This window comes from Pseudomonas sp. MWU15-20650 (assembly GCF_023242475.1).
Taxonomy (GTDB): Bacteria; Pseudomonadota; Gammaproteobacteria; order Pseudomonadales; family Pseudomonadaceae; genus Aquipseudomonas.
Genome location: NZ_JALJFG010000006.1, coordinates 1 through 113,244, shown reverse-complemented (window position 1 = coordinate 113,244; position 113,244 = coordinate 1). Strand labels below are relative to the sequence as shown.

Genomic DNA, 113,244 nt, shown 5'->3' with positions numbered 1-113,244 from the left:
GGTGCGGTGTAGACCTCCGAGCGATAGTAGGTGGCGCCTCCATCGTAATAGGGCACGCACGCTGAAAGCGTCAGGCCGAACAAAGCGATAAGCAGCAGTCGTCGATACATGGCGGCCTCCTGGACCGCGGAAGAGCACCTCCAGCGACGCTGGAGGGCGGCATTCAGCTTTCACTGGATGACGAAATATCTGACATCAAAAACCGAATCTGGTGCGTTTCAGACACAACTAGAAATATCTGTTTCATCGACAGCCCTATCACGGGCGATCTCCGGCAGGTTCAGGTTGCGGTGGGTGAGCGAATGTCGGCCAGCGGGTCGTGATGCTGGAACGGGACTGAGCAGCGCTGTATCGTGCAGGGACTTCCGAGGCCCCGCCCGATACCGCCTGAACCCTGCCATGACCACACCCACCCTTTGCCCCGCCTGCGGCGCCCGCAACGACTGTGCCCTGGCCGACCCACGCACCGCCGATCAAGCCTGTTGGTGCTACAACGTCACCCTTGATCCGGCGGTGCTCGAAGCCTTGCCTGACGAGGTGCGTAACAAGGCTTGCCTCTGCCCACGTTGTGCCCAAGTGGACGAACAGTTGCGCAGCCGCGATGCGCGTTGATCGCTTCCTCAGCAACCTGCCGCGCTTCAATCGCCAGCAAGTACGTCTACTGCTGGCAGAGCGCCGGGTGAGCGTCGACGGTGTGGCGGTCAGCGACCCCCATCATGAAGTTCGCGAGTTCAGCCGTGTCTGCGTTGACGGTGAAGTGCTGCAGCCGGGCAAACCGGCGCGCTACTTCATGTTGCACAAACCCCAAGGCTGCGTCAGCGCCACCTCGGACCCGCAACACCCCACGGTCCTGGACCTGCTGGATGAACCGGACAAGGCCGAGCTGCATATCGCCGGTCGTCTGGATTTCAACACCACCGGCCTGATGCTGATCACCAATGACGGCCAGTGGTCGCGGCGCCTGACGCAACCCGAGACCAAGCTGCCCAAGGTTTATCTCGTGGAGACTGAACAACGGATCGGGCCCGAGTACGCAGCGACGTTTGCCACGGGTGTGTATTTTGCCTTTGAGGACCTCACCACCCAGCCCGCCCAATTGGAGTTGCTGGGGCCAACGCGTGCGCGCTTAAGCATTGTCGAAGGGCGTTATCACCAGGTGAAACGCATGTTCGGGCACTTCAACAACAAGGTCGTCTGCCTGCATCGCGAGCGGATGGGGCCACTTGCGTTGGACCGTGCGTTGGCGCCAGGCGAGTATCGAGCGTTGAGCGAAAACGAAATCCGACAGGTCTGACGACCGTTCGGCCGATGATGGCGAAAAACCAGTTTATTGCCTTGCGAGCAGGCGCCTCACCTGCTTGAATCAAGCCGTCAGCCAAATTATGACTGATGAGTCACCCATAATTTCCAAGAAACACTTTGCCCTGCCCGCGCTTGATCTACGGGCCCCTCAGGCAAACAGCCCGCCATAACAACACCTGCCGGCCAGCCGTTATCGGACCGACATGGGCGCTCATTTTCCAGGCGTATGCCTACCTGTCACAAAGCTCGTGCAGAGTGATTTGCGCGCCCTACCCGCTTGCCAGGAGTCTTATGACATGAGGCCAGAAATCGCTGTGTTGGATATACAGGGTCAGTATCGGGTTTACACGGAGTTCTATCGCGCGAGCGCTGCTGTCAAGACCATTATCCTGGTCAACGGCTCCATGGCCACCACGGCATCCTTCGCCCAAACCGTAAAAAGCCTGTACCCGCAATTCAATGTGGTTTTGTACGACCAGCCTTACGCTGGCCGCTCAAAAATCCACAATCGCCATGAGCATATGCTGACGAAGGAAGTTGAAGGCCAGATCCTCCTGGAGCTCATCGACCACTTCGCCGCCGAACACGTGTTGTCCTTCTCCTGGGGCGGTGCTGCCACCCTGGTCGCCCTTGCGCACCGGCCTCGCCGCGTGGAAAAGGCCGTGATCAGCTCGTTTTCGCCGGTGATCAATGCGCCCATGCGTGATTATCTCGAACGTGGCGTCGACTACCTCGGCAACCTCGATCGCGATCGCGTCGGCCACCTGGTCAACAACACCATCGGCAAGCACTTGCCGTCGCTGTTCAAACGCTTCAACTACCGCCACGTCAGCAGCCTGGCCGAACACGAATACGGGCAGATGCACTTTCACATCAGCCATGTGCTCAACAGCGATCGCCTGTGTTACCTCAAGGCGGCCCGGCAGATCGATATCCCGGTGCTGTTCTTGAACGGTGAGTGGGACGAATACACCAGCGCCCAGGATGCCAAGCTGTTTGGCCAGCATGTGGCGAACAGCAGCTTCAGCACCATCCAGGCAACAGGGCATTTCCTGGATATGGAGCATAAAGCGGCCTGCCGGGATAGCCGTGAGGCGGTGGTGGGCTTTTTGAAATCGCAGCGACCGGCCAGCCGGTTGCGCTATCAGCAGGACCAAACGCAGCATGCCTATGCGATTTGAAGTGATTGCTTGCTGTGGCGAAGGCACTGGCTCGCGATGGAGCCAGCGCCTTCGCCACACGCAACCCACACATTTTTCGAAGAAAAACTTCAAATCCGGGCAAACATCTGGTACAAAGTCAGCCGCTCTGAGCGGGTATAGTTTAATGGTAGAACAGTAGCTTCCCAAGCTTCCGACGAGGGTTCGATTCCCTCTACCCGCTCCACTCAAATTTTGCACTTGCGTCAGGTTGTTCCTGACGGGAGAGGCAAAAAAAACCGGCCCTTGGTGGCCGGTTTTTTTTGCTTGAAATTTGGGATTCCGGTGTTGGGCCCATGTGTCGCGAATCACTCCACTCGTTGGGGCGTACAACCCCGCTGCACCACCCACGCCAACGGCAACGTCACCCACAACATCCCCGCCAGCACCATGACCGCCATCGTGACGCCCAGCGCATCCCCAAGCCCGCCAAACACCACCGGCGCGACTGCACCGCCGCCAATCGTGCCGGTGTAGAACACCGCAAATGCCTGCTCACGCTTACCCGTGCCGGCCAGGTCCGGCACGGCCCCGTACAGGACCGAAGAGGTGCCATTGAGCACCAAGCCCAGCAGCGGCAACATCACCATCAACCCCGTCAACGGCAGGAACACCGCAGCAACGATCAGCAGCGCCGTACTGGTTTCTGTCAGCCAGACGGTCTTCATCATGCCGATACGGGTGCCGAGGTAGCCGCAGAACAGTTTGCCGAACGCGCCGCCGATGAACAGCAGCGTCAGGGCCAGGCCAATGCCGGCAGTGCCCGCACCTTTGGCTTGCAGCAGGAACGGCAGGAAGGTGAGAAAGCCCATGCGCACGGCGCTGTCGAGGGTGCCGGTGAGGACCAGTGCACGCAAACCGACGGCGGAGCCGGTGCCGCTGAGCGGCTTGGTTTTTTTTGTGCCGATGGGTTCGGCTGCTTGAGCAGGAAGCCACCACCAGAGCAGCCCCGCCGCTGCCAGGCCGAGCAGGCCCAGGAGCGTGGCGCTGGCGCGCCAACTGATGACCGTCAGCAATAGGCCGACCACGCCTGGGATCAGGGTTTTGCCAATGTCGCCGGAGAAGTTGTAGTGGGACAACGCTTGCTTGACCCCGCCCCCGTCCTCGTACGCATCGGTGATTATCGAGGAGGCCAGTGGATGTTGGGTGCTCGCGCCCAGACCGCCCAGCAGCAACGCCAGCAGCAACATGCCCAACCCGGTGGTTTGCCCGACCACTAAGTAAGCAATACCCGCGAGCGCGGTGCCCCCCACCAACAGGGGGACGCGCCCCCAGCGTTTGGCGGCGCGGCTGGCCATCAACTGGAACACAGCCATCATCCCGGAGTAAGCGCCGCGCAACAGGCCGACCTGGGCGTAGGACAACGCAAACTGTGCCTGCCAGATCGGCAGCAGCACGTAGATAACGTCGGTAAGGCCATCGTGTACCGCATGGGCGCTGCAGCCGGCGATTAGTGAGCGGCGGCGGGTGGAGGTGTCACGGGCTGGCACGGCGACAGTGTCGTTCATGGTGTTGGGATCAGTTCAGGTTCAAGGCGCTTCCAGCCGGTCAGGGCGATCAGCAGGGTCAGTAGTTGAAAACCGATGATCAGCACCACACAGCCCACCCAGCCCCAGCGCTCCCAGATCAGCGCGGGAACCATGGCACCGCAGCTGCCGCCCAGGTAATAACACGTGAGGTAAACGCCCACGGCCCCCGTCTTGTTGCCGTGGGCGGTGGCGCTGATGAAGGCATTGGCCGCGGCCTGAGCGAGAAACACACCGGTGGAACTGAGCGCCAGGCCCACCACGATGCACCACAGCGGCGGTGCCAGTGTCAGCGCTGAACCACTGACGCCAAGCACGGCAGCGCCAGCCAGCAGCTCGGCGTGAGGTCGGGCTTTGCTGAGGCGACCGGCGATGGGGATCACGATCAGGGCCAGCAGGAACACCATGTACAACGTGCCCAACGCCGCAGGCCCCCAGTTGAACGGTGGCTGGCCAAGGTACAACCCCGCGTAGGTAAACGCCGCGACCTGGGAGAACAGCACGCAAAAACCTACGGCGTATGCGGCCAGCAACGGCGTGCGAAAAACGCCTGAAGACGAGTTTTTGAGTCGCTCGATTCGCGGCCGGTTGGCGGGCAATAAAAACTGAATGAACCCACCGACCATCAGGCTCAGCACGGCCAGCCATTCAAAGGCTTCGCGCCAGCCGACGTATTCAGTCATCACGCCAGTGACGAAGCGTCCGGCAAACCCGCCCAACACGGTGCCCGCCACATAGAGGCTGGTGACTTCGGTCACCGTCGCGCCGCTCCAACGGTCGCCGATATACGCCACACTGGTGGCAAACACCACAGGGATCAACATGCCCTCGACAAACCGCCACACCAGCACTTCGGCAAAACTGTCGGCAGAGGCGGTCATCAGGGCGGGCACGGCCAACAACAGCGCGGCCACGGCGATCACTGTGCGTTGCTCGAAACGCCCGGTCAGGCGGCTGACAAACGGCGCGGTGATCGCCACGGCCAGTGTGGTGACGGTGATACTCCAGCCCGCCGCCCTGGCGCTGATATCAAACTGGGTGGCAAAGGTCGCGAGGATGCTCTGGGTGGCATAGAGATTAAGAAACGCCGCGCATCCACACAGGAACAGGGCAAGACGGGCACAATGCAGGCGCGGTTTCATGAAACCTCTCGTTTTATGTTGTGAGGTCTTTATAGAATGGCCGACAGGTCTTAAACCAATACCGAATTTCGACCGATTGATACCCTAAGGATCAGGATGATCGACCTGCGCAAGCTGCGTTACTTTCTGACGGTCGCCGAAGAACTGCACTTCGGCCGCGCAGCACTTCGCCTGCATTTGGCCCAGCCACCATTGACCCGCCAGATCTCAGCACTGGAGACGGAGCTCGGATTCAAGCTGTTTGATCGCACCAGCCGTGCGGTCTCCCTTACCCCGCAAGGCCGTTCGTTCTTGCCCTATGCACGTGGCGTGTTGGAGCAAGTTGAACTGGCGCGAGTCATCGCCGACAAGTTGGCGGCGGGCACCGCAGGCCAATTGGCACTCGGGTACGTCAGCTCAATCGCCCTGTCGGACCTGTTCAGCCAGACGATCCAGGCATTCGCCCAGCGCTTTCCCGAGGTGCAGTTGACCTTGGTGGAATGCGCCTCCGGCAGCTTGGGCGCGCAAGTGGCGGATGGGCGCCTGGATATCGGTTTGAGTCGCCTGTTGCCGCAAAACCAGGCGGTGCAGGCACGCTCCCTTGGCGAGGAACGCCTGGTGGCGGCGGTCTCCAGCGACAGCCCTTTGGCCCGCCGGCCGGCTGTCAGCCTGGCGCAGCTCAGTGCTTATCCGTTGATACTGTTTCCAGCGGATTACGGCTCGGGGCTGAACCAGTCCATCGAGCAGTTGTTCCGGCATCACGGTGTGCCCCTGCGCACCGGACCGACCGGGCGGCAGATCACCTCGATCATTGCCCTGGTCGCCGCCGGGCAAGGCGTGGCACTGGTGCCCGACTGTACGCAGAGCCTGATGAACAAAGGCGTGACGTATAAGCCGATGCTGGAAGCTGATGCGTGTGCGCAACTACTGGTGCTGACGCCGACGGCCAGAAAAAATGCATTGGCGGATGCGTTTCTCGCTGTTCTGGGGCAGTCATTACCCAGCACGTAAGACCTTCGACAGCGCCCTTCCTGTGCGCTCATACACTTCATTCAACGCTCACCGAAACGTCGGTCATCGATCATCGGTAGGAAGAGTGTTGATCATTTCGAAACGCTCGCAGAGGATGGAGCGCCGATTCCCGTCGCCCAACAAGCCACCTTGCACGCGGCCAACCCCCAATATGCCGGCTGCACCTAAGCTCAATATCACGCTGCCGGGTATCTGCTCAATCGCATCGATGAATATGTACTGAATCACCCGGAAGAAAAAGCCGCTCGGGGGTCTCCTGGCTCTATGGGTATCCGTACTATTCAAGTTGGGTTTACTAGAAGCTCTGACGGCAAAAGAATTTGACCGCAAGAAACGTAGTTTCCAAGCCTGCGGGGCGTTCTACCGTAGCGTCGTAGCCTTTAACGCTCACCTCCGAGGAGCCTGCTCATGACTTACGAATACACACTCATGCCTTCGCCTGTCGGTGAACTCACCCTGGTGGCGCGCAACGGCAAACTCAGCGCCATCCTGTGGGAAGTCGAGCGCGACAACCGCGTGCGCCTGGGCGAGTTGCGCGAAGCCCACGACAGCCCGGTGCTGCTGGAAACCGCGCGTCAGTTGAAGGAATACTTCGCCGGTACTCGCAGCCAGTTCGAGCTGGAACTGGACTTCACCGGCACAGCGTTTCAGAAGCAAGTCTGGCAGGCGCTGCTGACCATCCCCTTCGGCGAAACCCGCAGCTACAGCCAGATCGCCCAGCAGATAGGTAACCCCAAAGCCGTGCGAGCGGTGGGCGCCGCCAACGGGCGCAATCCGATCTCGATCATTGCGCCCTGCCATCGGGTAATCGGTGCCTCGGGAACCCTGACCGGGTTTGCCGGCGGGCTCAAGGCCAAGCAATATCTGTTGACGCTGGAGCATCGCGGCCAGCAAAAAATGGCGTTCTGATCACGGGCCTGCGACGGGCCCACGGATAAAAGCCCGATACTCGAATAACGTCTCGAAACCCAACCGGCGATACAGCGAGCAACCGTCCAACGATGCCTCAAGAAAGCATCGTTGGGCGCCCAGGCTGGAGGCATGAAGCAGTGCCGCTTGAATCAATCGGGTGGCGTAGCCTCTTCCACTGAACGCCTTGATTGTTCCCACATCGTTAAGCCGAGCCACCCCATCACATAGCGACAGCGTCAACGAACATACGCACTGCCCCTCGACGGACAAGGTGAAGTGCTCAAGCGCTTGGCCCCCGTCCAATGCACACTGGTGCCGAGCCTGGTAATGCGCAACATCCTCGGGCCGCATCAAGAACGCACTGCCAATGGGGGCTGCCCAGTCCTCCAGGTTTCGAGTCAGGCTGATCTGCACACCGTGCTCGCTCATCGATGGAGCAAAGCGCGACAGTTCGAGGGCCATCGCGATGGTCGTTTCGGCCGCCAGAAAGCCAAGCGCCGTCAACGCCTCGTGTACCTCCTCGACCTTTCCCTCATGAATCACTATGCGTACCGCCTGCTGGGTTCGGCGGATCAAGTCCAAGGGCGCAGCCATTGCCTCACCCAACGGCGCACTGCCTACCCGGATAAACAACAAACTGAACGGATTGGCATATTCATCGGTGAAATAAGCATTGACGCCGGCGCTATAGCGGTGATGCAGCGGACACGTCGCGGCAAAAAAATGGTCTTCAGTCTGGTGATAAAGCGTGCACAGGTCATCGGTAACAGCCGCTTGCATGGGGAGTATCCAGGTAAAAACCCAGTCTTGCGCTCATGGCTGCCGAGCGCCGTAGGCCCACTCCCAACTGTCCGGTAAAAAAACGCACCCATGGGTTCAAATCGTCAGTTGTAAAAAGAAATTTCAGAGCGTGCCTGCGGTCAGTATTTTCATCAGCCACCTTTAAGGAAACGGTCATGAAATTCTCCGCAATCTCACAATCACTCTCCCGCTGGGCAGGCAGTGCCCGGACGTTCTATGCCGCCGTCGCACTGATTTTACTGTGGAGTCTGAGCGGGCCGTATTTCCACTACAACGACACCTGGCAACTGATCATCAACACCTCGACCACCATCATCACTTTCCTGATGGTGTTCCTGATCCAGAACACGCAAAACCGCGACAACGACATCCTGCATATCAAGATCGATGAGCTGTTGCGTGTGTCCAAGGATGCACAGAATGCCGTGCTCGGCCTGGATGCCCTGGACCGTAAGGAGCTGGAAAAACTGCGCCTGGCCTATCGCAGCATCGGCAACACCGACACCGTGAGTTTGAACAGCGATTGCGGCGCCGCGCCCGACCCTGGGGGCCAGTCCAAGACGGACCTGAACCAGGCGTAAAAAAAACGGCGGTTGGATAAGCATCCACCGCCGTTTGTTATTTCAAGTGACACACTCAACCGTCGCCTTGATGACCTTTACCGTAAGTCGACGCCAGGGCTCGGGCTTTTTGCAGCCGTTCTTCCAGCTTGGGCAAGGTCTCATCCACCAGCGCCTTTATTTCCGGCACATCGGATGCCGCGCCTTCCTGTTTGAACAGGGCGATGGCGTCTTCGTTTTCCTTGACCTGCTGGGCGGTGTAGGCCGCGTCGAAAGAGTCACCCTCCTTCAGTTCGGGCATCAGGGTTTGGGCTTTATCAACGATTTTCTCCCGCGCAGCCACCGGCAGGTCGAGCTTCTTGGCAATCGCCGCCAAGTGCTGGTTGGCCAACGTGCGCTCGTTGATGACCTCGATGGTGTAATCCTTGATTTCCTGGGATGACGTTTTGGCGTGGGCCATGCGACTGGTTTCGATATCGGCCATCCCCTTGGCCGAAGCCTGCTCGATGAATTCGGCCGGCGACTGGGCGAAGGCATTGCTGGCGCCGAGGCCCAGCAGCATCGCGAAACTGGCGGTGCGTAACCGGATAGCCATGCGGCTCATGATGGGTTCCTCCAGGGCAAAAATAGGTGCGGGCACGACACCCCGCTCTGAGTTCGAATTTTCAGCGCGATAAAGGTTTAGAAAAAACTTGCCCGTACGACGAACGGTCGTTGCCACGTCAGGCCGGTTTACTGCCGAACAGGCCAGGTAATGCATGCGCCAAGGCGTTGATAGCGAAGCCGATAAACATCACGCCACAGAGTTGGGTGATCAGGACTTCATGACGCTGATACACCGTGCGTACCCGCTGGGCGCCGACCACGCCGATCAGGATCGCGTAGGCCAACAGGCCGCCGACAAAGCTCAGGACGATCAGTGACGGCAGCATCGACCAGGTCAATAACTCGGCACGGCTGGACAGCAACGCGGTAAAGGTCGCCACCGCAACCGGGTAGGCCTTGGGGTTGGTGAGGCCGAACAGAATGCCATGCCAGAACGGGTGTCGCGCCGCACCTTGGGGAGCATCGCTGCTGCGGCGCTGGGTGCGAATCGCACGCCAGCCCAGCCAGAACAGGTACAAGCCGCTGAGTACGCCCAACACGTCAAACGCCGTGCTGCCGACTTCCCGCGCGCCCACAATCGCAATCAGCGCGGTGCTGCACCACACCACGTCGCCCAGCAAATGCCCACACAGAAAACCTGCTCCGGCACGGCGGCCGCGGGCGGCACCAATGCCGAACACGGCCAATACCCCCGGGCCGGGCGTAATCCCGTAGATAAACCCCGACGCGAGGACGGCGAACAGCAAGGATGGAGTCATGGGCAGACACTCTGAAAGGCGTGCAAGGGCGATTGATTCTGCATGTTTCAGTGCGGCGGGTAAAACGTCATGCCGGCATAGGGCTTTTCGCGACACGCCTGCAGGCGCGAAGCCAAGTGACCGACATGGGCTTCCAGCTTGTGGCCATCGGGATCGAGGAAATAAAACGACGCCCCCTCGCTGCGGTTGTCGCGCCACTCGCGTACGCCGGCGGCTTGCAGGCGCTCGACCAACGCGGCGAAGTGACCCGCATCGACGGTAAAGGCGTAATGGGTGTAATCGGCTCTCGGGGCACTTGCGCGCAAGGGGTCCAGCGACAAGCAAAGCCAGAGCCCAGGCAAGGAGAGGTAGGCACCGTTGTCCCAAGTGGCGTCGAGCCAAAGACCCAACAGGTCTTGATAGAACTCGACGCTGCGCGGCACATCGGTCACGGCCAGGGTCAGGTGGTTGAAACCTGAGAGCATGTGGACTTTCCTTATTCTCGGTGACCTTCGGACAATACACCCTGCATCTGCCCGATCAACCACTGCAAGCCCGAATCCCCACCCCGCCGTGCATGCCACGCCAGCTCAAAGGCAAACGATGGAATATGAAATGGCGGTGGTACAGCCAACAGCTGCGCGTGATCAATGTTCAGCAAGCCGCGGGACGATACGGTCAAAATCAGGTCCGTGCCCTGAATCAACTGCGGCGCTACGCCCCAGTGCGGCAGGCTGACCGCCACATGCCGCCGCTCACGAATCGCTGCCAACGCCCGCTCGATTTCCGGGGTGCCGCTGCCGCGCATCTCCAGTAGTACATGGGGGCGTGACAAGTAGGTAGGCAGGTCGAGCATGCCGCTGGCCGGCAGGCTGTGGCGGTCCACCAGGCAGGTGTAATGCTCCGCGAACAAGGGCGTGGTGTGTAACTCGGCGGGCATATCGGGAAAGACCCCGGCGGCGAGGTCGAGATCGCCATTGAGCACGCCGTCGACCATGCCTTCACGGCTGGCCTGGATGATTTGCAGGTCAATGCCAGGCGCTTCATGCCGTAAGACACGGACCAGCTTCGGCAGGAAAATCGCCGCGCTGTAGTCCGACATCGCCAGACGAAACCGGCGCTTGGCCGACGTCGGGTCAAACTGGTTCGGCGCCAGCAACGCCTGCACCTGGGCCAAGGCTTCGGCCAGCGGTGCCGCCAGTTCCAAGGCACGGGCAGTCGGCACCAGCGTGCCGCCCTGGCGCACCAGCAGCGGATCACCGAGCATGTCGCGCAAGCGCGCCAACGCATGGCTAACCGCCGGCTGGCTCAGGTGCAGGCGCTCGGCAGCCCGCGTGACGTGTTGCTCACTGAGCAGGGCGTCCAGGGCCACCAACAGGTTGAGGTCGATGCGGCGCAAATCATTCATCAGCTGCATGGCCAGCATAAGAAACAGGAATTTAAATTTGCGCGACGAATAGCCTAGAGTCCAGCAAAACCTCTGGGAGGCAAATTCTGGCCGCTTTACTGCTCGACCATTACGGCCTGTTCGGCCTGGTGGAGCGCCAGCTGACCATGCCGCGAGTGCTGGGGGCATTGTTGTTGATCGCAGGCGTGGCGTTCATTCAGTTCAGCGCCACCCCGGCTCGCACGCTGGCAACGGCCGGCTGATCAGCTCCAGACACCCGGCGCCTGTGCAATATCAACGACGCTCAACGGCCAGGCGATTGATCTCGGCCTGTTCCACCACCGGCTGCGGCGCACCTTGGCTCGCGGCCTGCAACATCGCACGGCCGACGGTCTCGGTGCTCACCACCCAACCCGGTTTTACCCGCCGCACAAACGAGAGCACAGGCCCGAGCACGCTATAGAACGATTGGTACAACGGCGTCTTCGAACGCACGCCATGCAACGGCTGGATGATCCCCGGCCGAAACACATACACCGCCTTGAACGGCAGGCGCAGCAAGGCATTTTCGGTCTTGCCCTTGACCCGCGCCCACATCGACTTGCCCCCCTCGGAGCTGTCAGTACCCGCGCCGGACACATAGATAAATGTCATGTGCGGGTTGAGTCGCGCCAAGGTGCTGGCAGCCACCAGGGTCAGGTCATAAGTGAGGTGGGTATAGCGGGCTTCGTCCATGCCCGCCGACGACACGCCGAGGCAGAAGAAACACGCATCGAAGCCTTGCAACAGGTTTTCCAGCGGTTGGAAATCCAGCATGTCGCTGTGCAACACCTGATGCAGCTTGCCGTGCTCTTGGGTCAAGGGCGTACGGCCAACGGCGACGACTTCCTGCACGTCAGGGGCAAGCAGGCACTCGCGCAGCACGCCCTGGCCGACCATGCCGGTAGCGCCGAATAATAGAACTCTCATAAGGGACCTCAGCGGCAAGCCGCAAGCTTCATGCTCAAGTTGAACGCAGTGCGAGACTCACACCTTAGCAGCTTGCAGCTTAACGCTTGCGCCTTGCGACTGCCCGTCTCAGAACGCGCTGCGAAAGATCTCTTCAATCTGACGCTGATCGGCCCGCCGTGGGTTGGTCAGCCCACACGCATCCTTCAGCGCATTGGTGGCCAGCAGCGGGATGTCCTGCAGCTTGGCGCCCAGTTCGCGCAGGCCGGCTGGAATCTCCACGTCCTGGGACAAGCGTCGGATCGCCGCGATGGCCGCCTGGGCGCCCTCTTCCGCCGTGATGCCCTTGATGTCTGCGCCGAGCGCACGCGCAACGTCGCTCAAGCGATGGGCACTGACGCTGGCATTGAAGCTTTGCACATGGGGCAGCAGCACCGCGTTGCACACGCCGTGGGGCAAGTCATACAGGCCGCCCAGTTGGTGAGCCATGGCATGCACGAAACCCAAGGACGCGTTGTTGAATGCCATGCCGGCAAGGAACTGGGCGTAAGCCATGTTTTCCCGCGCAACCTTGTCGCTGCCGTCGCGCACGGCCAGGCGCAGGTTGGCACTGATCAGTTCGATGGCCTTGATCGCGCAGGCGTCGGTGATCGGCGTGGCAGCGGTGGACACGTAGGCTTCGATGGCGTGGGTCAGGGCGTCCATGCCGGTCGCGGCGGTGAGGCCCTTGGGCATGCCGATCATCAGCGCCGGGTCGTTGACGGACAGCAACGGCGTGACGTTACGATCGACGATGGCCATTTTCACGTGGCGGGTCTCGTCCGTGATGATGCAGAAACGGGTCATCTCGCTGGCGGTGCCGGCAGTGGTGTTGATGGCCACCAGCGGCAGTTGCGGCTTGCTCGATTGGTCGACGCCTTCGTAGTCACCGATATGCCCGCCGTTGGTCGCGCACAGGGCGATCCCCTTGGCGCAGTCATGGGGCGAGCCGCCGCCCAGGGACACCACGAAATCGCAGGCGCTTCGCTGCAACAACACCAGGCCGTTCTCGACATTTTCCACATTGGGGTTGGGCTTGGCGCCGTCGTAGATCACCGAGTCGATGTCCTGCATCGCCAGCTTCTCGGCGATCATGCCGGCAACGCCCGCCTTGGCCAGGCCGGCATCCGTGACGATCAGGGCCTTGCGAAAACCGTAGTTGCGGATGGCGACCATCGCTTCGTCGAGGCAATCACTGCCCATGATGTTGACGGCGGGAATGAAGAAGGTGCTGCTCATGGCGAATCCTCAGAGGCGTTATGCCGACAGAATCCACCCACAGCGCCGGGTGCATCTTGATCAAGATCAACCCCTGCTCGTGATAAAGTCCCGCTCCAGACGATTTCGAGTAGACCCGCCGCAATGAAGGATTTCCAGGATATTGACGCCCACCTTGAAGACTGGAGCGCACTGCGCAGTGCCATCGATTTCAGTGGGATTCTGATCGGCAACGGCGCCAGCCGGGCGATTTGGGAAGACTTTGCCTACGACTCGCTGTTCGAAAACGCCCGTACCGTCGAAGAAAAACCCCTGAGCCAATCCGAACTCAGCGTGTTTGACGCCCTGCAAACCCGCAGTTTCGAGCAAGCCCTTGGCGCGCTGAAAACCACCAGCCGGGTCAACAAAGCCCTGGCGGTCAGCTCGGCGGCACCGCGCAATCGCTACTATGCGATCAAGGAAGCGCTGATCAATACGATCCACGCCGTGCATATCCCGTGGCGACTGGTGCAGCCATCGACGCTGGCGACGATCAACCGTGAGCTGGCGAACTACGCCAGCGTATTCACCAGCAACTACGACTTGCTCAACTACTGGGCGATCCTGCATACGCCCGGTATCGAAGACCTGTTCCGCAGCGCCGATGCCAGCTTCGACCTGCGCGATACCCGCACTGACGCCACGCGCATTTTGTACCTGCATGGTGGCCTGCACCTGGTGCGCAACCTCGATGGCACGGCGCGCAAACTGCCGTCCACCGACAGCACCTTGCTCAGCAGTTTTGCGATCAACAACACGATCAAGACCCTGGATGATGTGCCGCTGTTTGTCAGCGAGGGCAAGGTGGAGGAGAAGCTCAAGACCATCCGCAGTTCGGATTACCTGTCGTTCTGTTATGAGCAGTTGCTCACCCATGAGGGCGCACTGTGCATCTTCGGCCATGACCTTGGCCCGCAGGATAAACACCTGGTGGATGCGATTCGCCAGGCCAGACTCACCACCCTGGCGATCTCGGTTTCGGGGCGCAGCGATGGGTTTATTCGCCAGCAGAAGCAGCGGTATTCGGCGTTATTTGAGGGCTGCGGTGCAGAGCTGAAATTCTTTACGGCGCGGACACATCCGCTGGGCAACCCCGCCTTGTCGGTACCGGTAGAGCACTGATCAACGGTGGGAGGGGCAAGGCCCCCTCTCACATTGACTGCATTCAAGCATCCATCGCGGTCATTCTTCCGAACTGTGCACCACCACCAACAACTGCGCCTGCACCGCCCCAACCGAGCGAAGCCGGTGGGGTTTCTGCGCGTTGAAATGCAGCGCGTCCCCGCGTTCCAGAATTACCCGTTCGTTCATGAAATCCACTTCTACCTGGCCTTCATGCACAAACAGAAACTCCTCCCCAAGATGCTCCTTGAAGGTCTTGTCGGTGAACTCCGCCGGCGGATAGATGATGAAAGGCAACAGGCTGCGCTCACTGACCTGGTGCGCCAACACCGCGTAACCCGGCGAAGTGTCAGGCCGCTCGTGGCTGCGTACCAGGCTGTAGCTGTCGAGGCTGACGCTGTCTTCGCTGAACAGTTCTTCGACTTTTACGTTCAACGCTTTGGCGAGTTTCAGCGCAGCAGCGATAGAGGGCGTATTGAGCCCGCGCTCGACTTTCGACAGATAACTCTTGGTCATCCCCGACTTTTCAGCCAGGGTTTCCAGGGTCACGCCAAGTTTTTTTCTCAATAATTTCAAACGGATAGACATGCGCTGCGGTTAATCCATGCAGAAAACGATGAGCCATGCTTGCCAATGACACCTTGTGTCATATAGCATCTTTAGTGTCATTTGCTCCACCCGACGACCTTGCGAGCTGCGGGTGACCAGCAAATCCGACGTCCATTGAACCACCCAAGGGACACCGATATGGCCAAGACATTAGCACTCCCAAAAGACCAACTGGTCAAGCAAGCCTTGACCCAGATGCAAAACAGCCTGGCGGATAATACGTGGACTGACCGGCAAAAGCTGGCGCTGACCTGCCGTATCCTGTTCGAACACGGCCACGACTCCGGCCTGGCCGGCCAGATCACTGCGCGTGGGCCGACACCTGGCACCTATTACACCCAGCAACTGGGCCTGGGCTTCGACGAGATTACCGCCAGCAACCTGCTGCTGGTCAACGAGGACCTTGAAGTCCTGGAAGGCCACGGCATCCCCAACCCCGCCAACCGTTTTCACACCTGGGTGTACCGCGGGCGGCCGGATGTAAACTGCATCATTCATACCCACCCAACGCACATTGCGGCCTTGTCGATGTTGGAAGTGCCGCTGCAGGTGTCGCACATGGACCTCTGCCCGCTGTACGAGGACTGCGCCTTCCTGGAAGCCTGGCCGGGCGTGCCGGTGGGTAATGAAGAAGGCGAAATCATCACCACGGCATTGGGCGACAAGCGCGCGATCCTGCTGTCGCACCACGGCCAGTTGTCGACCGGGGCCAGTATCGAGGAAGCCTGCGTCATCGCGCAGTTGATCGAACGTGCCGCCAAGTTGCAGTTGCTGGCGATGTCTGCAGGCACGATCAAGCCAATCCTGCCGGAGCTGGGGCGCGAGGCCCATGACTGGATCTCCAGGCCCAAGCGCCACGGCGCCGCGTTCAACTACTACGCCCGGAAGAACCTGCGCCAACACGCCGATTGCCTGAACTGAGTGCCCCCTTTTTCGACCGGAGACTTCCCATGTCCACCCCCACTATTCACGGCATCATCGGCTACACCATCACCCCGTTCAGCGCCGACGGCCAGCGCCTTGACCTCGACGCCCTCGGACGTTCCATCGACCGCTTGATCGACAGCGGCGTACACGCCATTGCGCCGTTGGGCAGCACCGGCGAAGGCGCCTATCTGAGTGATGCGGAGTGGGACGAAGTCAGTGCCTACAGCCTTGAGAAAGTCGCCAAGCGCGTGCCGACCATTGTCAGCGTGTCCGACTTGACCACCGCCAAAGCCGTACGCCGTGCCCGCTACGCCGAAGCCCATGGCGCCGACGTGGTGATGGTGTTGCCTGCTTCGTACTGGAAACTCAGCGAAGCGGAAATCCTCGCCCACTATGCCGCGATCGGCGACAACGTCGGCGTGCCGATCATGCTCTACAACAACCCGGCCACCAGTGGCACGGACATGTCGGTGGACTTGATTCTGCGCATCCTCAAACAGGTCGAGAACGTGACCATGGTCAAGGAGAGCACCGGGGATATTCAGCGCATGCACCAGCTCAAGCTTCAGAGCGACGTGCCGTTCTACAACGGTTGCAACCCACTGGCCCTGGAGGCCTTCGCGGCGGGTGCCAAAGGCTGGTGCACGGCGGCGCCGAACTTGATCGCGCCGCTCAACCTGGATTTGTACGAAGCGGTGCTCGCCAATGACCTGAACCAGGCGCGGGAGCTGTTCTACCGACAGTTGCCATTGCTGCAATTCATCCTCAAGGGCGGCTTGCCGGCGACGATCAAGGCCGGGTTGCGCTTGAGCGGGTTGGAAGTGGGTGATCCGCGGTTGCCCGTGTTCCCGTTGAACGAAGCAGGGATCGAGCAGTTGAAGACATTGCTGCGATAGCACTGAAATCGAAGAATGTGGGAGGCCCCCTCCCACATTGGCTGCGTTCACGCTTAAACAGAGACAAATAACAATAATTCTCGATATCATTCACGACTTTTCCAAGTCGTGTTTTATCAAGAAGGATATCCATGTCTCGTCCCAAGCCCGACCCGTTGTCGGCCGATGCCTGTCGCGGGTTTTATGCAGATATTCTGTATTTCCTGCGTAAACGCACGGACAACGCCAGCGACGCGGCGGACATGACCCAGGATGTCTTTACCCAATGGCTGGGCTACCGCGACCGGGCCAAGGTCGAGCAGCCACGGGCGTTTCTGTTCCAGATGGCACGCAACCTGTTGCGCGATCACTGGCGCAAACAGAAGGTACGGCAGACCGTCCCCCCTGATCACGCCGAAAGGGAGGCCGAACCGCTCACCGATGAGCAAAACGACCCCATGGCCGCCGCGCTTCACCTGCAACGCCTGGAGCAGTTGAAAGAAGTCCTCGCGGAACTCTCGCCCCGCCGGCGAGAAGCCCTTATGCTGCACCGTTTCGAAGGCCTGAGCCAGGCGCAGATCGCCGAGCGCATGGGGGTTTCCATCAGCATGGTGGAAAAGCACATCGCCGTTGCCCTGCTGCACTGCAAGCAGCGACTTCAACACGCACAAGGCAAGGAGCAGCCGCAATGAACCGCCTGAGCAGTCACCACAGCGATGACATCGAGATGAGCGACTCCATCGATGCCCAGGCCGCCAGCTGGTTCGCACGCAACCACAACGACACCGACCGTGCCGACCGCAAAGCCTTTGCTGCCTGGCAAGCAACGCCGGCCCATGCGCGCGCCTATGCCGAATTCGAACAGCTGTGGGCGGACCTGGCCCAGTTGCAGCAACTGAACAAACCCGTGGTGCTGCCTACGCGCAGACGCACACTCTGGCGCCCCGCGCTGGCCGTGGCCGCCGCACTGCTGTGCGCCGTGCTGGCGACGCCTCTGGGCGCGCCCCGCGAGCTGTATCACACCCACGTAGCCGCCCACGCCAAGGGCATGCGTACCCTGAGCCTGCCCGATGGCAGCACCTTATATGTGAACGCCAACACCCGTATTCGCGTGGACTTCAACGCCCATCAACGCATTCTCCACCTGGACAAGGGCCAGTTGTATATCGAAGTGGCCGCCGACAAAGAGCGGCCACTGTATGTACAAGCCGGCGAGGCAAACGTGCGGGTGGTGGGCACCGGTTTTGATGTGCGCCGTAGCCAGCAACAGTTGGTGGTCAGCGTTGCCCATGGCCAAGTGGCGTTCGAGCCCGATGGGAAAAGCCCTGTCACCCTGCTCGGCGCCCAGCAACAAGCCACTTACCACTACCCCAAGGGCCCATTGCAACAGCAGACCCTCAGCGCTGGGGAAGTGGCCGATTGGCGCAGCGGGCACTTGTCGTTTCGTAATCGCGAGCTGGCCAGCCTGATCGACGAGTTGAGTTTGTATCGCCCCCAGGCACCTTTGCAGGTCAGCAAAGCGGTGGCGCAACTCAAGGTCTCGGGCAATCTTGACGTGAATGACCCCGACGCCCTGCTCAATGCCCTGCCCGCCCTGCTGCCGGTGAAAACCGTGGCCTCGGCCGATGGCATTGTGAGAATCGAAGCGAAAAAATAACCTGCAAAAATCACACATGAGAATATTTTGCATTTGCACATGTGGATTTTTTTGCCTGCCCCGTCTTCCTCCTGTCTGCGTTTGATACGCACACCTTTTTGGCTATTTAGCCGCACCGGGGGATTTCATGTTTCGCGCGCCTTGCCACGCTTCGCACCTGTTTCTTCGTCCGACCTTCCTTGCCACGTGCCTGGCCTTCAGCCTCAGCGCCCAGGCCGAGTCGTTCAAGCTGCAACTGCCCGCCCAGTCACTGGCGACATCCCTGAGCCAGGTGGCGCAACAGGCAAAGATCCAGCTGCTGTTCGATGAAACGCTGCTCAAGAACGTGCAGGCGCCGCCACTCAACGGTGATTACACCCCGCAAGTGGCGATTCGTAGCCTGCTGAAGAACGGCGAGTTCACCCTGCTCAAGGTCGGTACCACCTACGTGGTGCGCCCCGATGAAGGCAAGACCACCCGCAGCGGCACGATCCAGCTGGATACGTCGAGCGTGATCGGCACCGGTAACGACGTCGACGCCAGTACCGTCAACCGCTCCACCCTGACCCAGGCCGATATCGACCGCTATCAGTCCAATAACATCCCGAGCCTGTTGCAAACCTTGCCGGGTGTCAGCCAGGGCGGCTCGCTGAAGCCCGGTGGCCAGACCATCAACATCCGTGGTTTCGGCGATGCCGAAGACGTGCCGTTGACCGTCGATGGCGCCACCAAGAGCGGCTTTGAGCGCTACCAGCAAGGCACCGTGTTTATCGAGCCCGAGCTGATCAAGAGCATCGAGGTCGAGAAAGGCCCCAACTCGCCGTTCACCGGCAACGGCGGTTTCGGCGGCACGGTCAACATGACTACCAAGGATGCCCCGGACCTGCTCAAGGACGGCCGTAACAGCGGCGCGATGCTCAAATATGGCTACTCCAGCAATGACCATGAACAGGTCTACAGTAGCGCAGTATATGGCCGCACCGACGATGGTCGTTTCGACGCGCTGGCCTACCTGACCCAGCGCGATGGCGGCGACATGAAGTTGGCGGCCAAGCTGCCCGACGAGAATAACCAGTACCCGATCAACCCCCAGCGCCTGCCCAACACGGCCCAGGATGTGGACGGCAAGCTGTTCAAGGTCAATGCGCACTTTACCGATGAGCACAGCGTCGGCCTGTCCTACTCACGCTCCCACAGCAACCGCTGGACGCCGTTTTCCGCCGCGAGCTACCCGACGCCGCCCACCCAGTTCAACATCGACCGCTACGGCTACGAAGGCGCATTGACGCGTTTCCTGGCTCACCGCGACACCGTCGACACCACCTGGTCGGGCAAGTATGAATACCAGCCCCTGGACAACCCGTGGGTGGACTTGACCGTCAAATACTCCCAGTCCAACACCGACCAGACCGACGAACGTGACGCCACGGCGTTTTTCCAGTTGGCCACGGGCGGACGCAAGATGGACACCTCCTACACCGACAAAAATCTCGACATCCGTAACGTCAGCCGCTTCGATACCGGGCCCTTGCAACACGCGCTGACCGTCGGCGGGCAGTTGCGCAAGCACATCCGTGAAACCCAAATGTGGATGCCCGGCACCACCTACAACACGCCGCGCTACAACTATGGACACTTCCAGCCGGGCTTCATGCCCCACGGCAAGGTCGACACCAACAGCTTCTTTATCCAGGATGCCGTGACGCTGGGCGACGTGACTATCACCCCGTCGCTGCGCTACGACTATGTGCGCAACCGCGGCGAAGGCAACGATGCGCCGTACTACAACAACCCGGATCCCGCCGTTGGCCATGACTACAGCGACCGTACCTACACCGGTTGGTCGCCTCGCCTGGCGCTGTTCTGGACGGTAACGCCAAACGTCGGCCTCTTCGCCAACTGGAGCCAGACCTGGCGTGCACCGGTGATCGACGAACAATACGAAGTGCAGGGCCTGGGCAGCCGTACCGCCACCAGCGTGAACCTGGACCCGGAGCGCATCACCTCGATTACCGTGGGCAACATCACCCGTTTCGACAACCTGATCGCCCAGGACGACAACCTGCAACTGCGTACCACCCTGTTCCACAACAAAGTCGACGACGAAATCTTCAAGGCCACCGGCGTGGGCTGCCAGAACCAGGCTATCCAGGGTGGTAGCCTCTCCAGCGCCTGCCCGCCCGGGGCGATGTCCAACTACCGCAATATCGGCAGCCTGACCATCAAGGGCTTGGAATTCGAATCGATCTATAACTCCACCTACCTGTTCGGCTCGGCGTCGTTCGCCTATGCCAAGGGCCAACACCAAGGCGCCTACACCAACCCCTGGGGGCCGGATGTGCCGGCGCGCGATATCCCGCCGACCAAATGGGTGCTGGTGTTGGGCACCAACATCCCGGCCTGGGATGCCCAAGTGGGCTGGATGGGGCAGTTCATCGGCGCCACCGACCGCCTGCCCAGCGACAAATACTCCGGCGGCCCGGGCTCCGGTGTCGGCGACCTGTTCTACGACCAGTACGGCAACAAGCGCTACAACACCCAGGGGCTGTTCGCCAAATGGACACCGCAACAGGCTTACCTCAAAGGCACCGAGGTGAACTTCACCGTGGACAACCTGTTCAACAACAACTTCCGCCCGGCCTTGAGCGGCGACCGTGCCTATACCAAAGGGCGCGATGCGAAGATCAGCGTGACGCGGTTCTTCTGAAACTGTACGGATAAATCCGCACCCAGCTGTAGACCCGTAAACGGCGGGACGTGTGGCTAGATGGGCTTCCCTTGAAGCCCTCTTGATCCCGGTCCCACCTCATGAGCTCGCGCGAAAATACCGGCATGGCCCTTGGTCTGCTGGGCGTCATTATCTTCAGCCTGACCCTGCCCTTCACCCGCATTGTCGTGCAGGAAATCCACCCCTTGCTCAACGGCCTGGGCCGCGCTTTATTCGCAGCACTCCCGGCGGCAGCGCTGTTGCTATGGCGCCGCGAACGCTGGCCCACCTGGCGCCAGGTGCGCGGGTTGTGCCTGGTGATCGCCGGGGTGATCCTCGGCTTCCCGGTGCTGTCGGCCTGGGCGATGCAAACCTTGCCGGCGTCCCACGGCGCACTGGTCAACGGCCTGCAACCGCTGTGCGTAGCCCTGTATGCGGCGTGGTTGTCCCATGAGCGGCCGTCAAAAGCCTTCTGGGCCTGTGCGGCGTTGGGCAGTGCATTGGTATTGAGCTATGCGTTGATTACCGGGGCCGGCAGCATTCAGGCGGGTGATCTATTGATGCTCGGCGCGATTGCCGTGGGCGGCCTGGGTTATGCCGAAGGCGGCCGCTTGGCCAAGGAGATGGGCGGCTGGCAGGTGATCTGCTGGGCGCTGGTGCTGTCGACACCGGTGTTGATCGGCCCGGTGGGGTACCTGGCGGCCCAGCATCAAGGGCCCATTTCCATGGGCACCTGGTGGGCGTTCGGCTATGTGTCGCTGTTCTCGCAGTTCCTGGGGTTCTTCGCCTGGTACGCCGGGCTGGCCATGGGTGGCATTGCCCGGGTCAGCCAGATTCAGTTGTTGCAGATCTTCTTCACCATCGCGTTCTCGGCGCTGTTTTTTGGTGAGCATATCGAGCCGATTACCTGGCTGTTTGCCTGTGGGGTGATCGTGACGGTGATGCTGGGGCGCAAGACAGCGGTGCAGCCTGCTCCCGTGGCCAAATCCGCTGCTACACGTGCGACTTAGGCAAGATAGCCATCCGCGCGCAACAGGGTTTCCAGGCAGTGCTCGGTGATGTGGTAGAACGCCTTCAATGCCTGGATTTTCTCCAGCAGTTGCGCGTTGTCCAAAGGCTCGGTGCGCTTGACCGCCAGGATCATCTTGTTCTTGTTGGTGTGTTCCAAGGAGATGAACTCGAACACTTTGGTCTCATAGCCACAGGCTTCAAGGAACAACGCACGCAAGCTGTCGGTGACCATCTCCGCCTGCTGGCCCAGGTGCAGGCCGTATTGCAGCATCGGCTTCAACAGCACCGGGCTCTGGATTTGCAGGCGAATCTGTTTGTGGCAGCACGGTGAGCACATGATGATCGACGCACCGGAGCGAATGCCGGTATGGATCGCGTAATCGGTGGCAACGTCGCAGGCATGCAGGGCGATCATCACGTCCAGCTCGCTGGGTGCCACGCTGCGCACATCACCGCACTTGAACACCAGCCCCGGGTGTTCCAGTCGGGCGGCAGCAGCGTTGCACAGGGTGACCATGTCTTCGCGCAGTTCAACGCCGGTCACTTCGCCCTCGGCCTTGAGGGTATTGCGCAGGTAGTCGTGGATGGCAAAGGTCAGGTAGCCCTTGCCGGAGCCGAAGTCGGCGACACGCACCGGCTGGTCCAACTTCAACGGCGACGAGATCAGCGCATGGCTGAACACTTCGATGAACTTGTTGATCTGTTTCCACTTGCGCGACATCGACGGGATCAGCGCCTGTCTGGCATCGGTGACACCCAGGTCGGCGAGAAACGGTCGGCTCAGGTCAAGGAAGCGATTTTTCTCGCGGTTGTGCTCGGCCGACGGCGCCTCACGCAGTTGCTGCGGCTTGCTTTTGAACAGCGAGCTTTTGTTCTTCTTGCTGTATTCCAGCTGGGCCTCGTCGGTCAACGCCAGCAAGTGCGCGTTCTTGAACGACGCCGGCAACAACTCGGCAATCGCCGCCACGCCTTCGGCCACGGGGAGGTTCTTGGTGATGTCACGGGTCTTGTAACGGTAGACGAAGGACAGGCACGCCTGCCCCTTAACCTCTACCTGCTTGATGATCAGCCGTTGCAGTTCGGCTTCCTCACCCACGTATTTGGCCAGCACCAATTTGATGAAGGCGTTCTGCGCGAGGCTTGCGCCCAGCAGTTCGATGAACTGGGCATGGTGATCCGGCGCAGGGCTGGCAGGTTGAGCGGTGACGGACATGAACAAAAACGCCTCGGGCTGGGAATGCCGGGCATTTTAGGGGGGATGACCTGCCAGGGCACGGAGTTATTTGACCAATGGTCACCGCTGATCAAAATGTGGGAGGGGGCGTGCTCCCGATTGCAGTGGGTCAGCTATAGATAAGCTGACTGATACACCGCCATCGGGAGCAAGCCCCCTCCCACATTTAGCACTGTGTTGACTGGGTTACTCGAGTACGACTAGGCGATTGGGCAACTCATTACGCGTCTGCGTCAACGGCACATGCACCTTGAGCAACTCACCACAGGCTTCAACGCAGGCGATAAACCCGGCCAACGTCTGCCCCTGCTTCACCTGCTGGGTAAACGCCTGGACGATAGCATCCCAACGGCTGTCATCCAGGCGCTTGGAGATCCCGTCGTCCACCAGGATCTCCACATAACGCTCCGCCTCGCTGACAAAAATCAGCACCCCGGTACTGCCCAGCGTGTGATGCAGGTTCTGCTCCAGGAACTGCCGGCGTGCCAGGTTCGACGCGCGCCAATGGCGCACCGAACGGGGGATCAAGCGCGTGGTGACCTTAGGCAAGCGAAACACCAGGCACAACACGATAAACGTCGCCCATTGCGCCAGCAGCAAGGTGTACATGGTCAGGTAGCCCGACAAGTAATGCACCACGCCCGGCACCACCAACGCGATCAGGCTGGCCCACAGCAAGGGGATGTAGGCGTAGTCGTCAGCCCGCGCCGCGAGTACGGTCACCAACTCCGCGTCGGTCGTTTTTTCGACGCGGGCGATGGCTTCGGCCACTTGGCGCTGCTCGTGTTCAGTCAGTAATGCCATGGTTGTAGATGCTCTTTTCTCGTTATTGTCATTACCAGCCACCCGACGCCCCACCACCACCGAAGCCACCGCCGCCGCCCCTGAAGCCGCCGCCACCGCCTCCCCCACCGCCGCCACGGCCGCTGCTGCTGAGAATGGCCAGCAGGATCGCGCCAACGGGCAGGCCCAAGCGATTACACAGCCACAACACGCCGATCAGCAGGATAAACAGGCCAATGGAAAACCCTGGATTATCCTTGGCGAAGTTCGCATCCGCCACATGGGCCGGCACCGCCAGCGGCTCACCGCCGACGACCTGGATCATCGCCGCCACACCGTCGCTGATGCCCTGGCTGAAGTTACCCGCCTTGAACTTGGGCGCAATCACCTGGTTGATGATCACCCAGGATTGCGCATCCGTCAGCACACCTTCCAGGCCATAGCCGACTTCGATACGCAATTTGTGCTCATCACGGGCGACGATCAACAGCGCGCCGTTGTCCTTGCCCTTCTGGCCGATGCCCCACTGGCGACCCAATTGATAACCGTAGTCCTCAATGGGCACGCCTTGCAGGTCGGGTACGGTGACGACCACGATCTGGTCACCCGAGGTTTGCTCCAGCGCCTGCAACTGCTGGGTGATCTGCGCGCGCACCGCCGGGTCGATCATCTGGGCACTGTCCACCACCCGCCCGCTCAACGCCGGGAAGGTGAGCGCCGCCTGGGCCACGCCGACGCATGCCAACAGCCACAGCGCCAGGCCTATCCGTAATAAACGCATCGACACCTCAATGCTGCATTACTTGAACTTCACTTGCGGCGCTTTATCGGCGTCGGCACTGGTGGCTTCAAACGTAGCGCGGATCGGCAAGTCGCTGTACATCACGCTGTGCCACAGGCGGCCCGGAAAAGTACGAATCTCGGTGTTATACGCCTGTACCGCCTGGATAAAGTCACGACGGGACACCGCGATACGGTTCTCGGTGCCTTCAAGCTGGGATTGCAGCGCCAGGAAGTTCTGGTTGGCCTTCAGGTCCGGGTAGCGCTCGGACACCACCATCAAGCGGCTGAGTGCGCCGCTCAAGCCGTCCTGGGCTTGCTGGAACTGCTTGAGTTTCTCGGGGTTGTCGAGGGTGCTGGCATCCACCTGGATCGACGTGGCCTTGGCCCGCGCCTCAATCACCGCGGTGAGGGTGTCTTGCTCATGGGTGGCGTAGCCCTTGACCACTTCCACCAGGTTAGGGATCAGGTCGGCACGGCGTTGGTATTGGTTCTGCACCTGGCCCCAGGCCGCCTTGGCCTGTTCATCCAGGGTCGGAATGTTGTTGATGCCGCAACCGCTCAGCACTGTGCTGATCAGTAGCAAAGCCGCGGCCTTGAAGCCCCAGCGGTAGTGTTGTGCTGCTTGCATGGTGTTTCTCCTGCCCAAACTTGATGGAATGTGACGACTAACCCTATAAACCGCGCGCTTGGGGCATAATCCGCCACCACTGGATTGCATCGAGCCAATCAGCTAAAAAGATGCGCGTGCTTACTGATAGTTCATAAACAACGCAGAAGTGTGCGGTATTTCTACGAATAACACTCGAACAACAACATACGTTCCCCACATTTTGGCAGAACAGCGCATTTTCGCTGTGCAATGAGCCGAAAAAGGATATTCATGAAAAAGCTGTGTTTGCTCGGCCTTGTTGCCACTCTGGCCAGTCACCCCGTATGGGCAGAAACAAAGCCTGCTGCGCTTAAAGACAAGGACGCCTTTGTCAGCGACCTGCTCAAGCAGATGACCCTCGATGAAAAGATCGGCCAACTGCGCCTGATCAGCATCGGCCCGGAAATGCCCCGCGAGCTGATCCGCAAGGAAATCGCCGCCGGCCGCATCGGTGGCACGTTCAACTCCATCACCCGCCCGGAAAACCGTCCGATGCAGGACGCGGCCATGCGCAGCCGGTTGAAGATCCCGATGTTCTTCGCCTATGACGTGATCCACGGGCACCGTACGATCTTCCCGATCAGCCTGGCCCTGGCCTCCAGCTGGGACATGGACGCCATCGGCCGCTCCGGGCGCATCGCCGCCCAGGAGGCCGCCGCCGACAGCCTCGACATCACCTTTGCACCAATGGTCGACATCTCCCGCGACCCGCGCTGGGGCCGGACTTCCGAAGGTTTTGGCGAGGACACCTACCTGGTGTCGCGCATTGCCGAAGTGATGGTCAAGGCGTTCCAGGGCACCAGCCCCGCCAACGCCGACAGCCTCATGGCCAGCGTCAAGCACTTCGCCCTGTACGGCGCGGTGGAAGGCGGTCGCGACTACAACGTGGTCGACATGAGCCCGGTCAAGATGTACCAGGACTACCTGCCGCCCTACCACGCGGCAATCAAGGCCGGTTCCGGTGGCGTGATGGTGGCGCTCAACTCGATCAACGGCGTGCCCGCCACGGCCAACACCTGGCTGATGAATGACCTGCTGCGCAAAGACTGGGGCTTCAAGGGCCTGGCCGTCAGCGACCACGGTGCGATCTTCGAATTGATCAAGCACGGCGTGGCCAGGGACGGGCGCGAAGCCGCCAAGCTGGCGATCAAGGCCGGCATCGACATGAGCATGAACGACTCGCTGTATGGCAAGGAGTTGCCTGGGCTGCTCAAGTCCGGCGAGATCGAGCAGAGCGACATCGATAACGCCGTGCGCGAAGTACTCGGCGCCAAGTACGACATGGGCCTGTTCAAGGACCCGTACCTGCGCATCGGCAAGGCTGAGGATGACCCGGCCGACACCTATGCCGATAGCCGCCTGCACCGCAGTGACGCCCGCGACATCGCACGCCGCAGCCTGGTGCTGCTGAAAAACCAGAACGACACCCTGCCGCTGAAAAAATCCGCGACCATCGCCCTCGTCGGCCCCTTGGCCAAGGCGCCGATCGACATGATGGGCAGCTGGGCAGCCGCCGGCAGGCCGGCACAATCAGTCACCCTGCTCGACGGCATGAACGCCGTGATCGGCGAAAAAGGCAAAGTGATCTACGCCCGTGGCGCCAACATCACCCACGACAAGGCCGTCGTCGACTACCTCAACTTCCTCAACTTCGATGCGCCGGAAGTGGTGGATGACACCCGCTCGCCGCAAGTGTTGATCGACGAAGCAGTGAAAGCCGCCAAGGACGCCGATGTCGTCGTGGCTGCCGTGGGCGAGTCCCGTGGCATGTCGCACGAATCGTCGAGCCGCACCGACCTGAATATCCCGCAAAGCCAGCGCGACCTGATCAAGGCCCTCAAGGCCACCGGCAAGCCGCTGGTACTGGTGCTGATGAACGGCCGCCCACTGTCGATTGTGGATGAGAACAAAGACGCCGACGCCATCCTGGAAACCTGGTTCGCCGGCACCGAAGGCGGCAACGCCATCGCCGACGTGCTGTTCGGTGACTACAACCCGTCGGGCAAGCTGCCGATCACCTTCCCGCGTTCGGTGGGGCAGATTCCGACTTACTACAACCACCTGACCATCGGCCGGCCGTTCACGCCTGGCAAGCCGGGCAACTACACCTCGCAATACTTCGATGACGTCACCGGGCCTCTGTTCCCGTTTGGCTATGGCCTGAGCTACACCACGTTCCGCCTGTCGGACATGGCGCTGTCGTCCACCACCCTGAACAAGACCGGCAAGCTCGACGCCAGTGTCACGGTCAAGAACACCGGCAAGGTCGACGGCGAAACCGTGGTGCAGTTGTATATCCAGGACGTGGCCGGCTCGATGATCCGCCCGATCAAGGAGCTGAAGAACTTCCAGAAGGTCATGCTCAAGGCGGGTGAAGAGCGCACGCTGCACTTCACCATCACCGAGCAAGACCTGAAGTTCTACAACACCCAGCTCAAGTTCGCGGCAGAACCGGGCCAGTTCAATGTGCAGATCGGGCTGGACTCCCAGGATGTGCAGCAGCAAAGCTTTGAACTGCTCTAAACCTCAAATGCAGTAAAAAATGTGGGAGGGGGCTTGCCCCTCCCACATTTGCCCTCATTGTTCCGGCTAGCCGCGTCGATCGAGCAGGTTCACCACCAACCGGTCAACCCACCCCCACACCCGCTGCTTCACCCGCCGCCACAACGGCCGCGCCTTCCATGCCTCCAGGCTCACCGCCTGGCTCTGGGCAAAGTCGCGCTCAAAACTACCCGCCACGGCCAACGTCAGTTCCGGGTCCAACGCTTCCAGGTTGGCTTCCAGGTTGAAGCGCAGATTCCAGTGATCGAAATTGCACGAGCCGATGCTGACCCAGTCATCCACCAGCACCATTTTCAGGTGCAGAAAGCACGGTTGGTATTCAAAAATCTGCACACCCGAGCGCAGCAGGCGGGGGTAATAACGATGCCCGGCGTAACGCACTGATGGGTGATCGGTGCGTGGGCCCGTCAGCAATAACCGCACATCCACGCCGCGCCCAGCCGCACGGCGCAAGGCACGGCGCACGCCCCAGGTCGGCAGGAAATACGGCGTAGCCAGCCAGATGCGCGTCTTGCTGCTGTTCAGTGCGCGAATCAGTGATTGCAGTATGTCGCGGTGCTGACGAGCGTCGGCATAGGCGACACGGCCAAGCCCCGGGCCCGTGGCAGGTACCTTGGGCAAACGGGGCAGGCCGAAATGGGTAGCGAGCTTCCACGCCCGGCGTGCAACGTTGGCGTGCCATTGCCGATCGAACAAGGCTTGCCAATCCAGCACCAACGGCCCGCTGATGTGCACCATCACTTCATGCCATTGGGCCGTGTCTTGCCCCGGCGTCCAGAACTCGTCGGTGACGCCCGTGCCGCCCACCACGGCAATGCGCTGGTCAATCAGCAGCAGTTTGCGGTGGTCGCGGTACAGGTTGCGCATCCAGCGTCGCCAGTTCAGGCGGTTGTAGAAACGCAGCTCCACGCCAGCGTCGGTCAGGCGCTGACGCAGCCCGAGGGTAAACGCCAGGCTGCCGTAATCATCGAACAAGCAACGCACCTGCACCCCACGTTCGGCGGCCAGGACCAGCGCCTGCACCATGGCGTCGGCACACGCCCCGGCTTCGACCAGGTACAGCTCCAGATCCACCTGGCGCTCGGCTCGGGCAATGCCCACCAGCATCTGCGGGAAAAAACTCGGCCCGTCGATGAGTAACTCGAAGCGGTTGGCACTGCGCCACGGGAACACCGCGCCGCTCATGTCAGCGCGCCGTGAAGATCAGTACCGCACCCACCGGCACCGACAAACTGATCGACGTAAGCCCAGCCGCCTTGCGCAGGGCCGCCACACCGGGCATCAGGTCGAAATCCTCGGCATGCAATACCACCGGCTCCAGGGTCACCACCTGGAAACGCCGATCATCCAGGCGGGTAGCCAGCAGTTCGGCACTGTAGGTCTGGGTCTTGCCGTGCAGCGTGACGCTCAGTGGCAGGCGCAGCTCCAGTTGCGCACCCGAGGCCAGGTCATTGATCGGTTGCAAGTTGATCTGCGCGCTGATCAGCGCCTCGGGAAAGGTCTTGATCTCGAACAGTTCATTGCGCATGCGCTCGTCGCGCAGCGGAACACCGCTGTTGATCGACTCCATCTCCACTTCCAGCTGTGCTGCGCCCTGGTTGTCGACTTTACCGTGCAGCACGAGGAAGCGGTGCACCTCGGCAATCTCGGTGTTCTTGGTGGTGACGAACGACAGGCGTGAAGATTCGTTATCCAGGTACCAGTCGGCGTGGGCAGGCACAGCCGTACAGGTCAGCAGAGCGAAGACCAGAGGTTTGACATTGAACATAAAGACTCATGGGGCAAAAAACCTGAATGAACCTTAAGCGCAATCTCACGAACGGCGCAAATCAATGTGGGAGGGGTCCTGCGGCGATTGTCTAAGCCAATGCCCGCTGAACTTCGCAGATCGTTTCTTCCAGGCTGGCCATATGCAGGTTCAACACCCGCTCCACCGGCGCCTGATGCATCGGCCAATGCAGCGCCACGCTCCCCACCAAACGGCCATTGGCCCGTACCGGCAACGCCACCGCGCGAATCAGGAACGGCAGGCGTACCGGGTATTCCCAATAACCTTCAGTGCGCTGGCCGTAGCCTTGGTGCTGGGTTTGCGCGCAGGCATGGTATTGCTCATCCGCCGCCACCTGATCACGGCCCGCCAAGCGTTGCACTTCATCAGAAGGCAATTGCGTCAGGCATGCCTTGCCCATCGCCGAGTGGAACAGGCTGGCGTGCTGGCCGACGATCTGGCAATTGTTGGGGTACAGCTTGCGCAACACGCTGGGAATCGCGCTTTCCATGACTTCCAGGCGCTCGCCATCAAAACAGGATAAATCCACGACCAGCCCAGTGCGCTCGCTGAGCTCCAGCAGCCAGGGCGCCGCGCTTTCCACCACCTGGCGCTTGAACCGTTGCTGGCTGTCACCGAACAAGCGCTGGGCACGCAGGCGATAACGGCGATCGCTCAGCCCGCGATAGACCCAACCCTGCTCCTGCAAGGTCAACAACATGCGCGACACCGTGGCCTTGGGCAGGCGTGTGAGGTAATGCAACTCTTCCAACCCCAGGGCTTGGTGCTCGCCCAACAGTTCGACGATTGCCAGCGCGCGCTCAACCGAGCGCACGGTGCCTGTCTCGACGTTGCTGCCCATATTCGATCTCCTTGTTGCGGTGGATGATCTTTTTTCACAGCAAGATACAGGCCCGTCGTCGGTCAACCGGTCGAACCCAGGCACGCCGGCGGGCAGCGTCGCACCCATTGCGTCAGCTGTTCATGGGCATACGCCAGTTGCAGCACCGCACGGTCGGCCTGTGCCGGGCCGATAATCTGCAGGCCCGTGGGCAAGCCCTGTGAGTTGAAACCCACCGGAATGCTCATGCTCGGCAGCCCCGCAAGCGTCGGACCGATCACCACTTCCATCCAACGGTGATACGTGTCCATGTCGCGCCCGGCCACGGTACGCGGCCACGCTTGTTGTGCATCAAAAGGGAACACTTGGGCAGTGGGCAGCAGCAGGAAATCGTAACGTTCGAACAGCTTGGCCAACGCGCGGTACCACTGGCTGCGGTCGACCGACGCCTGATACACCTGCTGGGCACTCAAGCCCAGGCCACCCTCCACTTCCCATTGCGCTTCGGGCTTGAGCAGCGCGCGCTTTTGCGGGTTGGCATAGGCCGCACCGAGGTTGCCGTGCACCAGCCAATGGCGGTGCACCAACCAGCAGCGCCACAGGCGCGCCATGGAAAAGTCCGGCTGGCAAGGTTCAACGTCACAGCCCAGCGTGACGAAATCATCGAGAGCCGATTCGCACAGGTTCATCACGCCGTGTTCCATCGGCAGATAGCCGTTGTAGTCCCCCAGCCACCCCAGGCGCGCACCGCGGAAATCACGTGGCAAAGGCTCGCCGAAGACCGTCGGATCATCCCGGGATGACAGCGGCACCCGTGGGTCGTAACCGGCCTGGATGCGCAGCAATTGCGCCACATCCGCCACGCTGCGGCCCATCGGGCCTTCCGTGCCCAGCTGCTGCACGAACACTTCCGGCATCGGCCCATGGGGCACGCGCCCTTGGGACGGGCGCAGGCCGAACACGTTGTTGAACGCCGCCGGGTTACGCAACGAGCCCATCATGTCACTGCCATCGGCCACCGGCAGCATGCGCAGCGCCAGGGCCACCGCCGCGCCACCGCTGCTGCCGCCCGCGGCCAGGCGCGGGTCATAGGCATTGCCGGTGGTACCGAACACGGTGTTGTAGGTCTGCGAGCCCAAGCCGAACTCCGGCACGTTGGTCTTGCCGATGATGATCGCGCCACTGGCCCGCACCCGCGCCACGCTGATGGCGTCTTCGGTGGGCACCTGTTCGGCAAACAACGGCGAGCCCAAGGTTGTGCGCAGGCCCTGGGTGGCGGCCAGGTCCTTGATCGCCTGAGGCATGCCGTGCATCCAGCCACGGGATTTGCCCTGGTCCAGTTCGCGATCACAGGCGCGCGCTTCGGCCAGCACCTCATCGGCCTCCCGCAGCGAGACCAGCGCATTCACGCCCGGGTTAAAACGCTGGATCTGCGCCAGGTAATCACGCATCACGTCTTCACACGACACCTGCCGTGCGTGGATCGCCCGCGACAGTTCAGTGGCATCCCAATCAACACAACTCAAGGCTTCACCTCATTCGAAAACGGCAGCGGTTTCTTCGCCCGTGGGGCCTCATGCATGCAGTAAGTGCCCATCAACGTCAGCACGCAAGCGAACAGCACGTAAAACGACGGCGCCACTGGTGTGCCCAACACTCGGGTCAGCCAGGTCACGATCAAGGGCGCAAAGCCACCGAACACCATCACCGCCACGTTATAGGCCACCGACACGCCGGTGGAGCGCACCTCGATGGGGAACTGCTCGGCCAGCGCCGTCGGTGCCGGGCCGAAAAAGCCGCCGATGGCGGTGCACAGCATCACTTGCATCACCAGCAAACGCTCGATGGAAGGCGCAGCCGCCACCCACCCATACAACGGGTAAACCATCACGAAGAACGCCAGGGTGAACGCCATCAATACCGGCCGCCGCCCCAACCGATCCGAGAGCATGCCGGACAACGGGATCACCACGGTCATCAGCGCTACCGCGAACATCTGCACCATCAGCACCTGATCCAGCGGCAAGCCGAGGCTTTTGTGGGCGAAGGTCGGCATATTCACCAGCACCACGTAGAACGACACCGTTGCGCCGCAGGCCAGGCCCATGGACACCAGGATGCTGCGCCGATGGTCACGCAACACGGCCATCAGGCTGGGCGCCGGGCCAGTCGCTTGTTTGCGCGCGGCGATGAATTCTTCCGGGTCTTCCATGTGCCGGCGAATCCACAACCCGACCGGGCCGATCAGCAAGCCCAGCACAAACGGCAAGCGCCACCCCCACAGGTCGAGGGTCTCGGGCGAAAAGCAGTGCGTGACCAACGCGACCATCGACGCGCCACCAAACACCGCCAGACACTGCCCGACCAATTGCCAAGAGCCATACAAGCCCTTGCGATGAGCCGGCGCGCTTTCGACCAGGAACGCCGTGGCACTGGCGTATTCACCTCCGGTGGCAAAGCCCTGGAGCATGCGCGCCACGACGATCAGCAACGGTGCGCCCATGCCGATGGCGGCGTAGTTGGGCGCGAAGGCGATCAATGCGATGGACACCGTCATCAGCCGGATAATCAACTGCATCGCGGCCTTGCGGCCTTTGCGGTCGGAATAGATACCCAACAGGATGCCACCCACCGGGCGCATGAAAAAGCCCACGCCAAACGTGGCCAAGGCCATCAGCAGCGACGCGTATTCATCTTCCGACGGAAAGAACTGCCGAGCGATGATGCTGGCCAGAAAGCCGTAGACGATAAAGTCATACCATTCCAACGCGTTACCGATCACCGCCGCCACCACTTGGCGGGTGCGGGAAACGCCGGGGTTTGAAATCTGCATGAGGAACACTCCATTCAACCGTTAAGGGAAAGGGTCCAGCGGCAGAAAAAGGCGGTCGTCAGGCAGGCTTGAGCCAGCTCTGCGCCAGCGCGCCCCAATAGGCGGCGCCGGTCAGCAGGATGTCATCGTTGAAGTCATAGGCGGGGTTGTGCACCATCGGCCGCGACACGCCGTTGCCGATGAACAGATAGCTGCCAGGGCAGCGTTGCAGCATCCAGGCAAAGTCTTCGCTGCCCATCAACATGCGGGTGTTGCCGTCCACCGCATCGGCGCCGAGCAAGGCCACGCCGACCTGGCGGGCGAACTCGGTTTCTTCGGCGTGGTTGACCAACACCGGGTAGGCCGGGCGGTGTTCGACCTGCACCGTGCAGCCGAAGCTGGCGGCCTGGGCCTGGATGATCGCGTTGACCCGTTCCAGCATCTGTTCGCGCACCTGGGGGTTGAGTGCGCGCAGGCTCAAACGCAGCAACGCGTGTTGAGGAATCACGTTCGCCGCCTGGCCTGCTTGCAAGGCGCCGACCGTGACCACGGCGGCTTCCTGGGTGTCGATGTTGCGCGCCACCACCGTCTGCAACGCCATGACCAGGCTCGCCGCGGCCACCAGCGGGTCCACGGTCAAGTGCGGCATGGAGCCGTGCCCACCGACGCCTTCGAGGGTGACGGTGAGCAAATCCTGAGACGCCATCATCGGCCCGACGCGCAAGCCCAGATGCCCCGCCGGCAAGCCCGGCATGTTGTGCATGCCAAACAAGCCGTCACACGGGAAACGCTCCAGCAAACCGTCAGCCAGCATCGCCTCGGCGCCGCCCTGCCCCTCTTCGGCAGGTTGGAAAATCAGGTTCAGGGTGCCGTCGAACTGCCGCGTCGCCGCCAGGTAGCGCGCAGCGCCGAGGAGCATGGCGGTGTGGCCATCATGCCCGCAGGCGTGCATGCAGCCGGCGTGCTGGCTGGTGTAGGCCGCGCCGGTGTTTTCGAGAATGGGCAAGGCGTCCATGTCGGCGCGAATGCCCAAGGTGCGTGGGCTGCTGCCGTTGCGCAGTACACCGACCACACCGGTTTTGCCGATGCCAGTGTGCACCTCGTAGCCCCACTGCTTCAAAGCCTGTGCAACCAGCGCGCTTGTGCGGTTTTCCTCAAAGCCGAGTTCCGGGTGGGCGTGAATGTCGTGACGCACGGCGCGCAAGTCACTGTCGACGTCGCTGAGCCAATCCAGAATAGGCTGGTGTGGGCGCATGGTGATTCTCCTCGCAGGCGGGTGTTCCCGTTCTTGTTGGCGACACATCGACAGCTAAGCGCGATGTGGGCGCGAGGACAATCAAAGGTGGTTCCACTGGGTGGAACCTCAGGGCACCAGACGGCAACCCTGGCGCTCGCCCATCCACCGTGCCGTACGCGTACGCCCCAACCCACTGGCCGTGACTTCACTGCTTTGCGGCTTGTCGATAAACGCGCTGGTCGGCACGTACTGCTTCACATACCCACGGCAATATCCCGCCGGATTGTTCTCCACATACCGGCACGAGCAGTACTCCTTGGCCGTGTACGCCGCGATGATGTCGGGGAAAGCTTGCAGGTTGACGCGTTCGTGCCACACCCAGCCCAGCAGTGCGAAAAACAACACCAGTAAAACGCTGATGAACGGATGACGACGGATCATGAGCGCACCGCCGCCAGCACGCGTTTGAGCAGTTCGTTATGCCGGTAACTGCCATCACGATCATCGCCGTAACGCACGATCACCAGGTGTTCGTCGGGCAGCACAAACAGCGCCTGGCCCCAGTGGCCGAGGGCGGCGAAGGTGTCAGCGGGGGCGTCCGGCCAAGGTCGGCGGGCGCCCTCTACTTCGCGGTTGAGCCACCATTGGCCGCCGGCGACGGCTTCATCCTGGCCAGCCTTGTAGTTGTCGAACGGCTGGCGGTTGAAGGCGACCCACTCTTTAGGCAGTAACTGTTGCTCACGCCAGCGACCGTCCCGTGCCATCAGCAGACCGACGCGCGCCAAATCGCGCGCGGTGAGGTAGGCATACGACGAGGCGACAAAGGTTTCATCGGCATCGGTTTCCCACGTGGCGTTGTGAATGCCCAGCGGCTTGAACAACGCGTCCCAGGGATAACTCATGTACGCCTTGTGGCCGAGCATACCTTTGAGGGCGGCGGACAAAATATTGCTGTCACCACTGGAATAACGGAACACCTGGCCGGGTGCGTGGGTGGCCTCGGCGTCTGCGGCAAACGCTGCCATATCGCCGCGCCCACGGGTGTAGAGCATTGCCACCACCGAGGATTTCAGCGGGGCGAACTCATAGTCTTCCTGCCAGCCCAGGCCCGAGGCCCAGTGCAACAGGTCAGCCATGGTCACCTTGGGGTGCTGTTTCATCGGTGGGTAAAAGCGCGCGGCGGGGTCGGTGAGTTTGAAGCGGCCTTCACCGTAGGCCACGCCCAACACGGTGGCCATCAGGCTTTTACTCACCGACCAGGTCAGGTGCGGCGTGCTGGCCGTTGTGGGCGCAGCGTAGCGCTCATAGATAATGACACCATCGTGGATCACCAGCAGCGCGTCGGTGCGGATGCCGTTGCGGGTGGTGTCGTCTCGGGGTGGGAAAGCATAGGCGTCCAGCGCATCGACAGCGGAACCTGCGACTGGCGTGCCCATGACCCATTCTTTTTCGGGCCAGGTTTCAGCACGGGCGGTAACGGTGATAAACAACAGGACAACACACAACATGCCTCGGACCATGGACGCAAACTCAAGGGGGCGCATTGAAGCCCGCGAGCCTAGCTGAGGAAAGTGACGTTTTGGCGACACCTCCTGGACCATGGCGCTGCGTCAATTCGATGTTTTCTTGAATGCATACGCGTAAATATTGTCGCCCGTAGGTGAGGGCCCCCCTTGATTCCCCCATCGCTCTTCTCTGCCGCCTACGGATACCGAGGTATGCGCACCGTCTTTACCATTGGCGCCATGAAAAGCCCCTGGGCGACCATTGGCCAAATCCTCAGGCGCGACCATTTCAATCTGTTCAGCCAACCCTAGCCGCGCGAAAGCCAAAGGAAGGGCGTCGCGCCGGTTGCTTAACACGCCCAGGGCCTCCCCGTAACTCACGTGTCCGTTCTTCGCTTTTTGTTGTGTCTGTTGCTCTACCTTGGCCATGACTGCATAGATGAAATTTGCCGAGGTGAGGGTCTGTGGATCCGTGCCCTTGAACCTTGCCGAGGTCGACGCCATCTCAAGCTCATCCTGCGTCAGATAAATCGTTTGGTTATTGCGCAAAGTGACCTGAAAGCCACCCGCTATTTCCCTGACCTCTTTGAACACGTCAGTGGGTTGCTCGCCAAACTGTTCCATCGCCAGCTTGATTGCCGCGACACTCACGCAATTATCCCGGTCCCACTGGCTGAAACCGTCCCAAATACTCTCGGGCTTTTTCCCGGGGTCAAGGTTTTCAGGCTTGTACACAAACAGGTGCATGCCCGACGCCACAACCCTGTTGCTGACGGGCTCGCCGTAAGTCCGACTGTCTTGCCTGCGGATACCGCTATAACGCTTGGTAATTATTTCTACCGATGGCGGCTCAGAACTCGAACTTTTCTCATGATTGTCAATTTGCCACCAAGCGGGCCCGTTATTCGAAATCGAAAAATTCGACATCTGTCTTCACCTATCCAGAGCGCACGACCCCAAGTATCTCTCGTGCAGTGAGAAGCCGTGTGGCACTTCCATCCAATGACTATGTGGTCGCATATGTCGTCCAGTTCCCTCTCGGCTGTAATCCCTGAGCCCACCAGAAGCAGGAAGGCCTTATCAAATAGCGTTGTCTATTCCCGAATAGGCTCGATTCGTATCAAAACGACTGTCACCCAACCGTCACCGGAAGTTCATGGAGCTGACACCGAGGCTACATAGCCTGACTTTGGACAACAAAGTCGACTGGCCGCAACCTGGCCGGCACCCGGAGACTCGCTATGACTCAGATCGCCCGCATCAGCGACAAAGGCAATGAACGCCGTCTGCAAGCCGAACGCCTGGTAGGCGCACAGGCATTGCAGGAAGCCCAGGCCCTGCGGTTCAACGTGTTCAGCGGCGAGTTCAACGCCAAGCTGAAAGGCGCGGAACTGGGTCTGGACATGGATGACTATGATGTTCACTGCAGCCATATCGGCGTGCGGGATTTGAACAGCGGTCGACTCGTCGCCACCACCCGGTTGCTCGACCATCAGGCCGCCAGCACCTTGGGCCGGTTCTACAGTGAAGAAGAATTCAGCCTGCATGGCCTGCTGCACTTGCAGGGTCCGATCCTGGAAATCGGCCGCACCTGCGTCGACCCGGCCTACCGCAACGGCGGCACCATCGCGGTGTTGTGGGGCGAGTTGGCCGAGGTCCTCAACCAGGGCGGCTACAGCTACCTGATGGGCTGCGCCAGCATCCCGATGCACGATGGCGGCATCCAGGCCCACGCGATCATGCAGCGCCTGCGCGAACGCTACCTGTGCAACGAACACCTGCGCGCCGAACCGAAAAAGCCGCTGCCGGCGCTGGACCTGCCGTCCAACGTGATCGCCGAGATGCCGCCACTGCTCAAGGCTTACATGCGCCTGGGCGCGAAGATCTGCGGCGAGCCGTGCTGGGATGAGGATTTCCAGGTGGCCGACGTGTTCATCCTGCTCAAGCGCGATGAGCTGTGCCCGCGTTACGCCCGCCACTTCAAGGCGGCGATGTGATGAGCCGCCTGCGCGTGTACGGGCGGATCGCCCGCGTGCTGCTGGTGGTGGCGCTGGGGTTGAGCATGGCCAGTGTGTTTGGCGTGTTTGAACGCCTGGGGATCGCCAATTCAATGGTGCGGCGCCAGCGCTGGTCGCGGTTTTTCATGGCGCGGCTGACCAATGCCCTGCCCTTTCGCGTGACCGTGCACGGTGAGCTGCCGCAAACGCCCATGCTGTGGGTGAGCAATCACGTGTCCTGGACCGATATCCCGCTGCTGGGGGCTGTGGCGCCGATGTCGTTTCTGTCCAAGGCCGAAGTACGCACCTGGCCAGTGGCTGGCTGGTTGGCGGCGAAGGCCGGCAGCCTGTTTATTCGCCGCGGTTCGGGCGACAGCCAACTGATCCGCAAACAGATGACTCGCCACCTGGAACAACAGCACCCGTTGCTGATGTTTCCCGAAGGCACCACCACCGACGGGCGCAGCCTGCGTACCTTCCACGGACGCTTGCTGGCCAGTGCAATTGATGCGGATGTGTCGCTGCAACCGGTGGCGATTCGTTACTTGCGCAAGGGGCAGGTCGACCCGCTGGCACCGTTTATTGGCGATGACGATTTGCTGTCGCACCTGATGCGCCTGTTCGGCAATGACCAGGGCGATGTGGAAATCCATGTACTCAAGCCGATTGCCTGCGCCGGGCAAGAGCGTGCGGCATTGGCGTTCCAGGCGCAGCAGGCGGTGCAGAAGGCGTTGTTTGGTCCGGTGCCGGAAGCTGAGCAAGTGGCTGCTCGACCTGCGTTCGCGGCATAAAACGGGCACGCTCAAATGTGGGAGGGGGCTTGCTCCCGATAGCAGTGGTTCAGTCAACATAGACCGTGACTGACACACCGCAATCGGGAGCAAGCTCCCTCCCACATTTAGATCTCGGTGATCAGTTGGATTTGCGCGAACCTCTGCAATTCGGGATAGAAGAGTCGGAAATCTTCACTTAACGGCTCATAAAGCTCGCGCAACTCATGCATCGCAAACCCGAGTGCCTCCGGGTCAGTCAGCCGCCGCGAAATCCCGCGCAGCACCTGCTCCATCACCGCAAACTCACGGTAGGAGCCCAGCCAATCATCCGCGGCCATATACGGCGCAATCTGCGCCAGGCGTCCCGGTAATTGCGGCTCGGCCGCCAGCACGCGGTACACCTGCGAGGTGAACTGCTCCAGCGGCTGGTCGGCATACTGCGCCCAATCACGTGCCAGGCAGTGATCGAAAAACACATCGAGGACAATCCCCGCATAGCGCCGACGGGTCAGGCTAAAGCGTGACAACGCCTCGCCTACCAACGGGTGACTGTCGGTAAAGCGGTCGATCGAACGATGCAGCTGGATCGCCGCTTCTATTGGCGGGCTGAACTGGCCTTGCAGACGGCCTTTGACGAAGTCGCCATAGAGGCTACCCAGCAGTTGCGCAGGAAGTTGGCCGCCCAGGTGCAGATGTGCGAGATAATTCATGGCGCGCAGTCTAACACTGCCATCAACGTATCGTTATAACCCGATATACCGAATTAGCCTGGCTTAAGAGCAAAATCATATTTGTATATCGGGATATACCGATTTAAAGTTCGCCTCATCGCGATATAACGCTTTACGACACCGAGCACCTGCCATGTCCATCGACCTCGACGAAATAATAAAAGCCCTGGCGCACCCAGTACGACGAGACATCCTCACCTGGCTGAAAGATCCGAAAGTGCAATTCCCCGAGCAACTGCACAACCACGAATACGGCATCTGTGCCGGCCAGATCGACCAGCGCTGTGGCTTGTCCCAGTCGACCGTGTCGGCCCACCTGGCCACCTTGCAACGGGCGGGCCTGATCAGCAGCCAGAAGGCCGGGCAGTGGCACTTTTTCAAACGCAATGAGGAAACCATCCAAGCGTTCCTCGATGCGCTCATCACCGAGCTCAAACCAGACATCAGCGAACCGCCGCTGTAACAAGGACACGCAAATGCCCCTCTCGCTACTCATACTGGCCCTGAGCGCCTTCGCCATCGGCACCACCGAGTTCGTCATCATGGGCTTGCTGCCCGATGTGGCAGCGGACCTGGGCGTGTCGATTCCCGGCGCCGGCTGGCTGGTCACCGGCTACGCCTTGGGCGTGGCGATCGGTGCGCCGTTCATGGCGCTGGCCACCGCCAAGCTGCCACGCAAGGCCGCCCTGGTAGCGTTGATGGGCATCTTTATTATCGGCAACCTGCTCTGCGCCCTGGCCAGCGACTACAACGTGCTGATGTTTGCCCGTGTGGTCACCGCGCTGTGCCACGGTGCGTTCTTTGGGATTGGTTCGGTGGTAGCGGCCAACCTGGTACCGGCTAACAAACGCGCATCGGCCGTGGCCCTGATGTTCACCGGGTTGACCCTGGCCAACGTACTCGGCGTGCCACTCGGTACTGCTCTAGGCCAGGAAGCCGGCTGGCGTTCGACCTTCTGGGCAGTGACCGTGATTGGCGTGATCGCGTTGATCGGCCTGATCCGCTTCCTGCCGGCCAGGCGTGATGAAGAACAGCTCGACATGCGTGCCGAACTGGCGGCCCTCAAAGGGGCGGGCATCTGGTTATCGCTGACCATGACGGCCTTGTTCGCCGCCTCCATGTTCACCCTCTTTACCTATGTTGCTCCGCTGCTCGGCGACGTCACTGGCGTATCACCCAAAGGCGTGACGTGGACGCTGCTATTGATCGGCCTGGGCCTGACCGTGGGCAACATCATCGGCGGCAAGCTGGCGGACAAACGCCTGGCAGCCACGCTGATCGGCGTGTTCATCAGCATGGCGGTGGTTTCCACTGCCCTGGCCTGGACCAGCGTCGCGCTGATCCCGACGCAAATCACCCTGTTCCTGTGGGCCACCGCCTCGTTCGCCGCCGTACCGGCACTGCAAATCAACGTGGTGACCTTCGGCAAGGCGGCCCCCAACCTGGTGTCCACCCTGAACATCGGCGCCTTCAACATCGGTAATGCCCTCGGCGCCTGGGTCGGCGGCAGCGTGATTGCCCACGGCTTCGGCTTGGCCAGCGTGCCTCTGGCGGCAGCGGCGCTGGCGATCCTTGCCCTGCTGGTGACCCTGGTGACTTTCCGTCAGAGCGGCGATGCCGACCTGGCCCCTGCGACCCACTGATCAACCCACTTAATAGAGAAAGGTGTTTTCCCATGACGACTATTTTCGATCCGATCAAACTGGGCGACCTGGAATTGTCCAACCGCATCATCATGGCGCCGCTGACCCGTTGCCGCGCTGATGCCGGTCGCGTGCCCAACGCGCTGATGGCCGAGTACTACGTGCAACGCGCTTCCGCCGGGCTGATCCTCAGCGAAGCCACCTCCGTGACGCCAATGGGCGTGGGCTACCCGGACACCCCGGGCATCTGGTCCAACGACCAGGTGCGCGGCTGGGCCAACATTACCAAGGCCGTGCACAGCGCGGGCGGCAAGATCTTCCTGCAACTGTGGCACGTCGGCCGGATCTCCCACGAGTCCTATCTGGACGGCGAAACCCCAGTGGCCCCGAGCGCGATCCAACCTAAAGGCCACGTCAGCCTGGTGCGCCCACTGGCCGACTACCCAACCCCGCGCGCCCTGGAAACCGCTGAAATCGCCGACATCGTCGACGCCTACCGTGTGGGGGCGGAAAACGCCAAGGCTGCCGGCTTTGACGGCGTGGAAATCCACGGCGCCAACGGCTATCTGCTTGACCAGTTCCTGCAAAGCAGTACCAACCAGCGTACCGACAACTACGGCGGCTCCCTGGAAAACCGTGCCCGCCTGCTGCTGGAAGTGACCGACGCCGCCATCGAAGTCTGGGGCGCCGGCCGTGTGGGTGTGCACTTGGCACCGCGCGCCGACTCCCATGACATGGGCGACGCCAACCTGGCGGAAACCTTCACCTACGTCGCCAGCGAGCTGGGCAAGCGTGGCATCGCCTTCATCTGCTCCCGTGAAAAAGAAGGTGCGGACAGCCTTGGCCCACAACTGAAAAAAGCCTTCGGCGGCCCGTACATTGCCAACGAACGCTTCACCAAGGACAGCGCCAATGCCTGGCTGGCTGCGGGCAAGGCAGATGCCGTGGCCTTTGGCGTACCGTTCATTGCCAACCCGGACCTGCCGGCTCGCTTGAAGGCCGACGCGCCGCTGAACCAAGCGCACCCGGAAACCTTCTATGGCAAAGGCCCCGTGGGTTACATCGACTACCCGACGCTGGCCATTTGACGTAAGACGCTGAAACGAAAAAGCCCCGGCTCGCAGGAACCGGGGCTTTTTCATAGGCGCTGGGAAACACTCTTTCACAGCCTTGCAACAATATCGCTACAAAATACTTAGGCGGCTACCTATCAACCGCCCGTCAGCCCGTATATAAAGTCACCCCACCCATCAGGCGAGTAGACGATCAACTGTCTCGCGTCTTTACTGTTGACACAACTGGATGCAATTACGCATTTTGTCTTAATTGCGTAGGCTAGGGCTCAGGCGCAGCATGTCCAGCCCGGCATCAACCCAGCGTTCAGCCTCCTGATGCAGTTGGAAACTGTCGGGTACCAGCAACCACTGCCCCATCAGCCCGTTGATGTAGGCATGCACACATACCGCAGCACGGGTGGTGTCGAGGTTTTCCGGCAGTTGCCCGCGATGAACTGCGTTACGCAAGGTCAGGCCGATGCGCAGGTTGCATTCCAGGCTGTGGGCCTGGCGCTGACGACGCATGTCGCACATTTCATCGGTGAACTCGCACTTATGAAACAGAATCTCGTTGATGCGCCGAGTTTTCGGGTCCAGGGCTACTTGATGGAACAGATGGATAAGCAACTTTCGCATGCAGCCCAGCGGGTCGACTTCATCTTCGCTTTCACTCGCCCGCGCCAGTTCATCCAGGGGTTCGTGCAGCGTGTCGAGCAATGCCTGCAACAGATCGGACTTATTGCTGAAATGCCAGTAGATAGCACCGCGCGTCACACCGGCCAACGTGGCGATGTCCGCCAGGGTGGTCCGCGCGACGCCACGCTCATAGAAGGCTTGCTCGGCGGCTTGGAGAATCTGGCTGCGCGTTTCCTGAGCTTCCTCTTTGGTGCGACGAACCATGGCAGTAAAACCTCAATCAAGACACTGTGGATGGTGCTTGACCATCATCTGAATAATTGTGGGACGACACCGTCATGGGCGCCGAACGTACTAAAATCGAGGCTTTGGCAGCTGCTTTGTCAACAATCCGCGAAGCCTGTCAAGAGTTTACAAACAACCATGAACGTAAGTATATTGCGTAGCAAGCTACTTATCTACTCACAGCTTGTTTTTTACCCTTCCACACTTCTTGTGCGCATTCTGCGCGCCTGACCCGAGGATCTTCATGCAACTTAAGCCAGCTGTTACCGCTCTGGTCACTGCCGTCGCCCTGGCATCGCTGCTCAGCGGATGTAAAAAGGAAGAAGCGGCTCCGCCCGCTCAAACCCCTCAGGTCGGCGTGGTCACCCTTCAACCGCAAGCCTTTACCCTGACCACCGAGCTGCCAGGCCGCACCACGGCCTACCGCATCGCGGAAGTCCGGCCTCAGGTGAACGGCATCATTCTCAAGCGCCTGTTCAAGGAAGGCGGCGACGTGAAGGAAGGGCAACAGCTCTACCAGATCGACCCGTCGGTGTATGACGCCACCCTGAAGAGCGCACAAGCCAGCCTGACCCAGACCAAGTCCATCACTGACCGCTACAAGCAGTTGGTCGATGAACAAGCCGTCAGCCGTCAGGAATACGACACCGCCGTCGCCAACCGCATGACCGCAGAAGCAAACGTACAAACCGCCCAGATCAACGTGCGCTACACCAAAGTGTTCGCACCGATCTCCGGGCGTATTGGCCGTTCTTCGGTGACCGAAGGCGCACTGGTCAGCAATGGCCAGGCGGATGCCATGGCCGTGATCCAGCAACTGGACCCGATCTACGTCGACGTCACGCAGTCTTCGGCTGAAATGCTGAAACTGCGCCGTGACCTGGAAAGCGGCCAACTGCAGAAAGCCGGCGATAACGCAGCCAAGGTCAAGTTGACCCTGGAAGACGGCACCCCGTACACCCAGGAAGGCAAGCTGGAGTTCTCCGAAGTGTCGGTCGACCAGACCACCGGTTCCGTGACCCTGCGCGCCGTGTTCCCGAACCCTGACCACACCCTGCTGCCGGGCATGTTCGTGCACGCCCAGCTGCAAGCCGGCGTGAACAGCAAGGCCATCCTGGCTCCGCAACAAGGCGTGACCCGTGACCTCAAGGGCATTCCGACTGCGCTGATCGTGAACAAGGACAACAAGGTCGAGCAACGCGTCCTGGTTGCCAACCGCACTGCCGGCGCCTACTGGCTGGTGGAAAAAGGCCTGGACGCCGGTGACCGCGTGATTACCGAGGGCCTGCAGTTCATCAAGCCGGGCATCGAGGTCAAGGTCAAGGACGCTGACAACGCTAAACCCGCCGGTTCCGCTGCTGCTCCTGCCGCTGCTGCTGGCCAGGGGGAGTAATCCATGTCGAAATTTTTTATCGACCGTCCCATTTTCGCCTGGGTAATTGCCCTGGTGATCATGCTGGTCGGGGCACTGTCGATCCTGAAGTTGCCCATCAACCAGTACCCGGCCATTGCGCCAACCGCCATTGATATCCAGGTGACCTACCCAGGCGCGTCTGCACAAACCGTGCAGGACACCGTGGTACAGGTCATCGAGCAACAGCTCAACGGTATCGACAACCTGCGTTATGTCGCCTCGGACAGTAACTCCGACGGCAGCATGACCATCACCGCGACGTTCAACCAGGGTACCAACCCGGACATCGCCCAGGTTCAAGTGCAGAACAAGCTGAACCTGGCGACCCCACTGCTGCCGCAAGAAGTGCAGCAGCAGGGTATCCGCGTGACCAAGTCGGTGAAGAACTTCCTGATGGTCATCGGTCTGGTGTCGGAAGACGGCAGCATGACCAAGGATGACCTGTCCAACTACATCGTTTCCAACATCCAGGACCCGATCTCCCGGACCGCCGGTGTGGGTGACTTCCAGGTGTTCGGTTCGCAGTACGCCATGCGTATCTGGCTCGACCCGGCCAAGCTGAACAACTACCAGCTCACGCCGGTGGATGTCAGCAGCGCCATCCAGGCCCAGAACGTCCAGGTGGCCACCGGTCAACTGGGTGGCCTGCCTGCCCTGCCCGGCACCCAACTGAACGCCACCATCATCGGCAAGACGCGCCTGCAAAGCGCTGACGAGTTCGCCAAGATCCTGATGAAGGTGAATGCCGACGGTTCGCAAGTTCGCCTGGGCGACATTGCCCGTATCGAACTGGGCGGCCAGAACTACAGCATCAGTGCGCAGTTCAACGGCAAGCCGGCCTCCGGCATGGCCATCAAGCTGGCGGCCGGTGCTAACGCCCTGGACACCGGCAAGGCCATCCGCGCCACCGTGGCGTCCCTGGAACCGTTCTTCCCGCCTGGCATGAAGGCGGTGGTGCCGTATGACACCACCCCAGTGGTGACCGAGTCGATCTCCGGTGTGGTTGACACCCTGGTCGAAGCGATCGTGCTGGTGTTCCTGGTGATGTTCCTGTTCCTGCAGAACTTCCGCGCCACCATCATCACCACCATGACCGTACCGGTGGTACTGCTGGGTACTTTCGGCATCCTCGCCGCGTTCGGCTTCACCATCAACACCCTGACCATGTTCGGCATGATCCTGGCCATCGGCTTGCTGGTGGACGATGCCATCGTCGTGGTGGAGAACGTCGAGCGGGTAATGGCCGAGGAACACTTGTCGCCGAAAGAAGCGACGGTCAAATCCATGGCCCAGATCCAGGGCGCCCTGGTGGGTATTGCCCTGGTACTGTCGGCGGTACTGCTGCCGATGGCGTTCTTCGGCGGCTCTACCGGTGTGATCTACAAACAGTTCTCCATCACCATTGTTTCGGCGATGGCGCTGTCGGTACTGGTTGCCCTGATCTTCACCCCGGCCTTGTGCGCCACCATGCTCAAGCCGATCGATCCGGAAAAACACGGCCAGCCCAAGCGCGGCTTCTTCGGCTGGTTCAACCGCACCTTCGACAGTGCCGTGCTGAAGTACGAACGCGGTGTCGGCAACATGATCAAGCACAAGCTGCCAGCGTTCCTGGTCTATGCGCTGATCCTGGCCGGCATGATCTGGATGTTCACCCGTATTCCGAGCGCATTCCTGCCCGAGGAAGACCAGGGTGTGATCTTTGCCCAGGTGCAGACACCGGTAGGTTCTTCGGCTGAACGTACGCAAACCGTCATCGACGATATGCGCGCCTTCCTGCTGAACGACAAGGAAGGTGAACCGGGCGAAGGCAAGGCCGTGAAGTCGGTCTTTACCGTGAACGGCTTCAACTTCGCCGGCCGTGGCCAGAGTTCGGGCCTCGCGTTCGTGATGCTCAAGCCATGGGGCGAGCGTGATGCGACCCAGTCGGTGTTTGAAGTGGCCAAGCGGGCCCAGGGTTACTTCTTCGGAGCCTTCAAGGACGCCATGGTATATGCCATCGTGCCGCCTTCGGTGCTGGAGCTGGGTAACGCCACCGGTTTCGACGTGTTCCTGCAAGACCAGGGCGGCGTCGGCCACGACAAACTGATGGCTGCACGTAACCAGTTCCTGGGGGCGGCAGCACAAAGCAAGATCCTGGCGGGCGTGCGTCCGAACGGCGTGAACGATGAGCCGCAGTACGAGATGACCGTCGACGACGAGAAGGCCAGTGCCCAGGGTATCAGCCTGTCGGAAATCCAGCAGACCCTGGCCATTGCCTTGGGTGGCAGCTACGTCAACGACTTCATCGACCGTGGTCGGGTGAAGAAAGTGTATGTGCAGGGCGATGCCGCCAGCCGGATGTCTCCGGAAGACCTGGACAAGTGGTACGTGCGCAGCACCTCCGGGAAGATGGTGCCATTGTCGGCCATCTCGTCGGGCAAGTGGATCTACGGCTCGCCGAAGCTCTCGCGGTATAACGGTGTAGCGGCGATGGAAATCCTCGGTACCCCGGCACCGGGCTACAGTACCGGTGACGCGATGGCGGAAGTCGAACGCATTGCCAAGAACCTGCCGGCGGGTATCGGTTATTCCTGGACCGGCCTGTCGTATGAAGAACGTCTGTCCGGCTCCCAGGCACCTGCGTTGTATGCCTTGTCGCTGCTGGTGGTGTTCCTCTGCCTGGCGGCCCTGTACGAAAGCTGGTCGATCCCGATTGCCGTGATTCTGGTCGTGCCCCTGGGCGTGATCGGTGCACTGATCGCCACCAGCCTGCGCGGCCTGTCCAACGACGTGTTCTTCCAGGTGGGCTTGCTGGTAACGGTGGGCCTGGCGGCGAAAAACGCCATCTTGATCGTGGAATTCGCCAAAGAGCTGCATGAACAAGGCAAAGGCATTGTCGAGGCGGCTATCGAAGCGTCCCGGATGCGTCTGCGACCGATCATCATGACGTCCATGGCGTTCATGCTCGGCGTTCTGCCACTGGCTGTGTCCACGGGCGCAGGTTCGGGTAGCCAGCATGCAATCGGTACCGGCGTAATCGGCGGTATGATCACTGCCACCGTCCTGGCGATCTTCTGGGTGCCATTGTTCTACGCGACCGTATCGGCCGCCGGCGAGCGTAAAAAAACGGTCACTACTGAAACTCCTAAAGAGGCTGGCCAATGAGCAAGTCGCTACTTTCCCTAGCCGTCACGGCATTCGTGCTCAGTGGCTGCTCACTGATACCTGACTACCAGCGCCCTGAAGCGCCGGTGGCCGCCCAGTTCCCGCAGGGGCCGGCGTATTCGTCGGCCCAGGCGCCGAGCCAGGCCGCTGCCGAGCAGGGCTGGAAGCAGTTTTTCCATGACCCTGCCCTGCAACAGCTGATCCAGACCGCGCTGGTGAACAACCGTGACCTGCGTGTCGCGGCCCTGAACATCGACGCGTATGCGGCGCAGTACCAGATCCAGCGCGCCGACCTGTTCCCGGCCGTCTCGGCCACGGGCAGCGGCAGCCGTTCACGTACCCCGGCCAAACTGTCGAGCACCGGCGAATCAACCATCTCCAGCCAATATTCGGCCGGTCTCGGGATCAGCGCTTATGAGCTGGACCTGTTCGGTCGCGTACGTAGCCTGAGCGAAGAAGCGCTGCAGAAGTACTTCGCCACCGAAGAAGCGCGTCGCAGCACCCAGATCAGCCTGGTGGCCAGCGTGGCCAACGCCTACCTGACCTGGCAGGCCGACAAGGAACTGCTCAAGCTGACCCAGGACACCTTGGGCGCGTACGAGCAGAGCTACAAGCTCACCTCGCGCAGCAACGAAGTCGGCGTGGCCTCGGCCCTCGACCTCAGCCAGGCACGCACCTCGGTGGAAAACGCCCGGGTGGCTCTGGCGCGCTATACCCGCCAGGTGGCCCAGGACGAAAACAGCCTGACCCTGCTGCTGGGCACCGGCCTGCCGGCGAATATCGCCAGCAAGCCGCTGTCGGATGACCTGCTCAGCGAAGTACCGGCCGGGTTGCCGTCGGATCTGCTGCAACGTCGTCCCGACATTGTGCAGGCCGAGTACAACCTCAAGGCAGCCAACGCCAACATCGGCGCGGCCCGTGCGGCGTTCTTCCCGAGCATCAGCCTGACCGCCAGCGCCGGTACCGCCAGCCCTACCCTGGGCGGCCTGTTCAAAGGCGGTTCGGGCACCTGGTCGTTCGCCCCGCAGATCAACATCCCGATCTTCAACGCCGGCAGCCTGCGCGCCAGCCTGGATTACTCCAAGATCCAGAAAGAGATCAACGTGGCAAACTACGAGAAGGCGATCCAGACCGGCTTCCAGGAAGTCTCCGACGGCCTCGCCGCGCGTGAGACCTACAAGCAGCAACTGGATGCCCAACGTGGCTTCGTCGCCGCCAACCAGGATTACTACCGCCTGGCCGAGCGTCGCTACCGCATTGGTGTCGACAGCAACCTGACCTTCCTCGACGCCCAGCGCCAACTGTTCAGTGCCCAGCAATCGCTGATCACCGACCGCCTGGCGCAGCTGACCAGCGAGGTCAACCTGTACAAGGCCCTCGGTGGTGGCTGGAGCGAGCAGACTGCGAAGAACGAGCCGCTGAAAGAAGAAGCACCGGCACTGAAGTTGTTCTGACAGCACTGTCGTAGATAAAACCGCTTCCCTCACCGGAAGCGGTTTTTTTATGCCCTCTCATTCATCACCGCGGGTCGCCGATGGGGGCTGGCTTGCCTTCCCTTCAACCTTTCAGGGTAAAATTGGTAACAGATTCTTACAGACCACAGAGGGAGCTTGTCGTAATGATCGTAGGAATCGACTTGGGGACGACCAACAGTCTTGCCGCCGTCTGGCGCGGCGATGCGACCGAAATGGTGCCCAATGCCCTGGGCCAGTTGCTGACCCCGAGTGTGGTCGGCCTGGATGATCAAGGCCGCGTCCTGGTCGGCCAAGCCGCCAAGGAGCGCCTGCATACCCACCCGCACCTCACCACTTCGCTGTTCAAGCGCTACATGGGCAGTGCCACCGAAGTGCGCCTCGGCGACCGCTCGTTCCGCCCTGAAGAGCTCTCGGCGCTGGTGCTCAAAAGCCTCAAAGAAGACATCGAGCGCACCTACGGCCACACCGTCACTGAAGCGGTGATCAGCGTGCCCGCCTACTTCAGCGACGGCCAACGCAAGGCCACGCGCATTGCCGGTGAACTGGCGGGGCTCAACGTTGAAAAACTGATCAACGAACCCACCGCTGCGGCCCTGGCCTACGGCCTGCACCAGCGTGACAAGGAAACCTCGTTCCTGGTGTTCGACCTCGGCGGCGGCACCTTCGACGTATCGATCATCGAGCTGTTCGACGGCGTGATGGAAGTGCGAGCCAGCGCCGGCGACAACTTCCTCGGCGGCGAAGACTTCGACACCCTGCTGCTGGAACACTTCGTCGACAGCCAGCGCGATGCCCAGGGTTTCCCGCCCACCAGCAGCGTGTTGCAAGCCCTGCGCCGCGAAGCCGAGCGCGTGCGTAAAGCCTTGGGCCAGGACGACAGCGCCGAGTTCGCGCTGCGGGTCGACGGCCAGCAATGGGTTAAAACCATCACCCAGGCTGAACTTGCCAAGCTGTACATACCACTGCTGGAGCGCCTGCGCGCACCGATCGAACGCGCCCTGCGCGACGCACGGATTCGGGTCGGCGACCTGGATGAAATCCTGCTGGTCGGCGGCACCACGCGCATGCCGCTGGTGCGCAAACTGGCCGCCGGTTTGTTCGGGCGGTTTCCGTCCATCAGCCTCGACCCCGACCAAGTGGTCGCCCATGGCGCGGCGATCCAGGCCGCGCTCAAAGCCCGATCGGCTGCGCTGGAAGAGATCGTGCTGACCGACGTCTGCCCCTACACCCTGGGCATCGAAACCTCGAACCAATACGGTGGGCATATCGAAAGCGGGCATTACCTGCCACTGATCGAACGCAACAGCAGCGTGCCGGTGAGCCGGGTCAAAAGCGTGGTCACGCTTCACGACGACCAGTCCCGCGTATTGCTGAAGATTTATCAGGGCGAGAGCCGCCTGGTGAAAGACAACATCGAGCTGGGCCAACTGGAGATCCCGGTGCCCAAGCGCAAGGCCGGTGAAGTCACGCTGGATGTGCGCTTCACCTACGACAACAACGGTTTGCTCGAAGCCCAAGTGAAGATCCCGCTGACGGGCGAGCAACACTCGCTGGTGATCGAGAACAACCCTGGCGTGCTGAGCCCGGAGCAAATCCAGGAACGCCTGCAAGCCTTGGCGTTGTTGAAGATTCACCCACGCGACCAGCAGGTCAACACGGTGCTGACTGCGCGTCTCGAACGGCTCTATCAGGAGAGCCTGGGCGAGTTGCGCGAGCAACTCGGGCACTGGGCCGCGCAGTTCCAGCAAGTGCTCGACACCCAGGATGAACGCCGCATCCGTGAGGCCCGCAGCGAACTGACCCGACAACTTGAGCAACTCGACAACGGGTTCTGGCGCTAAGGGACAACCACATGGACTGTTGGACTGTATTGCAACTGGCGGACGATGCCGATGAGCGCACCATCAAGCGCACCTACGCGCGGCTGCTGAAAAGCTGCCGCCCGGACGATGACCCCGAGGGTTTCCAGCGCCTTCGCGAAGCCTACGAGGAAGCGTTGAGGTACGCGCGCTGGCGTGCCGACAACGAGGAAGAGGAGCGCGAAACACCCGTCGTCGAACAGCGCTACGCCAACCTCAACGACCTGGCCGAATTGATGGATGTTCGCCCCTTGAGCGCCGCTGCCTTCGAGCCACCGGTGGCCCAGCGTGCCACTGAGCTTGCCGAACTGATGGACCTCAGCCCACTCAGCCCGGCGCCGTCTGAAGCCCCTAGACCGAACCCGGCCCAAGTACTGCTCAGCGACCTCAACCTGCACAACCTCGATGAACGCTGGGCCCAAGCCCAGCAGCAGGACTGTACCGACGCCTTCCAGTCCGGCCTGCTGCGCCATTGCTTCGAAGCCCCCGGCGAACGCAGCGCGATCGCCCACTGGGCGATGCAACACCTGGAATGGCTGACGCCTTGGCAACGGGTGACCATGACGCCGTGGCAGCACGATGCACTGACCAGTGAACTGCTGCAGGACTACCGCCTCAGCCTGCAGGAGCTGCTGGAGCAAAAGGCCGAGCGCGAGTTCATCACCCAACTGACGCAGTACAACAGCCAGCCCTGGCTGCGGGTGTTCGACCAGCAGCAACAATGGCAGCGCATCATCCTGCAACTGCTGCACGACACCCAATGGGGCGTGCCGCTGTTCGACCGCGTGTGCCAGACGTTTGGCTGGGACGACCAGAAAGCGGTGCACCCGGAACCGGCCTGGATGTGGCGCGAGCTGGTGTCACGCTGCGAGCAGGAAAGCTTTTATGCCAGCCTGCAAGACAAGGCCCAGGATCCCCGGCGCACCTCCCCTGACGCCCTGGCTGCACGCTTGCTGCTCACGCCCATGACCACCACCGAGCAAATGCGCATCATCGAAAAGTTCGGCGAAAACGACTGGAGCGCGTGCCGGCATCTGGCGGAAACCCTGACCTGGCGTTATCCGCAACTGGTTGAGCGCCTGCCCCAGACCGACCTGTTTTTCTGGCGCAAATTTGTCCCCCGGCCGATCTACACCCAGGTGCTGATCCGGCTTTGGGCCATCTTCGTCTTGGGCGTCGGCCTGAACCTCGTCCACGATAAATCCGATAAGCTCGACTTCGGAGCCGTGCTCATCTTCCTGATACTGGCGATCATGCCGGCGGGGGTCGGCTTTCGCATCACCCAGATGTGGGCCGGGATGAGTGCCTCCTTCATGGTCCAAGACCTATGGCTGAGCCAGTACTTGATCCCCAAGCGACTCAACCCCAACCAGTACTGGCTGGTGTTACGCCATGGCATACCGCAGTTGGCCATGCTCGTGGCCTGCGGGCTGATGCTCGGCATCCTGGGCGCGGTGACCTATGCCGGGATGCTGCTGATCAACCTGCTGCACACCAAACGCATGGGCCACATGAGCCATAAATTCAGCCACGACTACCCCTGGATCAACGGCTTGCACTGGGCCTTCTGGAGCCCGCTGCAAGGGGTGTTCCTGGTGGTCATGGTGGCGGTGATCATTGCCGCTCAGCACTACCTGCCCGCCGTCCCCTGGACCCACATCGACCTGCCCAAACGCTAACCATAACCACCGGGCCTGCGCGCAACGCACAGGCCCGTCAACTTGCGTTCGATCATCGCCCACAACCCGCTCTCCCCCACTTTCATCGCCCCCACACCGCCGCGCACCATGGCCGCCACCTGCATAACCCCAATAACAACAGGTCCAACACCATGAGCACTTTCCAACCGCGCCAGCTGTTGCTGGCTACCGCTGTCGCCAGTCTTGCCCTTCCCGCCATCGCCGAAGAGCACGGCTTTCTCGAAGACGCCAGCGCCAACCTCAACCTGCGCAACTTCTTCTTCAACCGCAATTACACCAACCCGACCAAAGCCCAGGGCGGCGCGCAGGAGTGGACGCAAAGTTTCATCCTCGACGCCAAATCCGGCTTTACCCAAGGTACGGTCGGTTTCGGTCTGGATGTGCTGGGTTTGTACTCGCAAAAACTCGATGGCGGACGCGGTACCGGCGGCACTCAGCTGCTGCCGCTGGACCACGACGGCCGCCCGGCGGATAACTTCGGGCGCCTGGGCGTTGCCTTCAAGGCACGCATTTCGAAGACCGAAGCCAAAGTCGGTGAATGGATGCCCGTATTGCCGATCCTGCGGGCCGATGATGGCCGCTCGCTGCCGCAAACCCTGCGCGGCGGGCAGATCACCTCCAAGGAGATCGACGGCCTGACGCTGTATGGCGGCCAATTCCGTGCCAACAGCCCACGGGACGACAGCAGCATGAGCGACTTGTCGATGACCGGAAAACCCGCGTTCACCTCCGATCGTTTCAACTTCCAGGGCGCCGAATACGCGTTCAACGACAAACGCACCCAGATCGGCCTGTGGAATGCCCAGCTCAAGGACATCTACCGCCAGCAATACATCAACCTGATCCACAGCCAACCTGTCGGCGACTGGACCCTGGGCGCCAACCTCGGGTTCTTCTACGGCAAGGACGATGGCAGCGCCCGCGCAGGCGAGCTGGACAACAAGACCTGGTCCGGCCTGTTCTCCGCCAAGTACGGCGGCAACACCTTTTACGTCGGCCTGCAAAAACTCACCGGCAACAGTGCCTGGATGCGCGTCAACGGCACCAGCGGCGGCACCCTGGCCAACGACAGTTACAACGCCAGCTACGACAATGCCCAGGAGAAATCCTGGCAAGTGCGCCACGACTACAATTTCGCCGCCCTCGGCATTCCCGGCCTGACCCTGATGAACCGCTATCTCAGCGGCAGCAACGTGCACAGCGGCACGGTGACGGACGGCAAGGAATGGGGCCGCGAGAGCGAAATCGGCTATACCGTGCAAAGCGGCGTGCTCAGGGATCTCAACGTACGCTGGCGCAATTCCAGCATGCGCAGGGATTACAGCAATAATGAATTCGACGAAAACCGGTTGATCGTCAGCTACCCGATAAGTCTGCTGTAAACCCGCGCAGCACTTGCGGTATGGTGCGCGCCTGCCGCTGCTGATCCACCCAGCAGCGGTCTTTATTCGAGCCCGTGCGCACCATGAAATCCTTCGCCATAGCGACCGTACTGATGGCCCTGGCCCTGAGCCTGGGCGGCTGCATCAGCGCGCCCATCCCGCTGACACCACAGACCGAACAGCGCCTGCTCGCCCAAGCACCGGTCCGGTTCCTGCTGACGTTCGACGACGGCCCGAGTGCCTCGGGCTACAACAACCCGAGCCGGTCGGTGGTGGCCGACCTGGCAAAAAACCCGCTGCTGCCAGGCATCAAGGCCGTGTTCTTCGTACAGACCGAGGCGTCCCGCGCAGGCGGCAGCCCGCGCGGCCGCAAGACCATGGAGCGCGAACATGCCGCTGGGCATATCCTGGCCTTCCACACGGCCACGGCGTTTCATACCAATCACCGTTGGCTGAATGACGCCGAGCTGGAAAGCACCCTCACCCAAGGCGCAGCAGATATTGCCAGCATTACCGGCGCGCCCCCGCTGCTGGTACGCCCACCGTTCTGGAATTACGACAAACGCACCTTCGCCGCCTACCAGCGCCACGGCATGCACGTATTGCTGACGGACCTGAGTGCCAACGACGGCAAGATCTGGGGTTTCAATGGCAGCCCGCGCCGCCGGGCCAATTTGTATCGGCAGCTGTCGGTGGTGCGCGAGCGCATTGCGCTGGGGGAACTGCCGACGGTAGAGGGCGTAATCCCGGTGGTGGTGACCTTCCACGATATCAACCGCTACACCGCTCGGCACTTGCAGGAATACTTGCAGATCCTGATGGACAGCGCGCGCATCAACGGCGTGAAAACCGCCGTCGAACCGTTCTACACCGACCATGCCACGCTGGAGCGGGCAGCGCTGGCGCGCACGGTCAAGGAGGTGGACGAGCCCGTGCACCTGCCCGGTGTATGGAACTGGGTGTGGGACGCGGACTCCCACTGAGCCTTACTCTCGCGATTCGACCCCCAGCTCATCCCACACCGACTCTGCCAGGTGAAAGGTCGCATTCGCCGCCGGAATCCCGCAGTAGATCGCGCTCTGCATCAGCACTTCCTTGATCTCGGCACGCGTCACCCCATTGCTGGCGGCGGCCCGCAGATGCAACTTCAACTCTTCACTGCGGTTCATGCCGATCAGCATCGCGATGGTGATCAGGCTGCGGGTATGCCGTGGCAAGCCAGGGCGGGTCCAGATATCCCCCCAGGCGTGGCGGGTGATCATTTCCTGGAACTCGCTGTTGAACTCGGTCAGCGCATTCAGGCTGCGGTCGACATGCGCGTCGCCCAGCACTTCGCGGCGCACTTGCAGGCCGTCGGCGTAACGTTGTTTCTCGTCCACAAAAAGCTCCTGTTTCAATTAGGTGTCAGCTCGATCACCTGGGGGGGGTGACCGGGCCTGTAGTGGCGAGCGGGCTTGCCCCGCGTTGGGTGGCGAAGCCGCCCCAAAACCTGGCAACGAGGTTCACCCTGGAAAAACGCGGTGACTGTATCAGGGCCGCTTCGCGGCCCAACGCGGGGCAAGCCCGCTCGCCACAGGGTTTAATCGGCCAGCAGGAACTTCAGCACTCGGTTGCTGAAATCCGCCCCGACCTGGACGTTGGACAGGTGGGCCGCATAGAACTCGGCGTATTCGGCGCCCCGTACATGGTGCTGGATAAAGTGGCTGCCGGCGGGCGGTGTCACGGCATCTTCAGTGCCGGCAATCACCAGGGTCGGCACGTTGATCGACGACAATTGCTCACGAAAATCTGCGTCGCGCACGGCACCGCAGTTGGCGGCATAGCCTTCGGGGGACGTGGCCGCAAGCATGTCGGTGATCTGCTTGGCCTGGTGCGGGTTGGCCGCAGCAAAATCCTCAGTGAACCAGCGCGCAATCGATGCATCGCGCAGGGCGACCATCGCCGCTGCACCGTCGCGCAGGACCATTTCGATGCGTGGGTTCCACACCTCAGGCGTACCGATCTTGGCGGCGGTGTTACACACCACCAGGCGGTGCAAGCGCTCACCCGCGTTAATCCCCAGCCACTGGCCGATCAAGCCGCCCATGGACAAGCCACAAAAATGTGCACGCGGGATATCCAGCGCATCCAGCAGCGCAATCACGTCACGCCCCAGTTGCTCAATGCTGTACGGCCCTTGGGTGACCAGGGATTTGCCGTGGCCACGGGTGTCGAGGCGCAACACACGAAAATGTCGGGTGAAGGCCGGAATCTGGATGTCCCACATATGCAGGCTGGTCCCCAGGGAGTTGGACAGCACCAGCACCGGTGCATCCACCGGCCCATCCAATTGGTAATGCAGTTCGCCCTCGGCGAGTTGTACAAAGGCCACAGCGGTCTCCTCAGGCGGTCAATGCAAAGTGTTCGGTCACGGCGCGGGTGACCCAGGTTTGGGCCTGGCCCAGGTAGTGCGCGGGGTCGAGCAAGCGGTCCAATTCGGCCGCTGACAGCTCAGCGGTGATCTGCGGTTCGTCTGCGAGTACCGCACGTAGATGCCGCTGTTGAGCGACGGCACGTTGGCAGCACTGCTCCAACAGATGGTGCGCCGTCTCACGACCCAGGCGTTGAGCGAGGACGATGCTGACGGCTTCGGCCAGCACCAGGCCCTGGGTCAGGTCGAGGTTTTGCAGCATGCGCTCAGGGTCGACGTCCAACCCTTCACTCACCAGCAACGCCTGTTTCAAGGCGCCGGACACCAGCCGGCAAATCTGCGGCAAGGTCTCCCATTCGGCGTGCCACAAGCCCAGGCTGCGCTCGTGCTCCTGGGGCATGGCGCTGAGCATCGTCGCCACCAACCCAGGCACACGGGTCGCGGCGCTGATCAACACCGCGGCACCCACCGGGTTACGTTTGTGCGGCATGGTGGACGACCCGCCTTTGCCCGGTGCCGATGGTTCGAACACTTCCGCCGCTTCCGTTTGCATCAACAGGCTGATATCGCGGCCCAGCTTGCCGAGGCTACCGGCGATCAGGCCGAGCACGCCGGCAAACTCCACCAGGCGATCACGCTGTGTGTGCCAGGGCTGTTCGGGCAAGGTCAGTTGCAATTCGGCGGCCAAGGCTTCGGCCACTGGCATTGCCTGCTCACCGAGTGCCGCCAGCGTGCCGCAGGCACCGCCAAATTGCAGCACCAACAGGCGCGGTTTCAACTCGGCAAGGCGCTGGCGACTGCGCGTTACCGCCCCCAGCCAACCGGCGATTTTCATCCCCAGGGTGACCGGCGTCGCGTGCTGCAACCAGGTACGTCCGGCCAACGGCACGGCGGCGTAGCGCTGCGCCTGGGCTGCCAGCACGTCGCCCAATTGCGCCAAGTCGGTTTCGATCAACCGCAGCGCCTGTCGCACTTGCAACACCAATCCGGTATCCATCACATCCTGGCTGGTCGCACCCAGGTGCACATAACGCTCGGCGTCGGCGTCTTCACTGGCGATCAACTTGCCCAGCGCCTTCACCAGCGGAATCGCCGAATTGCCCGCCGTGGCAATGGCCACGCCGAGGGCATCCACGTCGTACAGTGACGCCAGGCATGCCTGAGCAATCGGTGCGACAGCGGCCTGGGGGATCAAACCGACCCGGGCCTCCGCCCGGGCCAGCGCGGCCTCGAAATCCAGCATGCCCTGCAAGCGCCCTTGGTCACAGAACACCTCGGCCATGCTGTCAGCGGTGAAATAAGCGTCGAACAGTTGATTGCTCGTGCGCAGTGTCATAACTCATCCCTTACAGATCGTGGTGCAAGTACGCCGCCTCCCTGGGCAGACGCAAGCTGAACAGGAAGGCCACCGCCATCATCACGGTAACGTACCAATAGAAGGTGTTTTCCATGCCCATGGATTTGAGGCCCAAGGCTACATACTCCGCCGAGCCACCGAAGATCGCATTGGCCACGGCATAAGCCAGGCCAACACCCAAGGCGCGTACTTGAGGCGGAAACATTTCCGCTTTCACCAAGCCGCTGATGGAGGTGTAGAAACTGACGATGGCCAACGCCAGGGTGATCAGCACGAAGGCCAGGAACGGGCTGCTGACGGTTTTCAGGCTGAGCAGGATCGGCACCGTGCACAGCGTACCCAGTGCGCCGAACCACAGCATCGAGTTACGACGGCCGATCTTGTCCGCCAACATGCCGAACAGCGGCTGCATGCACATGTAGAGGAACAGTGCACCGGTCATGATGTAGCTGGCCGTCTTGGCGTGCATCCCGGCAGTGTTCACCAGGTACTTCTGCATGTAGGTGGTAAAGGTGTAGAAAATCAGCGAGCCGCCGGCGGTGTAGCCGAGCACGGTGATAAACGCCGCCTTGTGGTCCCGGAACAGCGCGGCGATGCTGCCGGCGTCCTTGTCCTGGCGCATTTCCTTACTGGTGGTTTCCTTCAGGGTACGCCGCAATAGCAGGGAAATAACCGCCGCAATGGCACCGATCACGAACGGAATACGCCAGCCCCAGGCACGCAGTTCTTCTTCGGTGAGGATCTGTTGCAGGATCACCACCACCAACACCGCCAGCAGTTGCCCGCCGATCAGGGTCACGTACTGGAACGAGGCAAAGAAACCGCGCTGGCCCTTGAGCGCGACTTCACTCATGTAGGTTGCCGTGGTGCCGTATTCGCCCCCCACCGACAGGCCCTGGAACAGCCGCGCCACCAACAGCAGCGCCGGCGCCCAGGCACCGATGTCTTTGTAGGTGGGCAGGAAAGCGATGACCAGGGAACCGGCGCACATCATCAGCACCGAGATCATCATCGAGTTTTTGCGCCCGTGCTTGTCGGCCACCCGGCCAAACAACCAGCCGCCGATTGGCCGCATCAGGAACCCGGCGGCAAATACACCGGCGGTGTTGAGCAGTTGGACCGTAGGGTCGTCCGACGGAAAAAACGCCGGGGCGAAGTAAATGGCGCAGAAGGCATAGACGTAGAAGTCGAACCATTCGACCAGGTTGCCGGAGGACGCACCGACAATCGCAAAAATCCGTTTGCTGCGCTCTTCTCCGGTGTAGTGACTCGTTGTTGTTGTCATGTTTTTTCACTCAGTGGGAACGGTTATAGCCTAGACATACTTTGCAACAACCATGTTCTGCAAGCAGACTTTCGGATAGGTGTTGCCAGGAAGGGCCTCATCGAGGCAAGCCCCCTCCCACATTTGAAGGTGTTCACCAGTCCAAGTGTGGGAGGGGGCTTGCCTCGATGAGGCCCGAAAGCCCACTCAGTAGTCGAAGAACACCGTTTCCTCATCTGTGCCCTGCAACACCACATTCCACTGATAAACCCCTGCCGCATCCGGCTTGGCAATCAACGTACTGCGACGCTCGGCCGGTACACACGCCAGCAACGGGTCATCGCCGTTGCACGCCTCACCGTCGAAATAAATCCGCGTGAGCAAGTGCTTCACCAACCCACGGGCAAATACCAGCACCACCAGGTGCGGCGCCTGGGTCGTGCCCTTCAGGCCCGGCACACTGCCCGGCTTGATGGTGGTGAAACGGAAACGCCCTTCGGCATCCACCGGCACCCGGCCGAAACCTTCGAAGTTGGGGTCGACGGCCTTGTCCTGCTCATCCTCAGGATGGTCGTATTTACCGGCGGCATTGGCCTGCCAGACTTCCAGCATGGCGTCGTTGACGACATCACCGTTGCCGTCCAGCACTTGCCCGCTGATCGCCACACGCTCGCCGAGGGTGGCCGGCACAGTCAGGTCTTCACGGTTCAGCCAGGTCAGGCCGATGTGGTAATACGGCCCGACGGTGTGGGACGTAGTCGCATTGAGTGTCATCTCATTTCTCCATCGGCGTGGCGTCGCGGCCGCGCAGGACGATGTCCCAGCGGTAGCCGAGGGCATAGGAAGGAATGGTTTTTTCCAGGTCGAAACGCGCGATCAGGCGCTCCTTGGCACGGGTATCCGGTACACAGTTGTAGATCGGGTCGTACTCCAGCAACGGGTCGCCCGGGAAATACATCTGTGTCACCAACCGCGTCAGCACGCTCGGGCCGAACAGCGAAAAATGGATATGCGCCGGGCGCCATGCATTGTGGTGGTTGCCCCACGGGTAGGCACCGGGCTTGATGGTCTGGAACTGGTACCAGCCATCGGCGTCAGTGACGGTGCGCCCGGTGCCGGTGAAATTCGGGTCGAGCGGCGCATCATGAAGGTCGCGCTTGTGGTTGTAGCGACCGGCGGCGTTGGCCTGCCAGATCTCCACGAGGATACCCGGCACTGGCAGGCCGTTTTCGTCCAGCACACGCCCATGAATGATGATGCGCTCGCCTTGGGGCTCGCCGTCATGCTGGGCAGTCAGGTCGTTGTCCTTCTCATTGATACGCTCGGCGCCGATGGTCGGGCCGGTAATTTCCGACAACGAATGGGGCAGAAACACCAACGGCTTGGACGGCGAGCGCAAGTTCGTCGACTGATAGGCCGGGTGCAGGTAATCAGGTTGAGTGCCCGCTTGCGGGCGCCGGTAACCGGGCTTGTCACTCATGGAGCAATCCTCTCTTGTTAGACGCGTTCAATCGCCAGGGCCAAACCTTGGCCGACGCCCACACACATGGTCGCCAAGCCTTTGCTGCCGCCGGTTTTCTCCAACTGGTGCAGGGCCGTGAGTACCAACCGCGCACCGCTCATGCCCAAGGGATGGCCAAGGGCGATGGCGCCACCGTTCGGGTTGACCTGGGGTGCATCGTCGGCGATGCCCAGCTCGCGTAGCACCGCCAGACCTTGGCTGGCGAAGGCTTCGTTGAGTTCGATCACGTCAAAGTCAGTGACCGCCAGCCCCAGGCGTTCCACCAGCTTGCGTACCGCCGGCACCGGGCCGATGCCCATGACGCGCGGCGCGACACCGGCACTGGCCATGCCCAGCACACGAGCGCGGGCGGTCAGGCCGTGTTTCTTCACGGCGTCGGCAGACGCGAGAATCAGCGCCGCGGCCCCATCGTTCACGCCCGAGGCATTGCCGGCGGTGACCGTCTTGTCCGGGCCATTGACCGGTTTGAGCTTGGCCAGGGCCTCCAGGGTGGTGTCCCTTGGGTGCTCGTCGTGCTCCACCACGGTTTCGCCTTTTTTATGGGCGACCCGCACCGGCACGATTTCCTCGGCAAAGAAGCCTGCGGCTTGCGCGGCGGCGGTGCGTTGCTGGCTGCGCAGCGCGAAAGCGTCCTGGTCGGCGCGGGAGACGTTGTAGTCGTCAGCCACGTTATCGGCGGTCTGTGGCATGGCATCCACGCCGTACTGGGCCTTCATCAGCGGGTTGATGAAACGCCAGCCGATGGTGGTGTCTTCCAGCTTCATGTTGCGCGAAAACGCCGCATCGGCCTTGCCCATCACGAACGGTGCACGGGACATCGACTCAACGCCACCCGCAATCGCCAGTTCCATTTCACCGCTGGCAATGGCGCGAAAGGCCGTGCCGATCGCATCCATGCCCGAGGCACACAAACGGTTGAGGGTCACGCCGGGGATACTCTCCGGCAGGCCCGCCAGCAACAGCGCCATGCGCGCCACGTTACGGTTGTCTTCACCGGCCTGGTTGGCACAGCCAAGGAATACCTCGTCGACAGCGCTCCAATCGACCGACGGGTTGCGTTCGATCAGGGCCTTGATCGGCAGCGCCGCCAAGTCGTCGGCACGCACGCTGGACAGGCCGCCACCGAAGCGGCCGATAGGGGTGCGAATCGCATCACAGATAAAAACGTCACGCATCAGGCTTCTCCCGGTGCTTGGCCATGGGCGGCGGCCGTGCGTGCTTCAAGTTCACGCAGGGCGGTCAGTTCGGTCTCGGTCGGTTCTGCGGTGGTGCTCACCTGGTCGGCAAAGCGAATCGCCCAGCCAGTGGCGGCGACCACTTGCTCACGGGTCACGCCAGGGTGTAACGCGGTGACCACGAACTCATGGCTGCCCGCTTCCGGCTCCATGATGCACAGGTCGGTAATAATGCCTACGGGCCCCGCGCCGGGCAGGCCGAGACGCTTGCGTGAATCGCCCCCTTCGCCGTGACCGACAGAAGTAATGAAGTCCAGTTTGTCGACAAACGAGCGGGACGACTGTTTAAGGATGATCAGCACGCTCTTGGCCGACCCGGCAATCTCCGGCGCGCCACCGGCCCCCGGCAAACGCACCTTGGGCTGGTGATAGTCGCCCACCACGGTGGTGTTGATATTGCCGAAACGATCGACCTGCGCCGCGCCAAGAAAGCCTACGTCGATACGCCCGCCTTGCAGCCAGTAACGAAAGATCTCACCTGTAGGCACCACGGTATCGGCGGTTTCCGCCAGTTCGCCGTCACCGATGGACAGCGGCAGTACGCTAGGCTTGGCCCCGATCGGACCGGATTCGTAGATCAGTACCACGTCCGGCGATGAGGTCAGGCGCGCCAGGTTGGCCGCCTTGGACGGCAGGCCGATGCCGACGAAGCATACCGAGCCGTTCTTGAGGCGACGCGCGGCGGCGACGGTCATCATTTCATTGGTGGAGTAAGCCATTACTTGGCCTCCTGCGCGGTGGCCAGCTTGGCCTGGAATTCACTGAAATCGGCAGTGCCGTGGATGTATTCGTCAATCCAGGCAGTAAAGGTCTCACGGTCGCGGGCGATTGGGTCCCACGCTTGGTAGAAGCGGTTGTCACGCTCGTTATAACCGTGGGCATAGGACGGGTGTGCTCCACCGGGGACATGGCACACCGCCGTCAGGGCCCAGGTCGGCAGTACGCAGCTGTTCATCGGCGCGTTCAGGTCATCAACGATTTCTTCCACGGTGACGATGCAACGCTTGGCCGCCAGGGCCGCTTCCTTTTGCACCCCGAGAATGCCCCAGAGCAAGACGTTGCCCTTGCGATCGGCCTTTTGTGCGTGGATCACGGTGATGTCCGGACGTACCGACGGCACCGCCGCCAACACTTCGCCAGTGAAGGGGCAGGTCACGGTCTTGATCAGCGGGTTGACCTTGGGCAGGTCGGAACCGGCGTAGGCACGCAGCACTGCGAACGGCAGGCCGGAGGCACCAGCGACGTAGGCATTGGCCAAGTCGGCGTGGCTGTGTTCTTCGATCTCCAGCGGCTGTGGCCACTGTTTTTCCACGGCGTCGCGCAAGCGATGCAGGGAGCCTACCCCCGGGTTACCGCCCCAGGAAAAAATCAACTTGCGTGCGCAACCGGCACCGATCAACTGGTCGTAGATCAGGTCGGGCGTCATACGCACCAGCGTCAGGTCTTTCTTGCCTTGACGAATGATTTCATGACCTGCGGCCGTAGGGATCAGGTGGGTGAAGCCTTCGAGGGCGACGGTGTCGCCGTCATTCACGAAGCGCTTGACCGCATCACGCAAGGTGAGAATTTCAGCCATGGGGTTGGGCTCCCGGTGTTGATCGAAAATGGCGCACAGGGGCGCCGAAGTGCTTGAAGATTAAGCCGGGGGAATGGGCCGAACAATCCGATAATCGACTCAGCGTTCGATTATCGAACGGATTGTTGGCTTGCTATCAATCAGTCTCAGGTCGCATCCGCATGGCTGACCATGCCTTTGATCACCACAGCGGTTGTCGCCAAGGCGGCCGGGATCACCAGGGCGGTGAGCACCTGCTCGAAGTTCCAGCCCAGGCCGAGCAAGGTCGCGCCCATCCATGCGCCGAGGATCGCGCCAAAGCGGCCAATACCCAGCATCCACGACACACCGGTAGCACGGCCTTGGGTCGGGTAGAAGCGTGCGGCCAGGGACGGCATTGCCGATTGCGCACCGTTGACACACATCCCGGCGATCAGCACCAAGGTCGCCAACAACGTGATGTTGCCCAGGCTCTGCCCTATGGCGTAGGCAAATACTCCAGCCAGCAGGTAGAACGTGCCGATGACTTTGTGGGGGTTGAACCGGTCCATCGCCCAGCCCACGCCGACGGCGCTCAATACTCCACCAAACTGGAACAAGGCGCCGATAAACGCGGCCTGCTCCATGCTGGCGCCGCTGTCGCGCATCAGGGTCGGCAGCCAACTGGTGAGCAGGTAAACAATCACCAAGCCCATGAAGTAGGTAAGCCACAGCAACAAGGTGCCGGCGCTGTAGGTACCCGAAAAGATCACCGCAAACACATTGCGCGCCTTGACGGTGTTTTGTTCCGGCACGCTGAAGCCTGTCGCTCGGGCAACGAGGTCAGGCTCGATGGGGGACAAGGCCTTGCGCACTTTGTCGGCACCGCGATTACGCACCACCAGGTAACGCGCCGATTCCGGCAGCCACACCAGCAGCACCACGGCCAGAATCAACGGCAGGATGCCGCCGATCATCAACAAGCTGTGCCAGCCGAACGCCGGGATCAACTTGGCAGAGATAAACCCACCACCGGCCATGCCCAGGTTGAAACCACAGAACATGCTGGTCACCAGCAGCGATTTGTGGCGCTCGGGGGTGTATTCGGACAGCAGCGTGGTGGCATTGGGCATACCCGCACCCAGGCCCAGCCCGGTCAGGAAGCGCAGCACCAGGAGTTGATCGACGTTGGTGCTATAGGCCGAGGCCAGGCTGAACGCCCCAAACACCAGCACGGCGCTAACCAGCACGACTTTGCGCCCGAAGCGGTCAGCCAGCGGCCCGGAACCCAGTGCGCCGAACACCATGCCGATCAACGCGGCGCTCATCACCGGGCCGAGGCTGGTGCGGTCGATGCCCCAGTCCTGGGACAACGCCGGTGCGATGAAGCCCATGGCGGCGGTGTCGAGGCCATCGAGGAACACAATCAGAAAACACAGGATGACCACGCGCCACTGGTAGCGTGACAGCGGCTGCGCGTTGATAAAGGACTGCACGTCCAGGGTGGTGCCGACAGAAGGTTGATTCATTATTGTTATTTCCACACCGATGGGCGGGCCAACGACCTTGGGGCCGTCATTATTATTGGGGCACGCTCTAGAGCCTCCAGAGCGCTGCCGCACAGTAATAAGCCAGGGGAAACATCGTCAATTGATCACGCCGGGATCTGTGCGGTCACCGAACACCTTAGGCAAATAATTGCGCACTCAGCTCGCGACTGGCGCTGAGCATGCTGGGCAGGAAACGCTGTTCCAACTCGCTGCGGCTGACCCGCCCGGCGTGGGTGCTGACGTTGAGCGCGGCCAGTACCTGGCCGGAGGCGTCATACACCGGTACGGCGATGGAACGCAGACCTTGCTCCAACTCCTGATCGACGATGCACCAGCCCTGCTGGCGGACTTGCTGCAGGCATTCGAACAACGCTTCGGGCGTGGTCAGGGTGCGGCTGGTCTTGGTTTGCAGGTCGGCATGGTCGAGGTAGTCCTGCAACGACGCGTCGTCCAGCGCCGCGAGCAGGATGCGCCCCATGGAGGTGCAATAGGCCGGCAAGCGCCCGCCCACCGACAGATCCACGGAGATCAGGCGCTGGGTGGTCGCAGACCGGGCGATATAGAGGATGTCGTCACCTTCAAGGGTCGCCATGTTGCAGGCTTCATGGAGCTGCTCGCTCATGCGGTCCAGATAAGGCTGGGCCGAAACGGCCAGCGGTGTGGACGACAGATAGGCGTGGCCGAGCGTCAGCACTTTCGGCAACAACGAATACGTGCGCCCATCGGTGGTGGCGTAGCCCAGTTTGATCAACGTGTGCAGGCAACGGCGCACGGCGGCACGGGGGATTTCCGTGCGATGGCTGATCTGGGCGATGGTCAGGTGACGCTTGCGCTCCTGGAAAGCCTGCACCACCGCCAGGCCACGGGCCAGGGACGTCATAAAGTCCGGATCGCCGGTAAACGCCTGGATGCGCTTGGCCGGTGAAGCCACGATCGGCGGCGCCACTGACGCAAAGGAGTTGCGCAATTGATCGTTCATTTCAGGGTCCTTTCTCTTATTCTCAACCGCAGGAGGGTTGGCCGCTATTACAAGCCGCGCCCGTCAGGATACACAAGGCAGGCCCAACAACATCGGGCGATTATCGGACGATCATTCGATAATCGCAATTTGGCGACCCGGTGTAAGCGACGCCCCCTGCGCGCGCAACGTCCTTTATTAGTAGAAGAGTGCTGAATGCAGGGCGAGGGTTTTCGCAACGACTGACACCTGCCTGTAACAAAAGCCTCACACGACGTTGACGCTTTTTAACTTCATGATGATAGTGTTATTCAAATGCGCCGCTATAATGCAGCCTGTGCAGAGGTCAGCCCGGTATTAAATAGCGGGATTGGAGCTCACCAGGCGTCGTGAGATTTATGCGTCGCCGGTCACAAGTAACCGCTTATAAAGAACCGCCCCCGGCTCTCTTTCTAACTTGAACGGTTCCGCTGTTCAATTTGAAACAATCCGAGGACGACTTTCAGGCATGCCACTGCACCGTCAATAATCTCAACTCAATTAGGTAACACTGTGACGAAAGACGAACTGCGCGCGGAACTTGAGCGCCAGGAGCAACGTTACAAGGACGTTTACGGCGGGGAAGTCACCACCTACGCTGCCCAACCCGAGCCGGAACGCAAGCCATGGCGCAAGCGAGCCAGCCTGCTGGACCAGGCATTTGCTCAGGAAATCCAAAAGATTGAACAGGAACTCAAAGCCGAAGAGCCATAAGCCCTTCGATTCGAGCCTCCGGGGACTTGCTGTCTCTGCCGGTCCATCACTGGCGGAGAGCACCGCGTACCGGCGCCCGCTGGTCAGTGCCCTACTGCTGCTCACGAAATTTCATACAAATGTTTCAAGCATGACGTTTTCATGACGAAACCCGGTCTTTTCAGCCCTGTGCTTTATAAATCAAAGACTTGCCAAAGCCCCGAAAACCCTGGGATGCGCCCGTTTCGCACGTGTTTTTTCAATGAAGATTGTTACCGATGAGCAGCTAATGCATCGATTACTGAGGTTTTCTGGCATAATCGCGCCCCCTTACGACCGGGTCAGAAAACCTTCATGATCGATTTATTCAGCGGACTGGATGCTTGGGTTCTAGTGAGCCTGTTGCTCGCCCTGGCCTTTGTCCTCGCCTTCGAGTTCATCAATGGCTTTCATGACACCGCTAACGCGGTGGCCACAGTCATCTATACCAAAGCCATGCCGCCACACCTGGCCGTGTTCTTCTCCGGGGTGTTCAACTTCCTCGGCGTGTTGCTCGGCGGTGTCGGTGTCGCCTATGCCATCGTGCACTTGCTGCCGGTGGAGTTGCTGATCAATGTGAACACCGGCCATGGCCTGGCGATGGTCTTCTCTTTATTGGCCGCGGCGATCACCTGGAACCTGGGCACTTGGTACTTCGGCATCCCTGCCTCCAGCTCCCATACCCTGATCGGCTCGATCCTCGGTGTCGGCCTGGCCAACGCCCTGATCAACGATATCCCGCTGGCTGACGGGGTTAACTGGCAGAAAGCAGTCGATATCGGCGCCTCCCTGGTGTTCTCGCCGATGGCCGGTTTCCTCGTCGCAGCCCTGGTGCTGGTCGGCCTGAAATGGTGGCGCCCGCTGTCGAAGATGCACAAGACCCCGGACCAGCGCCGCAAGCTCGACGACAAGAAACACCCGCCGTTCTGGAACCGCCTGGTCCTGGTGATTTCCGCCATGGCCGTGAGCTTCGTGCACGGTTCCAATGACGGTCAGAAAGGTATCGGCCTGATCATGCTGGTACTGATCGGTATCGTGCCGGCACAGTTCGTACTCGACCTGGGCAGCACCACCTACCAGATCGAACGTACCCGTGACGCCACCTTGCACTTGAACCAGTTCTACCAGCGTAACCACGAGACCCTCGGTGAGTTCCTGGCCCTGGGTAAAAGTGTGAAGGACGACCTGCCAGGCAAGTTCCAGTGCAACCCACAGCAGACTGAGCCGACCATCAATGCTTTGCTGGAGACATTGAAAGGTGTCTCCGACTACCATTCGCTGACCTCCGACCACCGCATTGAAGTACGTCGCTACTTGCTATGCCTGGACGACACCGCGAAGAAAGTCGGCAAGCTGCCGGGCCTGGACCCACGTGAGAAGTCCGACCTCGACAAACTGCGCAAAGACCTGACGGCCACCACCGAGTACGCGCCTTTCTGGGTGATCCTCGCGGTCGCACTGGCCCTTGGCCTGGGCACCATGGTCGGCTGGAAACGCGTGGTACTGACCATCGGTGAGAAAATCGGCAAGCAGGGCATGACCTATGCCCAGGGCATGTCGGCACAGATCACCACCGCGAGCATGATTGGCCTGGCCAACATCTTCAGCCTGCCGGTTTCGACCACCCACGTGCTGTCGTCGGGTGTTGCCGGCACCATGGTTGCCAACAAGAGCGGCCTGCAAGGCGGCACGGTGAAGACGATCCTGATGGCCTGGGTCTTGACCCTGCCCGCCACTGTCGGCCTGTCGGCCGGGTTGTTCTGGTTGGCGTCCAAGGCATTGGGCAACTGATAACCAACGGCTGAAAAAGAAGGTGCGACCGCTCTGAGCGGTCGCACCTTTTTTTATGCGCAACGTTTATTGAGCGCCGCTGAATCCCGCACAAAAAAAGGGCGACCGAAGTCGCCCAAAATGCCTTGCGTGCTCATGTAACCCGGAAAAACCTATGGTTTTTTACGCTTGTTCGCGTCTTTCCAGATAAAAATTCCAAACCCTACAAAAAACATCACCATGAGGCTTACAGTCAGCACTCCGGCAAATACCACATTATCGAAAAACATGACCGGCCTCCTGCACGTGCCCTGTTGCGATAGGACTAAGTTAATGGAGAAGGCGAGTTGGAAAATTGACGAGGATCAATGTCGCCCGCAACGGGGCGTAAAGAAGGGCAATAACTGACCTGCATCAACAAAGGCAGGTTGTTTCAACGTTTTTTCGGTTTGTTCTTGGGTTTCTTCTTGGCCTTACCTAATGGCATCGCCTGTTCAAACGCCTGGCGCACTTCATTCAAGCGTTTATCATTGAGGTCATGCACACGCTTGGCACGTTCGGCATTCAGGTCGATCAACTTGTCATCATCACTCATGGCTTGGCTTACGTCGTGGCGGGAAGACCTCAATAATGCGGCCTCCCCCGTCCGACGGCAAATAAGCTCGCGACAAAATGCAGGTCATCGACCAAAATCGGCACTTTCCAGCCTGCCCAGGAGGCGCACTCAGGTGGCACTGCACAAGGAGCTTCCCCCGCTGCTGGCCCTGCGCGCTTTCGAGGCCGTGGCGCGGCACTTGAGTTTTATCAAGGCGGCGAGCGAGCTGTCAGTGACCCAAAGCGCCCTCAGCCATCAGGTCCATAAGCTCGAACAGCACTTGGGCAAACCACTGTTCATCCGGCGTACCCGTGCGATTGACCTGACGGTAGACGGTCAACACTACTACGACGACATCCGTCCGGCCCTGGATGCCATCGCCGCCGCCACCCGTAGCCAACGGGCCGCGCCCAGCCCCCGCGTCTTACGTATTGGCCTGCTGGCATCCTTCGCCACCCTGTGGCTTGCGCCGCGATTAGCCGAGTTCCTCAACCGCTATCCGCATATCCAGGTGGAGCTGCTGCCCGCGATTCAACTGGCCAATGTCGCGGCGGCCGAGGTCGACCTGGCCATCCGTTATGGCAAAGGCGACTGGCCTGACGTGCAAGCCACACGGTTGATGGCCGAAACCCTGTCACCGGTATGCAGCCCGGCCTTCAAGGCCAGTCATGTGCGTAACGGTCCCTTGTTGATGGCCACCTCGCACCGCCCTTTCGAGTGGACAGATTGGTCCGCGCATTACCACGTCGACCTCACCCATCATCCCCGCGTGATGCTGCATGACTACAACATCGTGGTCGAAGCCACCGTGGCCGGCCAAGGCATCGCCATGGGCCGTCATCGCTTGATCGAGCGCAAGCTCCAGGAGGGTAGCCTGGTGGAAGCGTTCGACTGGCCGCCCTATCACAGCGAAATAGGCTATTGGCTGATCGCCGCCCAAGGCCCTCTGAGCGAAGCCGCCGAGTGCTTCAGCCAATGGCTGAAGGAAACCTGCGCCGACACATGAGTTTTATCGATACGTCGAGTGAGATCTATCCGTTTGTCGACCCTCGATGCAACCCACATGCTGAAACCTCCTGACCCAAGAGGCTTCAACATGAACGACTCCATCCACCAGCGCCTGCACACCCTCGGCCTGACGCTGCCCATCCCCAGCCAGCCAGCGGCCAACTACATCAACCATGTCATCAGCCGGAACCAGCTGTTCATCTCTGGGCAAATTCCTATGGTCGATGGCAAACCTGCCTACATAGGCCGCCTGGGCGAATCCCTCAGCGATGAAGAAGGTGCCCAGGCGGCGGAGCTGGCGGCACTGGGCCTGCTCGGGCAGTTAAGCGATGCCGTTGGGGATGACCTGTCGCGTGTGGTGCGCACTTTACGCCTGGGTGTATTCATCGCCAGCAGCGCAGACTTCCAACGCCAGAGCGTGGTCGCCAATGGGGCGTCGAACCTGCTGGTCAACGCCCTCGGCGACAAGGGCCGGCATGTGCGTACCGCCGTGGGCGTTTCCAGCCTGCCAGCCGGCGTCGCCGTGGAGGTGGACGCGATTTTCGAGTTGCAGCCGTGAGCCCGTTCGAGGTTCAACACCTGCGGGACGCCACACCCGGTTGCCAGTCGGGCATCGTGCACTTCAACCACGCCGGGGCGTCCTTGCCCAGCCAGGCGACCCTCGACGCCATCATCGACCAGTTGCAACGCGAAGCCCGCGACGGCCCGATGGAGGCCAGCGAGCACGGTGCCGTGCTGGTGGAGAAAGCCCGTCGCGCGGCCGGGCAACTGCTCAATGCACCGGCCTCGTCAATCGCCTTTACCAGCAGCGGCTCGACCGCCTGGAACCTGGCATTCCAGGCACTGGGCCCTTGGAAGCCGGGCGATCGAATCCTGGTGGGGCGGCAGGAATGGGGCGGCAACCTGGCGAGCATGGCACTGGCCGAGCAGGCGGGGGCGCGGGTGGACGTCATCCCCTGCGATGAAACCGGTGCCGTCTGCCCGGCGGCGCTGGAATCGATGCTCGATGCAAACGTGAAGCTGATCGGCCTCACCTGGCTCCCCGCCAACGGTGGCCTGATCAACCCCGCCCAGGCCATCGGCGTCGTGGCCCGGCGTCACGCCATCCCCTACTTCATTGACGCCGGCCAAGCCGTCGGCCAGGTGCCGGTGGATGTGCAAGCGTTACAGTGCGATGTGCTCAAGTCGGCTGGCCGCAAACACCTGCGAGGGCCACGGGGTACAGCCCTCTTGTATGTGCGACCGGCGTTTCTCCAGCACCTGAACCCCGCCCAGCGCGACGTGCTTTCAGCCCCCTGGACGAGCGAGGGCTTTGATTTGCGCGACGACTCACGGCGCTTCGAAACCAGCGAAGCCTCCCTCGCCTTATTGGCCGGGTTGGGTAATGCGCTACAAGAGATGAACCGACTGGGGATAGGGCGCGTATGGGAAAGGGTTGCGCAGACCAGTGCGCGAATTCGCGCTGCGCTGCGCCAGATGCCCGGGGTTTCCCTGCATGACTTAGGTAGCGCCCAATCCGGATTGATCGCCTTCAACCTGGCGGGCTGGGATGGGTTTGAACTCAAGCGACGCCTGGGGCTCAAGCACATCAACATCGGCGCCAACGGCATCGCCTACACGCCACTGGATATGCAGGCGCGCGGGCTGGCCAGTATTGCGCGAATTTCCGTCAGCCCCCTCAACAATGATCGCGATATCGAGTTACTGATGGCAGCCCTGGAAGCGCTGCGCGACTAAACTTCGACGTCTACCCACAAGCCCTGGCGTGGCGCATCCTCGATCAACGGCGCCACCGGCACGGTGTTGTCGGCGTTCAGCACATCGCCGGGGATCGGCAGGTGCGCATCGGGGTCGTCGTCAGCTTCGCGCCGGCGTTTCTGCTGCTCCTGCTGCCGGCGCTGTTCTTCACGCAGCAGCAACGTCGATTGCTCGGCATCGCCTTTGTTCAGGTCGATCGTGCTCTCGTTGGAGCCCGGTTGCACCGGCACCACGGGTGGGATATCCGGCTTCTGGCGCGCCGGATCGAGTTGCGACGTGACCGGCACAACACTCAAGGGCAACATGGGTGGCAGCATGGTTTCTAGTCTCCTGTTCAGCAGACTGTCGGCTGCGGGGGCAGCGACTTGAGCGCCAAGCCGCCAACTTGTGAACCAATCGTCATCTATCTGACAAACATATCGCCCTTTTTCTTGCCGCTTGAAGCTTAAAGCTTGAAGCTGCACCTATTCCTTTTGGTCTGGAAGCCGTGTTCCGTTAGAATAGTCGGCTTTTTCACGGCGGGAGTCAGGCAGCATGGCGCAGCAGTATCAACCGGGGCAACGCTGGATTAGTGACAGCGAAGCAGAGCTGGGGTTAGGCACCGTTCTGGCACAGGACGGCCGCTTGTTGACCGTGCTCTATCCGGCCACTGGCGACACTCGCCAGTATGCGCTACGGAATGCGCCCCTCACTCGCGTGAGGTTTTCGCCGGGTGACAGCATCACCCATTTCGAAGGCTGGAAAATGACCGTGCAAGAAGTCGACGATGTCGACGGCCTGCTGGTCTACCACGGCCTCAATGGGCAGAACGAGCAGGTCACCCTGCCGGAAACCCAACTGTCCAACTTCATCCAGTTCCGTCTGGCCAGCGACCGTCTGTTTGCCGGGCAAATCGACCCGCTGGCCTGGTTCTCGCTGCGCTACCACACCCTGGAACACACCAGCCGCCAACTGCAGTCCTCCCTGTGGGGCCTGGGTGGCGTGCGTGCGCAGCCGATTGCCCACCAACTGCACATCGCCCGTGAGGTCGCTGACCGTATCGCGCCACGGGTATTGCTGGCGGACGAAGTGGGCCTGGGCAAGACCATCGAAGCCGGCCTGGTGATCCATCGCCAGCTGCTCTCGGGCCGCGCCAACCGCGTGCTGATCCTGGTGCCGGAAAACCTGCAGCACCAGTGGCTGGTGGAAATGCGCCGCCGCTTCAACCTGCAGGTTGCGCTGTTCGACGAAGAGCGCTTTATCGAAAGTGATGCCGCCAATCCGTTCGAAGACACCCAGCTTGCACTGGTTGCGCTGGAATGGCTGGTGGACGACGAAAAGGCCCAGGACGCGCTGTTCGCCGCCGGCTGGGACCTGATGGTGGTCGATGAAGCCCACCACCTGGTGTGGCATGAAGACAAAGCCAGCCCGGAATACAGCCTGGTCGAGCAGCTTGCCGAGGTCATCCCGGGCGTACTGTTGCTCACCGCTACGCCGGAACAACTGGGCCAGGACAGCCATTTTGCGCGCCTGCGCCTGCTGGACCCGAACCGCTTCCACGACCTGCAAGCCTTCCGTGCCGAGAGCGAGAATTATCGCCCCGTGGCCGAGGCCGTGCAGGAGCTGCTGGACAAGGGCCGCCTGTCGCCGACGGCACACAAGACCATTCAAGGTTTCCTGGGCGACGAAGGTGAAGCGCTGCTCACCGCCGTCAACGATGGCGACACTGAAGCCAGCGCGCGCTTGGTACGTGAGCTGCTCGACCGCCATGGCACCGGCCGTGTGCTGTTTCGCAACACGCGTGCCGCCGTGCAAGGTTTCCCGGAGCGCAAGCTGCACGCCTACCCGCTGCCGAACCCGGATGAATACCTCGAATTGCCCCTGGGCGAACACGCCGAGCTCTACCCGGAAGTCAGCTTCCAGTCGCAGCCGGACATCGAGGAAGAAAACCGCTGGTGGCGCTTCGACCCGCGCGTCGAGTGGCTGATCGACCAGTTGAAAATGCTCAAGCGCACCAAGGTCCTGGTGATCTGCGCCCACGCCGAAACCGCCATGGACCTCGAAGACGCCCTGCGTGTGCGCTCCGGCATCCCGGCCACGGTGTTCCACGAAGGCATGAACATCCTCGAGCGTGACCGTGCTGCGGCTTACTTCGCCGACGAAGAATTCGGCGCCCAGGTGCTGATCTGCTCGGAAATCGGCAGTGAAGGTCGCAACTTCCAGTTCTCCCACCACCTGGTGCTGTTCGACCTGCCGTCCCATCCCGACCTGCTGGAACAGCGCATCGGCCGTCTGGACCGGATCGGCCAGAAGCATGTGATCGAACTGCACGTGCCGTACCTGGAAACCAGCCCGCAAGAGCGCCTGTTCCAGTGGTACCACGAAGCGCTGAATGCCTTCCTCAACACCTGCCCGACCGGCAACGCCTTGCAGCATCAGTTCGGCCCGCGCCTGCTGCCGCTGCTGGAAAACGCCGATGACGGCGAGTGGCAAGCCCTGATCGATGAAGCCCGCACCGAACGCGAACGCCTGGAGCAGGAACTGCACACCGGCCGCGACCGTTTGCTGGAACTCAACTCCGGCGGCGCCGGTGAAGGCGACGCACTGGTAGAAGACATCCTTGAGCAAGACGACCAGTTCGCCCTGCCGATCTACATGGAAACCCTGTTCGACGCCTTCGGCATCGACAGCGAAGACCATTCGGAAAACGCACTGATCCTCAAGCCCAGCGAAAAAATGCTCGACGCCAGCTTCCCTCTGGGCGACGACGAAGGTGTGACTATCACCTACGACCGTAACCAGGCTTTGTCGCGCGAAGACATGCAGTTCATCACCTGGGAACACCCGATGGTGCAAGGCGGCATGGACCTGGTGCTGTCAGGCTCCATGGGCAACACCGCCGTGGCGCTGATCAAGAACAAGGCACTCAAGCCGGGTACCGTGTTGCTGGAACTGCTCTACGTCAGCGAAGTGGTCGCCCCACGCTCGCTGCAACTGGGCCGCTACCTGCCGCCAGCTGCCCTGCGCTGCCTGCTGGATGCCAATGGCAATGACCTGTCCAGCCGCGTGTCGTTCGAAACCTTGAACGACCAGTTGGAAAGTGTGCCACGGGCCAGTGCCAACAAGTTCGTGCAAGCCCAGCGCGATCAATTGACACCGCGTATCAACGCCGGTGAAGAGAAGATCACCCCACGCCACGCCGAGCGTGTGGCCGAGGCCAAGCGCCGCCTGGCAGCAGACACCGACGAAGAGCTGGCGCGCCTGACCGCGTTGCAAGCGGTCAACCCGACCGTGCGTGACAGCGAGCTGGTTGCCCTGCGCAACCAGCGCGAGCAAGGCTTGGCCATGCTCGATAAGGCGGCGTTGCGATTGGAAGCGATTCGGGTGTTGGTGGCGGGTTGATAATCCGCTGAACGTAAAAGGCCCGCTTAGTGCGGGCCTTTTTTATTCACATGAGAATACCGCAGCCTGTAATTGCCTCTTCGCGAGCAAGCCCGCTCCCACATTTTGGAATGCATTCTCCTGTGGGAGCGGGCTTGCTCGCGAAAGGGTCACCGCGGTCTCACGCCGTTGCCGCAGCCGCCGGCACCTCAACCGCACTCAACCCTTCCTTCATCCGCTTGGCATCACGCACAAAACTGCGCGAGGCCTGAAACAGAAACAGCATGGTCAACAACAGCGCCACCGGAATCAGGTACATGGCGTCGTGCAACCCCACCGCTTTATACGCCTCGGTCATCTGCGAGGCGCCATCGGCATACATCGCCGAATGGGCAAAGTGATCAGACAGCCCGCCGACCACCACCGGCCCCATGCCACCGCCCAGCAAGTACAACCCGGCAAAAAACAGTGCCATTGCCGTGGCCCGCAGGCGTGGCTCGACCACGTCCTGAATCGCCGTGTACACACAGGTGTAGAAGTTGTAGGCAAACAACCAGCCCACACTGAACAACGCGACAAACACGCCAATTTCGATACGCCCGGCATGCAACGCCCACGCGGTGGTGATCGTGGAGATAATCAAACTGCATGCCGCAAACAACAATCGGCCATTGGCGACCCGCTGATGGATCTTGTCGGCCATCCAACCGCCCAGGGTCAGGCCCACCAGGCCAGTCAACCCGACAATCACCCCAGTGGCAACGGCCGCATCCTGCAGCGGCATCAGGAAATAACGCTGCAACATCGGCACCAGGAACGAGTTGCACGCATAAGTCGCAAAGTTAAAGCACAGCCCGGCCAGCACCAGCCACAGAAAGGTCGGCACCGCCAATACTCGGCGGATCGGGCGATCGACACGCTCCTGGGAGACGAGCACGGTTTCCGCCGCGCCACGCTTGGGTTCCTTGATATAGAACATGAACACCGCCAGGATCAGCCCCGGCACCGCCGCGATAAAGAATGGTGCGCGCCAGCTGTCGAACGCCTTGACCATCGCGCCGATGGTGAAGAATGCCAGCAACAGGCCCAATGGCAGGCCGAGCATGAAAATCCCCATGGCCCGGGCGCGGCGGTGGGCGGGAAACAGGTCACCAATCAGCGAGTTGGCCGCCGGTGCATAGCTGGCTTCCCCAATGCCGATGCCCATGCGTACCAGCAGGAACGTCCAGAAACTGCCAACCATGCCATTGAGCGCCGTCAACCCGCTCCAGGCGAACAGGCCCCAGCCCATCAATTTGCTGCGGGAGCCGGTATCGGCCATGCGCCCGAGCGGCAGGCCAGCAACGGCGTAGACAATGGTGAAGGCGGTGCCGATGATACCGAGCTGGAAGTCGCTCAAGTGCCATTCCATGCGGATCGGCTCGATGATGATCGCGGGGATGGTGCGGTCAAAGAAGTTGAACAGGTTGGCGAGGAACAGCAGGAACAGAATGCGCCAGGCATTCGCCGCTTGGGTCGAGTTCTGCATGGGTCCGTCTCTTTTATTGTTATGAGAGCTGCGATGCCCGATGCATCCTGCCCGGTACCTGCAACATAGTCAGGCAGGCCCTGGTTGTCTGTAATGATTCGTAAAGCTGATAGGGCATGATTTCAGCCGCAATCACGGGACTTCGCCTACAAAAATATAAGTTCCTCCCCCCCTTCCCAACGGCCATGGCACGGATAGAATGGCGAGCCTTCCGTAACACCCAAATCCTACTTTCTTATCGATGACGCCCATGTCCGAAGCCAGTCCGTGCCTGAATTGCGGTGCCTGCTGTTCACACTTTCGCGTGTCTTTCTTTTGGGGTGAGTGCGCCTCATCCGGGGGCACGGTGCCCGATGACCTGGTGGTGCAGATCAACCCCAGCCGCGTGGCGATGATCGGCACCGACCAGAAGCCTGCACGCTGCTGCAGCCTTGAAGGCGAAGTCGGGCAGGCCACCAGTTGCTCGATCTATGAGCAACGCTCCAGTGTGTGCCGCGAGTTCGATTCGTCCTGGAGCCAGGGTGTGCAGAACGTTGACTGCGATGCCGCCCGCGCTGCATTCGGCCTGGCGCCACTGGAAGCGCCCCCCTTCGTGCTGGACCTGCCCATCAGCGCTTAGCACCAAACGCTATGGATGGCATGCCAAAATCATTGAAAGCAAAGTGCCATTATTCATGATGGATTCTGCGAGGCTCCTATACTCGACCTCATAGGTCATCGCCTCGGGCCGTGACGTGACGCTATGACAGGACATGCTATGGAATGGCTGGGCCAGCATTTTTTTACCGAACTCCCAGAGAGCGGGCACTTACTACTCAACTGCAGTCATAACCCCTTTCTGGTGCTACTGGCTTATCTGGTCGCCTGCGCAGCGGGCTTCGGCACACTGGACATAGCGGAGCGCGTCGGCCATGTAGAAGACCCTACCGCCCGCCGTCATTGGCGCTGGATAGGGGCCGGTTGCCTGGCGGGTGGTATCTGGTCGACCCACTTCATCAGCATGCTGGCCTTCCAGGCCCCCATCGCCATTCATTACGAACTGATCCTGACGTTCGCCTCGCTGGTCATCGCCCTGATCGCTTCGCTGTTCGCCATGCAGACTCTCAGTCATTCCCACCTGCGGTTCCACCAATATCTGCTCGCCTCGGTATGGATGGGACTCGGCATCTCGTTGATGCACTACATCGGCATGTCGGCCATGCACTCCCAGGCCCAGGTGTACTTCGAGTCCAAGCTGTTCATCGCGTCGATCGCAATTGCCATGGGTGCCAGCCTGGCGGCGCTGTTGCTGTCGAGCTACCTGCGCAACGGTGCCGGTGTGTTTCACCAACTGCTTAAATACGCCGCCAGCCTGGTGCTGGGCGCCGGAATCCTGAGCATGCACTTCACCGGCATGGCGGCCATGCAAATGCTGGTACCTGCCGGGGCTGATCTGTCGTTACCCGTGGACAACAACCCGATTCAATTGGGCCTCTCAGTCGCGGTGATCACCCTGCTGGTGATTGGCAGCAGCGTCAGCGCAGCCCTGGCGGACAAGAAACTGCAGCACAAGGAACGCGACCTGCGTCGGGTCAACGCGCTGCTGAGCGAACTGGACCAAGCGCGTGCCTCGCTGCAACAGGTGGCCCACTATGACGCGTTGACCAACCTGCTCAACCGCCGGGGTTTCAATCAGATCTTCGCAGAGAAAGTCGCAGAAAAAACCCGATACCAAGGCATGATGGCGGTGATCTTCCTCGACATCGACCACTTCAAACGTATCAACGACAGCCTTGGGCATGATGCCGGCGACCAGCTGCTGAGGGTGTTGGCCGGACATATCAAGGGTTCCGTACGTAGCCATGAGGATGTGGTCGCGCGGTTTGGCGGGGATGAGTTCTGCATCCTCATCAGCATCCACCATCGCGATGAAGCGCGGCACTTGGCACAACGCATCATGCAAAAGATGAAAGAGCCCATCGAACTGGCGGGCCGGCGCATGGTGATGACCACCAGCATCGGCATCAGCCTGTTTCCCGATGACGGCCAGACCTGCGAAGAACTGCTCAAGACCGCTGACCTGGCGCTGTACCAATCCAAGGATGCCGGACGCAACAGCCTGAACTTCTTCAGCTCCAACCTCAAAACCCGCGCATTCCTCGAACTGCAACTGGAAGAGGAACTGCGCGCCGCCCTGCGCACGCGCAATGAACTGGTGCTGTTTTACCAACCCATCTTCGACATGAAGCAGGGCAAGGTCACTCGCCTGGAAGCCCTGGTGCGTTGGCAGCACCCGCAACACGGGCTACTGGCCCCGGAGCGGTTTATCGGCATTGCCGAGAGCAACGGGTTGATTGCCGAGTTGGACCACTGGGTTTTACGCCAGGCTTGCCACGATCTGAGTTTGTTGTCCGATCGGGGCTACACCGAATTGAACATGGCCGTGAACTGCTCGGCCCTGAACCTGGCCCGTGACGAGTTGGCCGATGAGATCGAGGACGCCCTGCGCTTTGCCGGGATTGCCGCCAACCGCCTGGAACTGGAAGTCACCGAAAATGCGCTGATGGGCAATATCAGCAGCACGCTCGCGCTTTTGCGACAAATCCGGGCGTTGGGGGTATCACTGGCAATCGACGATTTCGGCACCGGCTATTCGTCGCTGGCCTACCTCAAGCGCCTGCCGCTCAACACCCTGAAGATCGACCGTTCCTTCATCCAGGACATCCCAAAGTCCACCGCGGATATAGAGATCGTCCAGGCCATTCTCGGCATGGCCCACACCCTGCACTTGCAGGTGGTCACCGAAGGTGTCGAAACCCAGGCGCAATTCGACCTCCTACTCAAGCATGGCTGTGACTTCATCCAGGGCTACTTGCTGAGCCCGGCGGTACCTCTGGGCGACATCATCGGCGTGATGCAGGGCATTCAGATGCGCAACCCGCTCTACCCGTTCGGTGTGGAAGGCAACAAAGACACGCCGACGCCAAAGGACCCTGCCCTGGGCCGCGCCGCGCCGTCCTCTGTTGTCAGGCCAATTCGCTGACGCCGAATCTTTGGCATTTCGCCATCATTTGCCTAAAGAACGCCGACGAACGGCCGATTCATCAGAGTCCGGCCTGTATTCCCCTTGAAACATCAGGGTTAAACCCGACCGTCCCGGACTAAGACGCACTGTAAAGTCGCGAACTCTCATTCAGTGACGGCTCCTGGATTTTTTGAGCCGTCCGTCCAGGTACATGGCGCACAATGACTTCCAAAAATAACTCTGCCACCGAGATCTTCGATGTGTTGCCGACAGCTCCTGCGGAAAAACCCTCAGGTTCAAAGTCATTGAGCAATGCGCGCCCGCTGGCCACCCAGCAGTACTTGTACTTCACCGAGACCCATACTGACCGCATCCTCGATAACCTCGACGGTCTGCGCGACATGGTGTTCCCGCGCTCGCCCCAACAGGAAGGCGACGGCGACCCACGCAACGAGCAGGAGTTTCCCTCGGTCTGCCTGATCGGCCTGGGCCGCTGCGGTTCGAACATCGCGCTGGACGTGGCGGAGTTGGTGTACAACGCGCGCAAGTTCTACCTGAACGAATTCAGCACTGAAGATAAAACCGCGGATAAGGGCTACAGCCCCGCCCAATGGATCCGCAACAACCTGCGACTGGGCGGCGGCAAGGCCACCAAGCCGGTGTTCCTGGTGGAACCCTTGGTGATGCTGGGCGACCTCGACAAGGACATCGCCGGGCGTATCCGCTTCTCACGCAAGGGCGAAAAAAGCGGCTTCCTGCGCGACTACAGCAAGATGAAAATCATGGACTTGTCCGAAGTGCATGCCGGTGGCGCCGGTAACGCGCCGATCCTCGGCCAGTACCTGGCCAAGATCATTCTCAACAAAGACACCCAGCGCTTCTCCAGCCCCGACTGGAAGATGATCCACTCGTACCTGATCGACTCCTGCGGCATCAAGGCCAACCAGTCGCGCCTGTACTTCTCGATCTTCAGCGCCGGCGGCGGCACGGGGTCGGGCATGGCCTCGGAATTCGGCCTCGCCCAGCAACACTCATACATGAACAAGACATTCGACACCAAGCCCGCCGACGAGCACGACAGCAAAAGCGGCCACGCCTTCGTTTTCGAGCCGATCTTCACCAGCGGTATCTGCGTGCTACCGAACATCTCCGACCACCGCAGCGAAATGTCCGAAGCGCTGCACATCAATGCCGGGCGATTGCTGTGCAAATACCTGTCGGAAGAATGGGACTTCTCATACAACTTCGACAACGAAGACAGCAGCGAAGCCAGTGTGAAAGGCCGCATCCGCCCGTGGAACGCGATGATGCTGATTTCCAACGACATCATGCGTTACGCCGAAGAAAGCGACGACGGCAATATCCAGAACATTGACGTCAATGCCATGGAAAAGCACGCCAACCAGTACATTTCCCAGCAGATCTTCAACATCCTCACCGCCCAGGCGGTGACCACCGATTACGACCAGAACTACTTCCGCCGCGCGGGCATCGACATCGGCGAAACCATCCGCCTGGATGCCAACGACCTGTTTATGAGCCTGGCCGGTCCGGTGGCGATTGCCTACGCCGAATCCGTGGTACCGGAAACCCCGGCGCCGTCGAGCGACAAGTTCAAGGTGTTCGATAAAGAACCCCAGCGCTTGAACATCGACGACCTGTTCTTTCGCTCCATCGACTTGCCGCACTTCAACAAAGTCACCCAGGCAATTGAGGGCATCAGCCTGCTGCCGATCGAGTCCAAGCGCTACAAGGCGTCCCTGGAGCAGTACAAGAATTCCGGCTACGACGCGGCGGCCTTGCACGACCTGCACTTTTTCAAGAACTGCTCGTCGGTGGTCTCAATCGTCTCGCTGCCCAAGGATTACAAGCTGTCCTACATGGACCTGAACCGTCTCAAGACCCACCTCAACAGCCTGTTCCCCAACACCACGCTCAAGCGCTATGCCTTGGTAATTGGGGCGTCGGCCAACTTGTCGTTGACCACATTGATCGCCAAGAGCCCATGCCTGTCGGATGATTTCCTGACCTTGATCGTGGCGTTTATCAAACGCTGCTTTGCGCGCAATCCGTACCGGTTTGATGACACGCTGGACAATTCGATCCTGGACTTCATCATCCACGAGCACTTCGACGAAGACCGTATCGACGAGCTGCTCAATGAGTTTGAAAACCCGGCGAAGATCCTCGACACCAACTGGTACGCGATCAAACCGATGTATGAGAAGAAGTACCGCGAGCTGATCAACGACAAAGAGAAGTTCGTGTCGATCAATGACATTCGCCTGTCACGGGACTGCGTGAAGAAGGCGATCAAGTATTTGCGTGAGATTTACCGCCACCGGATTGGCAAGACCAAGGTGATCTCGCTGAATAACCATACTGGCAAGACCGCTTGAGCCGGTGGTGGCGAGGAGAGCTTGCCCCTCGCCACCCCATTCGCCTCATAACAAGAAACAATTGCGCGGGCCATTCGCCCCCTGCAAAACTGTTCCCGTGACGTGCACGTCACCCTCACCTGTGACGTTTCTCTACGGCAAGGTGCCATCACGGCGGGAGCGGTTACTCGGCTACACACTTCCATCGGCACAAAACGCGCACCTTTTTCGTGCAGCCTTTTATTACGCCACCCTTTCCTGGATCAGAATCCACGGCGAAACCACCACTGCCCACAGGCTCGGATCACGCTCAACCAGGTCCAATGCCCGCGTCGCAGACACCTCGCCAAGGCTCCCCGCAGCCAGCCACGCAGCCACTTTGTCGCGGTTATCCTCGGCCATCCCCTCAGCCGCTTCGATCAAATCCAGGCCGGCATCGACCCACAATAGGGCACCCTTGGCAAAGAACGGCTCAAGCTCCTTCCAGGAAATTTCGGCGGTTTCACCGAGCAGCTTGGCATAGAGGGTGCTAGGTTCTTGCGTCATGGGAGTTCACCTGAGTAAAAAATCGGCGCAATCATAGCCCCGTCGCTCAGGCAGAAAAACCCAGTTGCAAATGAGGCATCGATAGAAAGTGTCAGGAAAGCCAAGGATTGCCCGAAACTCTGGCATCACCCCGCCGCAATTCTGTCTTTTTCTTTCATTTAAGCGACACGCCAGGGTTTTGCCCCCAGCAGCCAGCTTTTCAAGCGATCAACCGGCGCTCTACACTGTACCGGTACAGTTGCCAGGGCAATGCCGGGGGGATATCCGAGATATCTGATCCGGTTCTGCAGCTCACAAGGCCGCTAGAACTATAAAAAATACAACAGTAAGAGTGGAGCACTATGAATAAGGCTACTAAGCAGATTTCCAAACTGTTTGCCGCTATGGTCCTGGCTGGTGTTGCCGGCCATTCGTTCGCAGCCGACACCATCAAGATCGGCATCGCCGGTCCCAAGACCGGTCCGGTGACGCAATACGGTGATATGCAATTCATGGGTGCCAAGCAGGCAATCGCCGACATCAACGCCAAGGGCGGCGTCGATGGCAAGATGCTCGAAGCCAAGGAATACGACGATGCTTGCGATCCAAAACAAGCCGTTGCCGTAGCCAACAAAGTGGTCAACGACGGGGTCAAGTTCGTCGTCGGTCACCTCTGCTCCAGCTCCACTCAGCCAGCGTCGGACATTTATGAAGACGAAGGCGTCATCATGATTACCCCGGCTGCCACCAGCCCTGAAATCACCGCCCGTGGCTACAAGCTGATCTTCCGCACCATCGGCCTGGACAGCGCCCAAGGCCCAGCGGCCGGCAACTACATCGCCGACCACGTGAAGCCGAAGATCGTTGCCGTTCTGCACGACAAACAGCAATACGGTGAAGGCATCGCCACTGCCGTTAAACAGACCCTCGAGAAGAAAGGCGTGAAAGTAGCCGTCTTCGAAGGGCTGAACGCCGGCGACAAAGACTTCTCCTCGATCATCCAGAAACTCAAGCAAGCCAACGTCGACTTCGTCTACTACGGCGGCTACCACCCTGAGCTGGGCCTGATCCTGCGCCAGTCCAAGGAAAAAGGCCTGAACGCCAAGTTCATGGGCCCAGAAGGCGTCGGCAACGACTCCATCTCGCAAATCGCCCAGGGTGCTTCCGAAGGCCTGCTGGTGACCCTGCCGAAATCCTTCGACACCGACCCGGCCAACAAAGCCATCGTTGAAGAGTTCACCAAGAACAAGCAGGACCCAACCGGGCCGTTCGTGTTCCCCGCCTACTCGGCCGTTGAAGTCATCGCCGGCGGTATCGCTGCCGCCAAGAGCGAAGACACTGCCAAAGTCGCAGCCGCTATCCACGCAGGCTCCTTCAAGACCCCTACCGGCGACCTGAGCTTCGACGCCAAGGGCGACCTGAAAGACTTCAAGTTCGTGGTCTACGAATGGCACTTCGGTAAACCAAAAACCGAAGTTTCCCCTCAGTAAGCCAGGCGTTACTGGTCAACAAGCCCACTGTGCAAGCAGTGGGCTTTGTTTTACGAGGTTTATGGGCCAGACACCCGCGATCCGGGCGCTGGCTCACCTGAAAATCTTAAAACCGTCACCAGCGGTTCGCTGGCAAACGCTTTGTGCAAATGTGCTCATAGAACACAGCGCAGGGCCGGAACATGACTCCACCAGTGAAATGCGTATCGGGTTTTTAGGAGCGCTGTAATGCCTGAGATCTATCATTTTTTCCAACAGCTGGTTAATGGCCTGACCATTGGCAGCACCTATGCCTTGATAGCCATTGGCTACACAATGGTTTACGGCATCATTGGAATGATCAACTTCGCCCATGGCGAGGTGTACATGATTGGTTCCTACGTGGCTTTCATCGCCCTTGCCGGGCTGGCCATGCTGGGTATCCACTCCCTGCCGCTGTTGATGACCGCCGCGTTCATCGCGTCGATCGTTGTAACCAGTGCCTATGGCTACAGTATCGAGCGTGTTGCCTACCGTCCCTTGCGTGGCAGCAACCGCTTGATCCCACTGATTTCCGCTATCGGCATGTCGATCTTCCTGCAGAACACCGTGTTGCTGTCCCAGGACTCCAAGGACAAGTCCATCCCCAACCTGATCCCGGGGAGCATCTCCTTTGGCCCAGGCGGTGCGGAAGAAGTGCTGATTTCCTACATGCAGATCCTGGTCTTCGTCGTCACCCTGGTGGCGATGCTGGGCCTGACCCTGTTCATCTCTCGCTCACGTCTGGGGCGTGCCTGCCGGGCCTGCGCCGAAGACATCAAGATGGCCAACCTGTTGGGCATCAACACCAACAACATCATCGCCCTGACCTTCGTCATCGGTGCCGCGCTGGCGGCCGTCGCGGCCGTCCTGCTGAGCATGCAATACGGCGTGATCAACCCCAACGCCGGTTTCCTGGTGGGCCTCAAAGCCTTCACCGCGGCGGTATTGGGCGGCATCGGCAGCATTCCGGGCGCCATGCTCGGCGGGCTGGTGCTGGGTGTGGCCGAAGCCTTTGGCGCCGATATCTTCGGCGATCAGTACAAGGATGTCGTGGCGTTCGGCCTGTTGGTTCTGGTGTTGTTGTTCCGTCCGACCGGCATCCTGGGCCGTCCGGAGGTTGAGAAAGTATGAGCAGATATCTTAAATCGGCGTTTTTCAGCGCCTTGCTGGTGTGGGCCGTGGCCTTCCCGGTACTCGGTCTCAAGCTGAGCATTGTCGGCATCAACCTGGAAGTGCATGGCACCGGTCCCGTCACCCTGACCATCATTGCCCTGTGCTCGGTGCTGATGTTCCTGCGCGTGCTGTTCACCCAGCAAGTCGGTGCCCTGTTCAAAGGCAACCGTGGCCCATTGGTCTCGCCCAAGGTCAGCCAATTCCTGACCCTGCCGCGTACCCAACGCTACATCATCATTGCCCTGATCATCGCCGCGCTGATCTGGCCGTTCTTCGGCTCACGCGGCGCGGTTGACATCGCCACCCTGATCCTGATCTACGTGCTGCTGGGCCTTGGCCTGAACATCGTGGTGGGCTTGGCCGGCCTGCTCGACCTGGGCTATGTGGGCTTCTACGCCGTGGGCGCCTATACCTACGCGTTGCTCTCGCACTACCTGGGCTGGAGCTTTTGGGTCTGCCTGCCGCTGGCCGGCTTGATGGCGGCCACGTTCGGCTTCCTGCTGGGCTTCCCGGTGTTGCGCCTGCGAGGGGACTACCTGGCGATCGTGACCCTGGGCTTCGGTGAAATCATCCGCCTGTTCCTGCGTAACCTGACGGACATCACCGGAGGCCCGAACGGCATCAGCAGCATCCCCAAGCCAACGTTCTTCGGGCTGTCGTTCGAGCGCAGCGCCGCCGAAGGCATGCAGACCTTCCACGAGTACTTCGGGATCGACTACAACCCAGTGAGCAAAGTGGTGTTTCTGTACCTGGTGGCCTTGTTGCTGGCACTGGCAGCATTGTTCGTGATCAACCGCCTGCTGCGCATGCCGATCGGTCGTGCGTGGGAAGCGTTGCGCGAAGATGAAATCGCCTGCCGTGCCCTGGGCCTGAACCCGACCATCATCAAGCTTTCCGCATTCACCCTGGGCGCTGCGTTCGCCGGTTTTGCCGGCAGTTTCTTCGCCGCTCGCCAAGGTTTGGTGACCCCGGAGTCGTTCACCTTTATCGAGTCGGCGATCATCCTTGCCATCGTGGTACTGGGTGGCATGGGCTCTCAGCTGGGCGTGATCCTGGCGGCCATCGTGATGATCCTGCTGCCGGAAATGATGCGTGAGTTCAGCGAATACCGCATGTTGATGTTCGGCGCCATGATGGTGCTGATGATGATCTGGCGTCCTCAAGGCCTGCTGCCCATGCAACGTCCACACATGGAGCTGCGCAAATGAGCCGCGAGATCCTGAAAGTCGAAAACTTGAGCATGCGCTTCGGCGGCTTGCTGGCGGTCAACGGCGTGGCCCTGACCGTGAAAGAGAAACAGGTAGTGGCACTGATCGGCCCCAACGGCGCCGGCAAGACCACGGTGTTCAACTGCCTCACCGGTTTCTACAAGCCAAGCGGTGGCAGCATCCTGCTGGATGGCCAGCCGATCCAGGGTTTGGCCGGCCACGAGATCGCCCGCAAGGGCGTGGTACGGACCTTCCAGAACGTACGGTTGTTCAAGGACATGACGGCGGTCGAGAACCTGTTGATCGCCCAGCACCGTCACCTGAACACCAACTTCTTCGCGGGCCTGTTCAAGACCCCGGCGTTTCGCAAGAGCGAACGCGAGGCCATGGAGTACGCCGCGTACTGGCTGGACAAGGTCAACCTCACTGAGTTCGCCAACCGCCCTGCCGGCACCCTGGCCTATGGTCAGCAGCGCCGCCTGGAAATCGCCCGTTGCATGATGACCCGCCCGCGGATCCTGATGCTCGACGAACCGGCAGCCGGCCTGAACCCCAAGGAAACCGAAGACCTCAAAGCGCTGATCAGCGTGTTGCGTGAGGAAAACAACGCCACGGTACTGTTGATCGAACACGACATGAAACTGGTCATGAGCATCTCCGACCACATCGTGGTGATCAATCAGGGCACGCCGCTGGCCAACGGAACGCCGGAGCAGATCCGCGATAATCCGGAAGTGATCAAAGCCTATCTGGGGGAAGCGTAAAATGCTGCAATTCGAAAACGTTTCCACTTTCTACGGCAAGATCCAGGCCCTGCACAGCGTCAACGTGGAAGTGCGCCAAGGTGAAATCGTCACGCTGATCGGCGCCAACGGTGCCGGCAAGTCGACCCTGCTGATGACCCTGTGCGGTTCGCCCCAGGCCCACAGTGGCAGCATCCGCTACATGGGTGAAGAACTGGTGGGCCAGCAGTCCTCGCACATCATGCGCAAGAGCATTGCCGTGGTGCCGGAAGGCCGTCGGGTGTTCTCGCGCCTGACCGTGGAAGAGAACCTGGCCATGGGCGGGTTCTTTACCGACAAGGGCGACTACCAGGAGCAAATGGACAAAGTGTTGCACTTGTTCCCGCGGCTCAAGGAGCGTTTCAGCCAGCGCGGCGGCACCATGTCCGGCGGCGAGCAACAGATGCTCGCCATCGGTCGCGCGCTGATGAGCAAGCCCAAACTGTTGCTGCTGGACGAACCGTCACTGGGCCTGGCACCGATCATCATCCAGCAGATCTTCGACATCATCGAACAGCTGCGCAAGGACGGTGTGACGGTGTTCCTGGTGGAACAGAACGCCAACCAGGCGCTGAAAATCGCCGACCGTGCCTACGTGCTGGAAAACGGCCGGGTGGTGATGCAGGGCACTGGCGAACAACTACTGACGGACCCGAAGGTGCGGGAGGCGTACCTGGGCGGTTAATGCCGCCTGGCGACAAGAAACGGCCTTCGGGCCGTTTTTTTTTGCCATTCATACTTGGAACCAATAATGCGAAATGGCCACTTACGGGGATGTTCACCTAAGGGAATAATCCATGGCTATCAAAAGCGCCTCACTACCGTCTACAGCACTTCCTACACAGAACTGGGAGCCTTCTGCACCACCCCCTCCCAAGATAAAAACGTTCAACGACGTTCGCGACCACTACGCCCAACTCACCACCAAAGACGAGATATCGAAAGAAATGGCGTTGCTTGACGAGCAAGTCAACAGTGGTGAGATAAATGAAAATTTGTACATCACGTTTGCCAATATGCTCAAGGACCAGTTTGAACACCTGCCATCGGCGCCCCCCCTAGCCGATATGGCGCAGGCGCCTATTGACGCCCCTCCCCGACCTGGCCCATCGCTGGGGCAGGTAGCCGAACAACGTTCTCAAGCGCTACGCACTGAACGCCCGGTGACAAGACAAGTCCTTAATGTTCTGGACTTTTTTTCTGGTCGTCGATGAGCCCTCCAACACGGCTCTCGAAAGAGGGCAGTGCTTCGCGCCTTCAGGGTCAAGGAAAACTGATATACAGATATCTTTGTTTTTTTTGACCTCGGTGTAACAAATCCCGCTCGCCTTTCTCTAGTGGTACAAGCAGGCAATAAAGCCCGCCATCCCACTGCTGGAGAAGCACCATGACTACCAAAACCCGCTCGCTGTCCGCCGCCACCCTCGTCCTGGCCCTGGGCTCGGCCCTGAGCCTGTCCGCCCTGACGACCACCGCTCATGCCGCCGACGATATGCAGAAATGCTTCGGCGTCGCCGAAGCCGGCAAGAACGATTGCGCCGCAGGTGCGGGCACGACCTGCGCCGGCACCTCCAAAGTCAAAGACCAGGCCAACGCCTGGAAACTGGTCCCAGCCGGCACCTGCGTCAAAACCCCAAGCACGACCTCGTCGACCGGTTTTGGCCAGGAAGCGGCCTTCACCGCCAAGTCCTGAAAGCCTGTACAACCTGAGTACTGATGATGACGCTTACCCCCCAACACACAGTCTCACCGGCTCAGGTGCCCGGCCTCCCCCACAGGGCCGGGCTGGGGCTGAAGAACGAGCACTTCGCGCAAGTGCTCGAGACCTGCCCCGACATCGGTTTTTTTGAAGTGCACGCCGAAAACTACATGGTGGCCGGCGGCCCGTTTCATCACTACCTGGGGTTGATCCGCGAGCAGTACCCGCTGTCCTTGCACGGTGTGGGACTCTCCATCGGCGGCGAAGGCCCACTGGACCGTGAGCACCTGGCACGGTTGGCCCTGCTGATCGAACGCTATCAACCCCACTCTTTTTCCGAACACCTGGCCTGGTCCAGCCACGGCCCGGTGTTTCTCAATGACTTGCTGCCCCTGGCCTATGATGCCGCCACCCTGGACCGGGTATGCGAACACGTTGACCAGGTACAACACGCGCTCAAGCGGCCGATGCTGTTGGAAAACCCGTCAACCTACCTGCAGTTCCAGCGCTCCACCCTGGACGAGACGGACTTTCTCAGCGGGATCATCCGCCGCACCGGCTGCGGCCTGCTGCTCGACGTCAACAACGTCTATGTGTCGTGCATCAATCACCAACGCGACCCGCTGGCCTACATCGATGCCCTGCCTTTGCGCGCCGTCGGTGAGATTCATCTGGCAGGTTTTGCCGAAGACACGGACAGCCTGGGCGACCGCCTACTGATCGATGACCACGGAGCGCCTATCGACAACGCCGTATGGCAACTCTACGAGCACGTTCTGGCGCGTACCGGGCCGATGGCCACGCTGATCGAGCGGGATAACCAGGTGCCGGCCTTCAGCGTATTGCAGGTTGAGGTTCAACACGCCGACGGCTATCTGTCGCAGGTGGCCCGATGAGTGTTCAAAGCGCATTTGCCAGCGCCCTGCTGGCCCCGGACGCCGCCTGCCCTGAGGGTTTGTTCAGCAGCAACGGTGCCGATCCGATGAGCCGCTTCGCGGTGTACCGCAACAACGTCCACAGCGCCTTGATCAATGCATTGGCAGCGGCGTATCCGGTGGCACTGCAACTGGTCGGCGAGGCGTTTTTTCGCGCCATGGCCGGCCTATATGTGCAGGATCATCCGCCCAGCAGCCCAATAATCAGTGAGTACGGCAACACATTTGCCGACTTTATCCAGGGGTTCGCACCGGCGGCGAGCGTGCCCTACCTCGCCGATGTCGCACGGTTGGAACGCCTGCGGGTTCGCGCTTATCACGCGGCGGATATCCAGCCGCTGGATCAGCACGACGTGCTCCAGCAACTGCAAGGTACGGCAGACCTGGGGCAGTCGCGCCTGCGGTTGCACCCCTCGCTCTCCACGTTGAACTCTCCCTACGCCATCGTGGCGGTTTGGGCCGCCCACCAGACCGAGGGCGCTGTCGCCATGTTGGACCCGGGGTATGCCCAAAACGCGTTGGTCTTACGTCAAGGGTTGGCGGTCAAGGTGTTCGCCATCGACAGCGGATCGGTGGCGTTTATCAACAGCCTGGGCCGGGGGGCCGGGTTGGAAATGGCCGTCGCCGAGGCCCTCGAAGCCTCGGCCGAATTCGACTTGCATCAATGCCTGACGCTGCTGATCGGCCACGACGCCATCACTCATTTACATCTGGAACACAAGGTATCGCCATGAACACTTCAGCTCCCTGCCTGATAAAACGGGTCGTCGCACTGTTTGAAAAAATCCCTTACAGCCTGATCGCCTTTATTACGCGATTCTCCATCGCAGCGGTGTTCTGGAAATCCGGGCAAACCAAAGTCGAAGGCTTCGCCATTGATTTGGTCAACGGCACCTTCCAGCTCGGCGAACCTAAGCTCGCCGCCTCGACACTGCCGTTGTTTCGCAGCGAATACCACGTGCCCCTGTTGTCGCCGGAAGTCGCCGCGCACCTGGCTGCGTTTGCCGAGCACTTTTTCCCGGTGCTGATTCTCGTGGGGTTCGCCACCCGCTTCTCAGCCCTGGCGTTGATCGGCATGACCCTGACCATTCAACTGTTCGTCTACCCCGAAGCCTACCCAACCCACGGCACCTGGATTGCGCTGCTGTTGTTGTTGGTCGCCAAGGGCCCGGGCGCCGTATCCATCGACCACTGGATCGCCCGCCGCTACCGCTGAAGCCGATCCAGCGCCTCGCCGCTGCGCTTGAACCAGTCAACCAAATAGTCGGCCAATACCTGGGTGCGCCTCGGCAGGCCACCCTGGTAGGGGTGAACCAGGTACATCGGCATGCTCCGCGTCTGATAATCACGCAAGAGCCAACGTAATCGGCCGTCAGCCAATTCCGCCGGCAAAACGTATGACGGCAGGCGCGCGATGCCGGCGCCCACCAATGCAGCCTTCTTCAACAGGTTGTAATGGTTGGAAGCGAACGTGCCGCTCACCCTGACGCGCAGCAATTCATGTTGCTGGTGATACAACCATTCCTCGCGACCGCTGTAATGACTGTTGAGCAAACAGGTATGGGTGGCCAGATCGGCGGGCGTGAGCGGCTCACCATGCTGCTCCAGGTAGGCCGGGCTGGCACAGGTCATTTCATGCCAGGCCAGCAGCGGCTTGGCCACCAGGCGCTCATTTTCCATGACGCCCGTGCGTACGCCCAAATCAAACCCGTCCCGAGCCAAATCCCGGTAGCTATTGTTCAGCTCCAGCTCGATCTGCACCTGCGGATACTGCTTGGAAAACTCCAGCAGCAAGCCATCAAAGAAGGTTTCTCCCAACGACACCGGAACCGTCATACGGACCGGTCCGGCCAGGTCGTCCTTGAGCCGCGCCAATGCCTGACGAGCGCGCTCCACTTGTACGACCAGCGCCTGGGCCTGGGGCAACAACGCCGCGCCTGCCGCGGTGAGGCTGAGCTTGCGGGTGGTGCGGTGCAGCAGCACGACAGAAAACTGTGCTTCCAACTGGCTGATGCGCTTGGACAGCTGGCCTTTGCTGCACCCCAATTGCTCGGCCGCCAGCGTAAAACTGCCCGCTTCGATCAATACGGCAAAGGCTGCCAGGTCATCCATTTCGCTCATGGATTGTTTCCATTTGAAAACCAAAGGTTGCCTATTAGCGCGTTTATTCACCTGAAAAGCCACACTAGACTGAACCCTCACTTACCCCCTGGAGGAACAGCACGATGAAAATCCTATTGATTGGCGCCAGCGGTACTGTCGGCTCAGCGGTCAAGGCGGAACTGGCTCAGCGTCACGAAGTGATCAGCATCGGCCGCAGCGGTGCAGACTTCCAGGTCGACATCAGCGACAGCGCCTCGATTCGCCAGCTGTTTGAACAGACCGGCAAGTTCGATGCGCTGGTCTGTGCGGCAGGCAGCGTGAATTTCGTGGCATTGGGCGATATGAGCGAAGCCGACTTTGAGCTGGGCCTGCGTGACAAGCTGATGGGCCAGGTCAACCTGTTGCTGATCGGTCGTGAGTACGCCAACGACGGCGCTTCGTTTACCTTCACCAGTGGCATTCTGAACCGTGACCCGATTCGTACCGGTGCGTCTGCGGCGCTGGTCAACGGCGCCATCGATGCCTTCGTCAAAGCCGCGGCGATCGAACTGCCACGCGGCTTGCGCGTCAATGCCGTGAGCCCGACCGTCCTACTGGAGGCCATGGGCAGCTACGCCCCCTACTTCCGTGGCTACAAGCCAGTCACTGGCGCCGATGTGGCGTTGGCCTACGCGAAAAGTGTCGAGGGCTTGCAAACTGGCCAGACGTTTATCGTCGGTTAAGGTTTTGCCGAGGCGCTGCCAATCGGCCAGGCAGCGCTTGAGACCTTATCGCATCAGCGACGGCATCATCTCCACGAGCCTTTCGCGCGGGATGAAAAATCTCAATTGCCCCGTGTCTATTACACCTCTGACAGCGGCAGTACCCAGTTGCCGACCATTGACGTAAAGCGTGAGTGGCTTGTTCATTGCCTGCTCGCTCAATACTGCAGTACGGGCGCTGGCCTCAGGACTGAGGACCACGTCCACGCTGATGTAGCGCGGGTTTGGCTCATTGGCTGTTTTCAGCGTCAGGTGCATGTCGACAAAATCAGTCTGAGCGTTATAAAACAGCTTGGCGGGTTGTTCAGCCCATGCAGCCGATGTGAGTAACCACAAACCGCACAGCACAAGGGGTAACTTCATGACGTGTGCCCTCAATATAAAACCCAAGCGTTCCACACAACCCCATACCGCGCAGTAGGAAAAGCTCGCTTCGCTTTATCCTACTTCATCAGTTCATACGACTGACTTGTGATACAACGCCAGGCTGCGTAACGTGGCGGCACTTGTCTGGAGACCCGATAATGCGCGCCGCCCGTACCCTTGCTTTGCTTGCCTTGCTCCCCCTGTTCACTGCCTGCCAGATGTTCGAAAGCGAACCGGCCAAGCCGTCTACTGTCGGACTGACCCGTATGCAGGGTGAGTTGACAGCCGTTGGCGGCAAGCTGTTGTTCCAGCCTTGCAACGACAAACGCAACTACGTGGTCAACGATACCGGGGGCACCAGCGTCCTGCAGGAAGCCGCCTCCCTGGCCGGCCAACAAGGTGCGCTGTTTGCAGACTTGCGTGGCAAGTTCTCCGGCGTCGCCAGCGGCACCCAGGGCTCGGTGGACCTGCAACAGCTGTATCGCGTCGAACGCTCGACCTCGGCCTGCAACGACCCGGACTTCAAGCGCATGATCCTGCGAGCCAACGGCCATGAACCGACTTGGGTCATGAACGTCACGGCCAAGGGCATGGTGCTGGAACGCGAAGGCCAGCCGCCACTGGCGGTGCCGTTTGTCGAAGAACAGCTGGGGGACGGCCGTTTCAACCTGATGACCGAAGCCAACAACCTGCACATCGAACTGTGGGTAGCCCCGCAACGCTGTATCGATAGCGCCACCGGCAGCCTGCAGCACATGACCGCCGAGTTGCGGGTTAATGGCAAGGTACAGCGTGGTTGCGCGTCGTTCGGTGGCTCACGCGACGACTGATTCCCCCCCTGGGCTGTTTTAACATGACGGAAATCCTCCATTGGGGCTTATAATCGCCGGTTTGCAAAACAGCCGGCATCGAAGCCCGCCGCCTACCGGATCCCGTCATGTTACGAATCACCGAACTCAAGCTGCCCATCGACCATCCCGAAGAAGACCTGCGGCCTGCCATCGTGCAGCGCCTGGGCATCGCCAGTGATGACCTGCTCGATTTCACCCTGTTCAAGCGCAGCTACGATGCGCGCAAGAAATCGTCGGAGCTGTGCTTCATCTACACCATCGACCTGAACGTCAAGGGCGAAGCCGCCCTGCTGCTCAAGTTCGCCGATGATCGCAACATCAACACCGCGCCGGATGTCAGCTACAAAGTGGTGGGCCGAGCACCGGAAGGCTTGAGCGAGCGGCCAATCGTCGTCGGTTTTGGCCCCTGCGGGATCTTCGCCGGGCTGTTGCTGGCGCAGATGGGCTTCAAGCCGATCATCCTCGAACGCGGCAAGGAAGTGCGTCAGCGCACCAAGGACACCTGGGGCCTGTGGCGCAAAAGCGTGCTCAACCCCGAGTCCAACGTGCAATTCGGTGAAGGTGGCGCCGGGACCTTCTCCGACGGCAAGCTGTACAGCCAGATCAAGGACCCGAAATTCCACGGTCGCAAAGTGCTGCACGAATTCGTCAAGGCCGGTGCGCCGCAAGAGATCCTCTACGTCAGCAAGCCGCACATCGGTACATTCCGCCTGACCGGCGTGGTGGAAAACATGCGCGAACAAATTATCGCCCTGGGCGGTGAAGTACGTTTCGAACAACGGGTCACCGACGTGTTGATCGAAGACGGGCAACTGAACGGCGTGGTTATCGACGGCGGCGAGCAGATCCTCTCCAAGCATGTGATTCTCGCCTTGGGCCACAGCGCCCGTGACACCTTCCGCATGCTCCACAGCCGTGGCGTGTACATGGAAGCCAAGCCGTTCTCGGTGGGTTTCCGGATCGAACACCCGCAGTCGCTGATCGACGCCGCGCGCCTGGGCAAATACGCCGGCCACCCGAAACTGGGTGCCGCCGACTACAAGCTGGTGCATCACGCCAAGAACGGCCGTTCGGTCTACAGCTTCTGCATGTGCCCGGGCGGCACCGTGGTTGCCGCGACCTCAGAGCCCAATCGCGTCGTGACCAATGGCATGAGCCAGTACTCGCGTAACGAGCGCAACGCCAACTCCGGCATCGTGGTCGGTATCACGCCCGAGGTGGACTACCCTGGTGGCCCGCTGGCCGGTATCGAACTCCAAGAGCGCCTGGAGTCCCACGCCTACATCCTGGGCGGCAGCAACTACGAGGCGCCTGCGCAATTGGTAGGTGACTTCATTGCCGGCAAGCCCTCCACGGCCATCGGCAGTGTGGAACCGTCCTACAAGCCCGGCGTATCCCTGGGTGACTTGGCCCTGGCCCTGCCGGACTTCGCCATCGAAGCCATCCGCGAAGCCTTGCCGGCGTTCGAGAAACAGATCAAGGGTTACTCGCTGCACGATGCCGTACTGACCGGTATCGAAACCCGCACGTCATCGCCGCTGCGGATTACCCGTAACGAGTCGATGCAGAGCCTGAACGTCAAGGGCCTGTTCCCGGCCGGTGAAGGCGCCGGTTATGCCGGTGGGATTCTGTCGGCAGGTGTCGACGGCATTCGGATTGCCGAAGCCTTGGCGCGGGATATGTTGGGTATCGAAGCCTGAGAACACGGCAGTAAAAAATGTGGGAGGGGCCTGCTCCCACATTTGGTTTACGTTGTATCAGATGTTTGCGCGCAGGATCGTTTCGGGTAAAGGCTCACCCCGTTCGACACTCGCCGCAACGGCTGCAATCAGCCCCTCCAATTCATACCCCTGCCCCGCCAGCCAAGCCTCATCGTAATAGGTAGTGGCATACCGCTCACCGCCATCACACAAGATCGCCACGATCGACCCCGACTCCCCCGCCGCCTTCATCTGTTGTGCCGCCATCAGGGCACCAATCAGGTTGGTCCCGCTGGAGCCCCCGACTCGCCGCCCCAAGCGCTCAGCCAGGTAATGCATGGCTGCCAGGGACAATGCATCCGGCACCTTGACCATCGCATCAATCACCTTGGGCAGGAATGACGCCTCGACCCGAGGCCGCCCAATGCCCTCGATACGCGAGCCACAGTCCAGGCGCAGGCTGGCGTCGCCGCTCTGGTAGAAGTCGAAGAACACCGAACGCTCGGCATCGGCACACAGCACCCGCGTGCAATGCTGGCGATAACGCACATAGCGTCCCAAGGTCGCCGTGGTGCCACCGGTACCGGGGCTGGAAATCAGCCAGCTGGGCTCCGGGTGCTGCTCAAAGCGCATCTGCTGGAAGATCGATTCGGCAATGTTGTTGTTCGCCCGCCAGTCGGTAGCGCGTTCGGCATAGGTGAACTGGTCCATGAAATGACCGCCGCTTTCCTTCGCCAAACGTTCGGACTCGGCGTAGATCTGCGTGGGGTCCTGTACCAGATGACACTTGCCGCCGTAAAAGGCGATTTGGGCGATCTTCTCCTGAGACGTAGTGGCCGGCATCACCGCAATAAACGACAGGCCGAGCAGGCGCGCAAAGTACGCTTCCGAGATGGCCGTGGAACCACTGGATGCCTCAATCACCGGCGCACCCGGCTTGAGCCAGCCATTGCACAACGCATACAGGAACAAGGAGCGGGCCAGCCGGTGCTTCAGGCTACCCGTGGGGTGGCTGGACTCGTCCTTGAAGTACAACTCGATACCCGGCAACCCCGGTAACGGCAACGGGATCAGGTGTGTGTCGGCGCTACGCTGGAAGTCCGCTTCAATAATGCGGATGGCTTCACGGGCCCAGGTACGGTGGTCGTTCATTAGGTGCGTCTCTAAAAGATTTCAGCCCCAATCTTAGGGGGTTTCCTACACTGCACACAGATACAGTGACGTCTCAATTAGACACACAATTGCTAGCCTTTAACGCAACGGCGACTCTGCTCATCACTTATAACAAATAAGAATATAACTTTTGTTTTAACAACTAACGGTACGGGTTAGGGTACCTGCCTATTGAACCTCAATTGGAGAGCATCCCTTGCCTCTGCGTAGCACTTTCACCCGTTTCTTCCAGCTGGAAGCCGCCAGCGGCCTGTTGCTGATCGCCGCTGCCGCCTTGGCGCTGATCATCAACAACTCACCGTTGTCGCACCTGTACAACGCCTTTCTCGAGACGCCGGTAGTCGCCCAGGTTGGCGCGCTGAAAATCGCCAAACCCGCGCTGCTGTGGATCAACGACGGCCTGATGGCCCTGTTCTTCCTGCTGATCGGCCTGGAGGTCAAGCGCGAGCTCCTCGACGGGCACCTGTCCAAGCCTTCCCAAGTCGTACTGCCGGGGGCCGCAGCCATCGGCGGCATGGTGGTGCCCGCGCTGATCTACTGGGCGCTGAACAAGGACAACCCCGCCGCCCTCGCCGGCTGGGCCATTCCCATGGCCACGGATATCGCGTTCGCGCTGGGCGTGCTGGCCTTGCTGGGCAAACGCGTGCCCGTGTCGCTGAAACTGTTTCTGATGACCTTGGCAATCATTGACGACCTGGGTGCCATCATCGTCATTGCGCTGTTCTATTCCGCTGACTTGTCCGGCGCGTCACTGGCAGGGGCAGGAGCTTGCCTGGTTGCCCTGATCGCGATGAACCGCCTGGGCGTGATCAAGCTTGGGCCGTACCTGATCATCGGCCTGATCCTGTGGGTGTGCGTGCTCAAGAGTGGTGTGCATGCCACCCTGGCCGGCGTGACCCTGGCGTTCTGCATCCCACTGCGCACCAAGAATGCCGAAACGTCACCGTTGCTGACCCTGGAGCACGCCCTGCACCCGTGGGTGGCCTACGCCATCCTGCCACTGTTTGCGTTCGCCAATGCCGGGGTGTCCCTCACTGGCGTCAGCCTGGACAGTTTCACCCACCACGTGCCCATGGGGATCGCTGCGGGCCTGTTGATCGGCAAGACGGTCGGCGTATTCGGCCTCACCTGGCTCGCCATCAAGACCGGCATCGCCTCACTGCCCAGCGGCGCCAACTGGGGCCAGGTGCTCGGCGTGGCGATCCTGTGCGGTATCGGCTTCACCATGAGCCTGTTCGTCGGCTCCCTGGCGTTCGTGCCGGGCGCCAGCGAGTTCGCCGGCGAGGACCGCATGGGGATTCTGACCGGGTCGATCCTGGCGGCCTGCATTGGTTACGCGGTGACCGCCATGGCGAGTCGCAAGAAAGCCTGAGCCCCCTGAAAAGCGCCACAAGAACCCCCAACCGGGTCACCGGTTGGGGGTTTTCTTTTTTCGCCACCATCCGTCGGCCCTCCCCCCTAAAGACTTTCCGTTTTGCGCCGACTAGAGAGTGTGGCGATCCGATTGTCTCGGCTTGGGACTCCCGCCCGCCCCTGCTCCCCCATGCATTTTCAGCCCGAGCGAAAAACCCATGTTTCTGAGAAATATAAGAATCGCTGCCAGAGCCTTCATCGGCTTTGCAGCTATTGCGTCGCTGAGTGTGTTTCTCGGTTTGTTCGCCCTGAAGCAAATTGGCGAAGTCCAGTCCCAGGCCGCCGACATTCAGAACAACTGGATGCAACGCGTCAGGCTCCTGGCTTTGGCGAATGCTTCGCTCGACCGCTTTCGCCTGGGGGAAATGGCGCACATCCTGTCCTCCAGCGACGCAGATATGCAGACCTACGAAGACAAATCCGCAGGCCGCCTGAAAAGCGTCAAGGAGCAGTTGACTCAATATGCGGGGCTGCTGCGCACCCCAGAGGAAAAATCACGGCTTGAGGTCTTCAACCAAAGCCTTGATGCCTACGCCAATAACCACACCGAAATGCTCAAGCGCTCGCGCTCAGGGGATAAGGCCGGTGCTCGCGACTTTCTCAACAGTATCCGAGAAAGTTACGAGAAGATGACCAAGAACTTCGACCAACTGATCGACCTCGCCAACAAAGGCGCAGAACAGGCCGGCCTGACGTCTGTGGGGGCTTACCAACATGCCGTAAGCGGTATCGCGATCGTCATTCTGCTGGTGAGTGCCGGCACGGTCCTGGTTGCCTGGCTACTGACCCGCAGCATTACCGGTCCGATCATTGAAGCGGTCCATATTGCCGAAACCATTGCCAGCGGCGATCTCACCCAGCCCATCATACCTACCGGCAACGACGAAGCCACACGCCTGCTCAGGGCGCAAGAAACCATGCGTGACAACCTGGTACAGACCCTGCGGCAAATAACCGGTTCCTCCAGCCAACTGGCCGCAGCGGCCGAAGAACTGAACGCGGTCACCGCCGAGGGCAGCCGGGACCTGCAACAACAGCATGGAGAAATCGAGCAAGCGGCCACCGCCGTTACCGAGATGACCACGGCGATTGAAGAAGTCGCGCGCAATGCGGCATCGACCTCCGACCTTTCCCAGGAGTCACGCAGCATTGCCTTGAAAGGCCAGCAGCGCATGGTCGAGGCGCTCAATGCCATCCAGGCCCTGACCCGCGGCGTTGAGGTCAGCTCCGAGCAAGTGGGTGGCCTCGCCGAACAAGCCAAGGGTATCGGCAAGGTACTCGATGTTATCCGCAATATTGCCGAGCAAACCAATCTGCTGGCACTGAACGCCGCCATCGAAGCCGCCCGCGCCGGTGATGCAGGCCGTGGTTTTGCGGTGGTCGCCGACGAAGTCCGCGCCCTGGCCCATCGCACCGCCCAATCGACTCAAGAAATCGAACAGATGATTGGCAGCATTCAGACCAACACCGCCAGTACCGTCCACACCATGCTCGACAGCAGCACCATGACCCAGCAAACCCTGGAGCTGGCCGGGCTGGCACAAAAGGCGCTGGCGGATATTCTGGCTGCGAATGATGAGATCAACGACCGCAACCTGGTGATTACCACAGCAGCGGCGGAGCAAGCTGACGTGGCCCGGGCGGTCGACCGCAACTTGCTGAACATTCAGCAACTGTCGATTCAGTCCGCCGAAGGGTCAACCCAAACCACAGCGGCCTCGCAATCCCTGGCAAGCCTGGCGCATGAGTTGAACACGATGGTGAAGCACTTTCAGGTTTGAGCTGCCCCCTAGAAAACAAAAACCCCAACCGGTTACCCGGTTGGGGTTTTGTGTTTCTACAACCGACGCTTAACGTGTAACGCGGCTGGTGCCGTTGACGGTCATGATGCGTACACGGTCGCCAATGCGGAAGACTTCGTTTGCATCCACGGCCTGAACATAGGCGCGCATGCTGCCATCATCTTCGCGAACGGTAATTTCAACGCCCTGGGTGCGGGTCAGGCCCTCTTCAGCAGCGGAACCCAGCAGGCCACCGGCCACAGCACCGATAACGCCAGTCACGATACTGCCACGACCACCACCGATTGCGCTGCCACCAACGCCGCCAACCACTGCACCGGCAACGCTGCCGATTGGGGTCTTGGTGCCTTCGATTTTCACTGGACGCAGGGATTCGATGGTGCCCATGCGAACGGTCTGTACACGACGCGCCTCGTCACGAGAGTACGAGTCGCCGGTCAGACTCGAGGCGCAGCCACCCAACAACAATGACAGGGTGGTAAAGCAGGCAACTAGTAAAACGGACTTACGCATAGCATCAACTCCAAAGGACAGATATTCATTAAACGCTGCGACTTGGCGCCTGTCACGGCAAGCCCGGCAGAAAAGTGCTTTCATTCAGCCCTAGTACAGACTGCCAGTACCAGAAAAATCGACGAACGGTAGCACTCAACGTGTTCCCAAGCATGCCATGGAAGCGTTCATCATTGTAGTCGCACACGCGTGAAGTCTCCCTTCAGGAGACTTCACGCGTGTGCTGCACTATTGAGGCGAAATGACGAAGGAGACGCTCAAGGCGCCAGGCGTTCACGGACCCATTGGCCCGCTTGCAGGCGGTAGTTCAGGCGATCATGCAGGCGGCTGGCGCGGCCTTGCCAGAACTCGATGCGCTCGGGCAGCAAACGATAGCCGCCCCAATGCTCGGGGCAATCGGGTTGGGTGTCGCTGAAACGCTGTTCTGTCGCCTTGAGCAGATCCTGCAACTCTTCTCGATCGCGAATGACCTGGCTTTGCGGGGATGCCCAGGCGCCTAGGCGGCTGCCCAAAGGGCGGACCTGGTAATAGGCATCCGACTCTTCAGGCGTGACCTTGACCACTCGTCCTTCAACGCGTACCTGGCGCTCCAGGGTCGGCCAGAAGAAGGTCATGGCCGCGAACGGTCGCGCCGCGAGTTGCTCACCCTTGGCGCTCTGATAGTTGGTAAAGAAGGTAAAGCCCTGTGCATCCAGGCCCTTGAGCAGCAGGATGCGACAGTGCGGGCGACCGTCCTGGTCGACCGTGGCCAGGGTCATGGCATTGGCCTCCACCGGTGGCTGCTCGGTTTTCACCGCATCGCCAAACCATTGGTGGAACAAGGCAAACGGTTCGTCCGGGGCCTGGGCCTCGCTCAAACCGTCCCGTGTGTAGTCACGGCGCATATCGGCCAGTGCCTGGGTCATGCGGCTTTATCCTTCTGGTTCAACGGATCAGTTTTTCGCCTGTTCGTTCGCAGCTGGGGCGTCGGCCTTCGGTGCGGGTTTCTTCGCCGCAGGCTTGGCAGCAGCTTTTTTGGCAGCGGGCTTGGCGGCGGCTTTCTTGGCCGGTGCCTTTTTCGCAGCGGTCGCTTTTTTCGCAGCCGGTGCCGGGACCGGTGCGGGTGCGGTCTGCACAGCGACCATCTCGGCAACCGGCGGCTTGCCCGAGTTGTACTTGTTCAGCAACGCCAACATAGTTGTACGCTGAGTGAACAGGATTTCCATGCGACGGTTCAGCGCACGCCCTTGGTTGCTGTCGTTGGCGGCGCGCGGCATCAGGTCGCCCATGCCACGCAGCATCAAGCGATCCTGCTTCAAGCCGCTGAGGCTGAAAATCGACGCAATGGATTGTGCACGTTCCTTGGTCAGGGCCTGGCTTGCAGGCTCGGCGCCATTGGTGTCGACGTGGCCGAGTACCAGCACGGCAGTCTTCGGGTCACCTTCAACAGCCTTGGCAACACGTGTGAATGGACCCAGGGTCACCGGCAGCAACATTGCCGGGCGTTTCGGGTTGTAGGAACCATCGACCGGGGCGATCACGACCAGTACGTTCTCGCGACGCTCCAACTGCAGGTTGCTGTCCTTGATGGCAGCGCGCAGGCGCGGCTCATAGTCATCCAGCCAGGCTTGGGTGATTTTCGGATCCGGCATCGGCACATTGGTCACGTCAACCTTGGCCAGTGGTTTTGGCTTGCTTTCGAACGGCCACCACCATTTGGCTTCGGTGTCGGTCTTCGCGACTGCCGGGGTCGCCGGGTCAGCCGCCTTGAGGTCGGCTTTCAAGTCGGCCTTGGCATCAGCCGCCTTTTCGTCGGCACTCTTGGTAGAGAACGGCCACCAGCTCGAGCCGGTGTCTGCCTTGGCTACCGGGGCTGCGGCGGCAGGCGCTGGAGCCGCTGCTGCGGCAGGGGCAGCAGGTTTGGCACCCGCGGCGGGCTTGGCGTCGGTTTGGGTCACTGCGTCCTTGGCAGCCGACTTATCAGATCCAAATGACCACCAATGCCCACCCTCGGCATCATTTTGTGGAGTTTGTGCGCAGCCAGTAATAGTGAGGCACAGCGCCAGTGCCAAGGACTTGTTCGATAACATGAGATATCCACAAAATGAGAAAAAACCAGGGGGTCTGCATGACCCGTTAAACAGACGCTTAAAGAACATTAAAGTTACATCATTTCGTTCAGCGTCTTTTTATACTTGCCTTTGTAACAAAAAATTGTGAAACAGCAAGAGGTTTACAGACAACCGGCCAATATTCCGACCAACTTCTGCGCACGCGGGTCCATAAGTACGTACGGACCCAGTGTATTAGTCACGAAACCGAAAGCTACATCATGTTCCGGGTCGGCAAACCCTACCGATCCCCCTGCCCCGGGATGCCCAAATGCACGTGGGCCAAGGCCGAACGTGGCGTTGGGCAATTGTGGCTGGTCCAACATGCAGCCCAGGCCGAATCGGGTTTGGGTCAATAAGGTTTTATCCGGCCCGATACTGTGCTCACGGGTCAATTGTTCGAGCATGTCGCTTTCCAGCAAACTACCGTCCAACAAGCCGCTATAAAACCCGGCCAGGCTACGGGCATTACCGTGACCATTTGCCGCCGGCTGCTGCATGCGTCGCCACTCAGGCTTATTAGTACTGGTCAGAATAGACGGTGGATTGGCAAAAGCACGGGTTGTCATCGCCGTAGGTTCGCGCATCATTACTTGAAGTAATCTTTGTGCCGCCTCGTCGCCCATGTTGCCTTTGCTGCGGGCTACATGCGCGACACGATAAAACTCTTCGTCTGCCAGGCCCACATGGAAGTCCAGCCCCAATGGCCGCGCCACGCGCGCCACAATGGAGTCCCCGGGCCCACGCCCGTCGGCACGACGCAGCAATTCGCCCACCAGCCAGCCGTAGGTAATCGCCTCGTAACCATGGCCCTCACCCGGCGTCCACCATGGGGCCTCGGCCGCCAGGGTATCGACCATCAATGGCCAGTCGTACAAGGCTTCGGCAGGCAGCATCTGGCGGATCGCCGGCAACCCGGCCTGATGGCAAAGCAATTGACGCAGAGTGACCGCCTCTTTACCCGCCGCCGCAAATTCCGGCCAGTAATCGGCCACGGGGGCGTCCAGTTTGAGCTTCCCCTCGGCCACCAGTTGCAGCGCCGCGACGGCGGCAAAGGTCTTGGTACAGGAGAACAGGTTGACGAGGGTGTCGCTGTGCCAAGCCTCGGCCCTGTCCTTGTCGGCGGTGCCGGCCCAGAGGTCGACAACGGTTTCGCCGCCGACCTGGATACACAGCGCGGCGCCACGTTCCTGGGGGTCATCGAACAACGCGGCAAAGGCTTCGCGTACCGCTTCGAACTGGAGCTCGTAATGACCCTGAATCTGCACCTAAGCCGCCTTGGAAAACACTATAAGAAATGGCCGACATTGTTCCAGTCATTGTGAGTTTTGTGAACCCGTCAACGATGAATCAATGACCATTTCCAGAGTGCCCACCGGCGTGCCCGGCGCCCTGCCCCGTGCCTTTGCCGTCGTGCCCCGGCTTACCGCCCCCACTGTCGCGCGCAGCGCTGGCCGCCTTGGCTTTTTGCGCCTCCTTGCCCAACTGATCGACCGCCGCCAGGTTGCTTTTACGCACGCTGTCGACAAACCCCTGGAACGGTATATCGGTGATACCGACGAGGCCGAAATGGCCGTTTTCGCCATCCAGCAGACGCCCGGTCACGGGCTGGTCCAGGTACTGGAACCAGTGCACGCCAACAATCGAGGGTTCGGCCATCGCCTGCTTGAGGAACGTTGCGTAGGCAGTACCGCGCTCTTCTTCCCGGGCCAACTGCGTCACGCCGCCCCAGAACGGGCCCCGGTCCGTCGAGCCGAAGTTGAATTCGGTGATCAACACAGGCTTGTCCAGTGCACGCAGGGCGGCAAAGTCATAACCGTCCTGGGGTTTGAGGGTGTACATATTGAAGCTCAGCACATCGCAATACTGTGCGCACGACGCCACGGCTTCCGGGGTGCTCACCGCATAACGACCGCCCAGCAGCAACTGGTTCGGCGCGTGCCACTTGAGTGAGTCGGCAATGGTCTTGAAGTAGGCGTCGGCAAAGGTCTTCTGGAAGTACTTGAAGTCAGCTTCGATTTCCGGATGCTCAGGACTCGGCATCGGCGGCTCGAAGCCTGGGTCTTCCATCAACTCCCAGCCCGCCAGGTGAATACCCCAGGCTTTCGAGAGACCTTCTTCGTTGCGGTATTTGTCACGCAATTGCTTGAGGAACGCGCGCTTGGCCGGTACGTCGGTGGTCATGCGCAGGGTGCCGTAGGCCAGGGCGTAACGGGATTTTGCATCGTCGCCAGGCCCCGCCCAGGCCAGTTCGTTGTCGGCAAAGTAGCCGATCAACCATGGGTCATCACGGTGATCGCGGGCGGCGATGGCCACCGCGCGTTCAGTGGCCATGGCGAAACGCGGGTCAAACGGGTCGGGCATGCCGCCCCACCAATCAGTGCCGGTACTGATGCTCGCATAATCACCCACAATCGACAGCGGCAAGGTGTACGGCACGCGGTCGGCGGTGGCCAGGTCCGGATCGCTCCAGTTGCCCACGGTATTGAAACCCCAGGCCTGGAGGCGGTCGAGGGTGTGGCTGACCCAGCGCTTCTGATCAAAACCCTCACCGCCATAGGTGCGCTGCAGGTTGGCGCCATAGAAATCGTACCAACGCCCGGCACCAAAGCCGCGACCTTCGCCCGCACCGTTGCCGGTGCGGTTATCGCCGCTGCCATAATATTTGTCGAAAGGTTCGCCGGCCTTGGGCAGCGCCGCAAACATCCACTCCCGGCCCGCCACATACGTCTGGTTGTTATCCGGCGCAACGGTATTGACGCCCAGGGAATAAAACGGATGGCCTTGCGGCGTCACCAGATACCAGCGTCCATCGCGCTTCTCTGTGCGGAAAAAGCCACTGGCCTCAAATGCAGGGCCTTTGTTCCAGCCACCGTATTGGTCCAAGGCGGACTTGTCGCGATCGGCCAACCAGCCCTTGAGTTGTTGCTGCTCCTTGGCGGCGGATGCCTTGAGCTGCTCGTCGCTGCTGACCTTTTCCGGCCAGCGCGCACGGGTGGACTGGCCATAAGCGTCCACCAGTTCACTGTAGGCGGCTTTCAACACCGGCTCGCTGTCCTGCACACCAAAGCGTTCCAGCAAAATGCTCTGGGCGGCGTTGGGCTTGATCATCGACAGGGTCACCGACACCACCTGGCTGCGGTCGATGTCCCCAGCACTGCTGGCCAGCAACACACGTTGACCGTCCACGGTCATCGGCATCGGCGGGCCGGCCTTCATGCCCTGGCTCAACGGCGAATTGGCTTGCAGCGGAATCAACAGGGTCTGGGCCGGGCCAGCCGGCAGATCGATACGGCTGACCAGGACCTTGCCGTCAGCACTCTGCACTTTGACGTACAGCGTCAGTGCCCAGTCCATGGCGCTTTGGATACGCAGGCTCATGGCACTCGATTGCGACCAATCCCATGCACCGGTTTGCGGGCTGAGTACCAGGCTTGGCTCGGCCGCCGGGTTGAACGTGATACGGCGTAGCACCTCGCCTTCGGCGGTTTGTTCGGCGTTGTATTGCGGCAGGCTGGCGTCCTGGGTCGCCACCTTGACTACATCGGCAGGCCGGACGAAGTTGAACAGCGTTTGTTGCCCGGCGGGCGCGGCCATCAACGGCGTGGCGAACAGCAGGGCAAAAAGAGCGGGCAGCGTGCGAATCATACGAACAAGGTTCTCCCAAACGGCCGATGAATGGCCTGATGACATACAACGTTAGCGATGAGATAGACCACAAAGTGGGCGAGTTCGCCCACGGTGGCTTAAGAAATTTCGCGCCTGAAGGGCGGCAAAGCATTGAGGATAGCTTTGCCGTAGCGCTGAGTGACCAAACGACGGTCGAGCAAGGTGATGGTGCCCCGGTCTTCTTCGGTGCGCAGCAGACGCCCGCAAGCCTGTACCAGCTTCAAGGACGCGTCGGGTACCGAGATTTCCATGAACGGGTTACCACCGCGCGCTTCGATCCATTCGGCCAGTGCCGCTTCAACCGGATCATCAGGCACCGAGAACGGGATCTTGGCGATCACCACGTGTTCGCAGTAAGCACCGGGCAAGTCCACCCCTTCGGCAAAGCTCGCCAGGCCGAACAGCACGCTGGAATCACCACCATCGACCCGCGCCTTGTGCTTGTTCAGGGTTTCCTGTTTGGACAGGTTGCCCTGGATAAACACCTGTTTACGCCAGTCGCGGTCGAGGCCGTCGAATACGTCCTGCATCTGTTTGCGGGACGAGAACAACACGAGGGTACCGCGTGAACCTTCTACCAGCTCCGGCAGGTCACGGATGATCGCCGCCGTGTGCGCTGCCGCGTCACGGGGGTCGGCCTTGAGGTCCGGCACCCGCAGCACACCGGCGTCGGCGTGATGAAACGGGCTCGGCACTACGGCGGTAACAGCCTTCTTCGGCAGGCCGGCGCGCATCCGGAAGCGGTCGAAGGTGCCCAGGGCGGTCAGTGTGGCCGAGGTCACCAGGCAACCGTACGCCACGTTCCACAAGTTGCGCCGCAGCATTTCCGCGGCGAGGATCGGGCTGGCGTTGACCTCGATATCAAACAGCGCACCGCTTTCCGACAGGGTCAGCCAGCGTGCCATTGGCGGGTTGTCTTCCGGGTCTTCGACGGTGAAGGCAGTCCATAGCTCCCAGTTGCCCTGGGAGCGCGACAACAGGCTGCCGAACAGCGGGTACCACTCCTCGGCCTGGTTGCTGGCAATACCAATATTGACCTCGCCGTCCATGCCTTCCTTGAGCAGGTCGGTCAGGCGGGTAAACAGGTCGGTCAGGCGTGAAAAGCCTTTTTTCAACTCGATGCCCATTTCGCGCATGTGCTCGGGAATCATCCCGCCGACAAAACGATGGCGTGGGCGCTCACGGCCCTCGACGTCTTCACCGGGCTTGAAGTCTGCGACCTGCTCACAGGCGCTGAACATGAACTGCTGTTGGGTCTTGATCTCCCGCGCCAGCTCCGGCACTTGCTCGATCAACTTGCCCAGGTCACCCGGCAGCGGATGCTGGGCCAGCAGCTTGGTGAGGTTCTTGGCAGTGGTTTCCAGCCAGTCGGCGGTGGAGCGCAGGCGTGTGTAATGGGCGAAGTGGCCAATAGCCTTGTCTGGCAGGTGGTGGCCTTCGTCGAATACGTAGAGGGTGTCACGCGGGTCCGGCAATACCGCGCCGCCACCCAGGGCCAGGTCGGCCAACACCATGTCGTGGTTGGTGACGATCACGTCAACCTTGCCCATGCCTTCGCGAGCCTTATAGAAGGCGCATTGGCCGAAGTTGGGGCAATGGCGGTTGGTGCATTGGCTGTGGTCGGTGGTCAGGCGGGCCCAGTCGGAATCTTCCAGGGCAGTAGGCCAGCTGTCGCGGTCGCCGTCCCATTTGTTACCGGCCAGTTTTTCGATCATGCTGGTAAACAGCTTCTGGCTGGCCTCATCAACCTCGATCTTGAAGCCTTCTTCTTCGAAAAGCTGGGCCGTGGCGGTTTGTGCGTGGCCCTCCTGCAAGAGCACGTCGAGCTTGGACAGGCACATGTAGCGGCCACGGCCCTTGGCCAGGGCGAAGGTAAAGCTCAAGCCGCTGTTGCGCATCAGGTCGGGCAAGTCTTTGTAGACAATCTGCTCTTGCAGGGCGACGGTGGCGGTGGCGATCACCAGCCGCTTGCCGGCCGCCTTGGCGGTGGGGATCGCCGCCAGGCTGTAGGCCACGGTCTTGCCGGTACCGGTGCCGGCCTCGACGGCCACGACCGCGGGCTCACCCTCACGGCGACCTTCGTCGTCGGTGTCGATATCCCCGAGGACCTTGGCCACTTCGGCGATCATCAGGCGTTGGCCGTAGCGCGGTTTCAAGCTCTTGGCTTCGAGAAAACGCGTATAGGCGCCCTGGATCGTGGTTTTGAGTTCAGTGCTGATCATGGATAGTCGGGCGCAAAAAACGCTGGATAAATTTTCAGTGGTTCGGATCGGCCGCTATCATACCCCGCTAATTAATCCCGCGCAGAACGGAGTACCACAATGACCGCGTTTAGCCTCGCTTACACCCTGCATGTACTGGCCGCCCTGATCTGGGTCGGCGGTATGTTTTTCGCCTGGATGATCCTGCGCCCCGCCGCCATGGCGGCCCTTGAGGGCCCTGCCCGGCTCAAGCTGTGGGCAAATGTGTTTCAACGTTTTTTCGTATGGGTGTGGGTCGCAGTACTGGTTTTGCCGATCAGCGGCATTGGCCTGCTGCAACTGCGCTTCAATGGTTTTGAGACCGCGCCGCGTTATGTGCAGGTGATGATGGGTTTGTATCTGGTGATGACGGCGTTGTTTATCCGCATCCAGGCCTTGAAATTCCCGGCGTTGCGCACCGCAGTAGCCGCTGAGGATTGGCCGGCCGGCGCGGCGGCCCTGGGGCAGATTCGCAAATTGGTGGGGATTAACTTGATCGTGGGGTTGGTGGTGGTGGCGATTGCTTCGGCACGGCCGATGTTCTGAAGCGAGGCTTACATCGCCATCGGGACAAGCCCTCCCCCCCATTTTGGAATGCACTTCAAATGTGGGGCTTGCTCCCGATAGCGTCAGGCCAGGCGACTCAGAGCCTCTGGATGGTCACAGAACCCGCAGGCCCTGCCGGCCCCGGTTGCCCCTCCAGCCCTGGCCGCCCCTTCTCGCCGCCATCGGCGCGGTACACCACGCAGCCCTTGGACTGCCCGCCTTTACCGGGTTTGCCAGCGGTGCCGGCCAAACCACCGGCTCCGCCATCGACCCAGACCTTGATCTTGTCGCTTGGGAAGTCCTGCGGCAGCTCGACCCGCACGGTCGCGCCCGCGGCGCCTGGCAGGCCGTCGCCGCCGTTATCCCCGTTGGCCCCGCGCCCGGCCGCCCCCCAGGTGCAACCCGGGTCCACGCCGTTGGCACCGTCCAGGCCCGCATACCCTTGGGCACCCGCACCGCCACGGGCATCCACCGACAACTCTTGAGCCGTCAGGGCATTGATCCTCAGGGTCAGGTCGCGCCCAGCCTTGGCTGGTTTTTCATGGGTACCGGGTGCGCCGCGCGTCGTGATCTGGCTACCGTGCTCCAGCTGCGCATGGCGTACCTGCAATTGCAGCCCGGTATTACCCGGAGCAATGGCAATGCGCGCCTCACGGCCGAGGTGCAACTCATCCACTGTCACCTGGCTGATGGTCGCCGGGACCAACAAGGTGCCGTAATCCGCCACATCCAAGCGCTCCAGCTGCAACACACTGGTGCTGCTGGGCAAACGCATCAGTGAGTTGGTCTCCACACTGACACTTTGAGCCAGGGCAACGGGGCTGACCAACAGGGCCAACAGAAAAACCTTACGCATCATGGGGCTCCTGGGTGTTTTAGAATTTTTCTTTGGGCGCACAGTAACGACTTCCTCTGGCGATTTGCCAGTGAAGGATCAAAAAACTTGAGCTGGAGGCGGTTTAGCGAGGGTTGCCAGCAATGCCCCTGTGGAATCCACAGGGGCAAGGGCTGTCAGCGGTTGATCTGGATTTCCACGCGGCGGTTCAAGGCGCGGCCATCCGCAGTTTTATTGTCGGCCACCGGGTGACTTGCACCGGCGCCGGTCACCGACACAAAGTTGCTGCGCGGCACACCGGAGCTGATCAGGTAATCAGTGACCGAATGGGCACGTTTTTCCGAGAGTTTCTGGTTGTACGCGTCTTTGCCGACGCTATCGGTATGCCCACTGACCCGCAGTTGCGCGCTCGGGGCTTCTTTTTTCAGGCGAGTGGCGATGGTGTCGAGCTTGGTTTTATCGGCCGCCGTCAGCTTGGCCGAGTCGAACTGGAAGTGCACATCGCGAATCACGATGGTTTCTTCCTTGACCACGACCACCTCCTCAACCACCGCCGCGGGCGGCGCAGGTGGGCAACCATTGGCATCGACCTGCACGCCTTTGGGGGTACCCGGGCACTTATCGCGGCTGTCCGGCACGCCATCACCGTCTTCATCGCCATCGCCATGCACCCAGCAATAGGCGCCCGCCATACCACCGACCAGCAGCGCACCATAGCCGGCGTAGGCCGAGCTTTTAGTCGCGCCGATCGCCGCACCGGTCACACCACCTACGGCGGCGCAGGTGGGCCAATCGGTTTTTTGCAAACCTGCGCAACCTGTCAATACTCCGGTTAGCAGAACCAAGGGTAGAGCTGTCCGCATGATGCTCATCTGATTTCTCCTGAGGGGATCGGCGGGGGCCGATGGGTGGAGTAAAGACCGCTCTTTTCATCTGCGCCACTACGCCACACCCCTGTATTCATTGAGGGCGGCCGCCCATTCAGGACATTTCGCGGTGGCCCGCTCTAGGCCCGCACGCTCAGCCGCGCTAGTCTCTACGGTCCTGATGTGAGGATCTGTGATGACCGCCGGAATTTCTTCCCGTACGCCCCAGCAAGCATTGGCTGCCTTGCTTGACCTTCAAGGTCCGAAACGCCTGCTGTTATTGGGCGCCAGCCAGTTCCCGGCACTGGATGCCTTTAAAGACGCGCATCCTGATACCCAGGTGTTCTGCGCGGCACCCGGTCCGTTGCCGGCAGAACTGGCGGCCCAGCGTTTTGACCTGGCACTGGTGGTCGACTGCCTGGAACACCTGTCAAAACCGCAAGGGCTGACCTTGCTCGGCGGCATTCGCAACCTTAATGCCAGCCGTATTGCCGTGTTGGTGGACCTGGGCGCCTGCGCCTGGAAGGACACCGACTTTTTCTCCCTGGCCCTGCAAGCCGGTGAGCGTTTTCAGCGTGATGAGCAGGTTCTGACGCTGTTTACCTATGATCTGCTTGACTATAAACAGGTGCCGGACTGGCTCAATGCCCGCTTCTGGGCCAACCCGGAAAACTTCGGAAAGTATTGGTGGTAACCCCGATGAGTACATCCATTTGCCCATGCGGCAGTGGCAACCTGCTGGATGCCTGCTGCGGCCATTATCACGCCGGCCACCCGGCCCCCTGCGCCACGGCGTTGATGCGCTCGCGCTACAGCGCCTATGTCCTGGGCCTGGTGGACTACCTGGTGGCCACCACCCTGCCCGCGCAACAGGCCGGCCTGGACCGCGACGCCATCGGCGCCTGGAGTGCCCAAAGCACCTGGCTGGGCCTTGAGGTGGAAAGCTCTGAGGTATTCGGCGGCCAACCGGAACACGCCTTCGTTACCTTTACCGCACGCTGGCATGACAGCAGCGGTGAACACAGCCACCGCGAGCAGTCCTCCTTCGTACAGAACGATGGGCGCTGGTACTTCATCGACCCGACAGTGGAAGTAAAGGCCGGGCGGAATGATGTATGTTTGTGCGGCAGCGGGCAGAAGTTCAAGAAGTGTTGTTCCAGCTACCTCTAATCATCTGACAGGGATCACTAACGCCATGCTCCGGATCTACAGCTTGATGCTGGCGTTAACCCTGGGCCTGACCGGCTGCGCCTCCTGGTTTGAAGATGATGCGCCAGCGCCGCACGTTTCCCTGGTGAAGGTCGAAGTGGTGCGGGCCAAGTTGCTGGAGCAGAAATTCAAACTCTACTTTCGCGTGGACAACCGCGACGACGCGGACCTGACGGTACGCGGCCTGGTCTACAAGGTCAGCCTGGGCAATTTTCTGCTGACGGAAGGCGAGTCCAACGAATGGCTGACCGTGCCGCCACGTAGCCATGCGTTCTTCAAGGTATCGGTGCGCACCAACCTTTGGCCGCAGATACGCGATGTGGTGCAAATGCTGAAAAACCCCACCAAGCCCGTGCCCTATCGCCTGGAGGGCGAACTCAAAACCGGATTATTCATCGGTAATGACGTGCAGGTGGCCCACAATGGCGAGATAATCCCCGGCGATTTTATTCCGGAGCGACATCGATGACTCAGCAACCCCATGTCCATGGTCCTGACTGCAACCACGATCATGATCATGATCACCATGATCACGACCACGGCCATGTACACGGCCCGAACTGCGGCCACGCGCATCAGGAGCCAGTGCGCAACGCCTTGAAGGATGTTGGGCGCAACGATCCTTGCCCATGCGGCAGCGAGAAGAAATTCAAGAAGTGCCACGGCGCTTAAGCCACGCTGACGATCCAA

108 protein-coding genes, 1 tRNA gene and 2 pseudogenes (1 of these 111 only partly in view) are annotated in these 113,244 nt (G+C 60.7%); 58 read left to right on the top strand and 53 right to left on the bottom strand.

Features of this window, described 5'->3' with window-relative positions; translation table 11 throughout:
* Positions 1-110, bottom strand: partial view of a hypothetical protein gene (locus M5B43_RS08150; RefSeq protein ID WP_248749608.1) — the 5' end (the start) only. Its footprint begins 229 nt before the window's first position; 110 of the gene's 339 nt are visible here — the first part of the coding sequence; the start codon lies at positions 108-110; its stop codon lies beyond the left edge, outside the window.
* Between the two features lie 289 nt (positions 111-399).
* Between M5B43_RS08150 and M5B43_RS08145 the strand changes: the two genes are divergently transcribed.
* From M5B43_RS08145 to M5B43_RS08130, 4 genes are all read left to right on the top strand, one after another.
* Positions 400-612 (top strand): cysteine-rich CWC family protein, encoded by a 213-nt coding sequence (locus M5B43_RS08145; RefSeq protein ID WP_248749607.1) that lies wholly within the window; start codon positions 400-402, stop codon positions 610-612.
* The gene (locus M5B43_RS08140; RefSeq protein ID WP_248749606.1) at positions 602-1,294 is read left to right on the top strand and encodes a pseudouridine synthase; all 693 of its coding nucleotides are present in this window, start codon (positions 602-604) and stop codon (positions 1,292-1,294) included. Before M5B43_RS08145 ends, M5B43_RS08140 begins: the two co-directional genes overlap by 11 nt.
* 304 nt (positions 1,295-1,598) lie before the next feature.
* On the top strand, positions 1,599-2,483 hold the full coding sequence (locus M5B43_RS08135) for an alpha/beta hydrolase (RefSeq protein ID WP_248749605.1): 885 nt from the start codon (positions 1,599-1,601) through the stop codon (positions 2,481-2,483).
* Between the two features lie 131 nt (positions 2,484-2,614).
* Positions 2,615-2,688 (top strand) — tRNA-Gly (locus tag M5B43_RS08130).
* 121 nt (positions 2,689-2,809) lie between these two features.
* On the opposite strand, the gene M5B43_RS08125 is transcribed toward M5B43_RS08130, so the two are convergent.
* Positions 2,810-4,009: an MFS transporter gene (locus M5B43_RS08125; protein ID WP_248749604.1), complete on the bottom strand. Its 1,200-nt coding sequence runs from the start codon at positions 4,007-4,009 to the stop codon at positions 2,810-2,812.
* A complete protein-coding gene (locus M5B43_RS08120; RefSeq protein WP_248749603.1) occupies positions 4,006-5,169 on the bottom strand; it encodes an MFS transporter in 1,164 nt (387 codons plus the stop codon). Before M5B43_RS08120 ends, M5B43_RS08125 begins: the two co-directional genes overlap by 4 nt.
* Before the next feature lie 96 nt (positions 5,170-5,265).
* Between M5B43_RS08120 and M5B43_RS08115 the strand changes: the two genes are divergently transcribed.
* From M5B43_RS08115 to M5B43_RS08105, 3 genes and pseudogenes are all read left to right on the top strand, one after another.
* Positions 5,266-6,159, top strand: coding sequence for a LysR family transcriptional regulator (locus M5B43_RS08115; protein ID WP_248749602.1), 894 nt, complete (start codon positions 5,266-5,268; stop codon positions 6,157-6,159).
* A 72-nt stretch (positions 6,160-6,231) separates the two neighbouring features.
* Positions 6,232-6,504: pseudogene (locus M5B43_RS08110) on the top strand (hypothetical protein); the annotation flags it as partial.
* Between the two features lie 84 nt (positions 6,505-6,588).
* Positions 6,589-7,089, top strand: coding sequence for a methylated-DNA--[protein]-cysteine S-methyltransferase (locus M5B43_RS08105; protein WP_248749601.1), 501 nt, complete (start codon positions 6,589-6,591; stop codon positions 7,087-7,089).
* Here M5B43_RS08105 and M5B43_RS08100 read toward each other — a convergent pair whose 3' ends face one another.
* On the bottom strand, positions 7,090-7,872 hold the full coding sequence (locus M5B43_RS08100) for a GNAT family N-acetyltransferase (protein WP_248749600.1): 783 nt from the start codon (positions 7,870-7,872) through the stop codon (positions 7,090-7,092).
* 176 nt (positions 7,873-8,048) lie between these two features.
* On the opposite strand from M5B43_RS08100, the gene M5B43_RS08095 reads away from it, so the two are divergent.
* Entirely contained in the window at positions 8,049-8,474 is a 426-nt protein-coding gene (locus tag M5B43_RS08095; protein ID WP_248749599.1) for a low affinity iron permease family protein, read from the top strand.
* A 55-nt stretch (positions 8,475-8,529) separates the two neighbouring features.
* On the opposite strand, the gene M5B43_RS08090 is transcribed toward M5B43_RS08095, so the two are convergent.
* From M5B43_RS08090 to M5B43_RS08075, 4 genes are all read right to left on the bottom strand, one after another.
* Entirely contained in the window at positions 8,530-9,057 is a 528-nt protein-coding gene (locus M5B43_RS08090) for a DUF4142 domain-containing protein (RefSeq protein ID WP_248749598.1), read from the bottom strand.
* 118 nt (positions 9,058-9,175) lie between these two features.
* On the bottom strand, positions 9,176-9,817 hold the full coding sequence (locus M5B43_RS08085; RefSeq protein WP_248749597.1) for a LysE family translocator: 642 nt from the start codon (positions 9,815-9,817) through the stop codon (positions 9,176-9,178).
* A 47-nt stretch (positions 9,818-9,864) separates the two neighbouring features.
* On the bottom strand, positions 9,865-10,281 hold the full coding sequence (fos, locus tag M5B43_RS08080; protein ID WP_248749596.1) for a fosfomycin resistance glutathione transferase: 417 nt from the start codon (positions 10,279-10,281) through the stop codon (positions 9,865-9,867).
* Between the two features lie 11 nt (positions 10,282-10,292).
* Positions 10,293-11,222, bottom strand: coding sequence for a LysR family transcriptional regulator (locus M5B43_RS08075; protein WP_248749595.1), 930 nt, complete (start codon positions 11,220-11,222; stop codon positions 10,293-10,295).
* A gap of 53 nt (positions 11,223-11,275) precedes the next feature.
* Between M5B43_RS08075 and M5B43_RS08070 the strand changes: the two are divergent.
* A pseudogene (locus tag M5B43_RS08070) lies at positions 11,276-11,446 on the top strand (DMT family transporter); the annotation flags it as partial.
* A gap of 31 nt (positions 11,447-11,477) precedes the next feature.
* On the opposite strand, the gene M5B43_RS08065 reads toward M5B43_RS08070, so the two are convergent.
* Complete coding sequence (locus M5B43_RS08065) at positions 11,478-12,152, bottom strand: NAD(P)H-binding protein (protein WP_248749594.1); 675 nt, start codon at positions 12,150-12,152, stop codon at positions 11,478-11,480.
* Positions 12,153-12,260: 108 nt separating this feature from the next.
* Complete coding sequence (gene yiaY / locus M5B43_RS08060; RefSeq protein ID WP_248749593.1) at positions 12,261-13,409, bottom strand: L-threonine dehydrogenase; 1,149 nt, start codon at positions 13,407-13,409, stop codon at positions 12,261-12,263.
* Between the two features lie 123 nt (positions 13,410-13,532).
* On the opposite strand from yiaY, the gene M5B43_RS08055 reads away from it, so the two are divergent.
* Positions 13,533-14,549, top strand: coding sequence for a DUF4917 family protein (locus M5B43_RS08055; protein WP_248749592.1), 1,017 nt, complete (start codon positions 13,533-13,535; stop codon positions 14,547-14,549).
* A 60-nt stretch (positions 14,550-14,609) separates the two neighbouring features.
* On the opposite strand, the gene M5B43_RS08050 is transcribed toward M5B43_RS08055, so the two are convergent.
* Positions 14,610-15,137, bottom strand: a complete 528-nt coding sequence (locus M5B43_RS08050) for an XRE family transcriptional regulator (protein WP_248749591.1) — start codon at positions 15,135-15,137, stop codon at positions 14,610-14,612.
* Positions 15,138-15,296: 159 nt separating this feature from the next.
* Between M5B43_RS08050 and M5B43_RS08045 the strand changes: the two genes are divergently transcribed.
* From M5B43_RS08045 to M5B43_RS08020, 6 genes are all read left to right on the top strand, one after another.
* Positions 15,297-16,079, top strand: a complete 783-nt coding sequence (locus M5B43_RS08045) for an aldolase (protein ID WP_248749590.1) — start codon at positions 15,297-15,299, stop codon at positions 16,077-16,079.
* Positions 16,080-16,108: 29 nt separating this feature from the next.
* Positions 16,109-16,981: a dihydrodipicolinate synthase family protein gene (locus M5B43_RS08040; RefSeq protein ID WP_248749589.1), complete on the top strand. Its 873-nt coding sequence runs from the start codon at positions 16,109-16,111 to the stop codon at positions 16,979-16,981.
* Between the two features lie 131 nt (positions 16,982-17,112).
* Entirely contained in the window at positions 17,113-17,652 is a 540-nt protein-coding gene (locus tag M5B43_RS08035) for a sigma-70 family RNA polymerase sigma factor (protein WP_248749588.1), read from the top strand.
* Positions 17,649-18,617, top strand: a complete 969-nt coding sequence (locus M5B43_RS08030; RefSeq protein ID WP_248749587.1) for a FecR domain-containing protein — start codon at positions 17,649-17,651, stop codon at positions 18,615-18,617. The genes M5B43_RS08035 and M5B43_RS08030 overlap by 4 nt, the downstream gene beginning before the upstream one ends.
* A gap of 127 nt (positions 18,618-18,744) precedes the next feature.
* Entirely contained in the window at positions 18,745-21,303 is a 2,559-nt protein-coding gene (locus M5B43_RS08025; protein WP_248749586.1) for a TonB-dependent receptor, read from the top strand.
* 101 nt (positions 21,304-21,404) lie between these two features.
* On the top strand, positions 21,405-22,313 hold the full coding sequence (locus M5B43_RS08020) for a DMT family transporter (protein WP_248749585.1): 909 nt from the start codon (positions 21,405-21,407) through the stop codon (positions 22,311-22,313).
* Here M5B43_RS08020 and M5B43_RS08015 read toward each other — a convergent pair.
* The 4 genes from M5B43_RS08015 to M5B43_RS07995 all read right to left on the bottom strand — a co-directional run bounded on the left by M5B43_RS08015 (position 22,310) and on the right by M5B43_RS07995 (position 25,742).
* Positions 22,310-23,527 (bottom strand): SAM-dependent methyltransferase, encoded by a 1,218-nt coding sequence (locus M5B43_RS08015; protein WP_248749584.1) that lies wholly within the window; start codon positions 23,525-23,527, stop codon positions 22,310-22,312. The two genes, M5B43_RS08020 and M5B43_RS08015, sit on opposite strands and share 4 nt — an antisense overlap.
* 207 nt (positions 23,528-23,734) lie before the next feature.
* The gene (locus M5B43_RS08010; protein ID WP_248749583.1) at positions 23,735-24,352 is read right to left on the bottom strand and encodes a TPM domain-containing protein; all 618 of its coding nucleotides are present in this window, start codon (positions 24,350-24,352) and stop codon (positions 23,735-23,737) included.
* 31 nt (positions 24,353-24,383) lie between these two features.
* Positions 24,384-25,112, bottom strand: coding sequence for a TPM domain-containing protein (locus tag M5B43_RS27230; protein ID WP_283099408.1), 729 nt, complete (start codon positions 25,110-25,112; stop codon positions 24,384-24,386).
* Positions 25,113-25,130: 18 nt separating this feature from the next.
* Positions 25,131-25,742 carry a LemA family protein gene (locus M5B43_RS07995; RefSeq protein ID WP_248749582.1) on the bottom strand — a complete coding sequence of 204 codons (612 nt, stop codon included), beginning with the start codon at positions 25,740-25,742 and terminating at the stop codon, positions 25,131-25,133.
* Between the two features lie 252 nt (positions 25,743-25,994).
* Here M5B43_RS07995 and bglX point away from each other — a divergent pair, with 252 nt between their 5' ends.
* Complete coding sequence (bglX, locus tag M5B43_RS07990) at positions 25,995-28,286, top strand: beta-glucosidase BglX (protein WP_248749581.1); 2,292 nt, start codon at positions 25,995-25,997, stop codon at positions 28,284-28,286.
* 66 nt (positions 28,287-28,352) lie between these two features.
* On the opposite strand, the gene M5B43_RS07985 is transcribed toward bglX, so the two are convergent.
* The 9 genes from M5B43_RS07985 to M5B43_RS07945 all read right to left on the bottom strand — a co-directional run bounded on the left by M5B43_RS07985 (position 28,353) and on the right by M5B43_RS07945 (position 37,415).
* Positions 28,353-29,510, bottom strand: a complete 1,158-nt coding sequence (locus tag M5B43_RS07985) for a phosphatidylserine/phosphatidylglycerophosphate/cardiolipin synthase family protein (protein WP_248749580.1) — start codon at positions 29,508-29,510, stop codon at positions 28,353-28,355.
* Between the two features lies 1 nt (position 29,511).
* Entirely contained in the window at positions 29,512-30,093 is a 582-nt protein-coding gene (locus M5B43_RS07980) for a YceI family protein (RefSeq protein ID WP_248749579.1), read from the bottom strand.
* 91 nt (positions 30,094-30,184) lie between these two features.
* On the bottom strand, positions 30,185-30,955 hold the full coding sequence (locus M5B43_RS07975) for a helix-turn-helix domain-containing protein (protein ID WP_248749578.1): 771 nt from the start codon (positions 30,953-30,955) through the stop codon (positions 30,185-30,187).
* A gap of 62 nt (positions 30,956-31,017) precedes the next feature.
* Positions 31,018-32,460, bottom strand: a complete 1,443-nt coding sequence (locus tag M5B43_RS07970; protein WP_248749577.1) for an amidase — start codon at positions 32,458-32,460, stop codon at positions 31,018-31,020.
* The gene (locus tag M5B43_RS07965; RefSeq protein WP_248749576.1) at positions 32,457-33,767 is read right to left on the bottom strand and encodes a citrate-proton symporter; all 1,311 of its coding nucleotides are present in this window, start codon (positions 33,765-33,767) and stop codon (positions 32,457-32,459) included. Before M5B43_RS07965 ends, M5B43_RS07970 begins: the two co-directional genes overlap by 4 nt.
* 58 nt (positions 33,768-33,825) lie before the next feature.
* Positions 33,826-35,001, bottom strand: a complete 1,176-nt coding sequence (locus M5B43_RS07960) for a M20 aminoacylase family protein (RefSeq protein WP_248749575.1) — start codon at positions 34,999-35,001, stop codon at positions 33,826-33,828.
* 108 nt (positions 35,002-35,109) lie between these two features.
* On the bottom strand, positions 35,110-35,424 hold the full coding sequence (locus tag M5B43_RS07955; protein ID WP_248749574.1) for an amidase: 315 nt from the start codon (positions 35,422-35,424) through the stop codon (positions 35,110-35,112).
* A complete protein-coding gene (locus tag M5B43_RS07950) occupies positions 35,421-36,503 on the bottom strand; it encodes a serine hydrolase (RefSeq protein WP_248749677.1) in 1,083 nt (360 codons plus the stop codon). The genes M5B43_RS07955 and M5B43_RS07950 overlap by 4 nt, the downstream gene beginning before the upstream one ends.
* A 90-nt stretch (positions 36,504-36,593) precedes the next feature.
* The gene (locus M5B43_RS07945) at positions 36,594-37,415 is read right to left on the bottom strand and encodes a hypothetical protein (RefSeq protein ID WP_248749573.1); all 822 of its coding nucleotides are present in this window, start codon (positions 37,413-37,415) and stop codon (positions 36,594-36,596) included.
* A gap of 314 nt (positions 37,416-37,729) precedes the next feature.
* Between M5B43_RS07945 and olsB the strand changes: the two genes are divergently transcribed.
* Both olsB and M5B43_RS07935 read left to right on the top strand, forming a co-directional pair.
* Positions 37,730-38,485 (top strand): L-ornithine N(alpha)-acyltransferase, encoded by a 756-nt coding sequence (gene olsB, locus M5B43_RS07940; protein WP_003189352.1) that lies wholly within the window; start codon positions 37,730-37,732, stop codon positions 38,483-38,485.
* Positions 38,485-39,276, top strand: a complete 792-nt coding sequence (locus M5B43_RS07935; RefSeq protein ID WP_248749572.1) for a lysophospholipid acyltransferase family protein — start codon at positions 38,485-38,487, stop codon at positions 39,274-39,276. Before olsB ends, M5B43_RS07935 begins: the two co-directional genes overlap by 1 nt.
* Before the next feature lie 107 nt (positions 39,277-39,383).
* Here M5B43_RS07935 and M5B43_RS07930 read toward each other — a convergent pair whose 3' ends face one another.
* Entirely contained in the window at positions 39,384-39,968 is a 585-nt protein-coding gene (locus tag M5B43_RS07930; protein ID WP_248749571.1) for an ACP phosphodiesterase, read from the bottom strand.
* A 154-nt stretch (positions 39,969-40,122) separates the two neighbouring features.
* Between M5B43_RS07930 and M5B43_RS07925 the strand changes: the two genes are divergently transcribed.
* From M5B43_RS07925 to M5B43_RS07915, 3 genes are read left to right on the top strand one after another with little or no spacing between them, the layout of a single operon-like run.
* Positions 40,123-40,452, top strand: coding sequence for a helix-turn-helix transcriptional regulator (locus tag M5B43_RS07925; protein WP_248749570.1), 330 nt, complete (start codon positions 40,123-40,125; stop codon positions 40,450-40,452).
* Between the two features lie 13 nt (positions 40,453-40,465).
* Positions 40,466-41,632, top strand: a complete 1,167-nt coding sequence (locus M5B43_RS07920) for an MFS transporter (RefSeq protein ID WP_248749569.1) — start codon at positions 40,466-40,468, stop codon at positions 41,630-41,632.
* A 32-nt stretch (positions 41,633-41,664) separates the two neighbouring features.
* On the top strand, positions 41,665-42,720 hold the full coding sequence (locus tag M5B43_RS07915; protein WP_248749568.1) for an alkene reductase: 1,056 nt from the start codon (positions 41,665-41,667) through the stop codon (positions 42,718-42,720).
* A 234-nt stretch (positions 42,721-42,954) separates the two neighbouring features.
* Here M5B43_RS07915 and M5B43_RS07910 read toward each other — a convergent pair whose 3' ends face one another.
* Positions 42,955-43,587: a TetR family transcriptional regulator gene (locus M5B43_RS07910; RefSeq protein ID WP_248749567.1), complete on the bottom strand. Its 633-nt coding sequence runs from the start codon at positions 43,585-43,587 to the stop codon at positions 42,955-42,957.
* Positions 43,588-43,852: 265 nt separating this feature from the next.
* Between M5B43_RS07910 and M5B43_RS07905 the strand changes: the two genes are divergently transcribed.
* The 7 genes from M5B43_RS07905 to M5B43_RS07875 all read left to right on the top strand — a co-directional run bounded on the left by M5B43_RS07905 (position 43,853) and on the right by M5B43_RS07875 (position 55,565).
* Complete coding sequence (locus tag M5B43_RS07905; RefSeq protein ID WP_248749566.1) at positions 43,853-45,001, top strand: efflux RND transporter periplasmic adaptor subunit; 1,149 nt, start codon at positions 43,853-43,855, stop codon at positions 44,999-45,001.
* A 3-nt stretch (positions 45,002-45,004) separates the two neighbouring features.
* Entirely contained in the window at positions 45,005-48,166 is a 3,162-nt protein-coding gene (locus tag M5B43_RS07900) for an efflux RND transporter permease subunit (protein ID WP_248749565.1), read from the top strand.
* On the top strand, positions 48,163-49,620 hold the full coding sequence (gene adeC, locus M5B43_RS07895) for an AdeC/AdeK/OprM family multidrug efflux complex outer membrane factor (protein WP_248749564.1): 1,458 nt from the start codon (positions 48,163-48,165) through the stop codon (positions 49,618-49,620). The genes M5B43_RS07900 and adeC overlap by 4 nt, the downstream gene beginning before the upstream one ends.
* A 164-nt stretch (positions 49,621-49,784) precedes the next feature.
* Positions 49,785-51,482 (top strand): molecular chaperone HscC, encoded by a 1,698-nt coding sequence (locus M5B43_RS07890; protein WP_248749563.1) that lies wholly within the window; start codon positions 49,785-49,787, stop codon positions 51,480-51,482.
* Between the two features lie 11 nt (positions 51,483-51,493).
* Positions 51,494-53,179, top strand: a complete 1,686-nt coding sequence (locus M5B43_RS07885) for a J domain-containing protein (RefSeq protein WP_248749562.1) — start codon at positions 51,494-51,496, stop codon at positions 53,177-53,179.
* Positions 53,180-53,331: 152 nt separating this feature from the next.
* Positions 53,332-54,582, top strand: coding sequence for an OprD family porin (locus M5B43_RS07880; RefSeq protein WP_248749561.1), 1,251 nt, complete (start codon positions 53,332-53,334; stop codon positions 54,580-54,582).
* 83 nt (positions 54,583-54,665) lie between these two features.
* Positions 54,666-55,565, top strand: coding sequence for a polysaccharide deacetylase family protein (locus M5B43_RS07875; RefSeq protein ID WP_248749560.1), 900 nt, complete (start codon positions 54,666-54,668; stop codon positions 55,563-55,565).
* A 3-nt stretch (positions 55,566-55,568) separates the two neighbouring features.
* On the opposite strand, the gene pcaC is transcribed toward M5B43_RS07875, so the two are convergent.
* The 11 genes from pcaC to pcaR all read right to left on the bottom strand — a co-directional run bounded on the left by pcaC (position 55,569) and on the right by pcaR (position 66,433).
* Complete coding sequence (gene pcaC / locus M5B43_RS07870; protein ID WP_024073913.1) at positions 55,569-55,961, bottom strand: 4-carboxymuconolactone decarboxylase; 393 nt, start codon at positions 55,959-55,961, stop codon at positions 55,569-55,571.
* Between the two features lie 200 nt (positions 55,962-56,161).
* Complete coding sequence (gene pcaD / locus M5B43_RS07865) at positions 56,162-56,953, bottom strand: 3-oxoadipate enol-lactonase (protein WP_248749559.1); 792 nt, start codon at positions 56,951-56,953, stop codon at positions 56,162-56,164.
* A gap of 10 nt (positions 56,954-56,963) precedes the next feature.
* A complete protein-coding gene (locus M5B43_RS07860; RefSeq protein ID WP_248749558.1) occupies positions 56,964-58,328 on the bottom strand; it encodes a 3-carboxy-cis,cis-muconate cycloisomerase in 1,365 nt (454 codons plus the stop codon).
* Between the two features lie 10 nt (positions 58,329-58,338).
* Positions 58,339-59,634, bottom strand: coding sequence for an MFS family transporter (locus tag M5B43_RS07855; protein WP_248749557.1), 1,296 nt, complete (start codon positions 59,632-59,634; stop codon positions 58,339-58,341).
* 186 nt (positions 59,635-59,820) lie between these two features.
* On the bottom strand, positions 59,821-60,387 hold the full coding sequence (pcaG, locus tag M5B43_RS07850; protein ID WP_248749556.1) for a protocatechuate 3,4-dioxygenase subunit alpha: 567 nt from the start codon (positions 60,385-60,387) through the stop codon (positions 59,821-59,823).
* A gap of 1 nt (position 60,388) precedes the next feature.
* Entirely contained in the window at positions 60,389-61,093 is a 705-nt protein-coding gene (gene pcaH / locus M5B43_RS07845; RefSeq protein WP_248749555.1) for a protocatechuate 3,4-dioxygenase subunit beta, read from the bottom strand.
* A gap of 17 nt (positions 61,094-61,110) precedes the next feature.
* The gene (gene pcaF / locus M5B43_RS07840; RefSeq protein WP_248749676.1) at positions 61,111-62,313 is read right to left on the bottom strand and encodes a 3-oxoadipyl-CoA thiolase; all 1,203 of its coding nucleotides are present in this window, start codon (positions 62,311-62,313) and stop codon (positions 61,111-61,113) included.
* A complete protein-coding gene (locus M5B43_RS07835; RefSeq protein ID WP_248749554.1) occupies positions 62,310-63,089 on the bottom strand; it encodes a CoA-transferase subunit beta in 780 nt (259 codons plus the stop codon). The genes pcaF and M5B43_RS07835 overlap by 4 nt, the downstream gene beginning before the upstream one ends.
* Positions 63,089-63,946 (bottom strand): CoA transferase subunit A, encoded by an 858-nt coding sequence (locus tag M5B43_RS07830; protein WP_248749553.1) that lies wholly within the window; start codon positions 63,944-63,946, stop codon positions 63,089-63,091. Before M5B43_RS07830 ends, M5B43_RS07835 begins: the two co-directional genes overlap by 1 nt.
* A 146-nt stretch (positions 63,947-64,092) precedes the next feature.
* Entirely contained in the window at positions 64,093-65,433 is a 1,341-nt protein-coding gene (locus tag M5B43_RS07825; RefSeq protein ID WP_248749552.1) for an MFS transporter, read from the bottom strand.
* A gap of 157 nt (positions 65,434-65,590) precedes the next feature.
* Positions 65,591-66,433 carry a pca regulon transcriptional regulator PcaR gene (gene pcaR / locus M5B43_RS07820; RefSeq protein ID WP_025855315.1) on the bottom strand — a complete coding sequence of 281 codons (843 nt, stop codon included), beginning with the start codon at positions 66,431-66,433 and terminating at the stop codon, positions 65,591-65,593.
* 531 nt (positions 66,434-66,964) lie between these two features.
* Here pcaR and M5B43_RS07815 point away from each other — a divergent pair.
* Together M5B43_RS07815 and M5B43_RS07810 are read left to right on the top strand one after the other, a co-directional pair.
* On the top strand, positions 66,965-67,165 hold the full coding sequence (locus M5B43_RS07815; protein ID WP_003172389.1) for a hypothetical protein: 201 nt from the start codon (positions 66,965-66,967) through the stop codon (positions 67,163-67,165).
* A 333-nt stretch (positions 67,166-67,498) separates the two neighbouring features.
* Positions 67,499-68,974, top strand: coding sequence for an inorganic phosphate transporter (locus M5B43_RS07810; protein WP_248749551.1), 1,476 nt, complete (start codon positions 67,499-67,501; stop codon positions 68,972-68,974).
* 152 nt (positions 68,975-69,126) lie between these two features.
* On the opposite strand, the gene ccoM is transcribed toward M5B43_RS07810, so the two are convergent.
* The gene (gene ccoM, locus M5B43_RS27225) at positions 69,127-69,243 is read right to left on the bottom strand and encodes a cytochrome c oxidase subunit CcoM (RefSeq protein ID WP_049709599.1); all 117 of its coding nucleotides are present in this window, start codon (positions 69,241-69,243) and stop codon (positions 69,127-69,129) included.
* Between the two features lie 143 nt (positions 69,244-69,386).
* Positions 69,387-69,548, bottom strand: a complete 162-nt coding sequence (locus M5B43_RS07805; protein WP_003172386.1) for a hypothetical protein — start codon at positions 69,546-69,548, stop codon at positions 69,387-69,389.
* A gap of 133 nt (positions 69,549-69,681) precedes the next feature.
* Between M5B43_RS07805 and M5B43_RS07800 the strand changes: the two genes are divergently transcribed.
* The 3 genes from M5B43_RS07800 (at position 69,682) to M5B43_RS07790 (ending at position 72,293) form a co-directional block, all read left to right on the top strand.
* Positions 69,682-70,554 carry a LysR substrate-binding domain-containing protein gene (locus tag M5B43_RS07800; RefSeq protein ID WP_248749550.1) on the top strand — a complete coding sequence of 291 codons (873 nt, stop codon included), beginning with the start codon at positions 69,682-69,684 and terminating at the stop codon, positions 70,552-70,554.
* Between the two features lie 90 nt (positions 70,555-70,644).
* Positions 70,645-71,115, top strand: a complete 471-nt coding sequence (locus M5B43_RS07795) for a RidA family protein (protein ID WP_248749549.1) — start codon at positions 70,645-70,647, stop codon at positions 71,113-71,115.
* On the top strand, positions 71,112-72,293 hold the full coding sequence (locus M5B43_RS07790; protein ID WP_248749548.1) for an aminotransferase class V-fold PLP-dependent enzyme: 1,182 nt from the start codon (positions 71,112-71,114) through the stop codon (positions 72,291-72,293). The genes M5B43_RS07795 and M5B43_RS07790 overlap by 4 nt, the downstream gene beginning before the upstream one ends.
* Here M5B43_RS07790 and M5B43_RS07785 read toward each other — a convergent pair.
* The gene (locus M5B43_RS07785) at positions 72,290-72,631 is read right to left on the bottom strand and encodes an aspartate-semialdehyde dehydrogenase (protein WP_248749547.1); all 342 of its coding nucleotides are present in this window, start codon (positions 72,629-72,631) and stop codon (positions 72,290-72,292) included. The genes M5B43_RS07790 and M5B43_RS07785 overlap by 4 nt on opposite strands.
* 217 nt (positions 72,632-72,848) lie before the next feature.
* On the opposite strand from M5B43_RS07785, the gene rapA reads away from it, so the two are divergent.
* The gene (rapA, locus tag M5B43_RS07780) at positions 72,849-75,695 is read left to right on the top strand and encodes an RNA polymerase-associated protein RapA (RefSeq protein WP_248749546.1); all 2,847 of its coding nucleotides are present in this window, start codon (positions 72,849-72,851) and stop codon (positions 75,693-75,695) included.
* Between the two features lie 160 nt (positions 75,696-75,855).
* Here rapA and M5B43_RS07775 read toward each other — a convergent pair whose 3' ends face one another.
* On the bottom strand, positions 75,856-77,202 hold the full coding sequence (locus M5B43_RS07775; protein WP_248749545.1) for an MFS transporter: 1,347 nt from the start codon (positions 77,200-77,202) through the stop codon (positions 75,856-75,858).
* Between the two features lie 250 nt (positions 77,203-77,452).
* On the opposite strand from M5B43_RS07775, the gene M5B43_RS07770 reads away from it, so the two are divergent.
* The 3 genes from M5B43_RS07770 to M5B43_RS07760 all read left to right on the top strand — a co-directional run bounded on the left by M5B43_RS07770 (position 77,453) and on the right by M5B43_RS07760 (position 82,605).
* Complete coding sequence (locus M5B43_RS07770) at positions 77,453-77,821, top strand: YkgJ family cysteine cluster protein (RefSeq protein ID WP_248749544.1); 369 nt, start codon at positions 77,453-77,455, stop codon at positions 77,819-77,821.
* Positions 77,822-77,959: 138 nt separating this feature from the next.
* Entirely contained in the window at positions 77,960-80,224 is a 2,265-nt protein-coding gene (locus M5B43_RS07765) for a bifunctional diguanylate cyclase/phosphodiesterase (RefSeq protein WP_248749543.1), read from the top strand.
* 203 nt (positions 80,225-80,427) lie between these two features.
* A complete protein-coding gene (locus M5B43_RS07760) occupies positions 80,428-82,605 on the top strand; it encodes a hypothetical protein (protein WP_248749542.1) in 2,178 nt (725 codons plus the stop codon).
* Between the two features lie 222 nt (positions 82,606-82,827).
* Here the strand turns inward: M5B43_RS07760 and M5B43_RS07755 are convergent, their stop codons facing one another.
* Positions 82,828-83,130, bottom strand: coding sequence for a DUF2288 domain-containing protein (locus M5B43_RS07755; RefSeq protein WP_248749541.1), 303 nt, complete (start codon positions 83,128-83,130; stop codon positions 82,828-82,830).
* A 341-nt stretch (positions 83,131-83,471) separates the two neighbouring features.
* On the opposite strand from M5B43_RS07755, the gene M5B43_RS07750 reads away from it, so the two are divergent.
* From M5B43_RS07750 to M5B43_RS07705, 10 genes are all read left to right on the top strand, one after another.
* The gene (locus M5B43_RS07750; RefSeq protein ID WP_248749540.1) at positions 83,472-84,599 is read left to right on the top strand and encodes a branched-chain amino acid ABC transporter substrate-binding protein; all 1,128 of its coding nucleotides are present in this window, start codon (positions 83,472-83,474) and stop codon (positions 84,597-84,599) included.
* A gap of 228 nt (positions 84,600-84,827) precedes the next feature.
* Positions 84,828-85,751: a high-affinity branched-chain amino acid ABC transporter permease LivH gene (gene livH, locus M5B43_RS07745; RefSeq protein ID WP_248749539.1), complete on the top strand. Its 924-nt coding sequence runs from the start codon at positions 84,828-84,830 to the stop codon at positions 85,749-85,751.
* Complete coding sequence (locus M5B43_RS07740) at positions 85,748-87,001, top strand: high-affinity branched-chain amino acid ABC transporter permease LivM (RefSeq protein ID WP_248749538.1); 1,254 nt, start codon at positions 85,748-85,750, stop codon at positions 86,999-87,001. The genes livH and M5B43_RS07740 overlap by 4 nt, the downstream gene beginning before the upstream one ends.
* A complete protein-coding gene (gene livG / locus M5B43_RS07735; protein WP_003193538.1) occupies positions 86,998-87,765 on the top strand; it encodes a high-affinity branched-chain amino acid ABC transporter ATP-binding protein LivG in 768 nt (255 codons plus the stop codon). The genes M5B43_RS07740 and livG overlap by 4 nt, the downstream gene beginning before the upstream one ends.
* Position 87,766: 1 nt before the next feature.
* Positions 87,767-88,468 carry an ABC transporter ATP-binding protein gene (locus tag M5B43_RS07730; RefSeq protein ID WP_017844798.1) on the top strand — a complete coding sequence of 234 codons (702 nt, stop codon included), beginning with the start codon at positions 87,767-87,769 and terminating at the stop codon, positions 88,466-88,468.
* Between the two features lie 112 nt (positions 88,469-88,580).
* Entirely contained in the window at positions 88,581-88,997 is a 417-nt protein-coding gene (locus M5B43_RS07725; protein WP_248749537.1) for a hypothetical protein, read from the top strand.
* Positions 88,998-89,170: 173 nt separating this feature from the next.
* Positions 89,171-89,476 (top strand): DUF2282 domain-containing protein, encoded by a 306-nt coding sequence (locus M5B43_RS07720; RefSeq protein WP_248749536.1) that lies wholly within the window; start codon positions 89,171-89,173, stop codon positions 89,474-89,476.
* A 23-nt stretch (positions 89,477-89,499) separates the two neighbouring features.
* Positions 89,500-90,378, top strand: a complete 879-nt coding sequence (locus tag M5B43_RS07715) for a DUF692 domain-containing protein (RefSeq protein ID WP_248749535.1) — start codon at positions 89,500-89,502, stop codon at positions 90,376-90,378.
* A complete protein-coding gene (locus tag M5B43_RS07710) occupies positions 90,375-91,151 on the top strand; it encodes a DNA-binding domain-containing protein (protein WP_248749534.1) in 777 nt (258 codons plus the stop codon). The genes M5B43_RS07715 and M5B43_RS07710 overlap by 4 nt, the downstream gene beginning before the upstream one ends.
* Positions 91,148-91,633, top strand: a complete 486-nt coding sequence (locus M5B43_RS07705; protein ID WP_248749533.1) for a DoxX family protein — start codon at positions 91,148-91,150, stop codon at positions 91,631-91,633. Before M5B43_RS07710 ends, M5B43_RS07705 begins: the two co-directional genes overlap by 4 nt.
* Here M5B43_RS07705 and M5B43_RS07700 read toward each other — a convergent pair.
* On the bottom strand, positions 91,624-92,538 hold the full coding sequence (locus tag M5B43_RS07700) for a LysR family transcriptional regulator (RefSeq protein WP_248749532.1): 915 nt from the start codon (positions 92,536-92,538) through the stop codon (positions 91,624-91,626). The genes M5B43_RS07705 and M5B43_RS07700 overlap by 10 nt on opposite strands.
* A 104-nt stretch (positions 92,539-92,642) precedes the next feature.
* On the opposite strand from M5B43_RS07700, the gene M5B43_RS07695 reads away from it, so the two are divergent.
* Complete coding sequence (locus tag M5B43_RS07695; protein ID WP_248749531.1) at positions 92,643-93,242, top strand: short chain dehydrogenase; 600 nt, start codon at positions 92,643-92,645, stop codon at positions 93,240-93,242.
* Positions 93,243-93,287: 45 nt separating this feature from the next.
* Here the strand turns inward: M5B43_RS07695 and M5B43_RS07690 are convergent, their stop codons facing one another.
* The gene (locus M5B43_RS07690) at positions 93,288-93,644 is read right to left on the bottom strand and encodes a hypothetical protein (RefSeq protein WP_248749530.1); all 357 of its coding nucleotides are present in this window, start codon (positions 93,642-93,644) and stop codon (positions 93,288-93,290) included.
* Positions 93,645-93,805: 161 nt separating this feature from the next.
* Between M5B43_RS07690 and M5B43_RS07685 the strand changes: the two genes are divergently transcribed.
* A complete protein-coding gene (locus tag M5B43_RS07685) occupies positions 93,806-94,477 on the top strand; it encodes a hypothetical protein (RefSeq protein ID WP_248749529.1) in 672 nt (223 codons plus the stop codon).
* Positions 94,478-94,584: 107 nt separating this feature from the next.
* The gene (locus tag M5B43_RS07680) at positions 94,585-96,198 is read left to right on the top strand and encodes an NAD(P)/FAD-dependent oxidoreductase (RefSeq protein WP_248749528.1); all 1,614 of its coding nucleotides are present in this window, start codon (positions 94,585-94,587) and stop codon (positions 96,196-96,198) included.
* 57 nt (positions 96,199-96,255) lie between these two features.
* Here the strand turns inward: M5B43_RS07680 and M5B43_RS07675 are convergent, their stop codons facing one another.
* The gene (locus M5B43_RS07675) at positions 96,256-97,350 is read right to left on the bottom strand and encodes a PLP-dependent cysteine synthase family protein (protein WP_248749527.1); all 1,095 of its coding nucleotides are present in this window, start codon (positions 97,348-97,350) and stop codon (positions 96,256-96,258) included.
* Between the two features lie 217 nt (positions 97,351-97,567).
* On the opposite strand from M5B43_RS07675, the gene nhaA reads away from it, so the two are divergent.
* The gene (nhaA, locus tag M5B43_RS07670; protein ID WP_248749526.1) at positions 97,568-98,743 is read left to right on the top strand and encodes a Na+/H+ antiporter NhaA; all 1,176 of its coding nucleotides are present in this window, start codon (positions 97,568-97,570) and stop codon (positions 98,741-98,743) included.
* A 199-nt stretch (positions 98,744-98,942) separates the two neighbouring features.
* Positions 98,943-100,565 carry a methyl-accepting chemotaxis protein gene (locus M5B43_RS07665; RefSeq protein WP_248749525.1) on the top strand — a complete coding sequence of 541 codons (1,623 nt, stop codon included), beginning with the start codon at positions 98,943-98,945 and terminating at the stop codon, positions 100,563-100,565.
* Positions 100,566-100,634: 69 nt separating this feature from the next.
* Here the strand turns inward: M5B43_RS07665 and M5B43_RS07660 are convergent, their stop codons facing one another.
* The 6 genes from M5B43_RS07660 to dinG form a co-directional block, all read right to left on the bottom strand.
* A complete protein-coding gene (locus M5B43_RS07660) occupies positions 100,635-101,099 on the bottom strand; it encodes a glycine zipper 2TM domain-containing protein (RefSeq protein WP_053254782.1) in 465 nt (154 codons plus the stop codon).
* A 257-nt stretch (positions 101,100-101,356) separates the two neighbouring features.
* The gene (pdxH, locus tag M5B43_RS07655) at positions 101,357-102,004 is read right to left on the bottom strand and encodes a pyridoxamine 5'-phosphate oxidase (protein WP_248749524.1); all 648 of its coding nucleotides are present in this window, start codon (positions 102,002-102,004) and stop codon (positions 101,357-101,359) included.
* Between the two features lie 27 nt (positions 102,005-102,031).
* Positions 102,032-103,168, bottom strand: coding sequence for an OmpA family protein (locus M5B43_RS07650; RefSeq protein WP_248749523.1), 1,137 nt, complete (start codon positions 103,166-103,168; stop codon positions 102,032-102,034).
* A gap of 143 nt (positions 103,169-103,311) precedes the next feature.
* Positions 103,312-104,457 carry a serine hydrolase domain-containing protein gene (locus tag M5B43_RS07645; protein ID WP_248749522.1) on the bottom strand — a complete coding sequence of 382 codons (1,146 nt, stop codon included), beginning with the start codon at positions 104,455-104,457 and terminating at the stop codon, positions 103,312-103,314.
* Between the two features lie 82 nt (positions 104,458-104,539).
* Positions 104,540-106,837 (bottom strand): beta-galactosidase, encoded by a 2,298-nt coding sequence (locus tag M5B43_RS07640; protein ID WP_248749521.1) that lies wholly within the window; start codon positions 106,835-106,837, stop codon positions 104,540-104,542.
* A 98-nt stretch (positions 106,838-106,935) separates the two neighbouring features.
* Positions 106,936-109,080, bottom strand: a complete 2,145-nt coding sequence (gene dinG / locus M5B43_RS07635; protein ID WP_248749520.1) for an ATP-dependent DNA helicase DinG — start codon at positions 109,078-109,080, stop codon at positions 106,936-106,938.
* 99 nt (positions 109,081-109,179) lie between these two features.
* Here dinG and M5B43_RS07630 point away from each other — a divergent pair, with 99 nt between their 5' ends.
* Positions 109,180-109,644 (top strand): CopD family protein, encoded by a 465-nt coding sequence (locus tag M5B43_RS07630; RefSeq protein WP_248749519.1) that lies wholly within the window; start codon positions 109,180-109,182, stop codon positions 109,642-109,644.
* Positions 109,645-109,741: 97 nt separating this feature from the next.
* On the opposite strand, the gene M5B43_RS07625 is transcribed toward M5B43_RS07630, so the two are convergent.
* Together M5B43_RS07625 and M5B43_RS07620 are read right to left on the bottom strand one after the other, a co-directional pair.
* Positions 109,742-110,500 carry a collagen-like protein gene (locus tag M5B43_RS07625; RefSeq protein WP_248749518.1) on the bottom strand — a complete coding sequence of 253 codons (759 nt, stop codon included), beginning with the start codon at positions 110,498-110,500 and terminating at the stop codon, positions 109,742-109,744.
* 155 nt (positions 110,501-110,655) lie between these two features.
* Positions 110,656-111,351: an OmpA family protein gene (locus M5B43_RS07620; RefSeq protein WP_248749517.1), complete on the bottom strand. Its 696-nt coding sequence runs from the start codon at positions 111,349-111,351 to the stop codon at positions 110,656-110,658.
* A gap of 190 nt (positions 111,352-111,541) precedes the next feature.
* Between M5B43_RS07620 and M5B43_RS07615 the strand changes: the two genes are divergently transcribed.
* The 4 genes from M5B43_RS07615 to M5B43_RS07600 are packed head-to-tail and all read left to right on the top strand — an operon-like array spanning position 111,542 to position 113,226.
* The gene (locus M5B43_RS07615) at positions 111,542-112,039 is read left to right on the top strand and encodes a DUF6231 family protein (protein WP_248749516.1); all 498 of its coding nucleotides are present in this window, start codon (positions 111,542-111,544) and stop codon (positions 112,037-112,039) included.
* 5 nt (positions 112,040-112,044) lie between these two features.
* Complete coding sequence (locus M5B43_RS07610) at positions 112,045-112,515, top strand: YchJ family protein (protein ID WP_248749515.1); 471 nt, start codon at positions 112,045-112,047, stop codon at positions 112,513-112,515.
* 25 nt (positions 112,516-112,540) lie between these two features.
* Entirely contained in the window at positions 112,541-113,023 is a 483-nt protein-coding gene (locus M5B43_RS07605) for an LEA type 2 family protein (protein ID WP_248749514.1), read from the top strand.
* Positions 113,020-113,226, top strand: a complete 207-nt coding sequence (locus tag M5B43_RS07600) for an SEC-C metal-binding domain-containing protein (RefSeq protein ID WP_034137262.1) — start codon at positions 113,020-113,022, stop codon at positions 113,224-113,226. The genes M5B43_RS07605 and M5B43_RS07600 overlap by 4 nt, the downstream gene beginning before the upstream one ends.
* Positions 113,227-113,244: the final 18 nt, after the last annotated feature.

What these genes read in the sequence shown, in the direction of transcription:
- M5B43_RS08145 (WP_248749607.1), top strand. Translation starts at nt 400, where the DNA reads ATGACCACACCCACCCTTTGCCCCGCCTGCGGCGCCCGCAACGACTGT.
- M5B43_RS08140 (WP_248749606.1), top strand. Translation starts at nt 602, where the DNA reads ATGCGCGTTGATCGCTTCCTCAGCAACCTGCCGCGCTTCAATCGCCAG.
- M5B43_RS08135 (WP_248749605.1), top strand. Translation starts at nt 1,599, where the DNA reads ATGAGGCCAGAAATCGCTGTGTTGGATATACAGGGTCAGTATCGGGTT.
- M5B43_RS08125 (WP_248749604.1), bottom strand. Translation starts at nt 4,009, where the DNA reads ATGAACGACACTGTCGCCGTGCCAGCCCGTGACACCTCCACCCGCCGC.
- M5B43_RS08120 (WP_248749603.1), bottom strand. Translation starts at nt 5,169, where the DNA reads ATGAAACCGCGCCTGCATTGTGCCCGTCTTGCCCTGTTCCTGTGTGGA.
- M5B43_RS08115 (WP_248749602.1), top strand. Translation starts at nt 5,266, where the DNA reads ATGATCGACCTGCGCAAGCTGCGTTACTTTCTGACGGTCGCCGAAGAA.
- M5B43_RS08105 (WP_248749601.1), top strand. Translation starts at nt 6,589, where the DNA reads ATGACTTACGAATACACACTCATGCCTTCGCCTGTCGGTGAACTCACC.
- M5B43_RS08100 (WP_248749600.1), bottom strand. Translation starts at nt 7,872, where the DNA reads ATGCAAGCGGCTGTTACCGATGACCTGTGCACGCTTTATCACCAGACT.
- M5B43_RS08095 (WP_248749599.1), top strand. Translation starts at nt 8,049, where the DNA reads ATGAAATTCTCCGCAATCTCACAATCACTCTCCCGCTGGGCAGGCAGT.
- M5B43_RS08090 (WP_248749598.1), bottom strand. Translation starts at nt 9,057, where the DNA reads ATGAGCCGCATGGCTATCCGGTTACGCACCGCCAGTTTCGCGATGCTG.
- M5B43_RS08085 (WP_248749597.1), bottom strand. Translation starts at nt 9,817, where the DNA reads ATGACTCCATCCTTGCTGTTCGCCGTCCTCGCGTCGGGGTTTATCTAC.
- fos (WP_248749596.1), bottom strand. Translation starts at nt 10,281, where the DNA reads ATGCTCTCAGGTTTCAACCACCTGACCCTGGCCGTGACCGATGTGCCG.
- M5B43_RS08075 (WP_248749595.1), bottom strand. Translation starts at nt 11,222, where the DNA reads ATGCTGGCCATGCAGCTGATGAATGATTTGCGCCGCATCGACCTCAAC.
- M5B43_RS08065 (WP_248749594.1), bottom strand. Translation starts at nt 12,152, where the DNA reads ATGAGAGTTCTATTATTCGGCGCTACCGGCATGGTCGGCCAGGGCGTG.
- yiaY (WP_248749593.1), bottom strand. Translation starts at nt 13,409, where the DNA reads ATGAGCAGCACCTTCTTCATTCCCGCCGTCAACATCATGGGCAGTGAT.
- M5B43_RS08055 (WP_248749592.1), top strand. Translation starts at nt 13,533, where the DNA reads ATGAAGGATTTCCAGGATATTGACGCCCACCTTGAAGACTGGAGCGCA.
- M5B43_RS08050 (WP_248749591.1), bottom strand. Translation starts at nt 15,137, where the DNA reads ATGTCTATCCGTTTGAAATTATTGAGAAAAAAACTTGGCGTGACCCTG.
- M5B43_RS08045 (WP_248749590.1), top strand. Translation starts at nt 15,297, where the DNA reads ATGGCCAAGACATTAGCACTCCCAAAAGACCAACTGGTCAAGCAAGCC.
- M5B43_RS08040 (WP_248749589.1), top strand. Translation starts at nt 16,109, where the DNA reads ATGTCCACCCCCACTATTCACGGCATCATCGGCTACACCATCACCCCG.
- M5B43_RS08035 (WP_248749588.1), top strand. Translation starts at nt 17,113, where the DNA reads ATGTCTCGTCCCAAGCCCGACCCGTTGTCGGCCGATGCCTGTCGCGGG.
- M5B43_RS08030 (WP_248749587.1), top strand. Translation starts at nt 17,649, where the DNA reads ATGAACCGCCTGAGCAGTCACCACAGCGATGACATCGAGATGAGCGAC.
- M5B43_RS08025 (WP_248749586.1), top strand. Translation starts at nt 18,745, where the DNA reads ATGTTTCGCGCGCCTTGCCACGCTTCGCACCTGTTTCTTCGTCCGACC.
- M5B43_RS08020 (WP_248749585.1), top strand. Translation starts at nt 21,405, where the DNA reads ATGAGCTCGCGCGAAAATACCGGCATGGCCCTTGGTCTGCTGGGCGTC.
- M5B43_RS08015 (WP_248749584.1), bottom strand. Translation starts at nt 23,527, where the DNA reads ATGTCCGTCACCGCTCAACCTGCCAGCCCTGCGCCGGATCACCATGCC.
- M5B43_RS08010 (WP_248749583.1), bottom strand. Translation starts at nt 24,352, where the DNA reads ATGGCATTACTGACTGAACACGAGCAGCGCCAAGTGGCCGAAGCCATC.
- M5B43_RS27230 (WP_283099408.1), bottom strand. Translation starts at nt 25,112, where the DNA reads ATGCGTTTATTACGGATAGGCCTGGCGCTGTGGCTGTTGGCATGCGTC.
- M5B43_RS07995 (WP_248749582.1), bottom strand. Translation starts at nt 25,742, where the DNA reads ATGCAAGCAGCACAACACTACCGCTGGGGCTTCAAGGCCGCGGCTTTG.
- bglX (WP_248749581.1), top strand. Translation starts at nt 25,995, where the DNA reads ATGAAAAAGCTGTGTTTGCTCGGCCTTGTTGCCACTCTGGCCAGTCAC.
- M5B43_RS07985 (WP_248749580.1), bottom strand. Translation starts at nt 29,510, where the DNA reads ATGAGCGGCGCGGTGTTCCCGTGGCGCAGTGCCAACCGCTTCGAGTTA.
- M5B43_RS07980 (WP_248749579.1), bottom strand. Translation starts at nt 30,093, where the DNA reads ATGTTCAATGTCAAACCTCTGGTCTTCGCTCTGCTGACCTGTACGGCT.
- M5B43_RS07975 (WP_248749578.1), bottom strand. Translation starts at nt 30,955, where the DNA reads ATGGGCAGCAACGTCGAGACAGGCACCGTGCGCTCGGTTGAGCGCGCG.
- M5B43_RS07965 (WP_248749576.1), bottom strand. Translation starts at nt 33,767, where the DNA reads ATGCAGATTTCAAACCCCGGCGTTTCCCGCACCCGCCAAGTGGTGGCG.
- M5B43_RS07960 (WP_248749575.1), bottom strand. Translation starts at nt 35,001, where the DNA reads ATGCGCCCACACCAGCCTATTCTGGATTGGCTCAGCGACGTCGACAGT.
- M5B43_RS07955 (WP_248749574.1), bottom strand. Translation starts at nt 35,424, where the DNA reads ATGATCCGTCGTCATCCGTTCATCAGCGTTTTACTGGTGTTGTTTTTC.
- M5B43_RS07950 (WP_248749677.1), bottom strand. Translation starts at nt 36,503, where the DNA reads ATGGTCCGAGGCATGTTGTGTGTTGTCCTGTTGTTTATCACCGTTACC.
- M5B43_RS07945 (WP_248749573.1), bottom strand. Translation starts at nt 37,415, where the DNA reads ATGTCGAATTTTTCGATTTCGAATAACGGGCCCGCTTGGTGGCAAATT.
- olsB (WP_003189352.1), top strand. Translation starts at nt 37,730, where the DNA reads ATGACTCAGATCGCCCGCATCAGCGACAAAGGCAATGAACGCCGTCTG.
- M5B43_RS07935 (WP_248749572.1), top strand. Translation starts at nt 38,485, where the DNA reads ATGAGCCGCCTGCGCGTGTACGGGCGGATCGCCCGCGTGCTGCTGGTG.
- M5B43_RS07930 (WP_248749571.1), bottom strand. Translation starts at nt 39,968, where the DNA reads ATGAATTATCTCGCACATCTGCACCTGGGCGGCCAACTTCCTGCGCAA.
- M5B43_RS07925 (WP_248749570.1), top strand. Translation starts at nt 40,123, where the DNA reads ATGTCCATCGACCTCGACGAAATAATAAAAGCCCTGGCGCACCCAGTA.
- M5B43_RS07920 (WP_248749569.1), top strand. Translation starts at nt 40,466, where the DNA reads ATGCCCCTCTCGCTACTCATACTGGCCCTGAGCGCCTTCGCCATCGGC.
- M5B43_RS07915 (WP_248749568.1), top strand. Translation starts at nt 41,665, where the DNA reads ATGACGACTATTTTCGATCCGATCAAACTGGGCGACCTGGAATTGTCC.
- M5B43_RS07910 (WP_248749567.1), bottom strand. Translation starts at nt 43,587, where the DNA reads ATGGTTCGTCGCACCAAAGAGGAAGCTCAGGAAACGCGCAGCCAGATT.
- M5B43_RS07905 (WP_248749566.1), top strand. Translation starts at nt 43,853, where the DNA reads ATGCAACTTAAGCCAGCTGTTACCGCTCTGGTCACTGCCGTCGCCCTG.
- M5B43_RS07900 (WP_248749565.1), top strand. Translation starts at nt 45,005, where the DNA reads ATGTCGAAATTTTTTATCGACCGTCCCATTTTCGCCTGGGTAATTGCC.
- adeC (WP_248749564.1), top strand. Translation starts at nt 48,163, where the DNA reads ATGAGCAAGTCGCTACTTTCCCTAGCCGTCACGGCATTCGTGCTCAGT.
- M5B43_RS07890 (WP_248749563.1), top strand. Translation starts at nt 49,785, where the DNA reads ATGATCGTAGGAATCGACTTGGGGACGACCAACAGTCTTGCCGCCGTC.
- M5B43_RS07885 (WP_248749562.1), top strand. Translation starts at nt 51,494, where the DNA reads ATGGACTGTTGGACTGTATTGCAACTGGCGGACGATGCCGATGAGCGC.
- M5B43_RS07880 (WP_248749561.1), top strand. Translation starts at nt 53,332, where the DNA reads ATGAGCACTTTCCAACCGCGCCAGCTGTTGCTGGCTACCGCTGTCGCC.
- M5B43_RS07875 (WP_248749560.1), top strand. Translation starts at nt 54,666, where the DNA reads ATGAAATCCTTCGCCATAGCGACCGTACTGATGGCCCTGGCCCTGAGC.
- M5B43_RS07860 (WP_248749558.1), bottom strand. Translation starts at nt 58,328, where the DNA reads ATGACACTGCGCACGAGCAATCAACTGTTCGACGCTTATTTCACCGCT.
- M5B43_RS07855 (WP_248749557.1), bottom strand. Translation starts at nt 59,634, where the DNA reads ATGACAACAACAACGAGTCACTACACCGGAGAAGAGCGCAGCAAACGG.
- pcaG (WP_248749556.1), bottom strand. Translation starts at nt 60,387, where the DNA reads ATGACACTCAATGCGACTACGTCCCACACCGTCGGGCCGTATTACCAC.
- pcaH (WP_248749555.1), bottom strand. Translation starts at nt 61,093, where the DNA reads ATGAGTGACAAGCCCGGTTACCGGCGCCCGCAAGCGGGCACTCAACCT.
- M5B43_RS07835 (WP_248749554.1), bottom strand. Translation starts at nt 63,089, where the DNA reads ATGGCTTACTCCACCAATGAAATGATGACCGTCGCCGCCGCGCGTCGC.
- M5B43_RS07830 (WP_248749553.1), bottom strand. Translation starts at nt 63,946, where the DNA reads ATGGCTGAAATTCTCACCTTGCGTGATGCGGTCAAGCGCTTCGTGAAT.
- M5B43_RS07825 (WP_248749552.1), bottom strand. Translation starts at nt 65,433, where the DNA reads ATGAATCAACCTTCTGTCGGCACCACCCTGGACGTGCAGTCCTTTATC.
- pcaR (WP_025855315.1), bottom strand. Translation starts at nt 66,433, where the DNA reads ATGAACGATCAATTGCGCAACTCCTTTGCGTCAGTGGCGCCGCCGATC.
- M5B43_RS07810 (WP_248749551.1), top strand. Translation starts at nt 67,499, where the DNA reads ATGATCGATTTATTCAGCGGACTGGATGCTTGGGTTCTAGTGAGCCTG.
- ccoM (WP_049709599.1), bottom strand. Translation starts at nt 69,243, where the DNA reads ATGTTTTTCGATAATGTGGTATTTGCCGGAGTGCTGACTGTAAGCCTC.
- M5B43_RS07805 (WP_003172386.1), bottom strand. Translation starts at nt 69,548, where the DNA reads ATGAGTGATGATGACAAGTTGATCGACCTGAATGCCGAACGTGCCAAG.
- M5B43_RS07795 (WP_248749549.1), top strand. Translation starts at nt 70,645, where the DNA reads ATGAACGACTCCATCCACCAGCGCCTGCACACCCTCGGCCTGACGCTG.
- M5B43_RS07785 (WP_248749547.1), bottom strand. Translation starts at nt 72,631, where the DNA reads ATGCTGCCACCCATGTTGCCCTTGAGTGTTGTGCCGGTCACGTCGCAA.
- rapA (WP_248749546.1), top strand. Translation starts at nt 72,849, where the DNA reads ATGGCGCAGCAGTATCAACCGGGGCAACGCTGGATTAGTGACAGCGAA.
- M5B43_RS07775 (WP_248749545.1), bottom strand. Translation starts at nt 77,202, where the DNA reads ATGCAGAACTCGACCCAAGCGGCGAATGCCTGGCGCATTCTGTTCCTG.
- M5B43_RS07770 (WP_248749544.1), top strand. Translation starts at nt 77,453, where the DNA reads ATGTCCGAAGCCAGTCCGTGCCTGAATTGCGGTGCCTGCTGTTCACAC.
- M5B43_RS07765 (WP_248749543.1), top strand. Translation starts at nt 77,960, where the DNA reads ATGGAATGGCTGGGCCAGCATTTTTTTACCGAACTCCCAGAGAGCGGG.
- M5B43_RS07760 (WP_248749542.1), top strand. Translation starts at nt 80,428, where the DNA reads ATGACTTCCAAAAATAACTCTGCCACCGAGATCTTCGATGTGTTGCCG.
- M5B43_RS07755 (WP_248749541.1), bottom strand. Translation starts at nt 83,130, where the DNA reads ATGACGCAAGAACCTAGCACCCTCTATGCCAAGCTGCTCGGTGAAACC.
- M5B43_RS07750 (WP_248749540.1), top strand. Translation starts at nt 83,472, where the DNA reads ATGAATAAGGCTACTAAGCAGATTTCCAAACTGTTTGCCGCTATGGTC.
- livH (WP_248749539.1), top strand. Translation starts at nt 84,828, where the DNA reads ATGCCTGAGATCTATCATTTTTTCCAACAGCTGGTTAATGGCCTGACC.
- M5B43_RS07740 (WP_248749538.1), top strand. Translation starts at nt 85,748, where the DNA reads ATGAGCAGATATCTTAAATCGGCGTTTTTCAGCGCCTTGCTGGTGTGG.
- livG (WP_003193538.1), top strand. Translation starts at nt 86,998, where the DNA reads ATGAGCCGCGAGATCCTGAAAGTCGAAAACTTGAGCATGCGCTTCGGC.
- M5B43_RS07730 (WP_017844798.1), top strand. Translation starts at nt 87,767, where the DNA reads ATGCTGCAATTCGAAAACGTTTCCACTTTCTACGGCAAGATCCAGGCC.
- M5B43_RS07725 (WP_248749537.1), top strand. Translation starts at nt 88,581, where the DNA reads ATGGCTATCAAAAGCGCCTCACTACCGTCTACAGCACTTCCTACACAG.
- M5B43_RS07720 (WP_248749536.1), top strand. Translation starts at nt 89,171, where the DNA reads ATGACTACCAAAACCCGCTCGCTGTCCGCCGCCACCCTCGTCCTGGCC.
- M5B43_RS07715 (WP_248749535.1), top strand. Translation starts at nt 89,500, where the DNA reads ATGATGACGCTTACCCCCCAACACACAGTCTCACCGGCTCAGGTGCCC.
- M5B43_RS07710 (WP_248749534.1), top strand. Translation starts at nt 90,375, where the DNA reads ATGAGTGTTCAAAGCGCATTTGCCAGCGCCCTGCTGGCCCCGGACGCC.
- M5B43_RS07705 (WP_248749533.1), top strand. Translation starts at nt 91,148, where the DNA reads ATGAACACTTCAGCTCCCTGCCTGATAAAACGGGTCGTCGCACTGTTT.
- M5B43_RS07700 (WP_248749532.1), bottom strand. Translation starts at nt 92,538, where the DNA reads ATGAGCGAAATGGATGACCTGGCAGCCTTTGCCGTATTGATCGAAGCG.
- M5B43_RS07695 (WP_248749531.1), top strand. Translation starts at nt 92,643, where the DNA reads ATGAAAATCCTATTGATTGGCGCCAGCGGTACTGTCGGCTCAGCGGTC.
- M5B43_RS07690 (WP_248749530.1), bottom strand. Translation starts at nt 93,644, where the DNA reads ATGAAGTTACCCCTTGTGCTGTGCGGTTTGTGGTTACTCACATCGGCT.
- M5B43_RS07685 (WP_248749529.1), top strand. Translation starts at nt 93,806, where the DNA reads ATGCGCGCCGCCCGTACCCTTGCTTTGCTTGCCTTGCTCCCCCTGTTC.
- M5B43_RS07680 (WP_248749528.1), top strand. Translation starts at nt 94,585, where the DNA reads ATGTTACGAATCACCGAACTCAAGCTGCCCATCGACCATCCCGAAGAA.
- M5B43_RS07675 (WP_248749527.1), bottom strand. Translation starts at nt 97,350, where the DNA reads ATGAACGACCACCGTACCTGGGCCCGTGAAGCCATCCGCATTATTGAA.
- M5B43_RS07665 (WP_248749525.1), top strand. Translation starts at nt 98,943, where the DNA reads ATGTTTCTGAGAAATATAAGAATCGCTGCCAGAGCCTTCATCGGCTTT.
- M5B43_RS07660 (WP_053254782.1), bottom strand. Translation starts at nt 101,099, where the DNA reads ATGCGTAAGTCCGTTTTACTAGTTGCCTGCTTTACCACCCTGTCATTG.
- pdxH (WP_248749524.1), bottom strand. Translation starts at nt 102,004, where the DNA reads ATGACCCAGGCACTGGCCGATATGCGCCGTGACTACACACGGGACGGT.
- M5B43_RS07650 (WP_248749523.1), bottom strand. Translation starts at nt 103,168, where the DNA reads ATGTTATCGAACAAGTCCTTGGCACTGGCGCTGTGCCTCACTATTACT.
- M5B43_RS07640 (WP_248749521.1), bottom strand. Translation starts at nt 106,837, where the DNA reads ATGATTCGCACGCTGCCCGCTCTTTTTGCCCTGCTGTTCGCCACGCCG.
- dinG (WP_248749520.1), bottom strand. Translation starts at nt 109,080, where the DNA reads ATGATCAGCACTGAACTCAAAACCACGATCCAGGGCGCCTATACGCGT.
- M5B43_RS07630 (WP_248749519.1), top strand. Translation starts at nt 109,180, where the DNA reads ATGACCGCGTTTAGCCTCGCTTACACCCTGCATGTACTGGCCGCCCTG.
- M5B43_RS07625 (WP_248749518.1), bottom strand. Translation starts at nt 110,500, where the DNA reads ATGCGTAAGGTTTTTCTGTTGGCCCTGTTGGTCAGCCCCGTTGCCCTG.
- M5B43_RS07620 (WP_248749517.1), bottom strand. Translation starts at nt 111,351, where the DNA reads ATGAGCATCATGCGGACAGCTCTACCCTTGGTTCTGCTAACCGGAGTA.
- M5B43_RS07615 (WP_248749516.1), top strand. Translation starts at nt 111,542, where the DNA reads ATGACCGCCGGAATTTCTTCCCGTACGCCCCAGCAAGCATTGGCTGCC.
- M5B43_RS07610 (WP_248749515.1), top strand. Translation starts at nt 112,045, where the DNA reads ATGAGTACATCCATTTGCCCATGCGGCAGTGGCAACCTGCTGGATGCC.
- M5B43_RS07605 (WP_248749514.1), top strand. Translation starts at nt 112,541, where the DNA reads ATGCTCCGGATCTACAGCTTGATGCTGGCGTTAACCCTGGGCCTGACC.
- M5B43_RS07600 (WP_034137262.1), top strand. Translation starts at nt 113,020, where the DNA reads ATGACTCAGCAACCCCATGTCCATGGTCCTGACTGCAACCACGATCAT.